At 68.9% G+C, this 83656-nt stretch carries 83 protein-coding genes, 5 tRNA genes and 1 pseudogene (1 of these 89 cut by a window edge); 56 read left to right on the top strand and 33 right to left on the bottom strand.

The annotated features are described in order from the left end of the window. The 3 genes from AS96_RS02705 to ligA form a co-directional block, all read left to right on the top strand. Window positions 1-683, top strand: the 3' portion of a protein-coding gene (locus AS96_RS02705) for a cysteine desulfurase family protein (protein ID WP_036285362.1). Its footprint begins 526 nt before the window's first position; 683 of the gene's 1209 nt are visible here — the last part of the coding sequence; its start codon lies off the left edge, out of view; it ends in the stop codon at window positions 681-683. Window positions 684-692: 9 nt separating this feature from the next. After that, window positions 693-1790: a tRNA 2-thiouridine(34) synthase MnmA gene (gene mnmA / locus AS96_RS02710; RefSeq protein WP_081767956.1), complete on the top strand. Its 1098-nt coding sequence runs from the start codon at window positions 693-695 to the stop codon at window positions 1788-1790. 94 nt (window positions 1791-1884) lie between these two features. Next, the gene (gene ligA / locus AS96_RS02715) at window positions 1885-4212 is read left to right on the top strand and encodes an NAD-dependent DNA ligase LigA (RefSeq protein ID WP_036285364.1); all 2328 of its coding nucleotides are present in this window, start codon (window positions 1885-1887) and stop codon (window positions 4210-4212) included. A gap of 5 nt (window positions 4213-4217) precedes the next feature. Here the strand turns inward: ligA and AS96_RS02720 are convergent, their stop codons facing one another. Continuing rightward, window positions 4218-5936, bottom strand: coding sequence for a long-chain-fatty-acid--CoA ligase (locus tag AS96_RS02720; protein WP_051498728.1), 1719 nt, complete (start codon window positions 5934-5936; stop codon window positions 4218-4220). A gap of 58 nt (window positions 5937-5994) precedes the next feature. On the opposite strand from AS96_RS02720, the gene gatC reads away from it, so the two are divergent. Genes gatC through AS96_RS02750 form a run of 6 tightly spaced genes read left to right on the top strand, consistent with a single transcriptional unit; the run spans window position 5995 to window position 11538 of the window. After that, window positions 5995-6294, top strand: a complete 300-nt coding sequence (gatC, locus tag AS96_RS02725) for an Asp-tRNA(Asn)/Glu-tRNA(Gln) amidotransferase subunit GatC (RefSeq protein WP_036285370.1) — start codon at window positions 5995-5997, stop codon at window positions 6292-6294. Next, a complete protein-coding gene (gatA, locus tag AS96_RS02730; protein ID WP_036285373.1) occupies window positions 6291-7802 on the top strand; it encodes an Asp-tRNA(Asn)/Glu-tRNA(Gln) amidotransferase subunit GatA in 1512 nt (503 codons plus the stop codon). Before gatC ends, gatA begins: the two co-directional genes overlap by 4 nt. Beyond that, on the top strand, window positions 7802-9316 hold the full coding sequence (gene gatB / locus AS96_RS02735; protein ID WP_036285376.1) for an Asp-tRNA(Asn)/Glu-tRNA(Gln) amidotransferase subunit GatB: 1515 nt from the start codon (window positions 7802-7804) through the stop codon (window positions 9314-9316). The genes gatA and gatB overlap by 1 nt, the downstream gene beginning before the upstream one ends. Window positions 9317-9376: 60 nt before the next feature. Continuing rightward, a complete protein-coding gene (gene dinB, locus AS96_RS02740; protein WP_036285379.1) occupies window positions 9377-10636 on the top strand; it encodes a DNA polymerase IV in 1260 nt (419 codons plus the stop codon). 22 nt (window positions 10637-10658) lie between these two features. Continuing rightward, window positions 10659-10979: a hypothetical protein gene (locus AS96_RS02745; protein ID WP_036285382.1), complete on the top strand. Its 321-nt coding sequence runs from the start codon at window positions 10659-10661 to the stop codon at window positions 10977-10979. Next, window positions 10963-11538 carry an aminobenzoate synthetase gene (locus AS96_RS02750; RefSeq protein ID WP_036285384.1) on the top strand — a complete coding sequence of 192 codons (576 nt, stop codon included), beginning with the start codon at window positions 10963-10965 and terminating at the stop codon, window positions 11536-11538. Before AS96_RS02745 ends, AS96_RS02750 begins: the two co-directional genes overlap by 17 nt. Window positions 11539-11551: 13 nt before the next feature. Here the strand turns inward: AS96_RS02750 and AS96_RS02755 are convergent, their stop codons facing one another. The 5 genes from AS96_RS02755 to orn all read right to left on the bottom strand — a co-directional run bounded on the left by AS96_RS02755 (window position 11552) and on the right by orn (window position 13423). Continuing rightward, window positions 11552-12037, bottom strand: coding sequence for a DUF2017 family protein (locus AS96_RS02755; protein ID WP_036285387.1), 486 nt, complete (start codon window positions 12035-12037; stop codon window positions 11552-11554). Continuing rightward, complete coding sequence (gene clpS / locus AS96_RS02760) at window positions 12034-12318, bottom strand: ATP-dependent Clp protease adapter ClpS (RefSeq protein ID WP_036285390.1); 285 nt, start codon at window positions 12316-12318, stop codon at window positions 12034-12036. Before clpS ends, AS96_RS02755 begins: the two co-directional genes overlap by 4 nt. Further along, window positions 12315-12665: a metallopeptidase family protein gene (locus AS96_RS02765; protein ID WP_036285558.1), complete on the bottom strand. Its 351-nt coding sequence runs from the start codon at window positions 12663-12665 to the stop codon at window positions 12315-12317. Before AS96_RS02765 ends, clpS begins: the two co-directional genes overlap by 4 nt. A 24-nt stretch (window positions 12666-12689) precedes the next feature. After that, window positions 12690-12765 (bottom strand) — tRNA-His (locus AS96_RS02770). A 34-nt stretch (window positions 12766-12799) separates the two neighbouring features. Continuing rightward, window positions 12800-13423, bottom strand: coding sequence for an oligoribonuclease (gene orn / locus AS96_RS02775; protein ID WP_036285393.1), 624 nt, complete (start codon window positions 13421-13423; stop codon window positions 12800-12802). An 86-nt stretch (window positions 13424-13509) separates the two neighbouring features. Here orn and AS96_RS02780 point away from each other — a divergent pair. Continuing rightward, window positions 13510-13581: transfer RNA gene (locus AS96_RS02780), tRNA-Arg, on the top strand. Between the two features lie 17 nt (window positions 13582-13598). Here the strand turns inward: AS96_RS02780 and AS96_RS02785 are convergent. Then, entirely contained in the window at window positions 13599-14660 is a 1062-nt protein-coding gene (locus tag AS96_RS02785) for a methionine synthase (RefSeq protein WP_036285395.1), read from the bottom strand. Continuing rightward, window positions 14657-15649, bottom strand: a complete 993-nt coding sequence (locus tag AS96_RS02790; RefSeq protein ID WP_036285397.1) for a putative oxygenase MesX — start codon at window positions 15647-15649, stop codon at window positions 14657-14659. The genes AS96_RS02785 and AS96_RS02790 overlap by 4 nt, the downstream gene beginning before the upstream one ends. Window positions 15650-15768: 119 nt before the next feature. Between AS96_RS02790 and AS96_RS02795 the strand changes: the two genes are divergently transcribed. After that, window positions 15769-16710, top strand: coding sequence for a LysR family transcriptional regulator (locus AS96_RS02795; RefSeq protein ID WP_036285399.1), 942 nt, complete (start codon window positions 15769-15771; stop codon window positions 16708-16710). Between the two features lie 67 nt (window positions 16711-16777). After that, the gene (locus AS96_RS02800) at window positions 16778-16987 is read left to right on the top strand and encodes a hypothetical protein (protein WP_036285410.1); all 210 of its coding nucleotides are present in this window, start codon (window positions 16778-16780) and stop codon (window positions 16985-16987) included. 51 nt (window positions 16988-17038) lie between these two features. Here the strand turns inward: AS96_RS02800 and yczE are convergent, their stop codons facing one another. Then, entirely contained in the window at window positions 17039-17683 is a 645-nt protein-coding gene (gene yczE, locus AS96_RS02805; protein ID WP_051498729.1) for a membrane protein YczE, read from the bottom strand. Window positions 17684-17745: 62 nt separating this feature from the next. On the opposite strand from yczE, the gene yczR reads away from it, so the two are divergent. After that, on the top strand, window positions 17746-19164 hold the full coding sequence (gene yczR / locus AS96_RS02810) for a MocR-like transcription factor YczR (RefSeq protein ID WP_036285414.1): 1419 nt from the start codon (window positions 17746-17748) through the stop codon (window positions 19162-19164). A 17-nt stretch (window positions 19165-19181) separates the two neighbouring features. On the opposite strand, the gene AS96_RS15600 is transcribed toward yczR, so the two are convergent. Then, entirely contained in the window at window positions 19182-19328 is a 147-nt protein-coding gene (locus AS96_RS15600; RefSeq protein ID WP_231477064.1) for a hypothetical protein, read from the bottom strand. A gap of 368 nt (window positions 19329-19696) precedes the next feature. Here AS96_RS15600 and AS96_RS02820 point away from each other — a divergent pair, with 368 nt between their 5' ends. Genes AS96_RS02820 through AS96_RS02835 form a run of 4 tightly spaced genes read left to right on the top strand, consistent with a single transcriptional unit; the run spans window position 19697 to window position 22940 of the window. Further along, the gene (locus AS96_RS02820; protein WP_036285416.1) at window positions 19697-20230 is read left to right on the top strand and encodes a single-stranded DNA-binding protein; all 534 of its coding nucleotides are present in this window, start codon (window positions 19697-19699) and stop codon (window positions 20228-20230) included. 19 nt (window positions 20231-20249) lie between these two features. After that, the gene (locus tag AS96_RS02825; RefSeq protein ID WP_036285429.1) at window positions 20250-20741 is read left to right on the top strand and encodes a DUF6993 domain-containing protein; all 492 of its coding nucleotides are present in this window, start codon (window positions 20250-20252) and stop codon (window positions 20739-20741) included. 53 nt (window positions 20742-20794) lie between these two features. Next, complete coding sequence (ettA, locus tag AS96_RS02830) at window positions 20795-22474, top strand: energy-dependent translational throttle protein EttA (RefSeq protein WP_036285431.1); 1680 nt, start codon at window positions 20795-20797, stop codon at window positions 22472-22474. Then, a complete protein-coding gene (locus AS96_RS02835) occupies window positions 22467-22940 on the top strand; it encodes an acyl-CoA thioesterase (protein ID WP_005050305.1) in 474 nt (157 codons plus the stop codon). Before ettA ends, AS96_RS02835 begins: the two co-directional genes overlap by 8 nt. A gap of 22 nt (window positions 22941-22962) precedes the next feature. Here AS96_RS02835 and AS96_RS02840 read toward each other — a convergent pair whose 3' ends face one another. Next, window positions 22963-23829 carry an acyl-CoA thioesterase gene (locus AS96_RS02840; RefSeq protein ID WP_036285433.1) on the bottom strand — a complete coding sequence of 289 codons (867 nt, stop codon included), beginning with the start codon at window positions 23827-23829 and terminating at the stop codon, window positions 22963-22965. 56 nt (window positions 23830-23885) lie between these two features. On the opposite strand from AS96_RS02840, the gene AS96_RS02845 reads away from it, so the two are divergent. Further along, window positions 23886-24554 carry a hypothetical protein gene (locus AS96_RS02845; protein ID WP_036285435.1) on the top strand — a complete coding sequence of 223 codons (669 nt, stop codon included), beginning with the start codon at window positions 23886-23888 and terminating at the stop codon, window positions 24552-24554. A gap of 34 nt (window positions 24555-24588) precedes the next feature. Here the strand turns inward: AS96_RS02845 and AS96_RS02850 are convergent, their stop codons facing one another. Genes AS96_RS02850 through AS96_RS02865 form a run of 4 tightly spaced genes read right to left on the bottom strand, consistent with a single transcriptional unit; the run spans window position 24589 to window position 28613 of the window. After that, window positions 24589-26250, bottom strand: a complete 1662-nt coding sequence (locus tag AS96_RS02850) for an FAD-binding dehydrogenase (protein ID WP_036285437.1) — start codon at window positions 26248-26250, stop codon at window positions 24589-24591. A 41-nt stretch (window positions 26251-26291) separates the two neighbouring features. Further along, entirely contained in the window at window positions 26292-26750 is a 459-nt protein-coding gene (locus tag AS96_RS02855; protein ID WP_036285439.1) for a globin, read from the bottom strand. Beyond that, window positions 26747-27892, bottom strand: coding sequence for a mechanosensitive ion channel family protein (locus AS96_RS02860; RefSeq protein ID WP_036285441.1), 1146 nt, complete (start codon window positions 27890-27892; stop codon window positions 26747-26749). Before AS96_RS02860 ends, AS96_RS02855 begins: the two co-directional genes overlap by 4 nt. 10 nt (window positions 27893-27902) lie before the next feature. Next, a complete protein-coding gene (locus AS96_RS02865) occupies window positions 27903-28613 on the bottom strand; it encodes a response regulator (protein ID WP_036285564.1) in 711 nt (236 codons plus the stop codon). Between AS96_RS02865 and AS96_RS15410 the strand changes: the two genes are divergently transcribed. Further along, complete coding sequence (locus AS96_RS15410) at window positions 28542-28793, top strand: hypothetical protein (protein WP_197017255.1); 252 nt, start codon at window positions 28542-28544, stop codon at window positions 28791-28793. The two genes, AS96_RS02865 and AS96_RS15410, sit on opposite strands and share 72 nt — an antisense overlap. Here AS96_RS15410 and AS96_RS15975 read toward each other — a convergent pair. Further along, window positions 28685-28951: pseudogene (locus tag AS96_RS15975) on the bottom strand (histidine kinase); the annotation flags it as partial. The gene AS96_RS15410 and the pseudogene AS96_RS15975 sit on opposite strands and share 109 nt — an antisense overlap. Between AS96_RS15975 and AS96_RS15890 the strand changes: the two are divergent. Beyond that, window positions 28896-29024: a hypothetical protein gene (locus AS96_RS15890; RefSeq protein ID WP_269319584.1), complete on the top strand. Its 129-nt coding sequence runs from the start codon at window positions 28896-28898 to the stop codon at window positions 29022-29024. The pseudogene AS96_RS15975 and the gene AS96_RS15890 sit on opposite strands and share 56 nt — an antisense overlap. A gap of 322 nt (window positions 29025-29346) precedes the next feature. On the opposite strand, the gene AS96_RS02875 is transcribed toward AS96_RS15890, so the two are convergent. The 5 genes from AS96_RS02875 to AS96_RS02895 all read right to left on the bottom strand — a co-directional run bounded on the left by AS96_RS02875 (window position 29347) and on the right by AS96_RS02895 (window position 35813). Then, window positions 29347-30162 (bottom strand): ABC transporter permease, encoded by an 816-nt coding sequence (locus AS96_RS02875; RefSeq protein ID WP_036285443.1) that lies wholly within the window; start codon window positions 30160-30162, stop codon window positions 29347-29349. Then, on the bottom strand, window positions 30159-31070 hold the full coding sequence (locus tag AS96_RS02880) for an ABC transporter ATP-binding protein (protein WP_036285445.1): 912 nt from the start codon (window positions 31068-31070) through the stop codon (window positions 30159-30161). Before AS96_RS02880 ends, AS96_RS02875 begins: the two co-directional genes overlap by 4 nt. Before the next feature lie 110 nt (window positions 31071-31180). Further along, window positions 31181-33727: an aminopeptidase N gene (pepN, locus tag AS96_RS02885; RefSeq protein WP_036285567.1), complete on the bottom strand. Its 2547-nt coding sequence runs from the start codon at window positions 33725-33727 to the stop codon at window positions 31181-31183. 74 nt (window positions 33728-33801) lie between these two features. Further along, window positions 33802-35448, bottom strand: coding sequence for a SulP family inorganic anion transporter (locus AS96_RS02890; RefSeq protein ID WP_036285448.1), 1647 nt, complete (start codon window positions 35446-35448; stop codon window positions 33802-33804). Continuing rightward, entirely contained in the window at window positions 35445-35813 is a 369-nt protein-coding gene (locus AS96_RS02895; RefSeq protein ID WP_005050323.1) for an ArsR/SmtB family transcription factor, read from the bottom strand. The genes AS96_RS02890 and AS96_RS02895 overlap by 4 nt, the downstream gene beginning before the upstream one ends. A 67-nt stretch (window positions 35814-35880) precedes the next feature. On the opposite strand from AS96_RS02895, the gene AS96_RS02900 reads away from it, so the two are divergent. The 4 genes from AS96_RS02900 to AS96_RS02915 are packed head-to-tail and all read left to right on the top strand — an operon-like array spanning window position 35881 to window position 39641. Next, entirely contained in the window at window positions 35881-36423 is a 543-nt protein-coding gene (locus tag AS96_RS02900; RefSeq protein ID WP_036285450.1) for a ribose-5-phosphate isomerase, read from the top strand. Continuing rightward, window positions 36423-37421: an Fpg/Nei family DNA glycosylase gene (locus AS96_RS02905; protein WP_036285452.1), complete on the top strand. Its 999-nt coding sequence runs from the start codon at window positions 36423-36425 to the stop codon at window positions 37419-37421. The genes AS96_RS02900 and AS96_RS02905 overlap by 1 nt, the downstream gene beginning before the upstream one ends. A gap of 7 nt (window positions 37422-37428) precedes the next feature. Next, window positions 37429-38139 carry an FMN-binding negative transcriptional regulator gene (locus AS96_RS02910; RefSeq protein WP_036285454.1) on the top strand — a complete coding sequence of 237 codons (711 nt, stop codon included), beginning with the start codon at window positions 37429-37431 and terminating at the stop codon, window positions 38137-38139. A 5-nt stretch (window positions 38140-38144) separates the two neighbouring features. After that, window positions 38145-39641 (top strand): amidohydrolase, encoded by a 1497-nt coding sequence (locus tag AS96_RS02915; RefSeq protein ID WP_036285569.1) that lies wholly within the window; start codon window positions 38145-38147, stop codon window positions 39639-39641. 60 nt (window positions 39642-39701) lie between these two features. Here AS96_RS02915 and AS96_RS02920 read toward each other — a convergent pair whose 3' ends face one another. Further along, the gene (locus AS96_RS02920) at window positions 39702-40187 is read right to left on the bottom strand and encodes a Dps family protein (RefSeq protein ID WP_036285456.1); all 486 of its coding nucleotides are present in this window, start codon (window positions 40185-40187) and stop codon (window positions 39702-39704) included. A gap of 132 nt (window positions 40188-40319) precedes the next feature. Here AS96_RS02920 and AS96_RS02925 point away from each other — a divergent pair, with 132 nt between their 5' ends. Both AS96_RS02925 and AS96_RS02930 read left to right on the top strand, forming a co-directional pair. Beyond that, entirely contained in the window at window positions 40320-40859 is a 540-nt protein-coding gene (locus AS96_RS02925; protein WP_036285457.1) for a gamma carbonic anhydrase family protein, read from the top strand. Further along, entirely contained in the window at window positions 40859-41542 is a 684-nt protein-coding gene (locus tag AS96_RS02930; protein ID WP_051498730.1) for a hypothetical protein, read from the top strand. Before AS96_RS02925 ends, AS96_RS02930 begins: the two co-directional genes overlap by 1 nt. 177 nt (window positions 41543-41719) lie before the next feature. On the opposite strand, the gene AS96_RS02935 is transcribed toward AS96_RS02930, so the two are convergent. Next, window positions 41720-41793: transfer RNA gene (locus AS96_RS02935), tRNA-Gly, on the bottom strand. Between the two features lie 106 nt (window positions 41794-41899). Between AS96_RS02935 and AS96_RS02940 the strand changes: the two genes are divergently transcribed. The 6 genes from AS96_RS02940 (at window position 41900) to AS96_RS02965 (ending at window position 46965) form a co-directional block, all read left to right on the top strand. Next, window positions 41900-41973: transfer RNA gene (locus AS96_RS02940), tRNA-Pro, on the top strand. A 71-nt stretch (window positions 41974-42044) separates the two neighbouring features. Continuing rightward, window positions 42045-43538, top strand: coding sequence for a trigger factor (gene tig / locus AS96_RS02945; RefSeq protein ID WP_036285459.1), 1494 nt, complete (start codon window positions 42045-42047; stop codon window positions 43536-43538). A 172-nt stretch (window positions 43539-43710) separates the two neighbouring features. After that, on the top strand, window positions 43711-44295 hold the full coding sequence (locus AS96_RS02950; protein WP_016465111.1) for an ATP-dependent Clp protease proteolytic subunit: 585 nt from the start codon (window positions 43711-43713) through the stop codon (window positions 44293-44295). 11 nt (window positions 44296-44306) lie between these two features. Then, on the top strand, window positions 44307-44972 hold the full coding sequence (locus tag AS96_RS02955; protein ID WP_036285461.1) for an ATP-dependent Clp protease proteolytic subunit: 666 nt from the start codon (window positions 44307-44309) through the stop codon (window positions 44970-44972). A 156-nt stretch (window positions 44973-45128) separates the two neighbouring features. Then, complete coding sequence (gene clpX, locus AS96_RS02960) at window positions 45129-46397, top strand: ATP-dependent Clp protease ATP-binding subunit ClpX (RefSeq protein ID WP_036285463.1); 1269 nt, start codon at window positions 45129-45131, stop codon at window positions 46395-46397. Window positions 46398-46449: 52 nt separating this feature from the next. Further along, window positions 46450-46965 (top strand): hypothetical protein, encoded by a 516-nt coding sequence (locus tag AS96_RS02965; protein ID WP_036285466.1) that lies wholly within the window; start codon window positions 46450-46452, stop codon window positions 46963-46965. Between the two features lie 49 nt (window positions 46966-47014). Here AS96_RS02965 and AS96_RS02970 read toward each other — a convergent pair whose 3' ends face one another. Further along, entirely contained in the window at window positions 47015-49072 is a 2058-nt protein-coding gene (locus AS96_RS02970; RefSeq protein WP_036285468.1) for a M3 family metallopeptidase, read from the bottom strand. Between the two features lie 71 nt (window positions 49073-49143). On the opposite strand from AS96_RS02970, the gene AS96_RS02975 reads away from it, so the two are divergent. From AS96_RS02975 to AS96_RS02985, 3 genes are read left to right on the top strand one after another with little or no spacing between them, the layout of a single operon-like run. After that, entirely contained in the window at window positions 49144-49764 is a 621-nt protein-coding gene (locus AS96_RS02975) for a winged helix-turn-helix domain-containing protein (RefSeq protein WP_036285469.1), read from the top strand. Then, a complete protein-coding gene (locus AS96_RS02980; protein WP_036285471.1) occupies window positions 49761-51059 on the top strand; it encodes an MFS transporter in 1299 nt (432 codons plus the stop codon). Before AS96_RS02975 ends, AS96_RS02980 begins: the two co-directional genes overlap by 4 nt. 47 nt (window positions 51060-51106) lie before the next feature. Then, window positions 51107-51679 (top strand): dihydrofolate reductase family protein, encoded by a 573-nt coding sequence (locus tag AS96_RS02985; RefSeq protein ID WP_197017254.1) that lies wholly within the window; start codon window positions 51107-51109, stop codon window positions 51677-51679. 12 nt (window positions 51680-51691) lie between these two features. Here AS96_RS02985 and AS96_RS02990 read toward each other — a convergent pair whose 3' ends face one another. The 4 genes from AS96_RS02990 to AS96_RS03005 form a co-directional block, all read right to left on the bottom strand. Then, complete coding sequence (locus AS96_RS02990; RefSeq protein WP_036285474.1) at window positions 51692-51940, bottom strand: hypothetical protein; 249 nt, start codon at window positions 51938-51940, stop codon at window positions 51692-51694. A 1-nt stretch (window position 51941) separates the two neighbouring features. Next, entirely contained in the window at window positions 51942-54524 is a 2583-nt protein-coding gene (gene valS, locus AS96_RS02995) for a valine--tRNA ligase (protein ID WP_036285476.1), read from the bottom strand. Between the two features lie 136 nt (window positions 54525-54660). After that, complete coding sequence (locus AS96_RS03000; protein WP_036285478.1) at window positions 54661-55230, bottom strand: GNAT family N-acetyltransferase; 570 nt, start codon at window positions 55228-55230, stop codon at window positions 54661-54663. Continuing rightward, entirely contained in the window at window positions 55227-55904 is a 678-nt protein-coding gene (locus AS96_RS03005) for a pentapeptide repeat-containing protein (protein ID WP_036285480.1), read from the bottom strand. The genes AS96_RS03000 and AS96_RS03005 overlap by 4 nt, the downstream gene beginning before the upstream one ends. A gap of 243 nt (window positions 55905-56147) precedes the next feature. Between AS96_RS03005 and ileS the strand changes: the two genes are divergently transcribed. The 4 genes from ileS to ndk are packed head-to-tail and all read left to right on the top strand — an operon-like array spanning window position 56148 to window position 61726. Continuing rightward, window positions 56148-59567, top strand: a complete 3420-nt coding sequence (ileS, locus tag AS96_RS03010; protein ID WP_036285483.1) for an isoleucine--tRNA ligase — start codon at window positions 56148-56150, stop codon at window positions 59565-59567. Further along, window positions 59564-60916, top strand: coding sequence for a bifunctional folylpolyglutamate synthase/dihydrofolate synthase (locus AS96_RS03015; protein WP_036285485.1), 1353 nt, complete (start codon window positions 59564-59566; stop codon window positions 60914-60916). The genes ileS and AS96_RS03015 overlap by 4 nt, the downstream gene beginning before the upstream one ends. After that, window positions 60904-61311 (top strand): DUF4233 domain-containing protein, encoded by a 408-nt coding sequence (locus tag AS96_RS03020; RefSeq protein WP_036285487.1) that lies wholly within the window; start codon window positions 60904-60906, stop codon window positions 61309-61311. Before AS96_RS03015 ends, AS96_RS03020 begins: the two co-directional genes overlap by 13 nt. A 1-nt stretch (window position 61312) precedes the next feature. Further along, window positions 61313-61726, top strand: a complete 414-nt coding sequence (gene ndk / locus AS96_RS03025) for a nucleoside-diphosphate kinase (RefSeq protein ID WP_036285489.1) — start codon at window positions 61313-61315, stop codon at window positions 61724-61726. A 98-nt stretch (window positions 61727-61824) separates the two neighbouring features. Here the strand turns inward: ndk and AS96_RS03030 are convergent, their stop codons facing one another. Further along, a complete protein-coding gene (locus tag AS96_RS03030) occupies window positions 61825-62439 on the bottom strand; it encodes a vitamin K epoxide reductase family protein (RefSeq protein ID WP_036285497.1) in 615 nt (204 codons plus the stop codon). 306 nt (window positions 62440-62745) lie between these two features. Here AS96_RS03030 and AS96_RS03035 point away from each other — a divergent pair, with 306 nt between their 5' ends. Further along, complete coding sequence (locus tag AS96_RS03035; RefSeq protein ID WP_036285499.1) at window positions 62746-65163, top strand: Rne/Rng family ribonuclease; 2418 nt, start codon at window positions 62746-62748, stop codon at window positions 65161-65163. Window positions 65164-65187: 24 nt separating this feature from the next. Here AS96_RS03035 and AS96_RS03040 read toward each other — a convergent pair whose 3' ends face one another. Next, window positions 65188-65460 carry a DUF4031 domain-containing protein gene (locus tag AS96_RS03040; protein WP_016465126.1) on the bottom strand — a complete coding sequence of 91 codons (273 nt, stop codon included), beginning with the start codon at window positions 65458-65460 and terminating at the stop codon, window positions 65188-65190. A 192-nt stretch (window positions 65461-65652) separates the two neighbouring features. Between AS96_RS03040 and rplU the strand changes: the two genes are divergently transcribed. The 11 genes from rplU (at window position 65653) to AS96_RS03095 (ending at window position 73046) form a co-directional block, all read left to right on the top strand. Continuing rightward, on the top strand, window positions 65653-65961 hold the full coding sequence (gene rplU / locus AS96_RS03045; protein ID WP_005053490.1) for a 50S ribosomal protein L21: 309 nt from the start codon (window positions 65653-65655) through the stop codon (window positions 65959-65961). A gap of 18 nt (window positions 65962-65979) precedes the next feature. Continuing rightward, window positions 65980-66237 (top strand): 50S ribosomal protein L27, encoded by a 258-nt coding sequence (gene rpmA, locus AS96_RS03050; protein ID WP_005053492.1) that lies wholly within the window; start codon window positions 65980-65982, stop codon window positions 66235-66237. Between the two features lie 104 nt (window positions 66238-66341). Beyond that, entirely contained in the window at window positions 66342-67862 is a 1521-nt protein-coding gene (gene obgE, locus AS96_RS03055; RefSeq protein WP_036285501.1) for a GTPase ObgE, read from the top strand. Beyond that, the gene (gene proB, locus AS96_RS03060; protein ID WP_005053499.1) at window positions 67859-68692 is read left to right on the top strand and encodes a glutamate 5-kinase; all 834 of its coding nucleotides are present in this window, start codon (window positions 67859-67861) and stop codon (window positions 68690-68692) included. The genes obgE and proB overlap by 4 nt, the downstream gene beginning before the upstream one ends. Before the next feature lie 53 nt (window positions 68693-68745). After that, a complete protein-coding gene (locus AS96_RS03065) occupies window positions 68746-70017 on the top strand; it encodes a glutamate-5-semialdehyde dehydrogenase (protein ID WP_036285503.1) in 1272 nt (423 codons plus the stop codon). A 40-nt stretch (window positions 70018-70057) separates the two neighbouring features. Further along, window positions 70058-70285: a hypothetical protein gene (locus tag AS96_RS03070; protein WP_005053504.1), complete on the top strand. Its 228-nt coding sequence runs from the start codon at window positions 70058-70060 to the stop codon at window positions 70283-70285. A gap of 9 nt (window positions 70286-70294) precedes the next feature. After that, window positions 70295-70897, top strand: a complete 603-nt coding sequence (nadD, locus tag AS96_RS03075; RefSeq protein ID WP_005053506.1) for a nicotinate-nucleotide adenylyltransferase — start codon at window positions 70295-70297, stop codon at window positions 70895-70897. Next, window positions 70894-71874: a hypothetical protein gene (locus AS96_RS03080; RefSeq protein WP_036285505.1), complete on the top strand. Its 981-nt coding sequence runs from the start codon at window positions 70894-70896 to the stop codon at window positions 71872-71874. The genes nadD and AS96_RS03080 overlap by 4 nt, the downstream gene beginning before the upstream one ends. Continuing rightward, entirely contained in the window at window positions 71871-72248 is a 378-nt protein-coding gene (gene rsfS, locus AS96_RS03085) for a ribosome silencing factor (protein WP_036285506.1), read from the top strand. The genes AS96_RS03080 and rsfS overlap by 4 nt, the downstream gene beginning before the upstream one ends. Window positions 72249-72320: 72 nt before the next feature. Beyond that, window positions 72321-72396, top strand: a tRNA-Ala gene (locus AS96_RS03090). Window positions 72397-72575: 179 nt separating this feature from the next. Further along, window positions 72576-73046, top strand: a complete 471-nt coding sequence (locus AS96_RS03095; RefSeq protein ID WP_036285508.1) for a PTS sugar transporter subunit IIA — start codon at window positions 72576-72578, stop codon at window positions 73044-73046. 59 nt (window positions 73047-73105) lie between these two features. Here AS96_RS03095 and AS96_RS03100 read toward each other — a convergent pair whose 3' ends face one another. From AS96_RS03100 to AS96_RS03110, 3 genes are read right to left on the bottom strand one after another with little or no spacing between them, the layout of a single operon-like run. Beyond that, on the bottom strand, window positions 73106-73816 hold the full coding sequence (locus AS96_RS03100) for an SOS response-associated peptidase (RefSeq protein ID WP_036285510.1): 711 nt from the start codon (window positions 73814-73816) through the stop codon (window positions 73106-73108). 9 nt (window positions 73817-73825) lie between these two features. Then, entirely contained in the window at window positions 73826-74887 is a 1062-nt protein-coding gene (locus AS96_RS03105; protein ID WP_036285512.1) for an App1 family protein, read from the bottom strand. Between the two features lie 4 nt (window positions 74888-74891). Further along, window positions 74892-75575, bottom strand: a complete 684-nt coding sequence (locus tag AS96_RS03110) for a DedA family protein (protein ID WP_036285514.1) — start codon at window positions 75573-75575, stop codon at window positions 74892-74894. An 82-nt stretch (window positions 75576-75657) separates the two neighbouring features. Here AS96_RS03110 and AS96_RS03115 point away from each other — a divergent pair, with 82 nt between their 5' ends. The 5 genes from AS96_RS03115 to holA all read left to right on the top strand — a co-directional run. After that, the gene (locus tag AS96_RS03115; protein WP_036285516.1) at window positions 75658-76980 is read left to right on the top strand and encodes an anthranilate synthase component I family protein; all 1323 of its coding nucleotides are present in this window, start codon (window positions 75658-75660) and stop codon (window positions 76978-76980) included. A gap of 70 nt (window positions 76981-77050) precedes the next feature. Further along, window positions 77051-79633, top strand: coding sequence for a leucine--tRNA ligase (leuS, locus tag AS96_RS03120; protein WP_036285518.1), 2583 nt, complete (start codon window positions 77051-77053; stop codon window positions 79631-79633). Window positions 79634-79717: 84 nt separating this feature from the next. Continuing rightward, window positions 79718-80332, top strand: coding sequence for a ComEA family DNA-binding protein (locus AS96_RS03125; RefSeq protein WP_036285520.1), 615 nt, complete (start codon window positions 79718-79720; stop codon window positions 80330-80332). Continuing rightward, complete coding sequence (locus AS96_RS03130; protein WP_036285522.1) at window positions 80329-82698, top strand: ComEC/Rec2 family competence protein; 2370 nt, start codon at window positions 80329-80331, stop codon at window positions 82696-82698. Before AS96_RS03125 ends, AS96_RS03130 begins: the two co-directional genes overlap by 4 nt. Window positions 82699-82750: 52 nt before the next feature. Beyond that, the coding region (holA, locus tag AS96_RS03135) for a DNA polymerase III subunit delta (RefSeq protein WP_036285571.1) at window positions 82751-83656 on the top strand (906 nt) is incomplete at its 3' end.

Raw genomic sequence — 83656 nt, forward strand, 5'->3', positions numbered from 1 at the left:
ACGCCGTTGCGGCCATGGGCCACCTGCCGGTGTCGTTCTCCGCCTGGCGCGGAGGCGCCGCGCCCGGCGTCGGTCTCGTCGCGCTCAGCGTCTCGGGGCACAAAGTCGGAGCGCCCGTCGGCACGGGCGCCGTCGTCGTGTCGCGTCACGCCCGCATCGCGGCGCTCCTGCACGGCGGCGGTCAGCAACGCGGACTGCGCTCGGGCACGCAGGACATCGCCGGCGCCGCGGCGCTGGCTGTCGCCCTCGAGGATGCCGAGGCCGAACGCGTCGGCGAGCAGAAGCGGCTGGTGGCGCTCGGCGATCGGCTCTGGTCCGGCATCCGCGCCGCGATCCCGACTGCCGAGCTGCTGGGCGATGCTCGAGACCGCCTCGCCGGCAACGTGCACGTCCACCTGCCGGGAGCGGTGGGGGAGACGATGCTGTTCTTGCTCGACCAGGAAGGGATCTCGGTCTCGACCGGCTCAGCGTGCCAAGCCGGTGTCGCGGAGCCCTCGCACGTCGTGCTCGCTCTCGGGCGCGACCAGGACGTGGCACGGTCGGTGCTGCGTCTCACGCTCGGGCGCACCACCGTCACCAGCGATGTCGATGCGCTGCTCGCGGCCCTCCCACGTGCGTACGCCCGGGCGACGAGTGCCGCCCGGCCGCGTCGGCTCGGAGCCGAAGGCATGCAGCCCTCGTAGACTGGACCGATGCGTATCCTGGCAGCCATGAGCGGCGGCGTCGACTCCGCTGTCGCCGCTGCCCGCGCTGTCGACGCCGGTCACGACGTCGTCGGGGTCCACCTCGCGCTCTCGCGTGCAGGGGGGACGCTGCGCACCGGAAGCCGCGGCTGCTGCACGATCGAAGACGCGATGGATGCGCGCCGTGCGGCCGACCGGCTCGGCATCCCCTTCTACGTCTGGGACTTCTCCGAGCGCTTCCGCGACGACGTGATCGACGACTTCATCGCCGAGTACCGCGCGGGCCGCACGCCGAACCCGTGCATGCGCTGCAACGAGAAGATCAAGTTCGCGGCCCTGCTCGAACGCGCGCTCGAGCTCGGCTTCGACGCGGTCTGCACCGGTCACTACGCGATCCTCGTCGACGGGCCTGAGGGACGCGAGCTGCATCGGGCGAGCGACGAGGCGAAAGACCAGTCCTACGTGCTCGGCGTGCTCACCGCGCCCCAGCTCGCGCACACCTACTTCCCGCTCGGATCGACGCCGTCCAAAGCCCTCGTGCGCGCCGAAGCGGCCGAGCGCGGGTTGACGGTCGCCCAGAAGCCGGACAGTCACGACATCTGCTTCATCCCCGACGGCGACACCCGCGGGTGGCTCGCAGAGAAGGTCGGCACCGCGCACGGCGACATCATCGACCGTGACGGCGCGGTTGTGGGAAGCCACGACGGCGCGCACGGGTACACGGTCGGACAGCGTCGCGGTCTGCAGCTGGGCGTTCCCGCGTCCGATGGCAAGCCGCGATTCGTCCTCGAGGTCCGTCCCGTCTCGAACACGGTCGTCGTCGGTCCGAAGGAGGCGCTGGCCACGGCGGAGATCTCAGGCTCTCGCCACAGCTGGGCAGGCCGAGCCCCGGCGGATGCCGAGTTCCCCTGCCACGTGCAGATCCGCGCCCACGCCGACCCCGTGAGGGCGTCGACCGTGGTCCGCGACGGCATCGTCACGGTGCGCCCGGATGCCCCCTTCGACGGCGTCGCGCCGGGTCAGACCGCGGTGCTGTACGACGGCACGCGGGTGATCGGGCAATTCACGGTCGACCGCACGGTCTCGGCCGTCCCCATCGCGGGTTGAGCTCGACCCCCGTCAGCGTGCGACCGCGGGCACCGGGCCACGCGCGGGGCGCAAGGGGCAGGGCGATGTCGGCCGCCCCACCTACACTGGCCGGGTGACGGATGATGAAGTCTCCCTTCCGACGAACCTCGACGACGCCCGCCTCGACGCGGAGCGATTGACCGACCTCATCCTCGGCGCCCGCGACGCGTACTACGGGCGCGACGCCGAGATCGTCGACGACGCGACCTACGACGGGTGGATGCGGCGGCTCGAAGCGGTAGAGCGCGCCTTCCCCGAGGTGCAGGGACAGGATTCGCCGACACAGTCGGTGGGCGCGGCGCAGAGCTCGATGTTCGCGCCCGTCGAACACGCCGAGCGCATGCTCAGCCTCGACAACGTCTTCAGCGCGGACGAGCTGCGAGACTGGTGCACGAAGACATCGGCTGCCGCGGGACGACACGTCCGTTGGCTGCTGGAGCTGAAGATCGACGGCCTGGCCATCAATCTCCGCTACGAGCACGGCGTTCTCGTGTCGGCCGCCACCCGCGGCGACGGCCGGGTGGGCGAGGACGTCACCGTCAATGCGCTCCAGGTCGCGGGTATTCCTGCACGACTCGCGGGTGAAGGGCATCCTCCGATCGTGGAGGTGCGCGGCGAGGTCTACATCCCCGTCGCGGCCTTCGACGAACTCAACGCTCTCCAGGCCCGGTTGCGCGAGCGTGTCATCACGGACGGTCGTGAGCGCGGAGGCGACGAGGAGAAGCTCACCCGAAGCGCCGCCCGCCGATTCCCGGCATTCGCGAACCCGCGAAACGCGGCCAGCGGCGGCCTTCGCCAGCAACTCGACAAGAAAAGCGGCATGGAGCTCGAAGCCGGACGCGCCCGGCTCGCCTCGCTGCGGCTGCTCGTCCATGGGATCGGGGCGTGGCCGGCGCCGCCCGTGTCCTCGCAGAGCGAGGTCTACGCCCTGCTCGCGACGTGGGGGCTGCCGACGAGCACGTCTTTCCGCACCGCGGACGACATCGACGGCGTGGCGGCGTTCGTCGCGTACTACGGCGAGCATCGCCACGACGTCGAGCACGAAATCGACGGCGTCGTGGTCAAGGTCGATGAGCTGGCTTTGCACGGTGAGCTGGGCGCGACCAGTCGTGCCCCGCGATGGGCCATCGCGTACAAGTACCCGCCGGAGCAGGTCAACACGAAGCTGCTGGACATCGTCGTCTCGGTCGGCCGCACCGGCCGGGCGACACCCTTCGCCGTGATGGCTCCCGCCCGCGTCGCGGGCTCGGTCGTCCGGCAGGCGACGCTTCACAACCAGGACGTCGTCGTGTCCAAGGGAGTTCTCATCGGTGACACCGTCGTGCTGCGCAAAGCCGGCGATGTCATTCCCGAGGTGCTCGGTCCCGTGGTCGAGCTGCGCGACGGCACGGAGCGGGCATTCGTCATGCCGACCCGGTGCCCGGAATGCGGCTCGACGCTGGCACCCGCGAAAGACGGCGACATCGACCTGCGCTGCCCCAACACGCGCGCCTGTCCCGCCCAGGTGCGGGGACGCGTCGAGCACATCGGCTCCCGTGGCGCCCTCGACATCGAAGCCCTCGGCGAGGTCACCGCAGCGGCCTTGACGCAGCCGTCGGTTCCCGCCGTGCCCCCGCTGATCACCGAGGCCGGTCTGTTCGACCTCACACTCGAACAGCTCGTCCCGATCGAGGTGATCGTCCGCGACAGCGAAACGGGGGAGGCCAAACTCGATGACGACAGCGGCGAACCGATCACCCGCGCACCCTTCCGTCGCCAGCCCTCATCGGCGGAGAAGAAGGAGGGACTCACAGGTCCCCAGCCGTCGGCCCAGGCGCTCACCCTTCTCGAGGAACTCGAGAAGGCCAAGACGAAGGACCTGTGGCGGTTTCTGGTCGCGTTGAACATCCGCCACGTCGGCCCGGTCGCCGCGCGGGCACTCGCGCAGTGGTTCGGTTCGCTGGACGCGATCCGCGCGGCCGAGCGCGACGCTCTCGCCGACGTCGACGGCGTCGGCGGCATCATCGCGGACTCGCTCCTGGAATGGTTCGCCGTCGACTGGCATCAGGAGATCGTGGAACGCTGGGCGGCGGCGGGCGCGGTCTTGGAGATTCCAGGTCACCCCGGCCCGGGAGCTGCCGTCGCCGCCGGCGGCGTGCTCGAGGGTGTCACGGTCGTTGCGACCGGCACGCTGGAGGGCTACACCCGAGAGGGCGCGCAGGAGGCGATCATTGCCGCTGGCGGGAAAGCAGCCTCTTCCGTGTCGAAGAAGACCGACTTCGTCGCCGCAGGCCCGGGCGCGGGCTCGAAACTCGCCAAGGCGGAGGAACTCGGCATCCGCATCATCGATGCCGCGCAGTTTCGCATCCTCGTCGAGCAGGGGCCCGCCGCGCTCGGGGCACTCGATCCCGACGCGGGCTGATCGGTTCAGTCTCCTCCGGGATGCGTGAGCTCGAGCAAGGACTCACGCACCTGGCGACGCAGCACCTTTCCGATCAGCGACTTCGGCAGCTCGTCGACGATGAAGATCCGGCGGGGCACCTTGTAGGGCGTGAGGATGCTGCGGGCGTAGTCCCGGATGGAGTCCGTGTCGACGTCGGCTCCGGACCCGTCGAGCACCACGGCGGCGACGACCTCTTCGCCCGAATGCTCGCTTGGCAGGCCCACGACAGCGGCATCCACCACGCGCGGGTGCTGCCTCAGTGCGTTCTCGACTTCGGTGGGCGCCACATTGAACCCGCCGGTGATGATGAGCTCCTTGATGCGATCCACGATGCGCACGAACCCCTCGTCGTCGATCTGGACGATGTCGCCGGTACGGAACCACCCGTCCACGAAGACCTCCTCGGTGGCTTCCGGCTTGCCGTAGTAGCCCTGGAAGACCTGCGGGCCCCGCACGATCAGCTCGCCCCGCTCACCGGAGGGCATGTCCACGGTGGGATCGTTCGGATCGACCACGCGACACTCGGTGCCGGGGAGGGGGAGTCCGACCGTTCCCGCCTTGCGATTGTCGGCGACCGGGTTCGCCATGAGAACCGGCGAGCACTCGGACAGCCCGTAGCCCTCGACGAGGTAGCCACCCGTTGCCTGCTCGAACGGCACGACGAGATCATGCGGCAATGCCATCGCTCCGGAGATGGCGACCTCCGTGCCGGCCAAGGAGACGCCTTCGGCGCGCGCCGCGGCGAGCAGTCGATCGGCGATCGGCGGCACCAGCGGCAAGAACGTCGCCGGGTGCTTCTTCGTCACTTCGAGGACCATCGCGGGTTCGAAGCGGGGAAACAGCACCAGACGGGCACCCATCGACATCGCGAAAGTGAGGCACAGGGTCAGCCCGTAGGCGTGGAACATCGGCAGCACCGCGTACACGACGCATCCCTTACCGGGCTGGATCGACGGGACCCACGCTTGAGCCTGCCGGGCGTTGGCCAGGAGGTTGCGGTGGGTGAGCACCGCGCCTTTCGGGGTGCCGGTCGTGCCGCTCGTGTACTGGATGATGGCGACGTCGTCGGTGACCGGACCGGGGAAGGATGCCGCCAGTGCTTCGCTGCGTGCCAGGTGTTCCCAGGGCACGGCTTGCGACACGCGCGTGGTGAGCGCGTCGCGCGACTGACGGGCCTTCGCGACGGGAAGCCGCAGCGCGAGACGCAGCGAGAGCGGCATGGCGGTCGTGATGTCGACGCTGACCAGCGTGGTGACGGCGAGATCGGCGGGGAACGCCTGCACGGTGGCGGCGACCTTGCTCCAGACGATGGCCGTGCGCGCCCCGTGGTCTTCGAACTGCTTGCGCAGCTCCCGTGGAGTGTAGAGCGGATTGTGCTCCACCGCGATGGCGCCGAGGCGCAGAATCGCGTAGAAGGCGATGATGTGCTGGGGACAGTTGGGCAGTACGATCGCGACCGTGTCGCCTTTGCCGACCCCACGCTCTCGGAGACCCGCCGCCACGCGATCGATCGCCTCGACGAGGTCGCGGTACGAGGTCGTGCGACCGAAGAATTGCAGCGCGGGCGCATCCGGGTAGTCACGCGCCGACGCCGTGACGATGTCCAGGAGCGAGCCGGTGACCGGTTCGAGATCATCGGGGACGCCGGCGGCGTAGCTGGCGATCCACGGGCGGGGCGGGTCGTACGGGGCAGCGGCACTCACGCGGGCCAGCCTATCGGCCGTGAGAAGCGGGCCGAAGGGGGCCGACTAGAATCGACGGGTGTCTGAAATCACCCCTGAACTCGTTCGCCATCTCGGCGTTCTGGCCCGGATTCAGCTCGACGAGCACGAGGTGCAGCGCCTGACGGGGCAGCTCTCGGTGATCGTCGACAACATCGCGAAGGTGTCCGAGGTGGCAACGCCCGACGTCCCCGCGACGAGCCATCCCCTCCCGCTCGAGAACGTCTTCCGTCCCGACGTCGTCGGCCAGATGCTGACGGTGGAGCAGGTGCTGCAGAACGCGCCGGACGCCGCCGACGGGCGCTTCCGTGTCACGGCGATTCTGGGGGAGGAGCAGTGACCGATCTCACACGGCTGAACGCCGCAGACCTGGCCGCACGACTGGCCTCCGGTGACGTGTCCAGCGTCGAAGCGACGCAGGCCCACCTCGACCGGATCGCCGCCGTCGACGGCGATGTGCACGCCTTCCTCCACGTGAGCGAACACGCCCTCGACGTGGCGGCCGACATCGACCGTCGCCGCGCCGCCGGTGAGTCCCTGGGCGAGCTCGCGGGCGTCCCGCTCGCGATCAAGGACGTGCTCGTCACGACGGACATGCCCTCCACCAGCGGATCCAAGATCCTCGAAGGCTTCCTCTCGCCCTACGACGCCACCGTCGTCGCGCGTTCGCGCGCCGCCGGCCTGGTGCCGCTCGGCAAGACGAACATGGATGAGTTCGCCATGGGATCGTCGACGGAGCATTCGGCGTACGGTCCCACCCACAACCCGTGGGACCTCGATCGCATCCCCGGAGGCTCCGGGGGCGGATCGGCGGCCGCCGTCGCCGCCTTCGAGGCTCCGCTGGCTCTCGGCTCGGACACGGGCGGATCGATCCGCCAGCCGGCGCACGTCACGGGAACCGTCGGCATGAAGCCGACCTACGGCGGGGTGAGCCGGTTCGGCGCCATCGCGCTGGCGTCCTCACTCGACCAGGTCGGTCCGGTCTCGCGCACCGTGCTCGACTCGGCGCTCCTGCACGACGTCATCGGCGGCCACGACCCGCACGATGCGACGTCGCTGACCGACAGCTGGCCCTCCTTTGCGGCGGCCGCACGCGAAGGCGCCGCCGGCGCCGGTCTGGCGGGCCTGAAGATCGGCGTCATCCGCGAGCTGCCCGACAGCGGCTTCCAGGCGGGCGTGTCGGCGTCCTTCCGGGCAGCGTTGGCTCTCCTGGAGGCGCAGGGCGCGGAGATCGTTGAGGTCAGCGCCCCGCACTTCGAGTACGGCGTCGCCGCGTATTACCTGATCCTTCCCGCGGAGGCGTCGAGCAACCTCGCCAAATTCGACTCCGTCCGTTTCGGCCTGCGAGTCGACGTTCCGGGCGGCACGGTCGAAGACGTCATGGCTGCCACTCGAGACGCCGGCTTCGGCGAGGAGGTGAAGCGTCGCATCATTCTCGGCACCTACGCGCTGTCGGCCGGATACTACGACGCCTACTACGGCAGCGCCCAGAAGGTGCGTACGCTCATCCAGCGCGACTTCGACGCGGCGTTCGCTCAGGTCGATGTCATCGCGACGCCGTCGGCTCCCACCACGGCGTTCAAGCTCGGCGAGAAGATCGATGACCCGCTGCAGATGTACCTCAACGATGTCACCACGATTCCGGTGAACCTGGCCGGCGTCCCCGGCATCTCGATTCCGTCGGGTCTGGCAGAGGAGGACGGGCTGCCCGTCGGCATCCAGTTCATCGCGCCGGCGCGCCAGGATGCCCGGTTGTATCGCGTGGGTGCGGCCGCCGAGGCCCTGCTCGTCGACTCATGGGGTGGTCCCTTGCTGGACCGCGCCCCGCTGCTGGGAGGGAACCGCTGATGGCTAAGGCCGCACTGATGGACTTCGACGACGCGCTGAAGCTGTACGAGCCGGTGCTCGGCTTCGAGGTGCACGTCGAACTCAACACCGAGACGAAGATGTTCTCGCCCGCGGGAAATCCGGCGCACGCTTCGAACCACGATGCCGCCCCCAACACCCTCGTGGCGCCTGTCGACATGGGCCTTCCGGGGTCGCTGCCGGTGGTCAACGAGACGGCGGTGCGGTTCTCGATCAGCCTCGGGCTCGCCCTCGGGTGCCAGATCGCGCCATCGAGCCGCTTCGCGCGCAAGAACTACTTCTACCCCGACCTCGGCAAGAACTACCAGATCTCGCAGTACGACGAGCCCATCGCCTTCGAGGGCCAGATCGAGGTGGAACTGACCGACGGGACGGTCTTCGAGGTGCCCATCGAGCGGGCGCATATGGAGGAGGATGCCGGCAAGCTCACGCACGTCGGCGGCTCCACCGGCCGCATTCAGGGCGCGGAGTACTCGCTCGTGGATTACAACCGCGCCGGCGTCCCGCTCGTGGAGATCGTGACGAAGCCGATCTTCGGCGCGGAACACCGTGCACCCGAGCTGGCCGCCGCGTACGTGCGGGCGATTCGCGACGTGGTGCTCTCGCTCGGCATCTCTGAGGCGCGCATGGAACGCGGAAACCTCCGCTGCGATGCGAACGTGTCCCTGCGCCCACGCGGGCAGGAGAAGCTCGGCACGCGCACCGAGACGAAGAACGTCAACTCGATGCGCTCGGTCGAACGCGCCGTGCGTTACGAGATTCAGCGTCAAGCGGCGATCCTCGCCGCGGGCGGGACGATCACGCAGGAGACGCGGCACTGGCACGAAGACACCGGCACGACCTCTCCGGGGCGTCCGAAGTCGGATGCCGACGACTACCGTTACTTCCCGGAGCCCGACCTCCTGCCCGTCGCGCCGTCCTCCGCGCTGGTCGAGTCGTTGCGTGCTGCTCTTCCGGAGCCGCCCGCCGCGCGTCGGCGACGTCTGAAGGCCGAGTGGGGCTTCGCCGACATCGATTTCCAGGGAATCGTGAACGCGGGCCTGCTCGCCGAGGTGGACGCGACCGTCGCAGCGGGCGCTGCGCCTGCGGCCGCGCGCAAGTGGTGGATGAGCGAGATCTCTCGCATCGCCAACGCTCAGGGAGTCGAAGCTTCATCGCTCGTCACCCCCGCGTCGGTGGCCGCGCTGCAGCAGCTCGTGGACGCCGGCACGCTCACCGACAAGCTGGCGCGTCAGGTGCTCGAAGGCGTCATCGCCGGCGAAGGCACGCCGCAGCAGGTCGTCGACGCACGCGGTCTTGCAGTCGTCTCAGACGACGGCGCGCTGATCGCCGCGATCGACGATGCTCTCGCCGCGCAGCCCGACGTGCTGGAGAAGATCCGCGACGGCAAGGTGCAGGCCGCCGGTGCCGTCATCGGCGCCGTGATGAAAGCGATGAAGGGTCAGGCCGACGCCGCACGCGTCCGCGAGCTCGTTCTCGAGCGCGCGGCGCAGTAGTCGCACACGCTGCCTTCTCGGTGGCGCCGCAATGTCGGCGGCGTCACCGAGAATGGACTCATGGGACGGGGTGACGGGTCGGGGCGGGTCGTCTCGCCGCCCGGTGCCGACGACACCGGCACGCGGATTCTTCACGTGGACATGGACGCCTTCTATGCGTCGGTCGAAGTCCTCCACGATCCCTCCCTGGCCGGCAAGCCGCTGATCGTCGGCGGTATGGAGGGACGCGGTGTGGTCTCCAGCGCCTCCTACGAGGCTCGTCGATTCGGCGTGCGGTCGGCAATGGGCGTCGCACAGGCTCTCCGGTTGTGTCCGCAGGCCGTCGTGGTCACTCCGCACTTCGAGCGGTATGCGAGCCTGTCACGTCAGGTGATGGCGATCTTCCACGACATCACCCCCCTCGTGGAGCCGCTCTCGATCGATGAGGCGTTCCTCGACGTGTCCGGCGCACGGCGGCTCTGGGGAACTCCGGGGGAGATCGCCCGGATGCTCCGGGCCCGCGTCAAAGCGGAGACGGGGCTTGTCTGCAGCGTCGGGGTGGCGGCCACGAAGCATGTGGCGAAGATCGCCTCCACGCGCTCGAAGCCCGACGGGCTGCTCATCGTCAGCGAACCCGACACCGCCGCCTTCCTCGCCGCGCTGCCCGTCTCGGCGCTGTGGGGGGTGGGGCCGAAGGCCGCGGAGACGCTGGAGGGTCGCGGCATCCGGCTCGTCTCCGACATCCTCGCCTCGCCGCGGGCCGTCCTGGATCGCGCACTCGGACCCGCCGGCGGGGAGCGCATCTGGCAACTCGCGCACGGCATCGACCCCCGAGCCGTCGAGACGGAACGCACGGAGAAGAGCATCGGGCATGAGGAGACCTTCCTCACCGACGTCGCCGATGCGGCGGTTCTTCGCAGCGAGCTTCGCCGGCTCTCCGATCGCGTCGCGGCACGTCTCCGCGACGGAGGCTGGCGAGCCGGAACCGTCGCGTTGAAGCTGCGCTATGCCGACTTCACCACGCTTTCGCGCTCGCTGTCGCTCGCGGAGCCGTCGGACGTCGGCCAGCGGATCGGCGACGTCGCGATCGGCTTGTTCGAGGCCCTGGAGCTGACCCAGCCGGTGCGCCTGATCGGCGTGCGCGCGGAGAAGCTGCGCGGCGGTGACGGTGGATCCGTGCCGCTCTGGGATGAGGATGCCGAGTGGCGACGGGTCGACGCGGCCTTGGACGACGCGCGTGAGCGTTTCGGTGGGGGAGCGGTCACCCGGGCGAGCGTCCTCGGCCCGCGCCGTGATGTGAATGCTCTGCCGACGAATCCGCGGCTCCCTCGCACCGAGTGAGCTTCCCGGCTACGGTGGGAACATGCCCAATCTCGCACTCGAACTCGGCAAGCAGTCGGCATCGCTCGGCGTCAACAGCGTCTACGGCGAGCAGCAGGACGTCGACGGCATTCGCCTCATCCCCGTGGCTCTGTCGTGGTCGGGCTTCGGCGCCGGCGAGGATGAGAGCGGCAACAACGGCGGGGGCGGCGGCGGCTTCGCGGTTCCCCTCGGTGCCTACATCCGCAAGGGCGACGATCTGCGTTTCGAGCCGAACCTCGTGTCGCTGGTCGCGGTGGCGATCCCCTTCGTGTGGGTTGCGGGACGCACGCTCAGCCGCATCATCCGTGCCCTCAAGCGCTGACGAGGTCGATGCGGCGCTCACGAGCGGGGTCGACCGCATCGAGTCCGCCATTGCGGCCTTGGAGCCGGAGATCACACCGATCGTCCTGATCGACGGACGTTCCGGCGCGGGCAAATCGACCCTCGCGCGACGGGTGCGCGAGCGGTGGGGGCGCCCCGTCAGCATGATCGGCCTCGACGAGCTGTATCCGGGGTGGGACGGGCTCTCGGCCGGTTCAACTCTGGCGCGGGAGTTCATCCTGATCCCCGTCAGCGAGGCAAGGGCGGCCGTGTGGCGACGGTGGGACTGGGCAGCCGATCGTCCGGGGGCCGAGGTGGAGACGCCCGCCGACGTCCCCCTGATCCTCGAGGGAGCAGGGGTGCTCACCCCGAGCACCGCGCCTCTGGCGCACGTGCGCGTGTGGGTGGAATCGCCCGAGAGTGCGCGGCGCGATCGCGCGCTCGCTCGAGACGGCGACACCTACCGTCCGCACTGGCGTCGCTGGGCCGACCAGGAAGAGGAGCACCTGCGCGCGCATCGCCCGCAATCGCTCGCAACGATCGTCATCGACGTCCCGTGAGGGCTGGGGGCGGTCAGTCCTCGATCGCCTGGAGCAGGCCTTCGAGGCGGAAGCCCAGCCAGTTGTAGACACCGAAGCGGGGGTCGTCGTCCTGCTCCTCTTCTGTGGTGATCCCGAGGCGTGTCGCGATCACCAGCCGCACCGCGGTCAACGTTCGCAACCACGCCGCGACAGCACCGGCATCCAGTTCGACGATCACCTCGGCCTCGGCGTCTGCGCGGTCCAGGTCTTGCGGACGCCGCGTCTGGCCATCGCGTTGCAGCGTCGCCAGCACCAGCGCCGCATCATCACGACGCCGATCGAGGAGGTCGTCCTGGGTCAGACGACGAAACTCCGCGGCATCCTCCGCAGCGTCCCGGTAGCCGTCGGGAACGAGGCGCGCGACGCCCGGATCATCGACTCCGTCGATGGCCTCGGCGAGCAGATCCGTGAACTGCAGGACGATGTCCGTGAGATGCGCGGCTTCCAGCGCGGACACCGTCATCCGCACCCTCGTCATGTGTCGGCCCTCCTGACGGTCGCCCAGAGGCCGTAGTCGTGCATCGCCTGGACGTGGAACTCCATCTGCTCACGCGCGCCCTCCGCGACGACCGCGTGGCCCTCGTGGTGCACCAGCAGCATCAGACGCTCGGCGTGCTCGCGGGTGTAACCGAAGTAGGTGCGGAAGACATGCACGACGTAGCTCATCAAGTTGACCGGATCGTTCCAGACCACCGTCTGCCAGGGACCGGTCACCTCCGAGCGCTCCTCCAGGCGGACATCCTCGAGGGGAATCGTCATGCCCAACCCAACTCGTGCAGGCGCTCGTCGTCGATCCCGTAGAAGTGCGCGATCTCGTGCACCAGTGTGGTGTGCACTTCGTCCCGGAGCTCCACGATCGAGCCGCAGGCGTGCAAATGCGGCTCACGGTAGAGGATGATCCGGTCGGGCAGCTCCCCGGTGCCGTAACGGTCGCGCTCTGTCAACGCCAGACCGTCGTAGAGACCGAGCAGGTCGAGGGAACCGTCCTCGGGCCGGTCCTCGACGACGAAGACGACGTTGTCGAGTCCGACGAGCATGCGCTCGGGCAGCAGATCGAGTTCGTCGGAGACGAGAGCTTCGAACGCGTCGGCGTCCATCTCGATCATGTCGACATCCCGATCGGGGAGAAGTGGGGTGGCTAACGGGGCTTGAACCCGCGACCCCCGCGACCACAACGCGGTGCTCTACCAACTGAGCTATAGCCACCATGCGCCTGCTTCCAGGCAACCAGACGATTGTATTACACACCGGAGGCATACGACGACACGACGGCGGCCGCCGCGTCGCGTGCCTGGTCGCTGGAGGGCCCCGGCTCCGGAACGAAGACGGCCTGCCGGTAGTACGCCAGCTCACGAATCGACTCGAGGATGTCGGCCAGTGCCCGGTGGCCACCGTCCTTCGCCGGCGCGTTGAAGTACGCCCGCGGGTACCAGCGACGAGACAGCTCTTTGATGCTGGAGACGTCGACGCTGCGGTAATGGAGCCAGCGGTCGACACGCGGCATGTACTTTGCAAGGAACATCCGGTCGGTGCCGATCGTGTTTCCCGCAAGCGGCGCCTTGCCCTCAGGAGCGAACCTCTGGATGTACTCGAGAGCTTCGAACTCCGCCTCGGCCAGGCTGATACCGTCCGGGATCTCGGCGAGGAGCCCGGATGTCTCGTGCATACGGGTGACGAAATCGTTCATGTTCGCCAGCGCCGAGGCGTCAGGTTTGATCACCACCTGGAAGCCGGGGTCGAGGACGTTGAGCTCGAAGTCGGTGACCACGATCGCGATCTCGACGAGTTCGTCGACGTCGAGGTCGAGACCGGTCATCTCGCAATCGATCCAGACGAGACGATCGTTCTCCGCGGCATTCACCATGCGTTCATCCTAATGAGGGCCTGCGACCTCGGCACCGATGCGTCACGATCAGCGACGGGCCGGCGACCACAGTACGCTGGGAGAGCGCCTCCGTAGCTCAGTGGAAGAGCGACGGCCTTCTAATCCGTTGGTCGCAGGTTCGAATCCTGCCGGGGGCACCGCATCGAGCCGCGCGTCACGAGTCTGCGCCTGCCAGCTCGGCGCGTACGAGTGCTGCTCCGGCGGACAGTGCGCTCAGTTTGCCGAATGCGACCTCCCGTGACAGCGGGGCCATCCCGCAGTTCGAACTCGGAATCAGCTTGTCGGCGTCGACGAACGGCAACGCCCGCCGCAGCACCGCCGCGACCTCTTCCGGGGTCTCGACGTGCGCGCTGGCCACGTCGAGGGCGCCGAGCATGACCTTCTTGCCGCGGATGAGTTCGATGAGCTCGATCGGCACATTCGAGTGCTGGCTCTCCAGCGAGACGATATCGATACGCGAGCGCTGCAGAAGAGGGAAGGACTCCTCGTACTGACGCCACTCGGATCCGAGTGTCGCCTTCCAATCGGTGTTCGCCTTGATGCCGTACCCGTAGCAGATGTGCACCGCGGTCTCGACGCGCAGGCCCTCCGCGGCGCGTTCGAGCGCAGCGATTCCCCAGTCCTTCAACTCGTCGAAGAAGACGTTGAACGCCGGCTCGTCGAACTGGATGATGTCCACTCCGGCGGCTTCGAGTTCGCGAGCCTCCTCATTGAGGATCGTCGCGAACTCCCACGCGAGCCTTTCACGGCTGCCATAGTGCCGATCCGCCAACGTGTCGATCATCGTCATCGGTCCTGGCAGAGCCCATTTGATGGGCAGATCGGTCTGCCCGCGCAAGAACGCCGCATCCTCGACGAAGACGGACGCGCGACGACCGACCGCGCCGACCACCGTCGGCACGCTGGCGTCGTAGCGGTTGCGGATACGCACCGTCTCGCGGTTGTCGAAGTCGACGCCGTCGAGGTGCTCGATGAAGGTCGTGACGAAGTGCTGACGGGTCTGTTCGCCATCGGTGATGATGTCGACGCCGCGCCGCTGCTGCTCGTGCACCACGGCGCGCAGCGCGTCGCGTTTGCCATCGGCGAGCACGTCGCCGTGCAGCTGCCACGGCGACCAGAGCACCTCGGGCTCGGCGAGCCAGGCGGGCTTGGGGAGGCTGCCGACCGTCGTCACCGGCAGCAGAGGAGCCTGATGGACGGTGCCGTCGCCGGTCATGCGACGGGCTCCGCCACGCCGGCGATCCACTGTTCCAGGGTCTGGAGGTGGGGCTTCACGAAGTACTCCTCGGCGTAGCGGCCCTGGGTGACGGCCAGCTGGCTGCGCTCCTCACGGTCGTAGTCGATCTCGGTGCGGACGAAGTCGACATGATCCAGGGTGGGACGGTAGACCTCGCCGGCGGGGGTGAGTGCGTTGTACACCTCGGGACGATAGATCTTCTGGAACGTCTCCATCGTCGCGATCGTGCCGATCAGTTGCAGATCGGAGAAGTCGTTCAGCAGGTCGCCGCGGAAGTAGAACGCCAGTGGCGCGACGGAGCCGCGCGGCATGAAGTAGCGCACCTGCAGACCCATCCGCGCGAAGTAATCGTCGGTGAGAGAGAAGGCATCCTGAACGTACTCGGTGCCGAGCACCGGGTGCACGAGGCCCGTGCGACGGTACGCGCGGCTGGTCGACACGCTGATGCAGATCACCGGCGAACCCGCGAAGCGCTGCCGGTAGGCATCCGACGCCAAGAACCGTTGGAAGAGCTCACCGTGCAGGATGCCGAAATCCTCCGGAACGGTGAACGTCCCCGCGGCGGCTGTCGCTGCCGGCAGCACGACGCTGAAATCGTAGTCGCGCAGATATGAGGAGAAGTTGTTCCCGACGATGCCGCGGTGGCGCTCACCCGTGCGGTGATCGAGGATGCCGACGTCGAGAACCTCGATGATGGGGAAGCGCTCGGCCTCGGCCGTGTCGTCGAATTGCAGCTGCACCGTGACGATGTCGAGTTCGACCCGATAGCGCTCGGCGCCCTGATCGTCGCCGGCGGCGAGCTCGTTGAACCGACGGTCGATCATCGCGAGCGCGTTGCGGAGGTTCTGGCGGCGCCCGGCGCCACGCGCCAGATTCGCGAAGTTCGTCGTCACACGCGAATGTGCGGCGGGTGCGTAATCCTCGTCGAAACGAGTGGTCGTGATGCTGAAAGCGATGTCGTTCGCCATGCGAGGGCCAATCCTAGGCAGGGGCCGGTACGGCCGCGAATGATGCTGATCCGAGCATGCGGGACGAGCGCTGTCATCGAGTAATGCGCTCAAACTATGCGCCCATATAGTCTGTGGCTATGTCTCGGCCCCCGATGGGAATCACACTGCAGCAGCTCCAGTACTTCATCGAGGTCGCTGCGGAGGGGTCGATCAGTGCGGCGGCCGACCTGCTGTTCGTGTCGCAGCCGACGATGTCCGCTGCGATGCGCGACCTCGAGAAGAAGATCGGACGCGACCTGCTGCTGCGAACCGCCCGCGGAGTGAGCCTGACCACCGACGGCATCGAGTTCCTCGGATACGCCCGCCAGGTCGTCGAGCAGGCTGCACTGCTCGAACAGCGCTACCTCGGCGCTGCTCCCTCACGGCGCCTGCTGGGCGTCTCCACCCAGCACTACTCCTTCGCCGTCGACGCGTTCGTCCGCATGGTCAGAGCAACTGATGCCGCCGAGTACGAGTTCTCGCTGCGGGAGACGCGCACCTTCGACATCATCGAGGATGTGCGCACGCTGCGCAGCGAACTCGGCATCCTGTTTCGCAATGAGTTCAACCGCAACGTCATCGGAAAGCTCCTGCGCGACTCGGGGTTGGCATTTCACACGCTCTTCGTCGCTGCACCGCACGTCTTCGTCTCGCGCCGAAACCCGCTCTCGCTGCAGCGGAGCGTGAGTCTCGAAGACCTCTCATCGTTGCCTCGACTCACGTTCGATCAGGGTGCGAACAACTCGTTCTACTTCGCCGAAGAGATCCTGTCGACGCTGTCGAGCTCGCGCGAGATCCGCGTCTCGGATCGCGCCACGATCTTCAACCTGATGATCGGCTTGAACGGTTACACCATCTCGACGGGCATCATCAGCGACGACCTCGATCCCGAGATCGTGGCCGTTGCGCTCGACGTCGACGAGCAGATCGAGATCGGATGGATCGGGCGCACGGCGGTGCCGTTGACCGACCAGGCCCAGCGCTACCTCACCGAACTGCGCCAGGTGGTGGCCGGCTTCGGAGTGTCGCTCGTCGGATGACGGTGAGCCGACCCCTCGATAGTTCCGCCGCGAGCGCGTACCGTCGGCGGTGACGAGAGGAGTCATCATGACCTCGGCATCATCCACCTTGTGGGTCGCATACGGCACTGACGGCAACGTCGTCGGCACGGTGAGAAAGAGCGAGGAGGGCTACACGCCCACGGTCGCCGGCGCCACCGCGAGTGTCGGCACGTATCCGTCCATGGAGGTCGCGAAGAGCGCCCTCCACAGCCACCTTGCTCCCGGGTCCGACTGGCCGCAGTTCCGCCAGCACTAGGCGCTCTGCTGCGCAGCCCGCACCGCCACGGCGCGTCCCTGCGCGATCGGATCAGCCCACGCGCGGGGCGCCCGCCGCCGCGACCGGGTCTCGACCGGGGTCGACCTGGGCCGCGGCCCCGCGACGTGACACGTCGAGCAGTCGCAGAGCGACGTGGACCAGGGGACCGATGCCGGCTGCGAACAGCACCGTGCCGAGTCCCACGGTGCCGCCGAGGAGCCACCCGAACAGAAGCACGGTCGCCTCGATCGTGAGTCGACATGCCCACACCGGCCACCCGAGCCGGGAGTTCATGCCGGTCATGAGGCCATCGCGCGGCCCCGGCCCCAAATGCGCTCCGATGTAGATTCCCGACGCCAGCGCGACCAGCGCCATCCCGCCGAGGAACACGATCACTTGCGTCACGAATCCGTTCATCGCCGGAAGCGCCAAGATCGTCAGCTGCATGCTGGTTCCGACGAGGAGAATGTTGGCAAGGGTGCCGATGCCCGGCCGTTGGCGCAGCGGAATCCACAGCAGCAGCACGAGCAGGCCGACGAGGTTCGTGATCCATCCGATGCCCACCCCCGTCTGCACCGACAGTCCCTGCGCGAAGACCGTCCAAGGATCCACGCCGATCTGGGCCTGCACCATGACGCCGCAACCAACGCCGTAGAGGATGAGACCGATGAGCAGGCGAGCAAGACGTGCAGTCATGCAGCAATCCAATCTCACAATTGGACATCTACTACCAGTCCAATTCGGATACTGTGGCCACCATGGACTCGAGGATCGGGGCGCGGACGTTCGCCGGGATGCTGGGCGGGTGGCGCACGCGGGAGCCGGCGTATGAGGCCCTCGCCGACAGCATCCGCATCCTGTGCCTCGACAACCGCATCGCCGCGCACACCGCTCTTCCCGCCGAACGAGAACTCGCCGCTGCACTCTCGGTGAGCCGAACGACGGTCGCTGCGGCATATCGCAGCCTGCGCGACACCGGTCATATCGCAAGCCTTCGCGGATCGGGAAGCGTGACGACGGCGCGGCCGAGCCGTGACATCGGAGGCGCAGCGGCCACGACCGGCGCCATCGATTTGCAACAGGCCAGTCCCGCCGCGTGGCCGGGGCTCGCCGGCATCATCGCGGAGGCCGCGGCGGATGCCGCACGCATCGTCGCTCGGTCGGGCTATGACATCCGGGGCGCCATCGAACTCCGAGAAGCGATTGCAGACCGATACAGCGCACGCGGCATCCCGACCGACCCGAGCCAGATCGTCGTGACGACAGGTGCGCAGTCGGCGATCCACCTCCTGTCGACCGTTCTCGTCGGTCGTGGGGATCGGGTGGTCATCGAGACGCCGACGTACCCCCATGCGGCCGAGGCGATTCGTGCCGCCGGCGCGCGACTGGTAGCTGTGCCGGTCACGATCGGCGGAGGCTGGGACCTCGATCGCGCGGCTCAAGTGTTCACACGAACGCAGCCACGGATGGCCTATCTGATGCCACGCTTCCAGAACCCGACGGGCCGCTCGATGACGGACGAGGAAGAGGCAGCCTTCGCACACGCTGCCCGCGCCTCGCGCTCCACTCTCGTCATCGACGAGACCACCGCCGATCTGACCATCGACGTTCCCGCCGCATCACCGGCGTTCGGCCACGATGCCGTGGTGCGCGTCGGCTCGCTCGGCAAGATCGTCTGGGGTGGTCTGCGCATCGGGTGGATCCGCGCGGACGGGGAACTCGTGCAGCGAATCGTCGCGGCGCGCCCCGCCAGGGAACTGGGCACACCGGATTTCGAGCAGGCGGTCGCCGCTCGTCTCTTCAGCCACCTGCCGGAGATTCTCACGCAGCGTTCTCTGCTGCTCAGATCGGGCCGAGACGCTCTCGTCGATGCGCTCACCCGCCGCCTGCCGGAGTGGAAGATCCCGCAGGTGCACGGCGGCGTGGCGCTCTGGGTGGAGCTGGATGCGCCTCTGAGCACGGGGCTCGTCCTCGCAGCCCGCGCCCATGGCGTTTCTCTCTCGTCCGGGTCGCGATTCGGGGTCGACGGGACGCACGACCGTCATCTCCGCCTGCCTTTCACGGCACCACCCGAGGAGCTCCGACGCGCCGTCGACACGCTCGCCGACGCGTGGCCCTCGGTGCGAGCCGCCGCCCCCGTGCACGGCGGCGAGATCCTCGACGCGGTGGTGGTGTGACGAGCGCGGCTTGCTCGTCAGCGCAGATACGCCAGGCACTCGACCGCCTCGTCGAGCCTGCAGAACGAGCCCAGCTCGCGCATTCTGGCTCGGGCGAGTTCGAAGCGCTCCGCGTGAAAACGCGTCCCCTGCGCCGACTGCTCGCGCCGGACGTGTCCGATCACGATGCCGCGTCTGTCGATGACCCTCCACCGACGGTCGGACACCGCTCGCAAGGAACACCCGCGCACGGACCGAGGTAGGGCCGTTGCCGCACTGATCATGTCGCCACTCCCGTCACCGTCACCGACACCGCCACTTTCGAAGATACGTTCTCCCTCCGACATCGTCGGCACCCCCGGGCGCCGCCGTCGGACGACCGATCGACGCCTCCTCCCCATCTCTGCGCTTCGGCGCCGTCTCCACAATCTGCTCGCGCCTCGCGTCGACGCTCTGCGGCGAGAAGGACGCTGGGGGTGCCGCGGCGCACGAAGGATACGCCGGTCGCGGCGCCAGCCGGATCGTCCGGGCATCGAAGACAAGGAGAGTCATCATGAGCGATCGCATCACCGTCATCGGCAACGTCGCGTCCCAGCCCGAGCGTCGGGAACTGCCGGGCGGCATCCCCGCCATCAGTTTTCGACTCGCGAGCAGCGAACGACGCCTCGAGAACGGTCAGTGGGTCGACAGTCACACCAATTGGTACTGGGTTTCGGCATACAGGAAGCTGGCCGATCACGCCCTGGCATCGTTGGAGAAGGGGCAGCGGGTCATCGTCACCGGACGGTTCCGCGTCAAGCAATGGGAGTCGGGAGGAAAGAGCGGATCCTCCGCCGAGATCGACGCCGAAGGACTCGGCCATGACCTCATGTTCGGCACCACGAGCTTCCAGAAGGGAACCACACCGTCGGCGTCCGCTACTGTGGCGCAAAGCACGGTGTGGGCCGTGCCCGGCGACGGCCCCTCCGACATCCCACAGAGCACGGAGGCTTCCAGCGACGCGGCCTCCTCACCCGAAGAACCGGATGTCGCCCTCGTCGGCGCCAGCGGGTGGGCCACAGCGGGCGAGGACACAACCCCGTTCTGACGCCGCCTAGACTCGTGACGTGCGAAACGTCGGTCAGCGTGCGGTCCCTTTCTCCCTCGCCGCATGCGTCGGCGTGGTCCTCATGCTCAGCGGCTGCACCACCGCAGCCCCCACCCCGACACCCACACTGTCGGTGTCCCTCACGCCCACGGCAACACCCACACCGACTCCGACGGGACCAGCGCTGATGCCGAACGGCTCTGCCACCCAGAATCTGCCCTACTTCACGTCGATCATCGACGCGGTGGCGTCCGGTCCACAGACGGCGCAGGGGCGGGCATACATCGACGCGCTCACTGCGGGCGGCTTCGACAAGTCGGCCATGGAAGTCACGCAGGATCTGACGACGGTCGGAAATCAGGCCGACTCGATCCAGTTCTCCGTCAAGTGGAAGGGCGAGTGCCTGGTCGGACAGGTCGGCCCGTCGGTACCCGGCCCGCAGGCGCGCGTGCTTCCGCTCGTGCCGGAGGGCACGTGCCTGGTCGGACAGACACGCCCGATCGACTGGTGACCAGCCGCCCGCACGCCGTGGAGGTCACCACGGCCGCGTAGACTTGGCCCGTTATGGCCGAATACATCTACTCCATGGTCCGTGCCCGCAAAGCGGTGGGCGAGAAGCTCATCCTCGACGACGTCACGATGGCGTTCCTCCCCGGGGCCAAGATCGGCATGGTCGGCCCCAACGGCGCCGGCAAGTCGACGATCCTGAAGATCATGGCCGGTCTGGACGCGCCGTCCAACGGTGAGGCCAAGCTGACGCCGGGCTTCACTGTCGGCATCCTGATGCAGGAGCCCGAGCTCGACGAGACCAAGACGGTCCTGGAGAACATCCAGGAGGGCGTGGCGATCAAGGCCAAGGTCGACCGCTTCAACGAGATCTCGGCGCTCATGGCCGACCCGGACGCAGATTTCGATTCCCTGCTGGCCGAGATGGGCGTGCTGCAGGAGGAGATCGACGCGGCCGACGGCTGGGACCTCGACTCGCAGCTCGAGCAGGCCATGGACGCGCTGCGCACCCCGCCCGCGGACGAGCCCGTGACCAAGCTCTCCGGAGGCGAGCGCCGCCGGGTGGCACTGGCGAAGCTGCTGCTGCTGGAGCCCGACCTGCTGCTGCTGGACGAGCCCACCAACCACCTCGACGCGGAGAGCGTTCTCTGGCTCGAACAGCACCTGCAGTCGTACAAGGGCGCGGTCATCGCCATCACCCACGACCGGTACTTCCTCGACAATGTCGCGGAGTGGATCGCCGAGGTCGACCGCGGCCGGCTCATCGGCTACGAGGGCAACTATTCGACCTATCTGGAGAAGAAGGCCGAGCGCCTCGACATCCAGGGCAAGAAGGACGCGAAGCTCGCCAAGCGCCTCAAGGACGAGCTCGACTGGGTCCGTTCCTCGGCGAAGGGGCGTCAGACGAAGTCGAAGGCTCGTCTCGCCCGATACGAAGAGATGGCGTCCGAGGCGGAGCGTACGCGCAAGCTCGATTTCGAAGAGATCCAGATCCCGGCAGGTCCCCGATTGGGCAGCGTCGTCATCGAAGCCAAGAAGCTCCAGAAGGGCTTCGGCGATCGCTCCCTCATCGACGGGCTGAGCTTCAGCCTGCCCCCGAACGGCATCGTGGGTGTCATCGGCCCCAACGGCGTCGGAAAGACGACGCTCTTCAAGACGATCGTGGGCCTCGAGCCGCTCGACGGCGGCGATCTCAAGGTCGGCGAGACGGTCAAGATCAGCTACGTCGACCAGAGCCGCGCCAACATCGACCCGAACAAGACGCTGTGGGAGGTCGTCTCGGACGGCCTCGACATCATCACGGTCGGCAAGACCGAGATCCCCTCGCGTGCCTATGTGTCGAAGTTCGGCTTCAAGGGCCCGGACCAGCAGAAGAAGGCGGGGGTGCTCTCCGGCGGTGAGCGCAACCGTCTCAACCTGGCACTCACCCTGAAGGAGGGCGGCAACCTGCTCCTGCTCGACGAGCCCACCAACGACCTCGATGTCGAGACGCTGAGCTCGCTCGAGAACGCCCTCCTGGAGTTCCCGGGCTGCGCGGTGGTGATCACCCACGACCGGTGGTTCCTCGACCGCATCGCGACCCACATCCTCGCCTACGAGGGCACCGACGAGCACCCCGACAAGTGGTACTGGTTCGAGGGCAACTTCGAGGCGTACGAGGCCAACAAAATCGAGCGCCTCGGCCCGGACGCGGCCAAGCCGCACCGCTCGACCCACCGCAAGCTCACCCGTGACTGAGCGACTGCACGTCCCCATCCACCTGCGATGGGGCGACCTCGACGCCTTCAACCACGTCAACAACGCGACGATGCTGAAGCTGCTCGAAGAAGCGCGCGTGCGGGTGTTCTGGACGCCGGTCTTCGGCGACGAAGCACCCGACACGGCGGTGATCGAGGCGGGTACGGATGCCGGTGTGCTGACGCTCATCGCTCATCAGGAGATCGAGTACCTCGCGCCGGTGCCGTACCGGCGCGAGCCGCTCGACATCCAGATGTGGTTCGGAAAGCTCGGGGGATCGAGCATCGAGGTCTGCTACGAGGTCTACAGCCCGCGCGGCGACGAGCGTCAGACGCTGTATGCGAAGGCATCCTCATCCGTCGTGCTCGTCGAAGCAGACACCTTCCGACCGGTGCGACTCACCGACACGATGCGTGACGCGTGGGCTCCCTACCTCGGTGACCCGGTGTCGTTCCGGCGGCGCTGACAGCCCGACGAGTCAGCCGGTGTCAGGGGACGCGGACCATGATCTCCTGCCCGACCGAAGCGACGAGTTCGCCCTCGCGCGTGAAGATCCGACCCGAAGAGAGCCCGCGCCCTGCGCGCGCGCTGGGCGAGTTCTGCACGTACAGCAGCCACTCGTCGACGCGCACGGGCCGGTGCCACCACATCGCGTGATCGAGGCTGGCGACCTTCAGCCCCGGCTGCGACCAGGCGATCCCATGACCGCGCAGCACCGGCTCCTGGATGGTCAGATCGCTCATATAGGCCAAGACGGCGCGATGCAGCGCGGGATCGCTCCCGATAGGCCGCTTCGCCCGCATCCAGACGTTCTGGGCGGGAACGTGCTCGCCATGCACCGCGTCGTAGATCGCTCCCTCGGCATGCACGACCTCGATCGGGTTGCGATCCAGAAGACGCTGCGACAGCGGATGCCGCCGCGTCGTCTCCCATCGCGCGAGCGCCTCTTCGGGACCGAGGACGTCCTCCGGCATGCGGCTCTGGTGGTCCAACCCGGCATCCTCGTGTTCGAAGGAGGCGATCATCGAGAAGATCGGCACCCCGTCCTGGTAGACCTGCGTGCGGCGCGTGGAGAAGGAGCGGCCGTCGTGGATGCGATCGACCGACAGGGTGACTCCCCGCGTCGCGTCGCCGGGGCGCAGGAAGTACCCGTGCATCGAATGGGGCACGCGATCGTCGCCGGTCGTCCTGTCCGCGGCGATGATGGCCTGGGCCAGCACCTGGCCCCCGAAGATGCGGCCCGCCGGCATCGGGTGGGAGATCCCGGTGAAGATGTCCTCGGTCGTTCGGGCGTCACCGGAGGAGATATCCAGGACGTCCAGCATTTCGGCGACCGGATCGGTCTCGCCGCGCATCCCTGCTCCCACACGCCCTCCGTCCGTGATCCGTACCGCTTGATAGTTTAAGTCGGATGTCTGCACAGCTGTGGTTCCCCGACCCTTCGACGACGTCGGACGTCCTCACTTTCGCCGACCGCGCTGCGAGACTCGGTGACGGCGCCGTGCGCCTGCGCGCCGCAGGGGGGACACTCGCGCTGACGTCGGCGCCGCTCGCACCCCAGAGCCTGCTGGAGTCCACCCCGACCGTGCTGGGGATGCGGTTCGTGCGCGTCGACCCCGAACTCGAGTGCGATCTCGTCGTGGATGCCGCGTCACTCACGATCGGCGACGACCCGCGCGCGGTTGTTCTCCCCGACTCCGCCGTCACGGCACCGTGGGCGGGAGTGTCTCCGCCGCGGGGCGGCTGGGTGGAGGAGAGCGGCATCGAGGCCGCCACACTCGCCTCGCGCGCGAAATGGGGCATCGCGGCCGTGGCCGAAGCGGTCCCCGAGGCCGCCGGTGAAGACGTGGTCCGGCTCGTGCGCGCCCAGGTCTGGGGGGAGGCCGACGGGGAGCTGGGCCAGCTGCCCCGTGGGGTGGCGTTCGCCGCCTTCGCTCTGGGCTTCATCGCCGGTGGCGAGACGGCTGCGGTTCGGCGCAGCGGCCCGTGGACGCGGATCACTCTGCAACGCGGGCACGTGCTGACACGGACGCGCGTGCACACGGGGCTGACGGAGGTTCGGGCGACGGGCGTCGCCTGAAACGTGATCTGACCCGCCCCGCGGCGATGGCACACTAACCGGCTGCCGCTCGTCCCGCGATGCGACCGGAGAAGAGGCATCCGCCGACGAAGGTGCCCTCCAGAGCCCGGTAGCCGTGCACACCGCCGCCGCCGAAGCCCGCCGCCTCACCGGCGGCGAACAGCCCCGGGATCACGGAGCCCCGTTCGTCCAACGCCCGTGCCGACAGGTCTGTCTTGATGCCCCCGAGAGACTTCCGCGTGAGGACGTGGAGCTTGACGGCGATCAGCGGTCCGTTCGCCGGGTCGAGAATCCGGTGAGGTGCCGCGGTGCGGATGAGGCGGTCGCCGCGGAACGCGCGTGCGGATCTGAGCATCGCGATCTGCGCATCCTTCGTGAAGTCGTTGGCGATCTCGCGGTCGCGCGCCTCGATCTCGCGGCGCACGAGCTCCGGATCGAGCACCTCGCCACCGGGAAGAGCCCGCATGCCCTCGATCAACTCGTCCAACGACCTGCGGACGACGAAATCCGCTCCCCGGTCCATGAAGGCTTTGACGGGACCTGCGGCTGACTTGCCGAGTCGCGAACGCAGCAGCAGACGCACGTCTTTCCCGGTGAGATCGGGATTCTGCTCGCTTCCGGAGAGCGTGAACTCCTTTTCGATGATCTTCTGCGACAGCACGAACCAGGAATGGTCATGTCCCGTGCGCCGCAGGTGCGCCAGTGTGCCGAGCGTGTCGAACCCGGGGTACAACGGCACCGGGAGGCGCGCACCCGTCGCCTCGAGCCACACCGACGACGGGCCCGGGAGAATCCGGATGCCGTGGTTCGGCCAGATCGGACTCCAGTTCTGGATTCCCTCGACGTAGTGCCACATGCGGTCACCATTGATCAGGTGCGCCCCGGCCGCCCGCGCGACGGGCTGCATGGACCCGTCGACGTACGCGGGGACGCCCGTGATCATCCGCGTCGGCGGCGTGCCCAATCGCGCCGGCCACTGTGCGCGGACGAGATCGTGGTTGCCGCCGATGCCGCCGGAGGACACGATCGTCGCGGCCGCGAGGATCTCGAACGAGCCGACGACGTCCCGCGACGTCTGCTCTCCTCGCACGGCCGCTGAGGGGGCGAGCACGTCGCCGTGCGCGCCCGTCACACCTCCCGCGTGGGTCCTCAGTGCCGTGACGCGGTGACGGGGGAGGATCGTGATGCGCCCGGTCGCTTCCGCGGCCTCCACGGACGCCTGGAACGGCGCGACCAGTCCTGGGCCCGTTCCCCAGGTGATGTGGAAGCGCGGCACAGAGTTTCCCGGGCCCGTCGCGTTGTATCCACCGCGCTCCGCCCACCCGACGACGGGGAAGAAGCCGACCCCCTTCTCCCTCAACCAGGCCCGCTTCTCTCCGCTCGCGAAGTCGAGGTAGGCCTCGGCCCACTGGCGCGGCCAATGATCATCGTCGCGGTCGAACTGCGCCGTGGCGAACCAGTCCTGACGGGCGAGCTCGAGGGAGTCGGAGATTCCGAGCCGTCGCTGCTCCGGAGAATCGACGAAGAACAGGCCGCCGAACGACCAGAACGCCTGGCCGCCGAGGTTGGCGCGTGGTTCCTGGTCGACGATGATCACGCGCCGCCCGGCGGCGGCCGCTTCCGTCGCGGCCACGAGCCCGGCAAGGCCCCACCCGATCACGAGCACGTCCGCCTCGTGATGCTGTGACTTTGCCATCGTCGACTCCTTCGTCGTGGTCCCGTGCCGGAGGGGGAGCGTCAGCTCGTCGGATCCGAGGGATGAAGCGGTAGCGAGGATGCCGTGGGGGTCCGTTCGGGACCGATCCCACGCGGCTCGAATGTGTTCACCATGGCATGCGCGGCGCGCTGGAGGTAGTCCCAGAGTGTGGCTTCGTGCAGCGGAGACAGCTCAAGCTCGTCGACGGCACGGCGCATGTGCGTCAACCATCGATCCCGCGCGTCCGGATTGACGTGGAAAGGCATGTGCCGCATGCGCAGACGTGGATGCCCGCGTCGTTCGCTGTACGTCGTCGGTCCGCCCCAGTACTGCTCGAGGAAGAGGGTGAGCCGCTCGGCGGCGGGGCCCAGGTCGTCCTCGGGATACATCGGTTTGAGCACGTCGTCGGCGGCCACGCCGCGGTAGAAGGCATCCACGAGCCGCACGAAGGTCTCGTGCCCGCCGACCTGCGCATAGAACGTCTCCGCGTCGTCGCTCACGAACTCTCCTCATCCGTCTTCTTCGGTGTCGTCGTCGAGCCGTCCGGGGACGTCGCGGCATCCGCCCCGCCGGAGGCCGTCGGCGCGGGGGCCGCCTTTCCGCCGCGCTTGGGCTTCCAGATGCCCTTGCCGTCCGCCGTCGCGACGGGTGTCGGCCGCGTGCGCGGCGGGTTGGCGCCGCGCACGCGCTGGGCGCCCTCGAGGCCGGCCAGCATGACCGTGTTCATCGACGGAAGGGTGACGCCCATTTCGTCCATCGCCCGCTTCAGACGCATCCTCAGTTCCCGGGCGACATCGTCCTTCGCGTTGGCACGCGTCTTCATGACGAGACGGATGACGAGCGCGTCCCCCGTGATCGACTCCAGGCCCCACACCTCGGGCTGCTCGATCACGCGGGTGCGCCACTTCGGATCCTTCGCGAGGTTCTTCGCCGTGGCGAGCATGGTCTTCTCGACCTGATCGATCTCGACGTCGACCGGCAGAGCGAGGTCGATGATCACACGAGACCATCCCTGGGACATGTTGCCGATGCGGGTGATCTCGCCGTTGCGTACGTACCAGAGTGTCCCGTTGACGTCCCGGACGTGCGTGATGCGGACGCTGACGTACTCCACGATGCCGGTGGCCAGACCCAGATCGACGACGTCGCCGATGCCGACCTGATCCTCGGCGACGATGAAGATGCCGTTGAGCACATCCTTGACGATGTTCTGCGCACCGAAGCCGAGGCCGGCGCCGATCGCCGCCGACAGCAGCGCGAAGGAGCCGAGCGCGCTGGGAGCGAGCACGTTGAAGGTCAGCAGGATGGCGATGGTGACGATCGCGACGTTGACGATGTTCTGCAGGATCGACCCGAGCGTGCGGGTGCGCTGCACGAGCCGCATGGCGGCCAGCGGTGAGCGCTCCAACGCCTGCGTGTCATCGACGTTCGCCTTGCTCTTGGCGCCGGAGACGATCCGGTTGACGATCCTCCGGATGACCAGGCGCAGCACCCACGAGACGATGAACGCACCGACGATGATGCCCGCGATCGTGAGGAGGTTCACCCCGGCCTCGCCCAGCCAGGTGAGGATCGCCGTCCACACCCCGGGGTCGATCACGGGGGCCGTCGCTCCGCCGCCGGAGTCAGAGAAGTACCGCATCTCCTCAATCCTAACGAGGCCGGCTCTGCCCGTTCTGGGAACCCGCGGGGGAGTCGTCGGCCCACCCACCCCAATGGGCGATGATGACGGCCTGAATGCGATCTCGCGCACCCAGCTTGGCGAGCACGCGACCGACGTGGGTCTTCACGGTCCTCTCGCTGAGAAACAGCTCGCGCGCGATCTCGGCGTTCGTCAGCCCGCGCGCCAGCGCGAAGAACACGTCCTTCTCCCGAGGCGTGAGCTCGCCCACCCGCGCCTCGATGGCCGACCTCTCGGCATCGTCCACGGAGTGCGACGCGGGCGCCCGGACGGCGCGCCGACGCAGCACTTCACGGGTCACCCGCGGCGCCAGCACGGCATCGCCGGCTGCCACGGCGCGAATGGCCGTCACCAGCGCGCTGCGCTCGACGTCCTTCAGCAGGAAGCCGCTGGCCCCGGCATCCAGAGCGCCGAAAGCGTACTCGTCGAGGTCGAACGTCGTGAGCACCAGCACCCGCGTCTCCGGCGCCTCGGCGACGACGCGCGCCGTCGCCGCCACACCGTCCAGGCGGGGCATGCGCACGTCCATGAGCACCACGTCCGGCCGGAGGGCGATGCACAGGGCGACGGCGTCGGCGCCGTCGGCGGCTTCGCCCACCACCGTGATGTCGTGCTCCGCGTCGAGCACCAGCCCGAACCCGAGCCGGATGAGCTGCTGGTCGTCGGCGATGACGACACGAATCGGGTCGGGCCCGTCGCCGCACGGGCGCGCGCCGCATCCTCCGTGGCCGTGGCGCCCTCGGCCAACGCGACCATCACCGTGAGCGAGTGCGCCACGACATCGTGCATCTCGCGAGCGATGCGCGCACGCTCGGCAGCGGCGGCGTGCTCCGCGTGCTGCGAGCGTTCGGCCCACAGCTGACCGGAAGTCTCCATCAGCGCCTCGACGTAACGGGCGCGGTTGCCGATGTTCACGCCCACGAGGCACCCGAGCAGGAGGCCCACCGCAAGAGCGGCGCACCCGTTGACCGCCGTCGACCACGGCAACGCCCCGAGCAGGACGGCGGTGCCCGCGGCCATCGCCGCCCCACCGACGACGATTCCCGACGCGATCCACGCGGCCGAGGGCCCCGCGTACACGGCGACGGCGTAGACGGCGACGGCCGTCGTCGCCGCCCCCACACCCGCACCGGATGACACGGCGAGAACGGCGCCCACCGCCGCGAGCGAAAACGGCACCAGTGGGAGACGGCGACGCCAGAGCATCGCCACGCACGCGAGGGTGAGCACGACGACGACGATGGGACGCACCCCCGTCCACAGCCGCGCGTCGCCGGCGAAATCGTCCCGTCCTGGGGCGGGAAACGTCACCAGGGCGGTGAGAAGAGCGACGATGACGTCGGTCAGGCGAGGATGGCGCGCCCAGAAGCGGCGGATCACGCCGGGTGGACGCGGAAGCCGTCATCTCCTCCAGCTCAGGCGTCCCGACCGCGCAGGCTCGCCCAGGCTCCGAGAAGCAGCGCGGCAGGCCATGCCGCGAGGGTCGCCACGCCTCGCAGCACGTCCTCGCCACCGGCGGTGGTCGCGGACTGCGCCCCCGACACCGGCAGATAGGCGCTGGCATCCACGATCCACTTCCAGCCCTCGCCGGCGAAGGAGAACATGCTGAGGACGATCGGCAGGACGAACAGCACGCCCACGGTCGCCGCGATCGCGCCGGCACCGTTGCGCACGATGAAGCCGAAGCCGAGACCGATCAGGGCGAACATCGCCATGGCGAACACACCCGCCAGCAGCGGGAACCAGGACAGCGTGGGATCCGACCAGTCGATCGCCGTCTTGAGGATCGGTGCCGTCGTCAGCACGGCGATCGCGTAGGTCACCGCGGTCGTCAGGGCCAGGACGACCGCCACGACGAGGGCCTTCGCGATCAGCACGGCGCCACGACGCGGCTCTGCCGTCAGAGTCGAGCGGATCATCCCCGTGGAGTACTCCCCGGTGATGGCGATCGCTCCCAGGATGCCGGCGACGAGCATCGTGAACTGCATCGGCATGACGATGACCATCACCGGCGCGAACCCCGCGTCGAAGTCACGCAGGGCCGAGGCCATCAGCAACGAGATGCCCACCGAGAGCGCGACGGTGATCGCGAGCGACCACCAGGTCGAGCGCAGCGACAGCAGTTTGAGCCACTCGCTGCGAACGACGCGGGCGAACGTGAGGTGGTAGGGCGAGGCCGCGGCACGTGTCTGCGCAGCGGACGATGCCGTCGGGGCGGTCGCGGTGGTCATGCGATCTCCTTCGTCTTGTACTGGACGGCGCCTTCGGTGAGCGCCATGTAGGCCTCTTCGAGCGAACCGGTTCGTGGTGTGAGCTCGTGCAGGGGGATGCCGCGCTCAGCGGCGAGATCGCCGATCGCGCGAGCGCTGACGCCCGCGACGAGCAGGCCTCCGTCGCCGGCATCGGTCACCGTGACGTCCGGCGAGCCGAGCGCTCCGGCGAGATCGGATGCGCGCGGGGTGCGGACGAGCACCTCATTGCGCGTCCATGCCCGCACCAAATCGGGAAGGGGCGCGTCGGCGATCACGCGTCCGCGACCGAGGACGATCACGTGGTCGGCGGTCTGCGACATCTCACTCATCAGGTGGCTCGACAACAGCACGGTGCGGCCTTCTCCCGCCAGATGACGCACGAGCTGACGCACCCACCGCACGCCTTCGGGGTCGAGGCCGTTGACCGGCTCGTCGAGAATCAGCGTCTGCGGGTCGCCGAGAAGCGCCGCCGCGATGCCGAGTCGCTGCCCCATGCCGAGGGAGAACTTCCCTGCGCGCGTGCCCGCGACAGCCTCGAGACCGGTGAGGGCGATGACCTCGTCGACGCGCGTGTTCGCGATGCCGTGGGTCGCCGCCATGGCACGCAGGTGCCCACGGGCCGAACGCCCCGTGTGCACGGCTTTCGCATCGAGCAGCACGCCGACCTCCGTGAGCGGTGAACGACTCTGCGTGTACCCGTGCCCACCGACGCTCACGCGGCCCGCCGACGGGGCGTCGAGCCCGACGATCATGCGCATGGTCGTCGACTTTCCGGCGCCATTGGGGCCGAGAAAGCCGGTCACCTGCCCGGGTCGCACCGTGAACGAGACGTCGTCGACGGCGGTGGTGCTTCCGTATCTCTTCGTGAGGTTCTCAGCAACAATCATGCTTCGACGCTACGGCGACCCAGGTCGGCACCACATCCTGCGAGAGGATGAGATCAGCCGCGCACCCTCGTCCGGACGGAGGATGCGCGGCTGAGCGTGGCGGGACGCGATCAGCTGTCGGCGTCGCGCTCCTGCACAGCGAGGGCGCGCTCGACGCCCGCGAGGTTCTCGTTCACGAGCCGGCGGAGGGCCGCCGGGGCCTCGGTGTGCGAGGCGAGCCACTGACAGGTCGCGTCGCGCAATGCCAGGGAGGCGAGCGGCGCGGGATACAGCCCCGTGATGAGGTAGTTCGCGATCTGGTAGGTCCGCGACTCCCAGACCGGCAGCAGCATGTCGAAGTACGGCTGGACGAACGATTCCAGCGCCGCGATGCCGGCGGGGTGCACGAATCCGAGAGCGGCGGAGCGCACGACGGTGTTCGGCAGGTCGGCGCTGTCGACGAGCGACGCCCAGGCCGCACGCTTGGCCTCGACCGTGGGCAGGGCCGCTTTCGCCTGAGCCGCGAACTCTCCGCCCTTCGCCGTGTTGTCCGCGGCCAGCGCCGCATCGATCTGCTCGGACGAGACGACCCCGCCGGCTGCCAACGACACCAGCAGCGCCCACGAGAGGTCGGCGTCGATCTCGAGTTCAGGCAACGTCAGCTCACCGTCGCGCAGAGCGCGCACCGTCTCCCACTGTGTGGCCGTCGCCGCTGCGGAGGCGAAGGCCGTGACGAACTGGAGCTGGCTGTCGCTGCCCGCCTCGGCGCCCTGAGCCAGCGCCCACAGGCCGTCGGCGACGCGCACCCGCGCAACCTCACGCTTGTCGGGGGCGACGTACGCGTTCGCCGCGAGCTGCAGCTGCGCGAGGGTGGTGCGCACCGTCGTGGACTCGGTTTCGGCGCCGATGTTGCGCAGGACCAGATCGATGTAATCGGATGCCGACGCCTCGGCATCCCGTGTCTGATCCCAGGCCGCACCCCACACGAGCGAGCGCGCCAGCGGATCGCTGATACCGGCGAGGTGGTCGATCGCGGTGGTCAGCGAGCGCGGGTCGAGACGGATCTTCGCGTAGGCGAGGTCCTCGTCGTTCAGGAGGATGAGGTCGGGTTGGCGCTCACCGACGAGTTTCGGCACCTCCGTGAGGTCGCCATCGACGTCGAGTTCGATGTGGCGTGTGCGCACGAGCGCCCCACCCTCGAGCGCGTAGAAGCCGACGCCGAGGCGGTGCGGTCGGATCGTCGGGTAATCGGCAGGCGCGGTCTGCACGATGGCGAACCGCGAGATGACGCCGTCATCGCTTACGCGAAGCTCCGGCGCAAGCGTGTTGACGCCCGCGGTCTCGAGCCACTTCTGCGACCAGCCGGACAGGTCGCGGCCGCTCGTGGCCTCCAGCTCGACCAGCAGGTCGGACAGCTCGGTGTTGCCGAACGCGTGCTTCTGGAAGTACTGACCGACGCCGGCGAAGAAGGCGTCGATGCCCACCCACGCCGCCAGCTGCTTCAGCACGGAGCCACCCTTGGCGTAGGTGATGCCGTCGAAGTTGACCTGCACGTCTTCGAGGTCGTTGATCGTGGCGACGACCGGGTGCGTGGAGGGCAGCTGGTCCTGGCGGTACGCCCAGGTCTTCTCCATCGCGTTGAAGGTCGTCCACGCCTCGGTCCACTCGGTCGCCTCCGCGGTGGCGATCGTCGACGCCCACTCGGCGAAGGACTCGTTGAGCCAGAGGTCGTTCCACCACTTCATGGTCACCAGGTCGCCGAACCACATGTGCGCCAGCTCGTGCAGGATCGTGACGACGCGGCGCTCCTTGACGGCGTCGGTCACCTTGCTGCGGAAGACGTACGTCTCGGTGAACGTCACGGCCCCGGCGTTCTCCATCGCGCCGGCGTTGAACTCGGGGACGAAGAGCTGGTCATACTTGGCGAAGGGATAGGGGACGCCGAACTTCTCCTCGTAGTACGCGAACCCCTCACGCGTCTTGTCGAAGATGTACTCGGCATCCAGGTGCTGCCAGAGGCTCTTTCGGCCGTAGACACCGAGCGGGATGACGGCGCCCGAGGCGCTGGTCAGCTCGCTGAAGGTCGCTTCGTACGGGCCGGCGACGATGGCGGTGATGTAGGACGAGATCCGCGGGGTGGGCTCGAACGCCCAGATCGCGGCGCCACCATCGCCGGCCAGCGGCTCGGGCGTGGGGGAGTTGGAGATCACCTTCCAGGCGGCGGGCGCCGTCACGGTGAAGCGGAACGTCGCCTTCAGGTCGGGCTGCTCGAACACGGCGAACACGCGACGGGAGTCGGGAACCTCGAACTGCGAGTAGAGGTAGACCTCGCCGTCGACCGGGTCGACGAAGCGGTGCAGGCCCTCGCCGGTGTTGGTGTACAGGCAGTCGGCGTCGACGATCAGCTCGTTCTGGGCGCGCAGACCCTCCAGGGCGATGCGGGAGTCGGCGAAGGCGGACACCTCCACGGCGTCACCGTTCAGGGTGATCTCGCGGACGTCGCGGGCGATCAGGTCGATGAACGTCGACGCACCTTCGGTGGCGCCGAAGCGCACGACCGTGCGTGAGCCGAACACCTCCGGGCCACGAGTGAGGTCGAGCGCGATGTCGTACGACTGCGTCTCGACGATGGCGCGGCGCTCCTGCGCCTCGATGCGGGTGAGGTTCTCTCCAGGCACTGCGGTACTCCCGTGGGTGAGGGGTGGGGTCTGAACCATCCGGCACTGCTGGCGCCGACGGCAACCCATCCAGCCTACGCGGTCGTCGTTTCACGCTGCACGTGGCTGCGGGCGTGTGCGATGGCGGAGGGGAGGTCGGTGAACAGGTGGTTGTGGTGGCGCAGAGCGGCGAGCACGCCCACCGTGCGGAACAGATCCTCGTGTCGGGGCTGCACGCCCTTGATGAGCACGGTGATGCCGCGGCGCTCCAGCGTCTGCGTGATCTCGCCGAGCATGTGCGCCCCCGTCGCATCGACCAGTTCCAGCTGACTCATCCGCATGATGACGACCGACACGCCGCGAACCGCGTCGACTTCGGCCGACACCCGATCGGCGGAGGTGAACGACAGTGGCCCGTCGAAGCGCAGGATCGCGATACGGTCGTCGCCCGGTTGCGTCTGTCCGCGCACGTCTTCGCGCCGCACCTGCGACGCCTGCGACATGCCGCGCAGCGCGAAGAATCCGGCGAAGGCGACTCCGATGACGACCGCCACGATCAGATCGAACGAGACGGTGATGACGGCCGTGGCGACGAAGGCCACGGCATCCGCGCGCGTGGAGCGCAGAATGGCCCGCACGGTGTCGAGATGCACCATCCGGACGGCCGTGACCATGAGCACGCCCACGAGGGCTGCCAGCGGGATCTGCCCGACGGGGCCGGCGGCCACGAGCACGACCAGCAGCAGAACGACGGCATGCGTCACCGCGGCCAGGCGACTGCGCCCACCCGATCGCACGTTGACGGCGGTCCGTGCGATCGCGCCGGTCGCCGGCATCCCGCCGAACAGGGACGAACCGATCGATGCGAGCCCCTGCCCGATCAGCTCCCGATCCGGGTCATAGGTCCCCGTGTCACCCAAGCTCGCGGCGACGCGCGCCGACAGGAGCGACTCGATGGCGGCCAGCGCTGCGACCGTCGCAGCCGGGGCCGTCAGGGCCGCGAGGCTGGAGAGGTCGATCGCCGGCAGCGCGGGAGCGGGCAGTGTGCCGGGGAGGGCACCGATCCGGGCCAACGGGGTGCCGACGACGAGGGCCGCGACGGCGACGACGACGATGCCGACCAGAGACCCGGGCACACTGCGGTGCAGCCGGGGCGCACCCCACATACATGCCGTGACGACGGCCACTGCTCCCAGCGCCCACGCGGCATACGCAGGGTCGAGAGTGGCGAAGGCCTGCACGGCCGCGACGATCGCGTTGGAGCTGTGCTCGCTCGCACCGGCGACGTGGGACGACACGAGCGCGGGGATCTGCTGGGCGAAGATGATCACCGCGATGCCGAGCGTGAACCCCTCGATGACGGGCCACGGGATGAAGGAGACGGCGCGCCCCAGCCGGAGCACGCCGGCAAGGACCACCAGGACGCCCGCCAGGAGCGTCACCACCACGACGGCGCCCGGGCCGTGGCCGGCCACGATCGGAACCAGGACGACGACCATCGCCCCGGTCGGCCCGGACACCTGCACGTGCGCGCCGCCGAAGACCGCGGCGATCACTCCGGCCACGACGGCCGTCACCAGGCCCGCCTCCGCGCTGAGACCCGAGCTCACACCGAAACCCAGCGCCAGCGGGAGCGCGACGATGCCGACGGTCACGCCGGCGACGAGGTCACCGCGCCACGTGCGCCGCAGCCCCGCGTAGTCCCGACGCGAGGGCAGCAGGTTGCGGATCCGGACGTTCACGAGCGCGCCGCAGGCAGTGCGGGCAGGGACTGCGCATCGACGAGAAGCTCGCCATCCGCGCTCAGGATGCCGAGAAGCAGCTCACGAGCCGCGGTCAGCAGGTCCGCGACGCCGGGGTCGGCCAACCGGTAGTAGACGTGGCTGGCGCGACGCTCGGACTCGACGAGTCGGTGACGGCGCAGCACGGCGAGGTGCTGGGACAGATGCGAAGCCTCCAGGCCCGTTTCGGACTGGAGGTCCGCGACGCGGACCTCCTCAGCCCCTGCGAGCAGTTCGAGAAGACGGATGCGGAGGGGATGCGCCAGCCCCTTGAACAGGTTCGCCTTGACCTCGTAGAGGGGGCGCTGGCTCTGAGTGAATGGCATGATAAAGCCATCATATCGTCTCTTCGCGCGCCGCCGCAGGCGTTCCGGGGCTCCCTAGGATGGGGGCATGCGCATCCACATCGCCACCGATCATGCGGGTCTCGAGTTCTCCACGCAGCTGCAGCACCACCTCGCGGGGCAGGGCCACGACGTCGTGGACCACGGGCCGATCGAATACGACCCGCTCGACGACTATCCCGCGTTCTGCATCCGCGCCGCCCAGGCCGTCGTCCGCGATCAGGCGGCCGGGATCGAGACGCTGGGCGTCGTGTTCGGCGGGTCGGGAAACGGCGAGCAGATCGCCGCCAACAAGGTGCGCGGTGTCCGCGCCGCCCTCGTCTGGAGCATCGCGACCGCCGAGCTGGCGCGCGAGCACAACGACGCCAACGTGATCTCCATCGGAGCCCGTCAGCACACCGTCGACGAGGCCATCGCCTTCATCGACCGTTTCATCGCCACCCCTTTCTCGGGGGAGGAGCGCCACGCACGCCGCATCGCCCAGCTGGCGGCGTTCGAGCACGACGGCAGTCTCCTTCCCGACCCGCGGGCAGCGGTGCCCGCGCCGGCGGGTGGCGAGTCCGTCGACGCGATGGATCCCGAAGCCGGCTGATGCCCGAGGGACACTCCGTACACCGCATCGCCCGCCAGTTCGATCGAAACATCGTCGGACGCGAGGTCTCGGCATCCAGTCCGCAGGGCCGCTTCGCCGAGGGCGCCGCGGTCATCGACGGCCGCGAAGCGATCGAGGTGCGCGCTGTCGGCAAGCAGATGTTCCTCGCCTTCGACGGAGACGTCTGGCTCCGGGTGCACCTCGGCATGTACGGCGCGTGGGACTTCGCGGGCGAAATCGAGATCGATCCCACGATCGCCTCGGCCAACGGGCGCATGGGCCAGACCAATCAGCGCGGGACCGATCTGGACGCCGTTTACGACGCCGCGGGCGAGAACTCCCTGAGCTCGATCGGCGCGCCGCGCAAGACCCGCGTGCATGTGCGGATGAGTGAGCAGACACGCGGCCTGGAAGGCGCCGACGACACCGAGTGGCCGCCACCGGTCGTCGGCCAGGTGCGGCTGCGACTGCTCACCGCCGTCACGTCTGCGGATCTGCGCGGCCCCACCGCCTGCGAGCTGCAGACTCCGGACGACGTGCAGGCGACGATCGCGAAACTCGGACCCGACCCTCTGGTCGATGATCTCGCCGAGGGCGAAGATCGCTTCGTCGCGGCCGTCCGCCGCAAGCCCACGCCGATCGGTCTGCTACTCATGGACCAATCCGTCGTCAGCGGCATCGGGAACGTCTATCGGGCGGAGTTGCTGTACCGCGCCCTGCTCGACCCGCACACGCCGGGAAAGCTGGTTCCCGAAGAGCTCGTGCGACAGCTCTGGCGCGATTGGTCGCGCCTGCTCGTGATCGGGGTCGAGACGGGCCAGATGATGACCATGGACGACCTCGACGCCGAGGCCTACCGGCGCGCCATGGCGAGCCGCGACGATCGACACTGGGTCTACCACCGGGCAGGGCTGCCGTGTCGCATCTGCGGCACCGAGATCGTCCTCGAGGAGATGGCCGCCCGAAAGCTCTACTGGTGCCCGAACTGCCAGAAGTGAAACACCGATGAGACAGAACCCCAGCTTCACCATGACCGACGTCGCCGAGCTGCGGCGCATCCTCGACGAGAACCCCTGGATGACGCTCGTGAGCCAGGGACCCGACGGTCTGGTCGCCTCGCACTACGCCGTGCTGTTGGACGAGGACCGCGACGATCTCACGGTCGTCGGCCACGTCGGCAGGCCCGACGATGCGATCCACGGCCTCGGGCAGCACGAGCTGCTGGTCATCGCGCAAGGGCCCCACGGGTACATCTCTCCGCAGTGGTACCTCCCCGGACCCGACGTCCCGACCTGGAACTACGTCGCCGTGCACCTGTCCGGCATCCCCGAGATCCTCACGCCGGAAGAGAACCTCCGGGTGCTGGAGAGACTGGTGGCACGGTTCGAGAGCGCCCTGCCGCGGCCGCGGCTGATGTGGCAGCCGCCGAACGATGAGGAGTTCGTCCGGCGACTGGAGCGCGGCACCGTGGGCTTCCGGCTGACGCCCACAAAGGTGGCGGCCAAGCGCAAGCTCAGCCAGAACAAGCCCGACGCGACCGTCGACGAGGTCATCGTGCAGCTGGAGGCCGGCAGTCCCTACGCCGATCCACGGCTGGCGGGGGAGATGCGACGCGCGCACGAGACGCTCCGGGCCGCGCGTGGTGCACAAGTCCGCCTGAACGGGCCGGGAGAGGCCTCACCTGCGCCGTCGACGCGTCCTGAGGAGGAGTTGTGAACGGGATGCCGCCGCGAGGCGCGACCGTCGACGTCATCGCCAACGCCCGCCTCACCGGTGCCGACCGGCTCGACCCGTTCGGTGACGACCCGGTCGACATCCACCTCGCCCAGGGGCGGATTGTCGACATCGCCCCGGTGCGCGCCCTTCTCCGACGCGGAGAGGTGCTCGACGCGGATGGCGGCTGGGTGATCCCGGGGCTCTGGGACCACCACGTGCACACCGTCCAGTGGGCACTCGTGGCGCAGCGCGTGGCGCTGGGCTCGGTGGGCTCGGCCGCCGAGGCCGCCGCTCTGATGGCCGGTGCGGCGCCGCTCGGCGACGGTCGACGTATCGGCACCGGCTTTCGCGATGCGCTGTGGCCCGACGAGATGACCCTCGCGGCTCTCGACGCGGCGACCGGCGATGTGCCCACGTACCTGATCAACGCCGACGTGCACAGCGTGTGGCTCAACACCGCGGCGTTGCGACGCGAGGGCTTCACGGCCGATGAGACCGGTGTGCTGCGGGAAGAACCCGCGTTCGAGATCTCCCGTCGACTGAACGCCGCCGATCCTCTCGTCGGCGACCGGCTGGTGACGGCGGCACTCGACGACGCCGCTGCGCGCGGGATCGTGGGCATCGTCGATCTCGACATGGCGTGGAATGCGGATGCGTGGCGCCGCCGCCTGGATGCCGGGTTCGACGCCGCCCGCGTCCGCTTCGGCATCTATCCGGCGCAGCTCGACCGCGCCCTGGCGGAGAGGCTGGCGTCGGGCGACGCGCTGGATCGGGCGGGGCTCGTCCGCGTCGGGCCGCTGAAGATCATCACCGACGGCTCGCTCGGCACCCGCACGGCAGCATGCTCGCACCCCTATCCCGGCGACCCCCACAACCGCGGGCTGCTCACCGTGCCCCCGGAAACGCTCGCGGAGCTGATGACCCGCGCCACAGGGGGAGGGCTGGCGTGCGCCGTGCACGCCATCGGCGACGTCGCGAATTCGCACGCGCTCGACGCGTTCGCGACCACCGGTGCGACCGGCACCATCGAGCACGCACAGCTGGTCGCCCACGTCGACATCCCCCGCTTCGCGCGCCTCGGCGTCGGTGCCAGCGTGCAGCCGGAGCACGCGATCGATGACCGCGACATGACCGACACGATCTGGGCGACGCAGACCGGCATCCCGTACGCGCTGCGTTCGCTGGCGGCATCCGGCGCCAACCTCTTCTTCGGATCCGATGCGCCTGTCGCCCCGCTGGATCCGTGGGCAGCGATGGCTGCCGCCGTGTTCCGGACCCGCGACGGGCGCCCGGCCTGGCGCCCCGAAGAGGGCGTGGATGCCGCGACCGCCCTCGCCGCCTCCACCGACGGCGGATCGCACACCGGCTCGGCCCTGTTCCCCGGCGACGTGGCCGATCTCGTCGTGGTCGACCGCGACCCGCTGAGCGCCGATGAGGCAAGCCTGCGCGCGACTGTCGCCCGGGCGACCATGATCGAGGGCCGTCTCACGCACGTGTCATGAGCCCCGACGAACAACGAACGCCCCGGGATGTCGTCCCGGGGCGTTCGTGTCGAGCTGTGACTACGCGGCGAGGTGGGCCGAGAGGAACCAGCGGTCCTTCTCGAGGCCGGCCTTGATGGCGATCGCGACGTCCTGGCTGGTGAGGTCGGTCTCGTCGAGTCCGTCGATCGCGGCCTGCACGTCGGAGATGACGGCATCCATGTCCGAGACGATGGCGACGATCTCGTCCTGCCACTGCGCGAAGCCAGCCGGCACCGAGGTGGCGTCGGTCTTCTCGGCGACCGTGGACACACGCGCGTCGACCGGCAGACCGAGGGCGACGATGCGCTCCGCTGCGAGGTCGGCGAAGCCCCGAGCGTTGCTGACGATCTGGTCGAGCAGCTCATGGATCGCGATGAAGTTCGCGCCGCGCACGTTCCAGTGCGCCTGCTTGCCGTTGACGGCCAGGGCCTGCAGTCCGAGCACGACGGGCGTCAGGAACTGGGCGGTGCCGGCGGCCGCCTCGGGGCCGGCAGCGGTCATGGAAATGTTCTGCGTCTTGGTCATGATCTCGTCTCCGTTCGTCGGGGTTCTCCCACGTTGATGACAACGCTACCGAGCGCCCTGCATTCCGCAAGGTAGAAAAGGCTGGGCTTACGGATGGGCCGTGAATATGCCGCAGCGACTATCGTCGGCCACATGACGATCGCCGACGACGCCTCGATCCTGTCCATCCCGGCCGGTCGGCCGGTCGTACACGCGACCGCGTTCGTCGCCTCCGGCGCACGCCTGGTCGGCGACGTCACCCTCGAAGAGGGCGCAAGCGTCTGGTACAACGCCGTCGTCCGCGGCGACAGTGCTTCGATCACGCTGGGAGCCGGAAGCAACCTGCAGGACAACGTCTCGGTGCACGTGGATGCCGAGCACCCCGTGGTCATCGGGCGGGATGTGTCGGTGGGTCACAACGCCGTGGTGCACGGGTGCACGATCGGCGATGGCTCGCTGATCGGCATGGGCAGCGTGGTGCTGTCGGGTGCGGTCATCGGTTCGGGGTGCCTGATCGCCGGGGGAGCCGTCGTGCTCGAAGGGTCCGTCATCCCGGAGGGGTCGCTGGTTGCCGGCGTGCCCGCCAAAGTCCGCCGCGAGCTCACCGACGAGGAGAAGGCGGGGATCCTCCGCAACGCCCAGATTTATCGGGCGCACTCGACCGCGCACGCGACGGCATCCGACGGGCGCTGATGTTGCCGCGTTCGAGTTTCGTCGAGGAGTTGGCGCGGTTGCTGCCGGCTCCGGCCCCGGGTACGGCGTGCACCTTCATCGCCATCGACGGTGTGGACGGCGCCGGCAAGACCACGCTCGCGGACAACCTCGCGGAGATCATGCGACCGGCGAGAGCGGTCGTAAGGATCTCCATCGATGGGTTCCATCGGTCACGCGCAGCGCGACATGCGCGTGGTCGCGACTCACCCGAAGGCTTCTGGCTCGATTCCTACGACTACGCTGCCTTTCGGCGTGAGGTCGTCGTGCCGTTCCGCTCGGGGACGGGCACCTATCTAGCCGCGGTCCACGACGTCGACAGCGACGCGCTTGTGTCCGCTCCTCGGCTTCCGGTGATCGCCGGCGCAACGGTGATCATCGACGGAATCTTCCTCCACCGTGACGAGCTGCGCGACGTCTGGGATACGACTGTCTTTCTCGACGTCCCGGCCACGGAGTCAGTGCGGCGGCTCGCCCTCCGCGACGGCTCCTCGCCGAATCCCCTGGACACCAGTCAGCGACGGTATGTCGAGGGAAGGGTCAACGTCTCTACCTCACGTCGTGCTCGCCTCGCGAGCGTGCATCCATCCTGGTCGACTACTCCGCCATCGGTGCGGCGTCGATCGTTCGTGGATCCCGCGGTGCTGACCGGGTCGGGCCGCTGACGTCGTGGAGGGCCAGTGCTCCGGGTCAGTCAGCGGAACGGCGACGATCTGAACATCGTCCGCGTAGGTGACACGTCCAGGTGAGGTCGTCCGAGCGCGAACAGACCCGGGAACCTGCCGTGGCGGTTCGGGACGGCACTTTGGAAACGCCGGAAAGCAGGCCCCTCGATGCTCATGTGGAGGGGATGACGGGAATCGAACCCGCACCATCAGTTTGGAAGACTGAGGCTCTACCATTGAGCTACATCCCCGGGGCCGCTCGCGAGCGGCATCCCGAAGAGTCTACAAGGTCTTGTCGGCTAGACTGACCAACGGCCGTTATTCGGCGCACGCGACCTGAAAAGGTGAGTGCGCGCCCGGGGCGTAGCTCAGCTTGGTAGAGCGCCCGCTTTGGGAGCGGGAGGCCGCAGGTTCAAATCCTGTCGCCCCGACACGAACGACCCCCAGACCTAAGAAACCACGGACGCGCACGTGTGCGTCCGGACACGAGGAGAACACAGGCATGGTCACCAGCACCGTCGAGAAGCTCAGCCCCACGCGGGTCAAGCTGCACATCACGGTCACCCCGGACGAGCTCAAGCCGAGCATCTCGCACGCGTACGAGCACATCGCCCAGGACATCCAGATCCCCGGTTTCCGCAAGGGCAAGGTTCCCGCCCCGATCATCGACCAGCGCGTCGGCCGTGGTGCCGTCATCGAACACGCGGTCAGCGAGGGACTGGATGCCTTCTACCGCGAAGCCGTCACCGCCAACGAGGTGCGCATCGTCGGCCGTCCGTCGGCCGAGGTCATCGAATGGCCCAGCGACAAGGACTTCTCCGGTGACCTCAAGGTCGAGGTCGAGGTGGACGTGCGTCCCGAGTTCGATCTGCCGGCCCTCGACGACGTCACCGTCGAGATCGACGCCGTCGAGACCGACGCGGCCGCCGTCGATGCGGAGCTCGACCGCCTGCGCGGCCGTTTCGGCACGCTGGTGACCGTCGACCGTCCCGCAGCCAAGGGCGACTTCGTCGAGCTGAACCTCGTCGCAACGATCGACGGCGCGGAGATCGACCGCGCAGAGGGCGTGTCGTACGAGGTCGGCTCCGGCGAGCTGCTCGAGGGCATCGACGAGGCCGTCGAGTCGCTCACCGCCGGTGAGGACACGACGTTCCGCAGCTCCCTCGTCGGCGGCGACCACGCCGGCCAGGAGGCGGAGGTCTCGGTGACCGTCACCGCCGTCAAGGAGCGCGAGCTGCCCGAGGCCGACGACGACTTCGCGCAGATGGCCAGCGAGTTCGACACCATCGCAGAGCTGCGCGAGAGCCTCGCCGAGCGTGTCTCGGAGCAGTCGGTGTACCTCCAGGGCGCTGCGGCGCGCGACAAGCTCATCGAGGCGCTGCTCGCCAAGGTCGAGATCCCGGTACCGGCGCAGCTGGTCGAGGACGAGGTGCACACGCACCTCGAGGGCGAGGGCCGCCTGGAGGACGACGAGCACCGTGCCGAGGTCACCGAGGCCAGCGAGAAGCAGTTCCGCACGCAGATGATCCTCGACAAGCTCGCCGAGGCGCACGACGTGCAGGTCTCGCAGGAGGAGCTGACGCAGTACCTCATCCAGTCGGCCGCGCAGTACGGTATGGCTCCCCAGGAGTTCGTCGACGCTCTTCAGCAGGGTGGGCAGCTGCCCGCCATGGTCGGCGAGGTCGCCCGCAACAAGGCCCTCGCGATCGCCCTCGGCAAGGTGTCGGTCGTCGACACCAACGGCAAGGCGGTCGACCTGACCGGCTTCGTCGTCGAGGATGAGGCCGAGGCCGAGGCCGAGGTCGTCGCGGAGGCGGAGGAGATCGCCGATGAGGCTGCCGCCGCAGAGGCGAAGCCGGCGAAGAAGGCGCCCGCGCGCAAGCCCGCGGCCAAGAAGGCCGACGCGGATGCCGCCGAGGAGCCGGCCGCGAAGAAGCCCGCCGCGAAGAAGCCCGCCGCCAAGAAGGTGTCGGCGAAGAAGGCCGACGCGGAGTAAGTCCACGGGGACGCGTCCCCACGAAGGGTCGGATGCTGCGGCAACCGGCCCTTCGTCGTTCCCGCTCGTGACACCTGCGACACGAGGCTCCGCCGACGGCGAACACGGGCGAGGCGGCGTGCCCGCGCAGATAGATTCAATGGCGTACGGAAACCCGGAATCAGGAGTATCCATGGCTGAACCACTTGTCGCTACGAGCGTCTTCGACAGGCTGCTGAGAGACCGCATCATCTGGCTGGGGTCGGAGGTGCGCGACGAGAACGCGAACGAGATCTGCGCCAAGATCCTGCTCCTCGCGGCCGAGGACAGCGAGAAGGACATCTACCTCTACATCAACTCGCCCGGCGGCTCGATCACCGCCGGCATGGCGATCTACGACACCATGCAGTTCGTGCCGAACGACATCGTCACGGTCGGTATCGGCATGGCCGCGTCGATGGGCCAGCTGCTGCTGACCGCGGGCACGAAGGGCAAGCGCTACATCACGCCCAACGCGCGCGTGCTGCTGCACCAGCCGCACGGCGGTTTCGGCGGCACGGCGAGCGACATCCAGACGCAGGCGCAGCTCATCCTCGACATGAAGAAGCGCCTGGCGGAGATCACTGCCGCCCAGACCGGCAAGTCCGTGGAGCAGATCAACGCCGACGGCGACCGGGATCGCTGGTTCTCCGCCGAGGAGGCCCTGGCGTACGGCTTCGTCGACCACATCCGCGAGTCGGCCACCGATGTCATCGGCGGCGGCGGCACCAAGAACTGAAGGAACCGAGAATGAACATGCCCACCGCCGGCATCCCGCAGGGCTTCCAGATGCCCTCCAGCCGCTACATCCTGCCGCAGTTCGAAGAGCGCACCGCCTACGGCTACAAGCGCCAGGACCCGTACAACAAGCTGTTCGAGGATCGGATCATCTTCCTCGGCGTCCAGGTCGACGACGCATCTGCGGACGACGTCATGGCGCAGCTGCTCGTGCTCGAGTCGCAGGATCCCGACCGCGACATCATCATGTACATCAACTCGCCGGGCGGCTCCTTCACCGCGATGACGGCCATCTACGACACGATGCAGTTCGTGTCTCCGGAGATCCAGACGGTCGTGCTCGGCCAGGCGGCCTCTGCCGCGTCCGTGCTGCTCGCCGCCGGAGCCCCGGGCAAGCGTCTGGCGTTGCCCAATGCCCGCATCCTGATGCATCAGCCCGCCGTCGGCGAGTCCGGGCACGGCCAGGCGTCGGACATCGAGATCCAAGCCGCCGAGATCATGCGCATGCGCACGTGGCTGGAAGAGACGATGGCGCGCCACACCAACCGCACGCAGGAGCAGGTACACAAGGACATCGACCGCGACAAGATCCTGTCGGCAGCCGAGGCCCTCGAGTACGGCGTCGTCGACCAGGTCCTGACCTCGCGCAAGCGCGTTCCGGCCGCACTGACGTCCTGACCGCGTGTCATCGTCGATGAGGCCCCGCCGTCGCCTCGCCAGCGGGGCCTCATCGCGCATCGAGAGTTTCACATCCGCATCGCAATCCGGCGAGATGTCCGTATCAGCGGTTAGGCTCGAAGCGCATCCCTGAGAGGTCTCTGGAGGAGGAGCATCATGGCTCGCATCGGTGAGAGCGCCGACCTGTTCAAATGCTCCTTCTGCGGCAAGAGCCAGAAGCAGGTGCAGCAGTTGATCGCCGGTCCCGGCGTGTACATCTGCGACGAGTGCGTCGAACTCTGCAACGAGATCATCGAAGAGCGCATGGCGGAGTCCGCCGACGGTGTCGTCAGCGACTTCGACCTCCCGAAGCCTCGCGAGATCTTCTCCTTCCTGGAGGAGTACGTCGTCGGTCAGGAGCCGGCGAAGAGGGCTCTCGCCGTGGCCGTGTACAACCATTACAAACGGGTCCGCGCCCACGGGACCCTGCAGTCGGCCGAGCAGCGCGCCGACGAGGTGGAGATCGCGAAGAGCAACATCCTGCTGCTCGGCCCCACCGGGTGCGGGAAGACCTATCTCGCCCAGACGCTCGCCAAGCGACTGAACGTGCCCTTCGCCGTCGCCGACGCCACGGCGCTCACCGAGGCCGGCTACGTCGGCGAAGACGTCGAGAACATCCTCCTGAAGCTCTTGCAGGCCGCCGATTTCGATGTCAAGCGCGCCGAGACCGGCATCATCTACATCGACGAGGTCGACAAGATCGCGCGTAAGGCCGAGAACCCGTCGATCACGCGCGACGTGTCCGGAGAGGGCGTCCAGCAGGCGCTGCTGAAGATCCTGGAGGGAACGGTCGCCTCCGTGCCGCCGCAGGGCGGCCGCAAGCACCCGCACCAGGAGTTCATCCAGATCGACACCACCAACGTGCTGTTCATCGTCGCGGGCGCCTTCGCGGGCCTCGAGGACATCATCTCCGCGCGTGTCGGCAAGCACGGCATCGGTTTTGGTGCACCACTGCATCGCAAGTCCGAGGACCTCAACCTCTTCGGCGAGGTCCAGCCCGAAGACCTCCACAAGTTCGGCCTGATCCCCGAGTTCATCGGCCGCCTGCCCGTGGTGACGTCCGTCGCGCCGCTCGACCAGGCGGCACTCATCGAGATCCTCACCGGACCGAAGAATGCGTTCGTGAAGCAGTATCAGCGCATGTTCGAACTCGACGGCGCAGAGCTGGAGTTCGAGGACGACGCCCTCCGCGCGATCGCCGACCTCGCCGTCGCCCGCAAGACCGGCGCCCGCGGCCTGCGCGCGATCCTCGAGGATGTGCTCGGTCCCATCATGTTCGAAATCCCCTCCACGGATGACGTCGCCAAGGTCATCGTGACCCGCGCAGCCGTCACCGAGGGAGCTCCACCGACCCTCGTGCTGGAGCACAAGCGCAAGAGCGCCTGAAACGGTGTCCGCGCCACACACACACCGGGAACAGCCACGCAAAGGCGTTCGCGTGCTCCGCATCGCCGTCGCCATCGTGATGGCCACCCTCATCCTCGCCGGAGTCGGTGCCGTCACCTTCATGCACGCCTTCGGCCCGCGCGACGGAGAATCGATCGCGCATGCGCGCGTCGACATGGCGGCACGCGAGCTGCAACGGCGGGTGAACCAGCCGGGCCCGGGTGTGGATGCACAGACGCTCGCCGGCGCCGAGTTCATCGGGACGGTCGGGGGAGCCGACGTCCACGCGTATTCGTGGCGCGGGTCGACGTCCGATCCCGACGGGGCACGCATCGACGTCCGCCTGCGCGTGAGCGTCCAACCGCAACCGTCCCGCGAACTCTTCCAGCCCGGTGTCGCCGCAGGAAGCGCCACGGAGTGCTTCCGGTTCCACGTGCGGCAGGGTCGCTCGTCCTATCGGCCGATCGAATGCCCCGCCTCGATTCCGTCCTCGACGCCGACCCTCCCCGCGTCCGCAGCCCCCTCGCCGTCAGCGACGCCCCTTCCGATTCCCTCGGCGACACCCTGAGCGAGGCAGCGGGAGGTGGCGCCATCGCACACCGCCTCCCGCCCGCTCGTCAGCTTCCGAGTCCTCGCCGCACCAGCAGAGGCGCGATGTCGGCATCCCGCCCGCGGAAGTCACGGTACGCCTCCACCGGGTCCTTCGAGCCGCCCACTCCGAGCACCCGCTCGCGGAAGCGATCGCCGCCGGCGCGGGTCAAGCCCCCGTTCTCCGCGAACCACTCGACCGTGTCGGCGTCGAGCACTTCGCTCCAGATGTACGAGTAGTAGCCCGCGCTGTAGCCGCCCGAGAACACGTGAGCGAAGTAGGTGGACGAGTACCGCGTCGGCACGACCGGATTGTGCAGACCGATGTCCGCCAGCGCCGCTGCCTCGAACGCGGCGACGTCCGTCACCGCATCGACCTCCTCGACGTTCACGCCGTGCCAGGCCTGATCGAGCCACGCCGCCGCCAGATACTCGCTCGTCGCGAACCCCTGGTTGAAGGCTTCGGAGGCGTGCAGGCGGGCGACGACGTCGGCGGGCAACGGCTCACCGGTCTCGATGTGCCGCGCGTACGACGAGAGCACCTCCGGCCAGAGGATCCACATCTCGTTCACCTGGCTCGGAAACTCCACGAAGTCGCGGAAGACGGCAGTCCCCGCGAAGTGCGGGAAGGTCACCGTCGCGAACAGGCCGTGCAGCGCGTGCCCGAACTCGTGGAACATCGTCGTGACCTCGTCGAGCGTCAACAGCGTCGGCTGCCCGGCGGCCGGCTTGGGCACATTGAGGTTGTTCACCACGATCGAGCGCGTACCGTGCAGGTGCGACTGGGTCACGATCGAGTTCATCCACGCCCCGCCGCGCTTGGTGTCGCGCGTGTAGAGGTCGAAGAGGAACAGGCCGAGCGCGGATCCGTCGGCGTTGCGCACTTCGAAGACGCGCACGTCGGGGTGGTAGGCGGGAAGATCGGGACGTTCGGTGAACGTGATGCCGTACAGCGAGGACGCGGCGAAGAAGACCCCGTCGACGAGCACCCGCTCCGCCTCGAACCAGGGCCGCAGTGCCGTGCGATCCACGGCATACTCCGCTTCGCGCACACGCTCGGTATAGAACGCCCAGTCGTGCGCTTCGAGTGGGAACGGCTCGGGCTCAGCGTCCACCATCGCCTGCAGCGCCGCCTGCTCCGCACGCGCGTTGGCCGCCGCCGGTGCAGCGAGCTGCCGCAACAGCGCACGGACGGCCCCGGGAGAGCCGGCCGTCTCGTCGCTGGTCACGTAGGCGGCGTGGTTCTCGTATCCGAGGAGCGCAGCCCGCTGCGCACGCAGGCGCACGATCTCACGCAGCACGTCGCGATTGTCGTTCGCATTGCCGCGCGCACCACGCGATCGCGAGGCCGCGAGCAGACGTCGGCGGCTCTCGCGGCGCGTGAGGCTCGACAGGTACGGATGCCCGGTGAAGAGCGTGAGCGTCACGACGTAGCGCCCCTCGAGTCCGCGGTCCGCGGCATTCTGCGCGGCGGCAGACAACTCACCGTCCGTCAGGCCGTCGAGTTCGTCCGCGGAGTCGAAGACGACGGCGAGGTCGTTCGTGTCCGCGAGCAGATTCTTCTCGAACGTCGTCGTGAGCACCGACAGCCGCTGGTTGAGATCCGTGAGCTGCTGCTTCTCGGCATCGTCGAGCCCCGCGCCGGCATGAGCCATCTCGCGGAATCGACGTTCGACCAGATAGCGCTCCTCTGCGCTCAGCGCATGTTCGTCGCGACTGTCGAAAACGGCCCGTACTCTCGCGAAGAGCGCGCCGTCCAATTGCACGGCATCGTGATGGGCGGCCATCAGCGGCGCGAGCGTCTCTTCGACCTCCTGGATCTCGGGCGTCGCGTCGGCGGAGGAGACCGTGTAGAAGGTGCGCGCCACCTGGCCCAAGAGCTCTCCGGCGCGCTCCAACGCGACGATCGTGTTCTCGAAGGTGGGGGCGGACGCGTCAGCGACGATGGCATCGATCTCGCTGCGGTGCCGCGCGAACCCCTCCATGAACGCGGGGAGATAGTGCGCCGGGGCGATCGACGAGTAGTCGGGGAGGCCGTAGGGCAGTGAAGAGGGTGCCAGCAGAGGATTGGAGTCGACGTCGATCATCCCTCCAGCGTAGGCCGGAAATCTCCAAAGATCTGGTTGCAAAGGCTTCTTTGCACGAGTAGCTTTGCATCATGACCCCCGATGATGCACCCGACGGATCCGTAACGGGACGCGCCGAAGAGCGCCGACTCGACGCCGGAGCGCTGCGCGCCCTCGCCCACCCGCTGCGGATCGAGATCTTCGACATCCTCAACCAGTACGGCCCGCAGACGGCCAGTTCCTTGGCGGCGATGACGGGGGAGTCGTCCGGGGCAACCAGCTACCACCTGCGCGCACTCGCGAAGCACGACCTCATCCGAGAGATCAGTGACCGCGGCACGGGACGCGAGCGCTGGTGGGAGCGGCCCCGCGGCGGCATCTCCTTCACCAACCCGGCGGCGATGAAGACGCCCGCCGGCAAGGCGGCCACGCAGCTCGTCATGAGCGAGTTCCTCACGCGGCGTCACCAGCAGTTGATGCGCTACGTGACCGAGAGCTTGGCCTCTCCCGACGGCCTCGACGAAGCCAACGCGATGGTCGCCACCTCGACGTTGCGACTCACTCCGGCGCAGACGGAGGCGCTCATCACCGAGATGCACGAGCTCGTGCTGCGCTACGGCGACCTCTACCGCGATCAGACCGGCGCGGACCTCCATCCCATCAGCATCCGCACCGATGTTTTCCCGCTCCCCGAAGATGGACTCAGCTCATGACGACTCCCGCCACGCACAAGGATGCCGGGGCACCGGCGTCCTCGCCGCTGCCACCCGTCCACCGGGCCCCGCTCGGGCGGGGTTTTCGCACGCTGTGGTCGGCGGCGGTCTTCAGCAACCTCGCCGACGGTGTCGGACGCACGGCGGTGCCCCTGATCGCCATCACGCTGAGCTCCGACCCGCTGGTGATCTCGGTGCTGTCGGCACTGGCGTTCGTGCCGTGGTTGATTTTCGGCTTGCCCGCGGGGATGATCGTCGACCGCCTGGATCGGCGCTACGTCATGGCGTTGGCGAACGTGATCCGGGGAAGCGTGGCGCTGTGGCTCGCCGTCCTCGGTGCCTCCGGCAGCCTGAGCCTCTGGGCGCTGTTCGTCGGCACGCTGGTGTTCGGTCTGGGCGAGACGCTGTTCGACAACGCCACGAATGCGGTCATCCCCGGCGTGGTCGAGCGTGATCAGCTCGATCGCGCGAACGGGTGGATCCAGGCTGCTCAGGTGACCGTCGACAGTTTCATCGCCACCCCGATCTCCGGCATCCTGTTCGCCGCCTCACTCGCCCTGCCGCTCTGGATCGGTTCGGCGGGGTACCTTGTCCCGGTCGTCCTCGCTCTGCTGCTTCCCCTTTCGGCGGCTCGGCCGCTTCGCGCGCCGGCCGATCCCGACGACGCCGCTCGTCCTGCTGCACAGCGCTCGGGGGCGCGGGAGGCGCTCTCCTACCTGTGGCATCACCGCTATCTGCGCACGATGGTCGTGTTCACCTCGTTCACCGGAAGCGCGCTGGCTTTCGCGCAGGCGGTCATCGTCCTCTTCTTCGTCGACGCGCTAGCCGTCCCGGCCGCTGCCATCGGGTTCGTCACCGCCGGTCTCGGGGTAGGCGCCCTGTGCGGATCGCTGCTCGCGCCGCGTCTGGTGGCTCGATGGGGGCGGGGCCCGGTGATGTTCGCAGCAATCCTCGGCGGAGGTGTCGCGATGCTGCTCACCGGCATCGCACCGTCGGTCTGGACGGCCATCCTCGCCTTCGCAACCGCCGCGTGCGCGGTGTCGATCTGGAACGTGCCGTGGGGCAGCCTGCGTCAGCAGATCATCCCGCCCGATATGTTCGGCCGCGTGCTCGGCATCACGCGCACCCTCACCTGGGGGCTGTTCCCGATCGCCACGATCCTCGGCGGCCTCGTCGCGCGGATCGATCTGCGCCTACCCTTCCTCATCGGTGGCGCCGCGACGGCGATCGTCGCTCTCTTCGGCATGCGACTGCTCATCGCGGGGACGCGACAGGCGGGAGCGGAGATCGCTTGACGGCGCTCGAGTCGGCGATGTCGGAGCAGACCCCTACTGTCGTCGGCATGGGACGAATCATCTTCGACACCGCCGTTTCGCTCGACGGCTTCATCGCCGATACGGACGGCTCACTCGAGTGGCTCTTCGCTGCGGCCGGCGGGACCGACCCCGATCCAGACCTGCTTCCCTCGAACGTCGGCGCTCTGGTGCAGGGGGCGACGACGTACGAGTGGGTACTCGCGGCGGAGGATCTGCTGGCGCGCCCCGAGCGCTGGCGAGAGCTCTATGGCGACACACCCACGTTCGTCTTCACCACGCGCGCGCTGCCGATTCCCGCGGGCGCCGATGTCACCTTCGTCTCCGGTGCGGTCGCTGCGGCGCTGCCGCGGATCCGCGCGTCGGCAGGAGACCGTGACATCTGGGTCGTAGGGGGCGGAGACCTGGCGGGTCAGTTCTTCGAGGCGGGTGCCCTCGACGAGATCGCCGTGTCGGTCGCGCCCGTCACGCTCGGCGCAGGGGCGCCGCTGCTGCCCCGGCGCATCGAAGCAAAGCACCTCTCCTTGCGCTCTGCTCACGCGGCTGGGCCCTTCGCCCGGCTCGTCTACGACGTCGTGCCGCCGACGCCGTCCTTCACCTAGGAGCGCCCGTTCTCAGCCGAACTCATCCTCGTCGTCGTGCCGCACGAGCACCTCACCGGATGCCGTGGCCTCCACGATCACGCCGGTGTCCAACTCGGCGATCGGGCGCCCCTCCAAGAAGGTTAGCGTCCAGCGAGGGCGCGGCTGGCCGAGGTCGTCGCCGGGAAGCGCGCGATCGACAGCGTGGATCTGCGGTCGCAGGACGGCAGGAACGGCCGCCGGCGGCTCGTCGCCGCTGGTCCATCGTGTCCCGAGCTGCATCTCACGCCTCCGGAGCGAGCTCGACGGCCTGCACGACCAGGCCTTCCCCGCCACCGACCAGCTCCAGCTCGGCGATGCGCCCGACAGCCTTGAGGTCGCCCTCTGCGAGACGGAGGGCGGCGATGGTCACGTCGTCGCCGCCGAGCACGAGGCGCGCCACCGGCGTCTTCTGAGACGCCTTGGCCTCGGTCTTGGCACGGCGGATGCCGATGAGCGCAGCGCTGGCCGCCGCGAGCACGCCCGGGTCACCGGGTGCGCCGCCGTCGACAGGCTCAGGCCAGGACGCGGTGTGCACCGAGCCGTCCTCGAACCATGACCAGGCTTCCTCCGTCGCGAACGCGAGCACGGGGGCGAGGAGACGCAGCAACGTCGACAGCGCCGTGCGCAACGCGAGTGCCGCGGAGGCCTGTCCGACGTCGGTCTGGTTGTAGGCGCGCTCCTTGACGAGTTCGAGATAGTCGTCGCAGAACGTCCAGAAGAACGCTTCGGTGATCTCCAGCGCGCGGGCATGGTCGTACGCCTCAAAGGCGGCCGTGGCATCGCGCACCACACGGTCGAGAGTCGCGAGCATCGCGGCATCCAGAGCGTGGGTCACCTCGGCGCCCGCCGGCACGGGGAACGACAGCACGAACTTGGCTGCATTGAGCACCTTGATCGCCAGGCGTCGCCCGATCTTCACCTGCGTCGGGTTCTGGGGGTCGAACGCGGCATCGGCGCCGAGCCGGCTCGATGCGGCCCAGTACCGCACCGCGTCGGTGCCGTGCTGGTCGAGGATGTCGGCGGGGGTGACCACGTTGCCCTTGGACTTCGACATCTTCTTGCGGTCGGGGTCGACGATGAAGCCGCTGATGGCGGCATCCGACCACGGAGCCCGATCGTCCTCGAGAGCCGAACGCACCATCGTCGAGAACAGCCACGTGCGGATGATGTCCTGGCCCTGCGGGCGCAGGTCGAACGGTGCGACGACGCTCCACAGTTCCTCGTCGCGCTGCCATCCACCCGCCAGCTGCGGCGTGAGCGAGGACGTCGCCCACGTGTCGAAGATGTCCTTCTCGCCCTCGAAACCGCCCGGCACGCCGCGCTGGGACTCCGTGAACCCGGGCGGCACGTCGGTCGTCGGATCGACCGGCAGGCTCGCGACCTCGGCGGTGATCACACCGCCCTCGACCCGCTCGCCGTTCTCGTCGAGCGGATACCAGACGGGGATCGGCACGCCGAAGAAGCGCTGGCGGCTGATGAGCCAGTCACCGGTCAGGCCGTTGGTCCAGTTCTCGTAGCGCACGCGCATGAAGTCCGGATGCCACTGCATGCCCTGACCGAGTGCGATGAGCTTCTCGCGGAACGCCTCGTCGCGGGCGCCGTTGCGCAGGTACCACTGGCGCGTGGAGACGATCTCCAGCGCACGGTCACCCTTCTCGTAGAACTTCACCGGGTGGCTGAACGGCTTCGAAACCTGCTGCAGCTCGCCCGAGGCCTCCAGCAGCTCGACCATCTTCTTCTTGGCGCTGAAGACGGTGAGCCCGGCCAACTCGGCGTAGGCGGCCTTTGCGGCATCCGTGGTCACGGCCTCGGGGGCGTCGGGAAGGATACGTCCGTCCTGGCCGAGGATCGTCCGGTTGGGCAGATCGAGCTCACGCCACCAGATGATGTCGGTGACATCTCCGAACGTACACACCATGGCGATGCCCGAACCCTTGTCCTGCTGGGCGAGCGGGTGCGCGAGGACGGGCACCTCCACGTCGAAGATCGGCGTGCGAACCGTCTGGCCGAAGTACGGCTGGTACCGCTCGTCGCCGGGATCGGCGACCAGCGCCACGCAGGCCGCGAGCAGTTCGGGGCGGGTCGTCTCGATGTGGATGTCTCCCGAGCCGTCGCTCTTGTGGAAGGCGAGACGGTGATACGACGCCTGCTGTTCGCGATCCTCGAGCTCGGCCTGGGCGATCGCGGAGCGGAAGTCGATGTCCCACAGCGTCGGCGCGAGCGCCTGATACGCCTCACCGCGCTCGAGGTTGCGCAGGAACGCGAGCTGGCTCGTCCGGATGGTGTCGTCCGAGATCGTGCGGTAGGTCTGCGTCCAGTCCACCGACAGACCGAGCTGGCGGAAGACGTCCTCGAACGCCTTCTCGTCCTCCAGGGTCAGCTCTTCGCAGAGCTCGATGAAGTTGCGGCGGCTGATGGGCACCTGGTCCGCGGGCTTCAGGCTCTTCGCGTCGCCGCGGAACGGGGGAGTGAAAGAGGGGTCGTACGACAGCGAGGTGTCGCAGCGCACGCCGTAATAGTTCTGCACACGACGCTCGGTGGGAAGCCCGTTGTCATCCCAGCCCATGGGGTAAAAAACGGTCTTGCCGCGCATGCGCTCGAAGCGCACCTTCACGTCGGTGTGCGTGTAGCTGAAGACGTGGCCGATGTGGAGCGATCCCGACGCGGTCGGCGGCGGCGTGTCGACGGAGAAGACGCCGGCGCGGCCCTTGGCCTTCGCCGCGTCGCGGTCGAAGAGGTAGGTGCCTGCCGCGCTCCACGCGGCATCCCACTTCTGCTCGAGGCCTTCCAGGGCGGGCTTGTCGGGAATCTGCGCGTCGGACATGGGTCTCCTCGAGCGATATGTGCGGCACTGTGTGAGCGTGCCTGAGTGTGGAATGTGCGCCCCAGTCTACCGGGCGCGCGCCGGTAGGTTCCGATGAGATGGCGGATGCCGAGGAGCGCCCGACCCGATCCGATCCTCAGTTCTCGACATCTCCTCGCGAACCAGTCGGCCGCGCATCGGCGTGACGCTCCCACGCACTGCGGTCGACGGCGAAGGCGAGGTGTGGCATGTCGACGCCGCGGTAGTGGGTGGTGAAGGTGCGGCGCACCGTCATGCCGAGTCGGATCGCGACGTTCATCGAGGCCACGTTCGTCGAGCGGATCTTCGCGTACAGCTCGTCGATCCCCAGCGTCGAAAACGCCCAGTCACGACACCCGGCGGCGGCCTCGACGGCGTACCCGTGACCCCAGTGAGCGCGCTGGAACAGGTAGCCGACCTCGATGACCTGGTCGCCATCGATCTGCTGGCGTGTGATGCCGCACTGTCCGATCATCCGCCCGGTGTCACCGTGCACGACCGCCCACAGCCCGAAACCGTCGTCCCGGTACCGCTGCTGCGTGCGACGCAGCCACGCCGACGATTCCGCATCGCTGAACGCGCCGTTGTACGCCGTCATCGCCTCCGGGTCGTGGAGGATCGCGCGCAGGTCCGGCAGATCCTCGTCGGTCATCTCTCGCAGCCGCAGCCGGGCCGTCGCGATGTTCACGCGACGATCCGGATGCCGAGAGCCTGCGCGAACGCGGGGGCGTGAAGCTCAGCCTGTCGGGGCTGAAGCCAGGCACCGGTTAGCGCACGGACATCGGTGAATGCCAGCACTTCGAGCCCGCGCAGATCCACATCGTCGCCTCGCATTCCACGCGTGTCGACCTCGTCGACGCGGCATCCCTCGAAGGCGACCCGCGCGAGTCGCGCCTCAGGCAGATCGATCGAGCCGAAGCTGCAGTCGACGAAGAGGACGTCGGTGAGCTCGGCGGACGGCAGCGAGAGGTAGTCGATGTGCGCCCCGCGCACCACGACGCTGTCCCAGCGCACCCGCAGCCCGTCGAGCGTCGCGATGCGCCCGCCGGTCAGCTCGACATTGCGCCAGCTTCCGTCACGCGCGACCAGCGCCATCGCGCGGAGCTGGTCGACCGCGACGTCGACAAACGTGGCGCCCGTGGCGTCGACGTGACCGGCGGCCGGTCCGGATGCCGCATCCACCCGAGACTCGACGAGACGGCAGTGCGCGGCATCCACCTCGCCGCCCAGGCCGTCGACGAGAACGCCGATCAGGTCGGCCCGGCTGCGCAGCGCGCTGACCGCGTCGAGGTCGGTGGGAACGTCGGGGACGCTGATTCGCGGAGGCCGGGGACCGAGAGAACCGGAGGAGCGGGCAGCCATCCCTCGAGCCTACGCGCCCGGTATGATGGTCTGATCAGCACCGATCCGGCCATCACCGGGGAGCTCGCGGAAGAACGCCCAGGGAACCCCCGGGGTCACTAGAACCGCGCGGGGCAGGCCCGTCACAGCCGTCGCATGAGTGGCCGACGATGGGTGTCGGCAAGCGGGGTGGTACCGCGGTCGCACGATCGTCCTCGCAGGAAGACTGCACGAATCCGATGCACGAGCACCTGCTGGAGTGACATGAGCTACCCCCGTCCCTCGACGAACCCCGCCGCCGGCGTCACGAGCGCTTTCGGTCCCGCCGCCGACGTGTCTCCGAGCCCCCGCTTTCCCGCGATCGAGCGCGACGTGCTCGACTTCTGGACGCGCGACGACACGTTCCGCGCCTCGATCGCGCAGCGCGACGGCGCCGAGGAGTGGGTCTTCTACGACGGCCCGCCGTTCGCCAACGGTCTGCCGCACTACGGACACCTGCTGACCGGATACGCGAAGGACCTCTTCCCGCGCTTCCAGACGATGCGGGGCAAGAAAGTCGACCGCGTCTTCGGCTGGGACACGCACGGACTTCCGGCGGAGCTGGAGGCCATGAAACAGCTCGGCATCACCGAGAAGAGCGAGATCGAGCAGATGGGGATCGCTTCCTTCAACGCGAAGGCACGCGAGTCGGTGCTCGAGTACACGCAGCAATGGGAGGACTACGTCACCCGCCAGGCGCGCTGGGTCGACTTCGAACGCGGCTACAAGACGCTCGACACGGGCTACATGGAGTCGGTGCTGTGGGCGTTCAAGGAGCTGTGGGACAAGGGCCTCGCCTACGAGGGGCACCGCGTGCTGCCCTACTGCTGGCGCGACGAGACCCCCCTGTCCAACCATGAGCTGCGCATGGACGACGACGTCTACAAGATGCGCCAGGACCCCTCCGTCACCGTCACGTTCCCGCTCGTCGGTGTGAAGGCGGAGAGCCTGGGGCTCACCGGCGTGCGCGCCCTGGCGTGGACGACCACGCCCTGGACGCTGCCGACCAACCTCGCCCTCGCGGTCGGTCCCGACATCGAGTACGTCGTCGTGCCCGGTGGGCCGAACGGAGCGGCGGATGTCCCGGCATCCGGCGACGACGAGGGCGCGGCGGCACATCGCTACCTGCTCGCTTCCGATCTGCTCGGCGGTTATGCGAAGGATCTCGGATACGAGAACGCGGCCGAGGCGGCCGAAGCCGTGGAACGGACCATTCTCGGCAGCGAGCTGGCGGACGTGCATTACGACCGACTCTTCGACTACTACGCGGATGCCGAGGTGTGGGGAACCTCGTCGGCCTGGCGCATCCTCGTCGACGATTACGTCAGCACGACCGACGGCACCGGCATCGTGCATCAGGCACCGGCGTTCGGTGAGGACGACCAGCGGATCACCGAGGCGGCCGGCATCCCGCTGATCATGAGCCTCGACGACGGCGGGCGCTTTCTCCCGCAGGTCGGCGATGTCGCCGGCGAACTGTGGATGGACGCCAACCGTCCGCTCATCCGCCTGCTGCGCGCCGAGGGCCGCCTGCTGCGCGAGGCGTCTTACGAGCACTCCTACCCGCACTGCTGGCGGTGCCGCAACCCTCTGATCTACAAGGCCGTCTCCAGCTGGTTCGTCCGCGTCACGGCGATCAAGGACCGTCTGATCGAACTGAACGAACAGATCACCTGGGCGCCGGAGAACGTCAAGCACGGCCAGTTCGGCAAGTGGCTCGAAGGCGCCCGCGACTGGTCCATCAGCCGCAACCGCTTCTGGGGCTCGCCGATCCCGGTCTGGCGCAGTGACAACCCGGAGTACCCGCGCGTGGACGTGTACGGGTCGCTCGCCGACCTGGAGCGCGACTTCGGCCGGCTCCCGCGCAATGCCGCCGGCGACGTCGATCTGCACCGTCCCTTCATCGACGAGCTGACGCGCCCGAACCCGGACGATCCGACGGGAGCGAGCACGATGCGGCGCATCGAGGACGTCTTCGACGTCTGGTTCGACTCGGGGTCGATGCCGTATGCCCAGGTGCACTACCCGTTCGAGAACCGGGAGTGGTTCGACGAGCACGCGCCGGCCGACTTCATCGTGGAGTACATCGGCCAGACGCGCGGCTGGTTCTACGTCATGCACGTCCTGTCCGGTGCCCTGTTCGACCGGCCGGCCTTCACGGGTGTCGCCTGCCACGGCATCGTGCTCGGCAGCGACGGGCAGAAGATGAGCAAGTCGCTGCGCAACTATCCGGATGTCAGCGAGGTGTTCGACCGCGACGGCTCCGACGCCATGCGGTGGTTCCTCATGGCGTCCTCGGTGCTGCGCGGCGGCAACCTCATCGTCACCGAGGAGGGGATCCGCGCCGGAGTGCGCGAGTTCCTGCTGCCGCTGTGGAACACGTGGTATTTCTTCGCGACCTATGCGAACGCCGCGACCACCGACGGATACGAGGCGCGCTGGCGCACCGACTCGACGAACGTTCTGGACCGCTACATCCTCGCGCTGACCGGCGACCTCGTGCGCGGCGTCGCCGCCGACCTGGAGCAGCTGGATTCGACGACGGCCGCGGCGAAGCTCCGCGACTTCGCCGAGGCGCTCACCAACTGGTACGTCCGCCGATCGCGCGACCGGTTCTGGGTGGGGGTGACTGACGACCCGGCATCCACCGACGCGTTCGACACGCTCTACACGGTGCTCGAGACGTTGACGCGCGTCGCCGCGCCGTTGATCCCGCTGATCTCCGAGCGCGTGTGGCAAGGCCTGACCGGTGGTCGCAGCGTGCACCTGGAGGACTGGCCGGACGCCGACGCGTTCCCGACGGCATCCGACATCCGCACCGCGATGGACGCCGTCCGTGAGGTCTCGAGCGTCGCGAACGCCCTCCGCAAGAAGGAGGGCAAACGCGTGCGCCTGCCCCTGCCGCGGCTCACGGTCGTGGTGCCGGACGCCGAGGCGCTCGCACAGTTCGAGGACATTCTGCGCGACGAGCTCAACGTGAAGGCCGTGGAGCTCGTCGAGCTCGAGGCGAGCACGGCGGTCGACTACGGCATCACGCACCGCCTGTCGGTCAACGCCCGCGCCGCCGGTCCCCGCCTGGGCAAGCAGGTGCAGCAGGTGATCGCCGCCGCCCGCGCAGGGGAGTGGACGGACGCCGACGGCTCTGTCGTCGTCGGCGGGATCGCCCTGGAGCCGGGGGAGTACGACCTCGTGCTCGAGACCGCCGGACGCCCCGACGGCGAGGCGCTCGCGGTGCTGACGGGTGCGGGAGACCGCCAGGGCGGCTTCGTGCTGCTCGACACCACTACGACGCCCGAGCTCGAAGCCGAGGGTCTCGCGCGCGACATCATCCGCGCCGTGCAGGATACCCGCAAGGCCGCCGGCTTCGACGTGAGCGACCGCATCCGCCTGCAGCTGCTGTTCTCCGCATCGGAGGATGCCGCGGCCGTCGCGGCCGCCTTCGCCACCGCGGACGTCGCGGGCGAGACACTCGCCCTCGACTACGCGGTCGTCTCACCCGAGGGCACCGCGCTCGTCGGAGAGGGATCGGTGCTGGCTGCGGCCGAAACGATCGACGCCGACCACACGGCGCTCGTCGCGGCCGGTACCTACGCCAACGCCGGCGACGTCACCGTCGCCGTCACCCGGATCGGAGCGTCCTCGTGAACGACCGCCAGCGCGCCGACGCCGTCTACCGCGCCCTGTTGACCCGCCAGGGCGAGCAATGGGTGCAGCCCCGCGTCGAACGCACCCGCCGCGTGCTGGAACTGCTCGACGATCCGCAGCGGACCTACCGCGTCGTGCACGTCACCGGCACCAACGGCAAGACCTCGACCAGCCGCATCATCGAGTCGATCGTGCGTGCCCACGGGTTGCGCACCGGGCTGTTCACGAGTCCCCATCTCGAACGCTTCACCGAGCGCATCATGATCGACGGGGAGCCGATCGAGGACGCACTCATCGCCGATGCCTGGGACGAGATCGCCCCGATCGTCGACCTGGTCGACGCGGAGCTCGCGGCATCCGGCGATGCAGCTCTCACCTTCTTCGAGCTGCTCACGGTGCTCGCCTTCGTGGCATTCGCCGACGCCCCGGTGGACGTCGCGGTCATCGAGGTCGGGATGGGCGGAAGCTGGGACTCGACGAATACGGCCGACGGGGACGTCGCAGTGATCGCACCGATCGATCTCGACCACGCCGACAAGCTCGGCCACACGATCGCCGAGATCGCCGCCGTCAAAGCGGGGATCATCAAAACCGACGCCGCCGCGGTGTCGGCACAGCAGGATCCCTCGGCCCTGGACGTCCTCACCACAGCCGCCGCCGCGCGAGGCGCGTCCCTCGCGGTCGAGGGGACCGCCTTCGGCCTCACGAGCCAGACGCTCGCCGTCGGCGGACAGCAGCTCAGCGTGCGGGGCCTCGCGGCGACATACGACGATCTCTACCTGCCGCTGTACGGCGCACACCAGGGGCACAACGCGGCCCTGGCCATCGCGGCCGTCGAGTCGCTCATCGGCGCCGGCCGACAGCCGATCGCACCCGATGTGCTCACCGACGGACTCGCACAGGTGACCTCGCCCGGCCGTCTCCAGCTGATCGGTGTCGCGCCCACCGTGCTCATCGACAGCGCGCACAACCCGCACGGCGCACGCGCCCTGGTGGCCGCGCTGGGCGACTCGTTCGACTTCGACGAATGGGGCATCGTGCTCGGCGCGTTCGCCGACAAGGACATCGCGGGGATCGTCGCCACTGTCGCGCCGGCGGCGACCCAGGTGTTCGTGACGGCGCCGGACTCCGAGCGGGCGGCCGACCCCGATGCGCTGGCCGACCTCGTCGAGGCCGCGGGAATCCCCGTCACCGTGCACCGTGACCTCGCTGACGCGGCCGAAGCCGCGCGCGAATGGGCAGCGAGCTCGGACCGACGCGCGGTCGTCATCGCGGGCAGCGTCGTGCTGGCGGGCGAGGCGCTGCAACTCGCCGCGGACGGCGACTGGAAGGCCGGGTGGAGCGCGTGAGCGCACGCGCACGACGCGCACGCGGCGCGGAGGAATCGCTCGCACAGGTCGTGCTCGGGTTCGAGTCGATCATCGTCTTCCTCGGCGGCCTGGCGGTCTACGGGCTGAACGTGCTTCCCGCCGGCATCCCGTCCTGGTGGGGGATCGTCGGCGGCTCCGTGCTGGCGGCGCTCCTGATCCTCACGACCGGCCTGACACGTTCACGGGTGGGCATCCTGCTCGGCTGGCTCTGGCAGCTCGTCGTCGTACTGGGCGGACTGCTCGTACCCGCGCTGGTCATCGTCGGGCTGATTTTCGGCGGCATGTACGCGTATGCGACCATCAAGGGCAGAGCGCTCGACCGTCGCAACGCGGCCCGCGCAGACGCTTCCCCGCACGTCACGAACGGAGAATGAAATGCCCACCGAAGAGACTCTCGTCCTCGTCAAGCCCGACGGCGTGGCGCGCGGCCTGACTGGAGCGATCCTGGCGCGCATCGAGGCCAAGGGTTACGCCCTGGTCGACATCAAGCTCGTCGAGCCCGAGCGCGACGTGCTCGAGCAGCACTACGCGGAGCACGCGGGCAAGCCCTTCTACGAGCCGCTTCTCGAGTTCATGCTCTCGGGGCCGTCGGTCGCGATCCGCCTCGCGGGCAACCGCGTCATCGAGGGTTTCCGCTCGCTGGCCGGCACCACCGATCCCACGACCGCAGCACCGGGCACGATCCGGGGCGACTTCGGGCGCGACTGGGGCCTGAAGGTCCAGCAGAACCTCGTGCACGGCAGCGACAGCCCCGAGTCGGCCGCGCGCGAACTGGCGATCTGGTTCTGATCGCCCGCCTGCACGCTCCGATGCCCTCCCGCCTCTGAGGCGGGAGGGCATCGCGCGTCTGGGCTTCGGGCGCCTCTGAGTCTCGGCGCCTCAGAGGTTCAGAAAATGACGTCGAGCAGCTGCGGGATGGCGTCGAGCCGCAGCTGCGCGAGCAGGAGCACCACCGCATACGACACGAACGCCATGAGCGGGACCCACGCGGCCAGAGAGTCGCCGACGGCACGCACACGCGGGCGGGAGGAGATCACGCCCGAGCGCAGCAGCTGGACCGCCACGGCGTAGAACGTCGGGATCGTCACGAGCCACGTGACCATGCACCAGGGGCACAGCGTTCCGAGGAAGAAGATGCTCTGGGTGATCAGCCAGATCACGAATCCGAAGGCGAACGTGACGCCCGCGAAGAACGTGAGCCAGAACCAGCGGGCGAAACGGGCGCCGGCGAGAACAGCCATCCCCACCACGATCGGCGCCATCCATCCGGTGAGCCCCAGGATGGGGTTGGGGAAGCCGAAGACGCTGCCCTGAGCGGAGTCGAGGTTCGCACTGCACTGCACGACGACACTGAAGTCGCACGACGCCGGTGCGGTCGATCCGGTGGCCTTGTCGAACTTCTCCAACGTCAGGGCGAACGCCGCGATCCACCCGATGACTCCCGCGATCACCAGCCAGATGGCGAGGATCTTCGGGCGGGTGTCGATGGTCTGCGCGGACATGCTGGCGATTATCGCATCCACACGGACGGTCGCTGCTGGGAGACCGAGTGAGCGTCAGAGCACGGTCCGAGCGTCGCTCTGCTCAATCTTCCTCGGATGATGCGATAATGGTGGCCGATGCGTCGCGGCCGCGCCGCACCACGCATCACCGAAGACTTCGGGCGATGAACGCCCTTGGCAGCACGAGTCCCGCCGACGAGCGGGTGAGGCTGCAGACCGAGTGAGTATGCGGTTCCCCACTATCGGGTGACGCCGCCAGAGTTCACCCGACGGCACGCGGAGCCGGCGGCGAGGAGTAAGCCAGAGATGGCCGATGAGAACAACGATCAGTCCACAATCCCTGCCGACGAGGTCCTGACCCCGTCGCTTCCCTCCATCGAGGAGGCTGGTGCGCCCACGGACGTCGACACGATCGACGCGGACGCCGGCACGCACGACGCCGCCGCCGAGGACGCGCCCATCATTGACGGCGCGCCGGTCGCGGAGGAGCACGGCGGCGAGACGGAGGCCGCGGATGCTGAGAGCACCGAGTCCGACGCCACCGAGCCCGAGACCACAGAGCCCGAAGCGACGGAGCCCGACGCCACCGAGGCCGAAGCGACGGAACCCGAAGCGACGGAGCCCGTCACGGCCGTGAGTCTCGGGCTCCTGCCCGCCGAGTTCGTCTCCGCCGTCTCCACGCAGCTGGTCTTCTACGCGCCGCAGATCGTGCCGCTTCCCGCACGTCCCGGCATCCGTGTCGATCAGCGAGACGATCGGGACGAGGGGCCCTCCGAGTCGGGCACGAGCGCGCGTCGGCGCAACCGCCGCCGGGGCGCCGGCTCGTCGGCCGCCGAGGATGACGCGCCGCGTGAGCAGAGCCAGCCCCGTCGGCGCGCCGTGGAGCTGATCACCGAGCCGCAGCGGATCAAGGGATCGACGCGTCTCGAGGCCAAGAAGCAGCGTCGCCGCGACGGCCGCGAAGCCGGACGCCGGCGCACCGTCGTCACCGAGGCGGAGTTCCTCGCCCGGCGCGAGGCCGTCGACCGCGACATGATCGTGCGCTCGAAGAACGGGCGTATCCAGATCGCCGTTCTCGAAGACAACGTGCTGGTCGAGCACTACGTCGCGCGCAGCCAGGAGTCCTCACTCATCGGCAACGTGTACCTCGGCCGCGTGCAGAACGTGCTGCCGAGCATGGAAGCCGCCTTCGTCGACATCGGTCGCGGACGCAACGCCGTCCTCTACTCGGGAGAGGTCGACTGGGATGCCGTGGAGACGGGCAACCAGCCGCGTCGCATCGAGCTGGCACTCAAGAGCGGCGACCGCGTCCTCGTCCAGGTCACCAAGGACCCGGTCGGACACAAGGGTGCGCGTCTGACGAGCCAGATCTCGCTTCCGGGTCGCTACCTCGTGTACGTGCCGGGCGGTGCGATGAACGGCATCTCCCGCAAGCTCCCCGACACGGAGCGCGCCCGCCTCAAGCGCATCCTCAAGGAGGTGCTGCCGGAGTCCAGCGGTGTCATCGTGCGAACGGCTGCGGAGGGCGCGACGGAGGACCAGCTCACGCGCGATGTGCAGCGGCTCACCGCGCAGTGGGAGCACATCTCGTCTCAGGTCGAGAAGATCGGCGCTCCTGCGCTCCTGCACTCCGAGCCCGACCTGCTCGTGAAGATCGTCCGCGACGTCTTCAACGAGGACTTCTCCAAGATGCTCATCCAGGGCGAGGACGCCTACCAGACGATCACCGCCTATCTCGCCGGCGTCGCCCCGGACCTCCTCGAGCGCGTGGAGAAGTACGAGGACGACCAGGATCCGTTCGACCGGTTCCGCGTGACGGAGCAGATCGAGAAGGCGCTGGACCGCAAGGTCTGGCTGCCGTCCGGCGGCTCGCTGGTGATCGACCGCACCGAGGCCATGACGGTGGTCGACGTCAACACCGGCAAGTTCGTCGGCTCCGGCGGCAACTTGGAGGAGACGGTCACCAAGAACAACCTCGAGGCCGCCGAGGAGATCGTCCGTCAGCTCCGTCTGCGCGACATCGGCGGCATCATCGTCGTCGACTTCATCGACATGGTGCTGGAGTCCAACCGCGACCTCGTGCTGCGCCGTCTCGTCGAATGCCTCAGCCGCGATCGCACGAAGCACCAGGTCGCCGAGGTGACCTCGCTCGGCCTCGTGCAGATGACGCGCAAGAAGCTGGGGCTCGGTCTGCTGGAGACCTTCAGCGAGGCCTGCGAGGTCTGCGCCGGTCGCGGCGTGATCGTGCACCACGACCCGGTCGTCAAGCACCGTGGCGCGCAGGCGCCCGCATCGACCGGCGGCCGTCGGTCGCGGCAGAGCTCCTCGCCCGCCGCCGCCGGCGGCAACGGCTCCGTGAGCGGCGGCACGCACGTGATCACCGAGAGTGCGAAGTCCGCGCTCGCGCAGATCGCCGCGTCCACCATCCACACCGCAGCCGAGGATGCACCGGAGGCCGCAGAGGCCCCGGCGGTGACATTGATCGATGCGCAGCCTGAGGCCGCACCCGAGCGCGCCAAGCGTCCCCGCAAGAAGCGCGAGCCGGCTTCTCGCTCCTCGGCCAACGAGCGGAGCGAGAAGGAGATCCTTCTCGATTCGGTGCTGAGCGCTCTTCCGGAGCCGAAGGCTCCTGGCCAGGGTCGGGGACGCCGACGCGTCACCACCGCGGCGCTGACCGGCACCCCGGTGGCGGCGACGCCGACGGCCGAGCCCGCCGCCGAGTGATGCTCGCGCGTCGCGGGGGAGCGGTCAGCCCTCGCGACGCTCGCGTGCCGTGATCCGCAGGCCCGAGGCGATCAGACGCTTGACGAGTTCGTGGCCGCTGACGTGCTCGGCTCCGGCGGCGACGAGGCGCGCCAGCGCATCCTCGGGAACGTCGTAGTGGTCGCGATCGAATCCGCGACGCGGGATCCCGTTCGCGGCCGCGAAGGCGTGCAGTTCATCGAGGTCGCTGTCGCTGACCAGGTGCGCCCACAACCTCCCGTGGGCGGGCCAGCGCGGGTCGTCGATGAGGATCGCCATCCCCGCAGTCTAGGTCGACGCGCGACACGCCTTGCGTCGCTTTTGCCGATGGCCTCGGCATCCGGTAAAGTAGACCCTTGGTGCGTCGAGTTTCGCCTCCGCACTGGATATTTGGGTACACCCGCAGGGGACGTACTCGTCCCATGAAGACAGCCGGGGCCGTTGGCTCCGCAGAAGAAAAACAGGTGTGAAGTGGTTTACGCAGTTGTGCGCGCCGGTGGCCGTCAGGAGAAGGTGGAGGTCGGCACGATCGTCGTCCTCGACCGTCAGCAGGCCAAGATCGGCGACAAGCTCGAGCTGCCCGCGGTGCTGCTCGTCGATGGCGACGCCGTGACGACCGACGCCGACAAGCTCGCGAAGGTCACCGTCACCGCCGAGGTCCTCGGCGAGGAGCGCGGCCCGAAGATCGTGATCCAGAAGTTCAAGAACAAGACCGGCTACAAGAAGCGCCAGGGCCACCGTCAGGACCTCACGCGCGTCAAGATCACCGGCATCAAGTAAGCGGAAGAGGCAGACGAGATGGCACACAAGAAGGGCGCAAGCTCTACCCGTAACGGTCGTGACTCCAACGCCCAGCGACTGGGCGTGAAGCGTTTCGGCGGCCAGGCCGTCAGCGCGGGCGAGATCCTCGTTCGCCAGCGCGGTACGCACTTCCACCCGGGCGCCAACGTCGGCCGCGGCGGAGACGACACGCTGTTCGCCCTCGCCGCCGGTGCGGTCGAGTTCGGTACCAAGGGCGGCCGCAAGGTCGTCAACATCGTCGCCGCGGCGGAGTGACCGCGCGTTCGACCACGAACATGAGGTGAGGGGCGGGCTTCGGCTCGCCCCTCCTTCGTTACATCCCCTTTCCTCTTTCCCCACCTTTCCGTCAGGAGACCGACATGGTGACCTTCGTCGATCGAGTGACGCTCCATCTGCGCGCCGGCAAAGGCGGTAACGGCTGTGTGTCCGTGCGCCGCGAGAAGTTCAAGCCGCTCGCCGGCCCCGATGGCGGCAACGGAGGCCACGGAGGCGATATCGTCCTCGTCGCCGACCCGCAGGTGACGACGCTGCTGTCGTACCACCACTCGCCGCACCGGTCCGCCGGAAACGGCGGGTTCGGCATGGGCGACAACCGTTCCGGCGCCGCGGGCGAAAGCCTGGAGCTCGCCGTTCCGGTCGGCACCGTGGTGAAGGATGCCGAGGGTGAAACCCTCGCGGACCTCATCGTTCCCGGGACGCGCTTCGTCGTCGCTCCCGGCGGCCAGGGCGGGCTCGGCAATGCCGCGCTTGCGAACCCCAAGCGCAAGGCGCCGGGCTTCGCACTGCTCGGTACGCCCGGGTGGGAGGGTGACGTCTTCCTCGAGCTGAAGACGGTGGCCGACGTCGCTCTCGTCGGCTTCCCCTCCGCGGGCAAGTCGAGCCTGATCGCTGCCGTCTCGGCGGCGCGGCCCAAGATCGCCGACTACCCGTTCACGACGCTGCATCCGAACCTCGGCGTCGTGCAGGCCGGCGACATCCGCTTCACCGTCGCCGACGTTCCCGGACTCATCGAGGGCGCCAGCGAGGGCAAGGGGCTGGGCCTCGAGTTCCTCCGCCACGTCGAGCGCTGCACCGCGTTGGTGCACGTCCTGGACTGCGCGACGCTGGAGCCTGGACGCGACCCGCTGAGCGATCTCGACGTGATCCGCGAAGAGCTGGCGAACTACCCGGTTCCCGAGGGACAGATCCCTCTGCTGGATCGCCCGCAGCTGGTGGCCCTGAACAAGGTCGACGTGCCCGAGGCGAAGGATCTCGCCGATCTCGTGCGTGCCGATCTCGAAGAGCGCGGCTACCGCGTGTTCGAGATCTCGACGGTCAGCCATGAGGGGCTGCGTCAGCTGACGTTCGCGCTGGGCGAGATCATCGCGCAGCATCGCGTGCAGGTGGCGGAGGCCCCCGCAGCAGAGCGCATCGTCATCCGCCCCAAGGGTGCGCAGAAGGAGTTCGAGATCCGCGTCGAAGGCGGCACCTACGGCAACGTCTATCGCATTCTGGGCGACAAGCCGCTGCGCTGGGTGCAGCAGACCGACTTCCAGAATGAGGAGGCGGTCGGCTTCCTCGCAGATCGCCTCGAGAAGCTGGGCATCGAGGACGAGCTGTTCCGCGTGGGAGCCGTCGCGGGCTCCACGGTCGTGATCGGGCCGGGCGACGGCATCGTGTTCGACTGGCATCCGTCGCTGTCTTCCGCGGCCGAGCTGATGACGGCTCCGCGCGGGACCGATCCGCGACTCGACCTCAACCCGCGCCGCACCACGTCACAGCGTCGCGAGCGGTACCACGAGCGGATGGACGCCAAGGCGGAGGCCCGCGCGGAACTCGAGGCTGAGCGCCTCGGAGCGCCGGATTCCTTCCTCGACGGGGAGGACGACGAGCGAGCGTGAGCGTGCACGATCGGTCCGGTATCGCGGGGGCGCGTCGCGTCGTCGTGAAAGTGGGTTCCTCCTCCATCAGCGGCGACAATCATCACCGCATCGAATCGATCGTCGACGCCCTCGCGGCGGCACACGCTCGCGGCACGCAGGTCGTACTGGTCTCCTCCGGTGCGATCGCGACGGCGCTGCCGCTGCTCAATCTCGCGGGTCGTCCGTCCGACCTGGCGACGCAGCAGGCGGCCGCCGCGGTCGGCCAGAACGTCCTCATGTGGCGCTATCAGACCACGCTGGAGCGCTATGGCCTGCTCGCCGGTCAGGTGCTGTTGACGGCAGGAGACCTCGAGAATGCGGCACACCGCGCCAATGCGCGCCGGGCGGTCGACCGCCTGCTGGGCCTCGGTGTGCTGCCCATCGTCAACGAGAACGACACCGTCGCCACCCACGAGATCCGCTTCGGCGACAACGATCGCCTCGCGGCCCTCGTCGCGGAGCTGATCGGCGCGGATGCGCTGATCCTTCTCAGCGACATCGCGTCGCTGTACACGCGTCCGCCGTCCGAGCCCGGTGCCGAAGCGATCCACACGGTGCCTTTCGGCGACGACCTGAGCCGTTTCGAGTTCGGATCCGTCGTCGTCAACAGTGTGGGCACCGGGGGAGCGGCCACCAAGGCGTCGGCGGCGCGCCTCGCCGCGGCATCCGGGATCGGCGTGCTCGTCACCAGCGCCGACCTCGTCGAGCAGGCACTGGCAGGCGAAGACATCGGCACCTGGTTCGCGCCGAATCCCGAGACCCCGCCGCGCACGGGCACTACACCGCTGCCGGCGGTGGGCTCCGTCTGAGCGTCGCCGTCGCGCACGGCGGATGCCGTGACGCCGCTCGGTAGAATGAGCGGATGACCACCGTCTCTGTCGACGCGCTCACCGGCGCACGTCAGCGCATCGCCCGCGCGCACGATGCGGCGCGCGGCGTGGGCCTGCTCACCGATTCGCAGAAGGCGGACGCGCTGCGCGCGATCGCGGGAGCGATCGAGGCCGCGACCGACGACATCGTCGCGGCGAACGCCGTCGACCTCGAGCGCGGGGCACGCGACGGGCTGTCCGACGGTCTGCTCGACCGCCTCCGTCTCGACCCGGCGCGCGTCGCGGCCCTCGCCGCCGCCGTCCGTGACGTCGCCGAGCTGCCCGACCCGGTCGGCCGCGTGCTGGACGAGCGCACGCTGAGCAACGGCGTGCGACTGCAGAAGGTATCGGTGCCGTTCGGCGTCGTCGGTTCGATCTACGAGGCCCGCCCGAACGTCACCGTGGACATCGCGGCGCTGGCGTTGCGGTCCGGGAACGCGGTCGTGCTGCGCGGCGGCACCGCCGCACAGTCGACGAACGCTGCGCTGGTCAGCGCCATGCGCGACGCCTTGGAGGGGCAGGGGATCGATCCCGAAGCCATCCAGACCGTCGACGATTTCGGGCGCGACGGTGCCCACGCGCTGATGCAGGCACGCGGGCTCGTGGACGTGCTCGTCCCGCGCGGCAGCGCTCAGCTGATCGAGACCGTCGTCACGCAGTCGGCCGTGCCGGTGATCGAGACGGGTGCCGGCGTGGTCCACATCGTCCTGGACTCATCCGCACCGCTCGAATGGGCCCAGCAGATCGTCGTGAACGCCAAGGCCCAGCGGCCGAGCGTGTGCAACGCGGTGGAGACGGTCCTCGTGCTGCGTGACGCGGCCGAGCGCCTGGTGCCTCCGGTCGCCGCCGCGCTGCAGGAGGCCGGGGTCACCATCCACGGCGACGAGACCGTCCGCGGGCTGGTTGCCGAAGCGGTCGCGGCGACGGATGCCGACTGGGCGACCGAACACATGAGCCTCGACCTCTCTATGCGCGTCGTGGACGATCTCGATGAGGCCCTGGCCCACATCCGCCGCTACTCGACGCATCACACGGAGTCGATCGTGACGGCGGACGAGGCCCGGGCCGAGCGGTTCCTCGCGGAGGTGGACTCCGCGGTGGTGATGGCCAACGCATCCACTCGTTTCACGGACGGCGGCGAGTTCGGCTTCGGTGCCGAGGTCGGCATCTCCACGCAGAAGCTGCATGCCCGGGGCCCGATGGGCCTTCCCGAGCTCACGAGCACCAAGTGGCTGGCGCGTGGGTCCGGGCAGATCCGCACCTGACCGCCTAAACTGAACAAACCCGACTTTCGAAGGAGTCCGAATGACCCTCGCCACGACCCTCGCCCTCGCTGCGGCGCAGGCGGAGCCTCACGGCAACGTCCAGGCCCAGACGTTCATCTTCGGCCTGATCGCGTTCATCGTGTTCCTGGCGCTGGGACTGGTCACACTGTCCTACCGGAATGTCGCCAACCGTCACTCGCACAAGGCCGAGGCGTACGCCAAGGCGCACCCCGTCGACCAGGCGCAGGTGGGACACGGCCACCACTAGGACGCCGGCATGACCTCGATACGCGCCCCCCGCATCGGGGTCATGGGTGGAACCTTCGACCCGATCCACCACGGACACCTCGTGGCGGCGAGCGAAGTCGCGCAGTCGTTCGACCTGGACGAGGTGATCTTCGTTCCGACCGGCATGCCGTGGCAGAAGGACAAGGAGAAGGTCACCGCCGGTGAGCATCGGTATCTGATGACCGTCATCGCGACGGCATCCAATCCGCAGTTCACGGTCAGCCGCGTCGACATCGATCGCGCCGGACCCACCTACACGATCGACACCCTGCGCGACCTGAAGAACGCTCGTCCCGACGCCGAGCTCTTCTTCATCACGGGGGCCGACGCCATCGCTCAGATCCTCGGATGGCGCGACCACGACGGCCTCTGGGATCTGGCGCACTTCGTGGCGGTGTCACGGCCGGGGCACGTCCTTTCCACCGAGGGCCTTCCCGAAGACGTCGTGAGCAGACTCGAGATCCCCGCCCTGGCGATCTCCTCCACCGACTGTCGCGAGCGGGTGAACCGAGGCCACCCGGTGTGGTACCTCGTCCCCGACGGCGTCGTCCAATACATTGCGAAGCACCACCTTTACCGGAGCGAGGCATGAGCACACCCGACCAGCCCGATACTCCCCAGCTGACCCGCCGGCAGTTGCGCGAGATGCGCAACACCGCTTCGACGCCGGTGATCACCCCCGAGGATGCCGAGAAGGCAGCACACCCGGCCGAACCGGCCCCTCCCGTCGTTGCTCCGCTGCCGCGGGCCGCCGCGCCCGTCGAGGTCGCCGAGGCACCCCCCGCGGCCGCCGACGTCGATGTCGACGCGCCGTCGTTCACGCGGCGCGCCGCCCGTCGTCAGGAGCGACTGCGGACGGCCTCGGTGCCGGTCGCCGACGAGACGCCCACCCCGGCGGAATCCGCCCCGAACGCTCCCGTGGACGAACAGGAGCAGGCCGACGTTGCCGCGGGGGACACCCACGAGGCCGACGCCGCCGCATCGGTCGATCAGCGGGATGATGCCCCTCCGGCCGACGTCACGCCGGAGAAGACCCCCGAGCCTGCAGACGATGAGGAGCGGCCCGTCGTCGCACCGACATTCGGTTCGGGGCTTCTCGCCGGGGAGAGCGTGGAGATCGACCTCCCGGCATCCTTCGATCAGCTCTTGACGCGCGGCAGCACCGCCACCGGTGCGCTGTCGGCGCCCAACGCGCTGATCCTGTCGCAGACACCGGAGACCGGTGCGCTCGTCTCGCCCATCACGGGCACCGGTGAAGTCCTCATCACCGGAACCTTCTCTCTTCCCGAATCGTTCGGATCGACCGGCGCGATGCCCGGCCGCACCGATAACAAGGAGACGGACGCGGTCCTCGTCGACGGCGAGCTTCCCGCCTCCTCCTCACCCACCCCGATCGCGGCCAGCTCCGCGATCAGCACGATCAAGAGTGCCGAAGACATCATCAAACCGCCCGCGCCGGAGAAGGGGAGTCGGCTCATGCTGGCGCTCGTCATCACCGCGGGAGCGCTGGCGCTGGCCTTGACCGGCGTGCTGATCGTGGCCCTTGCGACAGGAGCATTATTCCGATGACCACTGCAGACACCACCCGCACCCTCGTGAACGTCGCCGCCGCGGCGGCCGAGAGCAAGGGCGCCGAGGATCTTCTCGCCTTCGACGTCTCCGAGCCTCTGCCTCTCGTGGATGCCTTCCTCCTCGCCACCGGCTCGAGCGAGCGCAATGTCGCCGCCATCGCCGACGCCGTCGAGGAGGCGATGCTCGAAAACGGTGTGAAGCGTCTTCGCCGCGAAGGCCGCCACGAGTCGCGGTGGGTGCTCCTGGACTTCGGCGACCTCGTCGTCCACGTCTTCCACGAGCAGGAGCGTGTGTTCTACGGGCTCGAGCGGCTCTGGAACGACTGCCCGATCATCCCGATCGAGCTGCCCGCACCCGCCGTCGCGGACTGAACCGTGTTCGTTGCACTCCTCGACATGTAGTAAGCTTGAGGGGTTGCCGCGGAGCGGTGACAAACTGAAAATGGGCCTGTGGCGCAGCTGGTAGCGCACCTGCATGGCATGCAGGGGGTCAGGGGTTCGAGTCCCCTCAGGTCCACCAAGAACCCCCGGGTCACCCCCGGGGGTTTCGCGTTCTTGGCGGAGATTCGCCGATTCCTGAGTGAATGCTGTGCGTTTGGCCTGATCGGGGGTAGCGTCCCATGCGTGGCTCGCGCGACATTATCGAGGTCGACAACTGCGCCACACGTCTACGGATGGAGATCGCCGACCCCTCGGGGTGTGGGCGGCGCCGCGATCGCCGCGGGTGCTGCTGCCGAGCAGCGGCTGGATTCGTCGGTTCCGCCGGCGGTCCTGCAGCTTCGTCAACCGGTGGCGGGCCGCGTGCTCGCACTTTCCGAGGTTCCGGATGCGATGTTCACCCAAGGAACGATGGGCCCGGGCCTCGCGATCGACCCCACCGGAGACACCATCGTCGCGCCGGCCGGTGGCACCATCGCATCGGTCTTCCCGACGGGACATGCGATCGGCCTCGCCCTCGCGGACGGAACGGAGCTTCTGATCCACGTCGGCATCGACACGGTCGACATGAAGGGCGACGGCTTCGAGACGCTCGTGACAGCGGGGGACACCGTCGAGGCCGGTACGCCGCTCCTTCGCTTCGACGCGGAGAAGATCCGCCGCGCGGGGCACCCCGCGATCACTCCGGTGATCGTGCTCAACAACGAGGATGCGACGATCGAGTTCGCGTAGGGATCGAACGATCCTGCCGGATACGGCGGGTCGGACCTTCGGGTCCGTCCCGCCGTCCGTCACGAGAGCGGCGCGATCAGCTGCGGGCCGTTGTTGCGCACGTTGCCGACGGCGCGATCAACCTCTCGCATCAGCATCCCGTCCACCAGGGCCGGGGCAGCGTCGATCGTCGCGTCCAGCAGATCGCCGACGTTCTCCGTGGTGGGGTCGAGCCACACATCGGCGTAGTCCGCGTCGATGAACAGCGGCATGCGGTCGTGAATCGAGCCGAGCTGACCCACGGCATCCCTTGTCATGATCGTGAAGCTCAGCACCCATCGTGAGGGGTCGTCCGCGGCCTTCGCGGGGTCTTTCCACCACTCGTAGAGACCGGCGAAGAACAGCGGCTCGTCGTCAGACGGGTGGATGTAGTACGGCGTCTTCACGCCGCCTTCGGTCTTCCACTCGTAATAGCCGGATGCCGGGATGACGGCTCGCCGCGCGATCAGCGCCTGCCGGAACATCGGCTTGTTCTCGACCTCTTCGGCGCGTGCGTTGATCGCCTTCGCACCGATGCCCACATCCTTTGCCCACCCGGGGATCAGACCCCAGCGCGCCGCCTCCAGGCGACGCGTCGGGGGCTCGGTCTTCGCGGAGTCGAGCACGATCGCCACGCGGTCGGTCGGCGCCACGTTGAACGAGGGCTGGGGAAGATCATCTCCGACGACATCCACTCTCAGCACACCGACGAGCTCGGAGCCGGAACTGCCCACGACGAATCGACCGCACATGCGGCCAGCCTACGCGGGGCCTCCGACGCCGTCGGCCGGGCCGCCCACGACACCGATCTCAGCCAGCCTGTCGAGAAGGCCGGCGCCGTCGTCTCCTGTCACCCACGGCACCGTGGCGGCGGTGTGATCGTCCACGGCCGTGCGTCCTCCGGCGAGCACCGCCTCCGCCGGCGAGAGCCGGCGGATCGCGACGGCCGTGACGTGATCGGGGTGCGCGCCCGTGAAGGCCGTGTACAGGGCATCGTCGTGCTGCCCGTCATCGCCGATCAGCACCCATCTCACCTGGGGGAACTCGCGCGCGAGGCGTCGGAGGTTCTCCTCCTTGTGTGCCCGGCCGCTGCGGAACCACCGGTCGTGCGTGGGGCCCCAGTCGGTCAACAGCAGTGCGCCGGGGGGAAAGAGATGGCGACGGAGAAAGCGCTGGAGCGTCGGAGCGACGTTCCAGGCGCCGGTGGAGAGGTAGACCATGGGCGCGCCCGGATGCTCGCGCACGAGACGCTCGAGCAGCACGGCCATGCCGGGCACCGGCTGGCGGGCATGCTCGTTCACGACGAACGAGTTCCACGCCGCGATGAGCGGGCGAGGCAGGGCCGTCACCATGACGGTGTCATCGACGTCGGAGACGATGCCGAAGCGGACATCGGAGCCCACGACGAACACGCGCGTCTCGAACGGCTCCGACCCCTCGACGGTCATCGACAGGGGCTGCCATCCCGGCTGCAGTCGGGCCGGCAGCACGGCATCGATGACGCCACCGCGATCGGCGATCACCTCGTGTGTGACGCCGTCCACGCTCACCGTCACGGTCGCATAACCGACGGGAACGGCAGCGAAGCTGCGCCAACCACGGACGCCGCCGTCGTCGCCGCGTCGACGACGCGCGCGGACGGGAGGGACGATCAGCACACGCCCGAGGACACGAACCCAGTCCTCCCCGCCGTAACCGGGGTACGCGGACACACTGGCGCGCAGCCCACGGGCGCGGGCCCGACGTTCTCGCCACGCATGGAACCGGTACTCCAGTCGGGCGATCCAGAGCACCTTCACGCGCGGTGCGGGTTCGGCGGCCATCGTTTCAGTCTCCCATGCCGTCCGTGCGCTTCGTGCCGGGAGCCTCGTCGTCCAGTCGCATATGGCGCGCCTCGCGTGCCACGATCACGCGCTTGGCGACGTAGGCGAGAAACAGGAAGACGATGATCGCACCGACGAAGAAGTACCCCGCGGTGTGCAGACGGTCGGCCAACTCTCGGTAGGTGCCCGCCGCCGCTGCCGCCACGCTCACGTAGGCCACGGCCCACACCGTGCAGGCCGGCGCGGTCCACGCGAGGAAGCGGCGATAGGAGAACCCGCTCATCCCCACCGTCAAGGGCACGAGGGAATGCAGAACCGGCAGAAAGCGGGAGAGAAAGATGGCCAGTCCGCCGCGCCGTCGCAGGTAGAGCTCGGCGCGAGTCCAGTTGTCTTCGCCGATCCGACGTCCGAGACGCGAAAAGCGGATGCGGGGGCCGAGCCACCGACCGAGCCAGAATCCGACGCTCTCTCCGATGAGTGCACCCACGATCACGACCACAATGAGCACGACGGCTTCGGCGACCGATCCGACGGCCGTGGCAGCGACGATGACGACGGTGTCTCCGGGCACGATCAGGCCGACCAGAACGCTCGTCTCCAGCATGATGGCGACGCCCGCGAGCACCGTGCGCAGGACGGGATCCACACTCTGCACGGCATCGAGCAGCCATGAGAGGAACTCGTTCACGGCTCCAGCCTATGGCGGGTGAAGGTGTGTGCACGCTGTGCATTCGCCGTCGGCGACCGAACGTCACGGCTAGCCTGGAGCGATGAGCTCCAGCCTCGTCGCCCGCCGGCACGACTGGGTCGATCCGGCCGTCGTCTTCGCGACGATCCTGTGCGACGACGAGCATGCGTTCTGGCTGGATGCCGGGCCGGGTGCGACGGCGGGATTCAGCTGGATGGGCGTGGGCGCTCCCGGCGCAGGACCCCGCAACCTTCCTCTCGTGGCGGACGCGCGGCAGCCGGCGGTAGTGCCGGGTCCGCTGCAGGGCGGCTGGGTGGGGTGGTGGGGGTTCGATGCGGCGGCCGCGGCCGTCGGCGCGCCCGCGCGCATCGACGACGCCGACGGACCGCAGGAGCTGTGGCTGCGGATCGAGTGGTTCGTCGTCTTCGACCACGCCGCCCGTGAGGTGTGGATCGCCGCGCCCGCCGGCCGCGGCGAGGCCCTCGCCGACGCGGTGGAGGGCGCACGGTCGTCGGCTTCGCGTGCGGCGTCGCGCCGCCGCGCCGCCCCACGCCATCCGGCCCCCATCGCATCGGCCCGCCAGACGCCGGAGGAGTATCGGGCGCTCATCGCGCAGTGCCGAGACGCGATCCGGGCCGGCGACGCCTACCAGCTCTGCCTGACGACGCGGTTCACGGTCGCGGCATCCACACCCTTCGATCCCGTCTCCACCTATCTCGCGCTGCGCGACGCGCTGCCCGCACACCACGGTGGGATCATCCGCAGCGGCGACACCGCGTTGCTCAGCGCGAGTCCCGAGCGCTTCCTCGAGGTCACAGGCGGCGTGGTGCGCACGCACCCGATCAAAGGCACCCGGCCGCGCGGCCGCGACGCCGACGATGACGCCGCGCTGCGTCGCGCGCTCGTCGACAGTGTGAAGGAGCGGGCCGAGAACGTCATGATCGTCGACCTGATGCGCAACGACCTGCAGCGGGTGTGCCGGCCGGGGACGGTCCGCGCCGAACGTCTGCTCGAGGTGGAGTCGTATACGGCGGTCCACCAGTTGGTCAGCACCGTCGCGGGCCAGCTTCTGCCCGACGCCACCCTCGGACACCTGCTGGACGCCGCCTTCCCTGCGGGGAGCATGACGGGGGCGCCGAAGCTGTCGGCGATGACGATCCTGTCCGCGCTGGAGGGGGCAGGCCGGGGTATCTACGCGGGGTGCTTCGGCTGGGTCGGCACCGACGGTCGCGCCGACCTGGCGATGACGATCCGATCGATCGTGCTGCGACCGCACGGCGCATACGTCGGTGCCGGCGGCGGCATCACCTGGCTCTCCGATCCCGAAGAGGAGGTCGCCGAGGTCGGGCTCAAAGCCCGCGGCCCCCTCGCCGCGCTGGGTGCGAATCTGCCGCCGGGATGGTAGGACGGGTCCGCTAACCTGGAAGGACGCCTTTCGTGCGTTCCCGAGCTTTCAGATTGGTCTTCCCCTTCCCATGAGCAGCCCCACAGACATCGCCACCGCCGCCGAGAACGGACCGTACGACGTGCACGCCGTGCAGGAAAAGTGGCAGCGCATCTGGGCCGAGAAGGACCCGTTCCGCGCCGGCGGTGAAGACGACACCCGCCCGCGAAAGTACGTGCTCGCGATGTTCCCCTACCCGTCGGGCGACCTGCACATGGGGCACGCGGAGAACTACCTCTACTCCGACATCGTTGCGCGCTTCTGGCGTCACCGCGGGTACAACGTGCTCAACCCGATCGGCTGGGACAGCTTCGGCCTGCCCGCCGAGAACGCCGCCATCAAGCGCGGCGTCGAGCCGCGCGGCTGGACCTACGGCAACATCGCGCAGCAGCGCTCCAGCATGCAGCAGTACGGCGTCTCGTTCGACTGGTCGCGCGTACTGCACACCTCCGACCCGGAGTACTACCGCTGGAACCAGTGGCTCTTCCAGCGGCTCTATGAGAAGGGCCTCGCGTACCGCAAGGATGCGCTCGTCAACTGGGACCCGGTCGACCAGACCGTGCTCGCCAACGAGCAGGTGCTGCCCGACGGGACATCGGAGCGCAGCGGCGCCGTGGTCGTCAAGAAGAAGCTCACCCAGTGGTTCTTCCGCATCACTGAGTACGCCGACCGCCTGCTCGACGACCTGAATCAGCTCGAGGGCTTCTGGCCGCACAAGGTGCTGCAGATGCAGCGCAACTGGATCGGACGCTCCGTCGGCGCCGACATCGACTTCGAGATCGAAGGCCGCGCCGACAAGATCACCGTGTTCTCGACGCGCCCCGACACCCTCTACGGCGCGACGTTCATGGTCGTCGCCCCGGACTCCGACCTCGCCGCGGAGCTCGTAGCCTCGGCATCCCCGGAGGCACGCATGCGCTTCCAGGACTACCTCGACACCGTGCAGAAGACGAGCGAGATCGACCGGCAGACCGCCGACCGCCCGAAGACCGGCGTGTTCCTGGAGCGGTACGCGGTCAACCCGGTCACGGGGGAGCGGCTGCCCATCTGGGCCGCGGACTACGTTCTCGCCGGCTACGGCCACGGCGCCGTCATGGCGGTTCCCGCCCACGATCAGCGCGACCTCGACTTCGCCCGTGCGTTCGATCTGCCCGTCAAGGTGGTCGTCGACACGACAGCCCCCGTGACCGGCGCGATCCCGGTGATCGAACTGGATGCCGAGGGCGTGCCGATCGATCCGGGTGCTCCGGGCATCGACGAGATCGACCCGGCGAAGACCGGCGTGGCGCTCACGGGCGACGGCCGGATGATGAACTCCGGCCCCCTCGACGGACTGAGCAAGCGCAACGCCATCGCCCGGGCCATCGAGCAGCTCGAGGCCGCCGGAACCGGTCGCGCCGCGAAGACCTATCGCCTCCGCGACTGGCTCATCTCACGCCAGCGCTACTGGGGCACGCCGATCCCGATGGTGCACACCGCCGATGGGCGCATCGTGCCCGTGCCGGACGAGCAGCTGCCCGTCGAGCTGCCGGCCATGGAGGGCCTCGACCTGACGCCGAAGGGCTCTTCTCCGCTGGGCGCCGCGACCGGATGGGTGGAGACCGTCGACCCCGAGACGGGCGAGCCGGCCCTGCGCGACCCCGACACGATGGACACGTTCGTCGACAGCTCCTGGTACTTCCTGCGGTTCCTGTCACCGGGCGACACGACGAAGGCGTTCTCCTCGAAGGACGCCGACCGATGGGGTCCGGTGGACTTCTACATCGGCGGCGTCGAGCACGCCATCCTGCACCTGCTGTACGCGCGCTTCATCACGAAGGCGCTGTTCGATATGGGCCTCGTCGAGTTCACCGAGCCGTTCTCCCACCTCATCAACCAGGGCATGGTCATCCTCGACGGCGCCAAGATGAGCAAGAGCAAGGGCAACCTCGTGCTCTTCCAGGACGAGCTGAACGCCCACGGTGCCGACGCCCTGCGGGTCGCGCTCGCCTTCGCCGGTCCGGTGGAGGACGACAAGGACTGGAGCGATGTCTCGACGACGGGAGCCGCGAAGTTCCTGGCGCGCGCCTGGCGCATCGCGCATGAGGTGACCAGCGCTCCGGACGTCGTGTGGGCCGAGGGAGACCAGGCGCTTCGCCGTGTCACCCATCGTCTGTGGGCCGACGCCCCGGCGCTGATCGAGCAGACCAAGTTCAACGTCGTCGTCGCCCGCTTGATGGAGCTCGTCAACGCGACGCGCAAGACGATCGACGGCCCCGCCGGGGCGGGCGACCCTGCCGTCCGCGAGGCCGCCGAGGCGATCGCGATGGTCCTCGACCTGTTCGCTCCGCACACGGCCGAGGAGATGTGGGAGCAGCTCGGTTACGAGCCGTTCGTGGGTCTCGCCACCTGGCGTCAGGCCGATCCGACGCTGCTGGTCGAGGAGTCGGTCACCGCGGTCGTGCAGATCGACGGCAAGGTGCGCGGCACGCTGACGGTGCCGGCGCGCATCTCGGCCGACGAGCTGGAGGCGCTGGCGCGCGCGGACGAGAAGGTCGTGCGCTCACTCGTCGGACGCGAGATCGCGCGCGTCGTCGTCCGCGCTCCCAAGGTCGTCAGCTTCACCACCGCGTAGTCTCCTCCCCATGAGGGCGGCGGCGGCCGCTCGTCCACGGATGCCGCGCGGGCGCTGAGCCTGGCGGTGCGCCGATGGCACGGTGTGGAGGTGAGTCCGCCCGGCATCGATCACGCACCGCGCACCGCCGCCGACGCGCATCGCGCGCGTCGGCGGCGCGTCGGCACCGGTGCGGCCCTGGTGCTGGTGCTGGCCGCCGCGGCGATCGCGGTCGCGGTGGGATTCGTCCGCTCGGTGGCCACCGCCGACACCGGCGTCGCGGTGGCGCCCGTCGAGATCTCGGCCGCAGCGCTCTACGTGCACGTGTCGGGTGCCGTGGAGCGCCCCGGGCTCTACCGCCTCGACGGCGGAGCGCGCGTCGTCGATGTGGTCTCCGCGGCGGGCGGGTTCACGGACACCGCCGATCGCACGGCGGTCAATCTGGCGCGACCTCTCGTAGACGGCGAGCAGGTGCAGGTGCCGGAGGTGGGGGAGGCGTCGTCCACCGGCGCACCCGTCAGCGGTGACGGACGCGTGAACCTCAACACCGCCGACGTCGCCGCCCTCGACACGCTTCCGCGCGTCGGACCCGCGATCGCAGAGCGCATCATCGCGTGGCGCGAGGAGAACGGCCGGTTCACCAGCGTCGACGATCTGCTGTCGGTTCCCGGCATCGGCGAGAAGATGCTCGCCGGCCTCCGCGACCTGGTGACGGTGTGACCGGCACCGCAGCGACGACACCTCAGCCGACCCGAGCCGGCCGGGGCGGCCGCTCCCTGCGACGCCGGGACGTGCGCCTCGTGCCCGTCGCCGCCGGTGCGTGGGTGACCGCCGGGGTCGTCACCGGCACGGCGGATGCCGCGGCATCCGCGTCCGCGCTGCTCTGGTCGAGCGCACTCGTGGTCGTCCTCGCGCTGGTGCACCGGCGGCGACGCTCCGCTGCGTTCCGGGCGGGGCGCATCGCTCCTGCGCTCGCCCTGGTCGCCATCGTCCTGGCCGTCGCGGCGGGGGTCGCCTCGCACGTCGCCTCCGCGCTGCCTGCTCGCGGAGCCGTTGCGGCGGCCGAGATCGCCGGGGGCCGTGCGCTGACGGTCGACGTCGTCGCGGTCGGCAAGATCGAACGCGGCGCGGCCGGCTGGCGATTCGACGCCGTGCTGCAGCGGCTCGCCTACGGAGAAACCACGATCACGACACCGGTGCCGGTGCTCGTACGCACCGGCGACATCCCGCCGGGACTCGATCTCGGCGCCCGCGTGAGCCTGACCGGAACGGCATGGGCCGCGGGCCCCGGCGAACGGGCCGTCCTCGTCGTCGACGCGTCCGCGACGCCGACGCTCATCGCCGCACCGACGGGAGTGTTCGCTCTCGCCTCGCTCCTGCGCCACGGACTGAGCGCCGTCACGACCGGGCTCCCCGATCCCGGCGGCGGCCTCATCGCGGGTCTCGCGGTCGGCGACACCTCGGGAGTCTCGGACGGGCTCGATGCGGCGATGAAGTCCTCTTCGCTGTCGCACCTCACTGCCGTGAGCGGGGCCAACTGCGCCCTGGTCGTCGGGATCGCCTTCGCGCTGGCGGCCCTGTGCGGAGCGCGCCGCGCCCTCCGGGTGATCGCAGGCCTCGGCACCCTCGTCGCGTTCGTGATCCTCGTCTCGCCGGAGCCGAGCGTCATCCGCGCGGCGACGATGGCCGCCATCGCCATGCTGGGCCTGCTGCTGGGCCGCACCGGGGCGGGGCTCTCCTTGCTGACGGCATCCATCGTCCTCCTGCTCCTGCTCGACCCGTGGCTGTCGCGCTCGATCGGGTTCGCCCTCTCGGTCGCCGCCACCGCCGCGCTTCTCGTCCTCGCCGGGCCCCTCGCAGATGGCCTCTCGCGGTGGATGCCGCGCACACTCGCCCTTTTCGTCGCCGTGCCGCTGTCCGCTCAGCTCGCGTGCGGCCCCATCATCGTGCTGATCTCGCCCCAGGTGTCGATCTACGGTGTGGCGGCGAACATGCTCGCCGCGCCGGCCGCGCCGGTGGGCACCGTTCTGGGGCTCGCCGCCTGCCTGTGCGCCGGCATCCCCCTCCTGGGTGCGGGACTCGCGGCGCTCGCCTGGGTGCCGGCAGCCTGGATCGCCGCCACCGCCACGACACTCAGCACCCTGCCGGGCAGCGCGATCTGGTGGCCCGAGGGCGTCGGGGGCCTGGCCGCCCTGACCCTTGCCAGCGCGGCCGTGGTCGTCCTGCTGCTGCGCACACCGCGATCGGCTCGGGTCGCCGCAGTCGTGGTCCTGGCCGTCACCGCGGTCGTCGTGCCCGCAACCGGTCCCGCCGCGCAGGTCGGTCTTCGCGCCCGCCTTCCCGTCGCCTGGTCGATCGCGGTGTGCGACGTCGGCCAGGGCGATGCGATCGCGATCCGCGCCGCCGGTCGCGTCGCGCTCGTGGATACCGGCCCCGATCCGCAGGCGCTCACGAGCTGCCTGGAGACGCTCGGTGTGGACCGGGTGGACCTTCTGGTCCTCACCCATTTCGACCACGACCACGACGGAGGAACGCGCGCGGTCGCCGGCCGCGTCGACACCGTTCTGCACGGACCGACAGGTGCGCCCGACGACGAACGCACACTGGCCCGGTTGAGCGACGCGGGAGCCCACCTCGTCCGTGCCGACGCGGGGATGACCGGCACCCTCGGCGATGCCCGCTGGCGCGTGCTGTGGCCGCAGCCGCGCACCGCCGCAGGAAACGACGGCAGCGTCGTGATCGACATCGCCGGCCCGACCGTGCCTCCGATGCTGATGCTGGGTGACCTCTCTGCCGAGGGTCAGCGGCGCCTGATGGCGACGGCATCCCTGCGCGCCGCCTACACGATCGTGAAGGTCTCGCACCACGGCAGCGCCGACCAGGAACCGCGGCTGTACGGACGGCTCCGTGCCGCGGTGGCGTTGATCTCGGTCGGAGCGAACACCTACGGGCATCCGCGAAGCGAGACCCTCGCGATGCTCGAGTCCTTGGGTGCGCGGCTGGCCCGCACCGACGTGGAAGGTCTCCTCATGCTGTGGACGGAAGCGTCGAGTGTGCGGCTGTGGCACGAGAAGGGATCTCCGTGAGCTGCGGCCGAGCGCTGCCTCGGTGTCACAAGCCGTCGGTAGGCTGGTGTTCATGCCTTCCGCGCCGCGTCGTCCCGCCTCTCGTGGAGGCGCGCGCACCGCGTCGGCGATCCCGCAGATCTCCTGGCGGTCGCCGCAGCCTGCCCCCGTTGTTCTGGTGTCGGGACCGGAGGACGTCTGCGCGGAGCGGGCGACCGCCGGCATCCGCGAGTTCCTCCGCGCGGAGGATGCGAGCCTGGAGGTCTCCGACCTGCGGGCCGACGACTACACCTCCGGAAGCCTGCTGACACTCACGTCGCCGTCGCTGTTCGGCGAGCCGCGGCTCGTGCGCGTCGGAGGCGTCGAGAAGTGCTCCGACGCTTTCCTGACCGAGGCCCTCGCCTACATCGAGGCCCCCCAGGACGGCGCCACGGTGGTGCTCCGCCACACCGGTTCCAGCGTGCGCGGCAAGAAGCTGCTCGATGCGATCCGATCCGGTACCGGTGGCGGCATCGAGATCGCGTGCCCGGCCGTCAAGCGCGACTCCGACCGCTTCGACTTCGCAGCCGGGGAGTTCCAGACGGCGCGCAAGAAGATCGCGCCGGTTGCTCTCCGCGCGCTCGTGGGCGCATTCTCCGACGACCTCACCGAGCTCGCCGCGGCCTGCCAGCAGCTCATCTCCGACGTGCCCGGCGACATCACCGAGCAGATCGTCGAGCGGTATTACGGCGGCCGCGTGGAGACCTCGGCGTTCACGGTCGCCGACACCGCCATCGCCGGCCGCTACGGCGATGCTCTCGTGGCTCTTCGCCACGCCCTCGCCAGCGGCGCCGATCCGGTGCCGCTCGTTGCCGCGATCGCCTCGAAGCTGCGAACGATGGCGCGCGTCGCCGGCATCCGAGAGTCGTCCGCGTCACTCGCGGCTCGACTCGGCATGAAGGACTGGCAGGTCGATCGCGCCCGTCGTGACCTCACGGGG

Origin of the sequence: Microbacterium sp. MRS-1 (genome assembly GCF_000585455.1) — a bacterium.
Taxonomy (GTDB): domain Bacteria; phylum Actinomycetota; class Actinomycetes; order Actinomycetales; family Microbacteriaceae; genus Microbacterium; species Microbacterium laevaniformans.

Excerpts from the sequence above, each read along its gene's own strand:
- AS96_RS02975 (WP_036285469.1), top strand. The coding sequence starts at position 49,144 with ATGACCCCCGATGATGCACCCGACGGATCCGTAACGGGACGCGCCGAA.
- ndk (WP_036285489.1), top strand. The coding sequence starts at position 61,313 with ATGCCCACCGAAGAGACTCTCGTCCTCGTCAAGCCCGACGGCGTGGCG.
- AS96_RS03030 (WP_036285497.1), bottom strand. The coding sequence starts at position 62,439 with ATGTCCGCGCAGACCATCGACACCCGCCCGAAGATCCTCGCCATCTGG.
- yczR (WP_036285414.1), top strand. The coding sequence starts at position 17,746 with ATGGACTCGAGGATCGGGGCGCGGACGTTCGCCGGGATGCTGGGCGGG.
- AS96_RS02905 (WP_036285452.1), top strand. The coding sequence starts at position 36,423 with ATGCCCGAGGGACACTCCGTACACCGCATCGCCCGCCAGTTCGATCGA.
- AS96_RS02845 (WP_036285435.1), top strand. The coding sequence starts at position 23,886 with ATGTCTGCACAGCTGTGGTTCCCCGACCCTTCGACGACGTCGGACGTC.
- AS96_RS02925 (WP_036285457.1), top strand. The coding sequence starts at position 40,320 with ATGACGATCGCCGACGACGCCTCGATCCTGTCCATCCCGGCCGGTCGG.
- gatB (WP_036285376.1), top strand. The coding sequence starts at position 7,802 with ATGGCTAAGGCCGCACTGATGGACTTCGACGACGCGCTGAAGCTGTAC.
- AS96_RS02955 (WP_036285461.1), top strand. The coding sequence starts at position 44,307 with ATGAACATGCCCACCGCCGGCATCCCGCAGGGCTTCCAGATGCCCTCC.
- ileS (WP_036285483.1), top strand. The coding sequence starts at position 56,148 with ATGAGCTACCCCCGTCCCTCGACGAACCCCGCCGCCGGCGTCACGAGC.
- AS96_RS02800 (WP_036285410.1), top strand. The coding sequence starts at position 16,778 with ATGACCTCGGCATCATCCACCTTGTGGGTCGCATACGGCACTGACGGC.
- AS96_RS02765 (WP_036285558.1), bottom strand. The coding sequence starts at position 12,665 with ATGATCGAGATGGACGCCGACGCGTTCGAAGCTCTCGTCTCCGACGAA.
- AS96_RS02860 (WP_036285441.1), bottom strand. The coding sequence starts at position 27,892 with ATGCGGTACTTCTCTGACTCCGGCGGCGGAGCGACGGCCCCCGTGATC.
- AS96_RS02840 (WP_036285433.1), bottom strand. The coding sequence starts at position 23,829 with ATGCGCGGCGAGACCGATCCGGTCGCCGAAATGCTGGACGTCCTGGAT.
- AS96_RS02875 (WP_036285443.1), bottom strand. The coding sequence starts at position 30,162 with ATGACCACCGCGACCGCCCCGACGGCATCGTCCGCTGCGCAGACACGT.
- AS96_RS02880 (WP_036285445.1), bottom strand. The coding sequence starts at position 31,070 with ATGATTGTTGCTGAGAACCTCACGAAGAGATACGGAAGCACCACCGCC.
- dinB (WP_036285379.1), top strand. The coding sequence starts at position 9,377 with ATGGGACGGGGTGACGGGTCGGGGCGGGTCGTCTCGCCGCCCGGTGCC.
- rpmA (WP_005053492.1), top strand. The coding sequence starts at position 65,980 with ATGGCACACAAGAAGGGCGCAAGCTCTACCCGTAACGGTCGTGACTCC.
- yczE (WP_051498729.1), bottom strand. The coding sequence starts at position 17,683 with ATGACTGCACGTCTTGCTCGCCTGCTCATCGGTCTCATCCTCTACGGC.
- valS (WP_036285476.1), bottom strand. The coding sequence starts at position 54,524 with ATGTCCGACGCGCAGATTCCCGACAAGCCCGCCCTGGAAGGCCTCGAG.
- clpS (WP_036285390.1), bottom strand. The coding sequence starts at position 12,318 with ATGACGATTCCCCTCGAGGATGTCCGCCTGGAGGAGCGCTCGGAGGTG.
- AS96_RS03100 (WP_036285510.1), bottom strand. The coding sequence starts at position 73,816 with ATGTGCGGTCGATTCGTCGTGGGCAGTTCCGGCTCCGAGCTCGTCGGT.
- AS96_RS02900 (WP_036285450.1), top strand. The coding sequence starts at position 35,881 with ATGCGCATCCACATCGCCACCGATCATGCGGGTCTCGAGTTCTCCACG.
- nadD (WP_005053506.1), top strand. The coding sequence starts at position 70,295 with ATGACCTCGATACGCGCCCCCCGCATCGGGGTCATGGGTGGAACCTTC.
- AS96_RS02910 (WP_036285454.1), top strand. The coding sequence starts at position 37,429 with ATGAGACAGAACCCCAGCTTCACCATGACCGACGTCGCCGAGCTGCGG.
- AS96_RS02790 (WP_036285397.1), bottom strand. The coding sequence starts at position 15,649 with ATGGCGAACGACATCGCTTTCAGCATCACGACCACTCGTTTCGACGAG.
- AS96_RS03005 (WP_036285480.1), bottom strand. The coding sequence starts at position 55,904 with ATGGCTGCCCGCTCCTCCGGTTCTCTCGGTCCCCGGCCTCCGCGAATC.
- AS96_RS02930 (WP_051498730.1), top strand. The coding sequence starts at position 40,859 with ATGTTGCCGCGTTCGAGTTTCGTCGAGGAGTTGGCGCGGTTGCTGCCG.
- orn (WP_036285393.1), bottom strand. The coding sequence starts at position 13,423 with ATGGTGAATGCCGCGGAGAACGATCGTCTCGTCTGGATCGATTGCGAG.
- AS96_RS02795 (WP_036285399.1), top strand. The coding sequence starts at position 15,769 with ATGTCTCGGCCCCCGATGGGAATCACACTGCAGCAGCTCCAGTACTTC.
- AS96_RS02950 (WP_016465111.1), top strand. The coding sequence starts at position 43,711 with ATGGCTGAACCACTTGTCGCTACGAGCGTCTTCGACAGGCTGCTGAGA.
- AS96_RS02980 (WP_036285471.1), top strand. The coding sequence starts at position 49,761 with ATGACGACTCCCGCCACGCACAAGGATGCCGGGGCACCGGCGTCCTCG.
- AS96_RS03070 (WP_005053504.1), top strand. The coding sequence starts at position 70,058 with ATGACCCTCGCCACGACCCTCGCCCTCGCTGCGGCGCAGGCGGAGCCT.
- mnmA (WP_081767956.1), top strand. The coding sequence starts at position 693 with ATGCGTATCCTGGCAGCCATGAGCGGCGGCGTCGACTCCGCTGTCGCC.
- AS96_RS02920 (WP_036285456.1), bottom strand. The coding sequence starts at position 40,187 with ATGACCAAGACGCAGAACATTTCCATGACCGCTGCCGGCCCCGAGGCG.
- obgE (WP_036285501.1), top strand. The coding sequence starts at position 66,342 with ATGGTGACCTTCGTCGATCGAGTGACGCTCCATCTGCGCGCCGGCAAA.
- AS96_RS03105 (WP_036285512.1), bottom strand. The coding sequence starts at position 74,887 with ATGGCCGCCGAACCCGCACCGCGCGTGAAGGTGCTCTGGATCGCCCGA.
- AS96_RS03040 (WP_016465126.1), bottom strand. The coding sequence starts at position 65,460 with ATGGCGATCCTCATCGACGACCCGCGCTGGCCCGCCCACGGGAGGTTG.
- AS96_RS03115 (WP_036285516.1), top strand. The coding sequence starts at position 75,658 with ATGAGCTCCAGCCTCGTCGCCCGCCGGCACGACTGGGTCGATCCGGCC.
- clpX (WP_036285463.1), top strand. The coding sequence starts at position 45,129 with ATGGCTCGCATCGGTGAGAGCGCCGACCTGTTCAAATGCTCCTTCTGC.
- AS96_RS02985 (WP_197017254.1), top strand. The coding sequence starts at position 51,107 with ATGGGACGAATCATCTTCGACACCGCCGTTTCGCTCGACGGCTTCATC.
- AS96_RS02895 (WP_005050323.1), bottom strand. The coding sequence starts at position 35,813 with ATGCCATTCACTCAGAGCCAGCGCCCCCTCTACGAGGTCAAGGCGAAC.
- AS96_RS02785 (WP_036285395.1), bottom strand. The coding sequence starts at position 14,660 with ATGACCGGCGACGGCACCGTCCATCAGGCTCCTCTGCTGCCGGTGACG.
- tig (WP_036285459.1), top strand. The coding sequence starts at position 42,045 with ATGGTCACCAGCACCGTCGAGAAGCTCAGCCCCACGCGGGTCAAGCTG.
- AS96_RS02755 (WP_036285387.1), bottom strand. The coding sequence starts at position 12,037 with ATGACGAGGGTGCGGATGACGGTGTCCGCGCTGGAAGCCGCGCATCTC.
- AS96_RS03065 (WP_036285503.1), top strand. The coding sequence starts at position 68,746 with ATGACCACCGTCTCTGTCGACGCGCTCACCGGCGCACGTCAGCGCATC.
- AS96_RS02820 (WP_036285416.1), top strand. The coding sequence starts at position 19,697 with ATGAGCGATCGCATCACCGTCATCGGCAACGTCGCGTCCCAGCCCGAG.
- AS96_RS02850 (WP_036285437.1), bottom strand. The coding sequence starts at position 26,250 with ATGGCAAAGTCACAGCATCACGAGGCGGACGTGCTCGTGATCGGGTGG.
- AS96_RS03080 (WP_036285505.1), top strand. The coding sequence starts at position 70,894 with ATGAGCACACCCGACCAGCCCGATACTCCCCAGCTGACCCGCCGGCAG.
- leuS (WP_036285518.1), top strand. The coding sequence starts at position 77,051 with ATGAGCAGCCCCACAGACATCGCCACCGCCGCCGAGAACGGACCGTAC.
- AS96_RS02990 (WP_036285474.1), bottom strand. The coding sequence starts at position 51,940 with ATGCAGCTCGGGACACGATGGACCAGCGGCGACGAGCCGCCGGCGGCC.
- AS96_RS02970 (WP_036285468.1), bottom strand. The coding sequence starts at position 49,072 with ATGATCGACGTCGACTCCAATCCTCTGCTGGCACCCTCTTCACTGCCC.
- AS96_RS03035 (WP_036285499.1), top strand. The coding sequence starts at position 62,746 with ATGGCCGATGAGAACAACGATCAGTCCACAATCCCTGCCGACGAGGTC.
- AS96_RS02915 (WP_036285569.1), top strand. The coding sequence starts at position 38,145 with ATGCCGCCGCGAGGCGCGACCGTCGACGTCATCGCCAACGCCCGCCTC.
- ettA (WP_036285431.1), top strand. The coding sequence starts at position 20,795 with ATGGCCGAATACATCTACTCCATGGTCCGTGCCCGCAAAGCGGTGGGC.
- AS96_RS02745 (WP_036285382.1), top strand. The coding sequence starts at position 10,659 with ATGCCCAATCTCGCACTCGAACTCGGCAAGCAGTCGGCATCGCTCGGC.
- rsfS (WP_036285506.1), top strand. The coding sequence starts at position 71,871 with ATGACCACTGCAGACACCACCCGCACCCTCGTGAACGTCGCCGCCGCG.